Here is a 111673-nt window from a genome sequence, read left to right as displayed (position 1 = left end):
GCAATCCCCATCTCACACCCGTGAATTTCGCCAACCTGATGAAAAGCTGAATATTATACGGAGTAAACCGCCAGGAGGCACCCAGAACTAATGAGGGAACAAACAGATTCTCGCTCTGGATCTCATTCCTTCATGACGCAAGGCCATTTTATCACTGATTCTTGCCTGCGTGATACTAGCAACCGGCCTCTGCCGTCGATATCGGCATTATCCTATTTTCATGCGTGCTGTTTGCTGAATCAGTACGGAAAATCGCCCGCCGCTGGCTACGCTTGTTAAAAGAAAGTAAATTACTGTTCATGCTCGTTGCGGCGGAGCTTGCCCTTAACGCACAATGTGATCAGGATCGAATTTGGTCAGCATTTGAGCGCCAACGAGCCGTGCGTTACGCCAATCATTATTTCGGTTGCCCCGTCCACGCCTGGGTAACCTCTTTGAGGCAATCATGGATAAACACCTGCAAAAACCTAAAATTCTGAAAGTGGAAACGGTCGCGCGTTCGCGTTTGTTCAACGTCGAGTCGGTCGATTTGGAATTCAGCAACGGGGTTCGGCGGGTGTATGAGCGCATGCGGCCTTCGGATCGCGAAGCGGTGATGATCGTGCCGGTGATTGGCGATGACCTGCTGCTGATTCGCGAATATGCGGTGGGCACTGAATCCTATGAGCTGGGTTTCCCGAAAGGGTTGATCGATCCCGGAGAGGGCGTGCTGGAAGCGGCCAACCGCGAGCTGATGGAAGAGGTGGGATACGGCGCGAAGCGCTTTGATTTTCTCAGTAAGCTGACGATGGCGCCATCCTACTTTTCCAGCAAAATGAATATCGTGCTGGCCCACGATCTCTACCCGCAGAGCCTGGAAGGGGATGAACCGGAGCCCTTGCCGCAGGTGCGCTGGCCGATCGCCAACATGATGGCGTTGCTGGCGGAACCGGATTTCCGTGAGGCGCGCAACGTCAGCGCGCTGTTTCTCTCCGAGGCGTTTTTGCGCGCGTCGCGCTGATACGCTTCGCGCCGAATAAAAAAAGGGCCAGATTTCTCTGGCCCTTTTCGATCAGAACAGCTCGTGGCTTTCACCGCCCGGATCGGTCAACGTGGTGCCGGTATCGCGCGATGGGTAGTCCGTCGGCTGCGTCCCTTCGATAAAGTACTCGGAACGGCTGCCACCGCCACCGCCGGAGAGCTTGCCGCTGCTTTTGTCGATGGTGACGCTGATGATGCCTGGCGGCGGCGTGACTTTCTGCTCCGGAATGCCTTCCAGCGCGGTCTTCATGAAGTCGTCCCACGCCGGCTGGGCGCTCTTGGCTCCGCCTTCACCGCCGGAAATCTGATCCGGGATAGCGCCGGATACCGTCGAACGGCCCAGATCGCGGCGGTGATCGTCGAAACCGATCCACACCGACGTCACGGTATCCGGGCCATAGCCGGAGAACCAGGCGTCTTTGGAACTGTTGGTGGTACCGGTTTTGCCGCCGATATCATGACGTTTCAGATCGCGCCCGGCACGCCAGGCAGTGCCCATCCAACCCGGTTCGCCGAAGATGTTGCTGTTCAGCGCGTCGTGGATCAGGAAGGCCAGCGGCGTGCTGATCACGTGCGGCGCATACTGTTGGTCACCGTCCTGCTGCACCTGAGCCGGGGTAACCTGCTCCAGCTGCGGCATCGGCACCGTGCTGTTGCTGCCTTCCTGCGAGGTGGCGACGTTTTCGATGTTGTCGTCGGACAGCACCGCCGAACGGTGGGTGTCGCCGTAGATCACCGGCAGGTTGCAGCTGCTGCACACCACTTTCGGTTTAGCTTCGAACACCGTATTGCCGTTGTCGTCTTCAATCTTGGTGATGAAGTATGGGTCAACCAGGTAACCGCCGTTCGCCAGCACCGCGTAGCCGCGTACCAGCTGCATCGGGGTGAAGGAGGCGGAACCTAGCGCCAGCGATTCGGTATGCACGATGTTCTGTGCCGGGAAGCCGAAGCGCTGCAGATATTCCGCCGCGTAGTCGACGCCCATCGCACGCATTGCGCGCACCATCACCACGTTCTTCGATTGCCCCAGCCCCTGCCGCAGGCGAATCGGGCCGTCGTAGGTCGGCGGTGAGTTCTTCGGCCGCCAGTCGGTGCCGGCGCCGGCATCCCAGCGGGTGATCGGCAAATCGTTCAGGATGGTGGCCAGCGTCAGGCCTTTATCCATCGCGGCGGTGTACAGGAACGGTTTGATGTTTGACCCCACCTGACGCAGGGCCTGCGTCACGCGGTTGAACTTGCTCTGGTTGAAGTCGAAGCCGCCGACCAGCGCTTTCACCGCGCCGTCGTTCGGGTTGATCGAGACCAGCGCCGAGTTGACGTCCGGCACCTGCGACAGCCACCAGGCGTCGTTCACTTTACGCACCCATACCTGCTGACCTGTCTGCACCACGTCAGTGACGCGTTTCGGCGTTGGGCCTTGCTGAGTGTCTGAACGGTACGGCCGCGCCCAGCGCATGGTGGCCATCGGCAGGGCAATGCTGCTGCCGTCGGCCAGCATCGCCGTCGCTTCCTGCGGGTTAGCAGCGGTGATGACCGCCGGCGCCAGTGGGCCGTAGCTCGGCAAGTTTTTCAGCGAGTCGACAATCTGTTTGCGATCCCAGGCCGCTTCGCCGACTTTCCACAACACGTTGGATGGGCCGCGGTAGCCGTGGCGCATGTCATAGGCCAGCACGTTGTTGCGTACCGACTCCTGCGCCGCCAACTGCAGCCGTTTGGTGACGGTGGTGTAAACCTTGTAACCGTCGGTATAGGCGTTTTCACCGTAGCGCTTGATCATCTCCTGACGCACCATCTCGGAGAGATACGGCGCGGAGAAGCTGATTTCCGGCGCATGGTAGTTGGCGACCAGATCTTCGGCGCGCGCCTGATCGTACTGCGCCTGCGTGATGTAATGCTCGTCCAGCATGCGCGACAGCACCACGTTGCGGCGGGCAACGGCGCGATCGTGCGAATAGAGCGGGTTGAAGGTAGACGGGGCTTTCGGCAGGCCGGCGATGGTCGCCATCTCGCTCAGGGTGAGCTGGCTGACGTCTTTGCCGAAATAGACCTGTGCGGCGGCGCCCACGCCGTAGGCGCGGTAACCCAGATAGATCTTGTTCAGATACAGCTCAAGGATTTCATCCTTGGTGAGCATCTGCTCGATGCGTACCGCCAGGAAAGCTTCCTTGATTTTACGCATCAGGGTGCGTTCCGGGCTTAAGAAGAAGTTACGCGCCAGTTGTTGGGTAATGGTACTGGCCCCCTGCGAAGCGTGGCCGGAGACCAGCGCGATTGAGGCGGCGCGGAAGATGCCGACCGGATCGACGCCATGGTGATCATAGAAGCGGCTGTCTTCGGTGGCGATAAATGCGTGCACCATCACCGGCGGAATTTGATCCAGTTTCAGCGGAATGCGGCGCTTCTCACCGTATTGGGCGATCAGTTCGCCATCGGCGCTGTAAACCTGCATCGGTATCTGCAGCCGTACGTCTTTCAGCGTTGCGACGTCGGGCAGCTGCGGCTCGACATATTTGTACAAGCCGAAAATCGAGGCTGCTCCCAGCACGATGCAACATACTGCAAGGATTAGTAAATACTTTACGAACTTCACCTGAGATTTCCCATTTCTAAGTCATTTGGGCAGTTTATAAACAACCGCGCGGTAGTATAAAGGCAAGCCTGCGACATGGATATGTTCTTTTATCATCTGATGTTATGGAGGCTTGCGAAACATGTTCCCTCAAGCATGGCAGGTGGGGCTGGATATACAAATCGACTGCGTGCGCGCGGTGGCGGCCCAACGCCGCCGCAATGGCTGGCAGTTGCGCCACTGGTGGCAGCAGGCGCTGCCGCAGGCGGTTTTACGCGATGGCTGCCTGGAACCTTCCGAATTCCTGATCCGGGCGCTGCGGCAATGGCGCGTTCAACTGCCGCGACATATTTCCTTACGCATTGCTCTGCCGGCGCAGCGCGTGTTGCAGCAGCGCATGGCGCAGCCGGACGCGCGGCTGCGCGAGCCGGAACGCAGCGACTATATCGGTGGCCACGGTTTGAAGCAGTTTCCGCTCGATGGCCAGACGCTGGCGCTCGACTATCGCACCGCGCCGGCGGATGAGGCGGCGCTGTTGCTGACCGCCGCGCGGCGGCAGGAGCTGCAGCAGTGGCTGCATTGTTTGCGTCAGGCTGGCCTGCATCCGCAAGCGGTCGATATCACCCCTTGTGCGCTGCGGATGATGGCGACGGCGGCAGGCGTACCGCCCGCTGCGGGGCTGATGCACCGTCTCGAACGAGAATGGCTGTGGGTGGCGCCGGCTGACGGCGCGTTCGCCTTTGGTCTGGCGCCGGGCGACGATGACGCGCAGGCGCTGCGGGCGCTGCAAGCCCAGATGCCGGCGGGCGACGATCGGCCGGTCTATGCCGGCAGCGTGCTGGCAGGTGCCTTGCCCACCGGTTGCCTTGCCTGGTCGCCGCTCAGCGCCTTCACGCAGTTGCGCCCACCGTTGCCTGCGCATCCTGCGGCGTTCGCATTGGCCGGTGGTCTGGCGCTGCGCGAGGAGGATCGCTGATGTATCAGGTCAACTTTCTGCCCTGGCGACAGCGCCGCGATCGGCGGCGCGGCTGTTTCTGGCTGGGTGCGCTGCTGTTGCAGGTAACGCTACTGCTGCTGGTGCTGTTTCTGGTTGCCGGCCAACTGCGTCACCAACAGGCGCAGCGGCAGGCGCGGCTAACGATGCTGGGTGAAGAGCTGGCGGCCTTGACGTTGCTCGCCCATCAGCAGCAGCAAGAGCGGGCGCAGCGAGCGCTGCACAGCGCCCGCGCCGAACGGCAGGCGCGCAACGGCCAACATAACCGGCGTTATTTGCAGTTGCTTCAGCAATTGTCCTTCAGCATTCCTCCACCGCTGTGGCTCACGGCGCTGGACAGCGATGCGACGAACGGTCTGCGGCTGCGTGGATTGAGCCGCTCTCCTGCGGCCATCACGCAGTTCGAACGGCGGCTGGCGGGGATGCCTGCGTTGCCACGGCTGCGTTTGGCTGAGGTAACGCAACGGGACGACGGTCTGTATTCCTTTCATCTGGCGGCGCAGTGGGGGCGTGATGGATAGCCGTTTGTCATCCGGGCTGCGCTTTTGGCTGAACTTGCCGGGCTGGCTATTGCTGGTGGCGCAAGGGCTGGGCATCGGCACGCTGGCGCTGTTGGGCGGCGGTTGGCTGCTGCAAGACGAATGGCGTCAGCGGGAAAACGCGGCGGAGCGGCAACAGCGCCTGTTGCAACAGATTTCCATGGTACAGCACCAACTGGACGAGGCGCCGGAAGCCCCTATGCCGCCAACGCCGATCGGTCCGACCACCGCCGGCGATCTGGCGAACGTGCTGCAACAAGCGGGGGGCGCCTTGTTGCGCTGGCAGCGGCAGGAAAAACCGCTGCGGCAAACGCTGAGTTTGCGCATTGATTATGCCGGTTTGTTGGCGCTGTTGGAGGCGCTGCCCGCCGATTTGCGTCTCGAACAATTGAGCGTGGAAACGGCGCCGCAGGGCATGACGGCGCGGTTGGTGTTGCAGGATGCCGCCGAGGAGCAGGCCGATGAGTAAAAGACCGGGCCGTTGGTGGTGGCTGCTATGGCCGTGGGCCTTGTGTGCAGAACCGCGCGATCCGTTTGCGCCGCCTCCGCTGCCTGTTTGTGCCCATCAGGAGGCATCGCCGGCGGGTTGGCGACTGAAAGGCGTCATCGGGCAACCGCCGCTGCGCTATGGCTGGGTGGTGACGCCGGCAGGGCAGTGGTTGCGCCTGCGGCCGCAGCAGTGGGTGCTGGACGAGCGTTGGCAGGTGGCGCAGGTGCGGGCGCGCAGCCTGACGTTAACGGCGCTGGCGGCCGAACCGGATTGTCCGGCGAGCCAGGGCGACATCTCGCTCATGATGGACAACAACAAGGATGGCAAACCATGAAAGGACTCGCTGGATTGGGCGTGGCGTTGTGGTGTCTGTCGCTCGGCATCGTCCAGGCGCAGGATAAACAGCAGGTTTCCCTGGAGTTCCAGGATGCGCCAGTGACGGTTATCCTGCAGGCGCTGGCGGATTATCGGCAGATGAACCTGATCGTCGCGCCCGGCGTAAGCGGCAACCTGACGCTGCGGCTGGAGAATGTGCCCTGGCCTCAGGCGCTGGCGCTGACCCTGCGTATGGGCAAGCTGACGATGACGCGGGAGGGGAGCGTGATGCTGGTCGCCCCGGAGCCGGACGCGCAGGAAAAAAAACAGCAGCGAGAAGCGCTGGCGCAGCGGCAGCCTTTGCACAGCCTGACCCTGACGTTACAAAACGGCGATGCGGCGGAGATTGCCGAAAGCCTCAATGCTCAACGCGGCGCCTTGCTCAGCGAGCGTGGCAGCGTGCTGGCGGATAAGCGCACCAATACGCTGTTACTGCGCGACACGGCGCCAATCCTGGCGCAGTTGAAAAAAAGGGTGACGGAAATGGACGCGCCGCTGGCACAGGTGCAGCTGGCGGCGCATATCGTGACCATCAACAGCGAAAGCCTGCGTGAACTTGGCGTGCGTTGGGGATTGGCGGCCGACGAAAAACCGACGCGGCCGCTGCGGCCGGGCAATCTCGGCGTTAATCTGCCGTTGGAGCGCAGCGCGGTGAGCGCCGGTTTCCATTTGGCGCGCATCAGCGGGCGTTTGCTGAGCCTCGAGCTGACGGCGCTGGAGCAGGAGAATCAGGTGGAGATCATCGCCAGCCCGCGTTTGCTGACGGCGCACCTGCAAACCGCCAGCATCAAACAGGGGACGGAGATCCCTTATGAAGTGTCGAGCGGCGCCAGCGGTGCGACCGCGATTGAGTTCAAAGAGGCGGTGCTGGGCATGGAGGTGACGCCGAAAGTGTTGTCGGACGGGCGCATCACGCTGACGTTGCACATCAGCCAAAATATGCCGGGGCGTGCCATCAGCCGCGGGGCGGGGGAGGCATTGACCATCGATAAACAGGAGATTAAGACGCAGATCACGGTGAAAAGCGGTGAAACCCTGGTGCTCGGCGGTATTTTTCAACGGCATAGCGGCAAGACGGCGGACAAGGTGCCGGGATTGGGAGATGCGCCACTGCTGGGGGGCTTGTTCCGGCAAAGTGGCCTACAACAGAAAAAACGCGAGCTGGTGATCTTCATTACGCCGACCTTGATTAAGGGATAAGCGGCTGCCTGTCGGCTGGGCGGCAAATCTCCTAAAGTTGATGAGCAGATACACTTTTTTATCCCCTTGGGGGGATCTGCGTTTGACGCTGCGGCCGATTTAGCTTACAAGGGTTACCGAATTGAGCACCGAGGTTTTTTGTTAGCGTCAAGACGCCGTTAAAAACATATGGTTTCCCTCCCGCGGCGTGGATTGCGATTTATTCGGTTGCCAAACTACCAAGAGTGTTGAGATAATTTTTCGTCTGATCTCGCACTATCGCTCATGAGGTTTCAGTTTAGGTCCCGCCGCTGATTTGATTGGCGGGGCGGGTTAACATTAACGAATTGTCTTAGTAATACCGAAAAACATGGCAGAGAAACGCAATATCTTTCTGGTTGGGCCTATGGGTGCCGGCAAAAGCACTATTGGCCGTCAGTTAGCTCAGCAACTCAATATGGAGTTCTTCGACTCCGATCAAGAAATTGAGCGACGTACCGGAGCTGACGTGGGCTGGGTATTCGACGTGGAAGGGGAAGAAGGTTTCCGCGATCGTGAAGAAAAAGTCATTAATGAACTGACGGAAAAACAAGGGATTGTGTTGGCGACCGGCGGCGGTTCGGTGAAGTCGCGCGAAACGCGCAACCGTCTGTCCGCGCGCGGCGTGGTGGTCTATCTGGAAACCACGATCGAGAAGCAGCTGGCTCGCACTCAGCGTGATAAAAAACGCCCGCTGCTGCAGGTTGATTCTCCGCCGCGTGAAGTGCTGGAAGCCTTGGCGAAAGAACGTAATCCGTTGTATGAAGAGATTGCCGATGTCACCATCCGCACCGACGATCAGAGCGCTAAAGTGGTTGCTAACCAGATCATCAACATGCTGGAAAGCAACTGATTGCCAATTTTCGCGTTCGCCGTCGGCCAATGCGAAAAACTGATTTGTGTTCCCCGCTGTTGCGGGGATCAACCACCGCCGCACCATACAGAGAACTGAGCGCGACATGGAGAGAATTACTGTAACGCTTGGGGAGCGCAGCTACCCGATTACCATTGCCGCCGGATTGTTTAACGATCCGGCTTCTTTTATGCCGTTAAAGGCGGGTGAGCAAGCGATGTTGGTCACCAACCAGACCCTGGCGCCGCTCTATCTCGAGCGTGTCCGGCAGGTGCTGGAGCAGAGCGGCGTCGTGGTGGATCAGGTGATTCTTCCCGATGGTGAGCAGTACAAATCTCTGGCGGTGTTGGAGCAGGTGTTTTCGGCGCTGCTCGAAAAACCGCACGGTCGCGATACCACGCTGATCGCCCTCGGTGGCGGCGTTGTCGGCGATCTGACCGGTTTTGCCGCCGCGTGTTACCAACGCGGCGTGCGCTTCATTCAGGTTCCCACCACGCTGTTGTCGCAGGTGGACTCCTCCGTAGGCGGCAAGACCGCCGTCAACCACCCGCTCGGCAAAAACATGATCGGCGCTTTCTATCAACCCGCTTCGGTGGTGGTTGATCTGGATTGCCTGAAAACGTTGCCGACGCGTGAACTCTCTTCCGGCCTGGCCGAAGTCATCAAATACGGGATCATCCTCGATCGCGAGTTCTTCGTCTGGTTGGAAAATAACATCGATGCGCTGATGGCGTTGGATATGCAGGCGTTGGCCTACTGTATCCGCCGCTGCTGCGAACTGAAGGCCGAGGTGGTGGCCGCCGACGAACGCGAAAGCGGTCTGCGCGCCCTGCTGAATCTGGGCCATACTTACGGTCATGCTATCGAAGCCGAGATGGGCTACGGCGTGTGGCTGCACGGTGAAGCGGTGGCTGCAGGCATGGTGATGGCGGCGGAAACCGCGCACCGTCTCGGCCAGTTCTCTGTTGAAGACATCGAACGTATCAAAGCGCTGCTGCTGCGCGCCGGCTTGCCGGTCTGCGGGCCGCAGGAAATGACGCCGGAATCCTATCTGCCGCACATGTTGCGTGACAAGAAAGTGCTGGCGGGTGAACTGCGTCTGGTGCTGCCGACCATGATCGGTGCGGCGGAAGTGCGCGGCGGCGTAGGGCATGAGCTGGTGCTGGCGTCGATCGCCGCCTGCTTGCCTGAGCAGCAGCGTAATTAAATCGGACTAAGTAACAGTGGCTTAGCCGCCATTTGCATCTATATTAATACAGTGAGCAGAGCACGACGGGTGTCGCTTTGCCATCATCGGGTTAATCTGCCCGTGCCACGGTAGGTCTACGGTGGTGGGCTTTTGCCTCTAGTTGGAGGGTTTCAGATGGACGAGTTTAAACCGGAAGACGATCTCAGACCTGATAGCAGCGATCGTCGTCCTACGCGTTCGCGCAAGCCGGCCGCCGCGCCGCGCTTCGCCGTTTCGCGCCAGCATTTGATGATTGGCATCGGCATTTTGGTGCTGTTGCTGCTGATTATCGGCATCGGTTCCGCCCTGAAGGCGCCAACCAAACATGAAGCGGCTCAGGAGAGCGGCGCGCAAAACGGCGCGGCCCGCGATATCAACCTGTCCGGTTCTTCGTCGCTGACCACCGCCAATAACGGCGTGCCGGGCGGCACGACGGATACCCACGATAACAACGGCGTGAGCGCGACTCAGCCGCAGCAACCGCAGAACGTCAGCGTTCCGCCGATCTCCGGCACACCGACCGAAGCGCAAACGCAGCCTCAGCAGGGCGGCGCGCAGCAGCGCGTCGATTTGCCGGGCAACATGGCGGATGCGCTGTCGCAGCAGCAGGGGCAGGTGGATGCCGCGACTCAAGGCATGACCGGCGCAGCGTCGACGCTGCCGACCGCACCGGCGACGGTGATGAGCGGCGCCGCGGCGCGCGAAGCGACGCGTCCTGTGCAGGGCACCGCACCGCAACAGCATAAAACGCCGGCGAAAACCGCCGCCACCAAACCGACCGCGACGCAGCATAAATCACCGACCACGGTGTATACGCCGCCGGCCAAGCCGTCTTCCACCGCGAAAGCGGGAGCGGTCGCCAGCAGCGGCAGTTCACTGCAGTCTGCGCCGGGCAGCCACTATACCTTGCAGCTGAGCAGCGCTTCGCGTTCCGACACGCTGAACGCCTACGCCAAACAGCAGAAGCTGCAGAACTACCTGGTGTACGCCACCAAGCGTGACGGCAAACCGTGGTACGTGCTGGTGAGCGGCAACTATGCGTCTTCTGCGGAAGCGAAGCGCGCCATTGCTTCGTTGCCGGCGGATGTGCAGGCGAAAAAACCGTGGGTCCGACCTGTACACCAAGTGCAGCAAGATCTTAAAAAATAAATCATTTAAATTTGTGCGCTGATGTGCTGTCTGAAACAGAGTACAATCCGCCGCTCTGAATTGTATAAGTAGCTAATTGACGGCATGAAGAAAAACCGCGCTTTTTTAAAATGGGCTGGTGGAAAATACCCGCTGGTAGATGAGATTCGTCGCCATCTGCCGGCGGGAGACTGCTTAATCGAGCCCTTCGTGGGTGCGGGATCCGTCTTTCTGAATACGGATTACGACGCCTACATTCTCGCCGACATCAATAGCGATCTTATCAACCTGTATAACATCGTTAAGCTGCGCACGGATGACTTCGTGCGCGATGCCCGCACGCTTTTCGCCGATGAATTCAATAACTCGGATCAGTTTTACCTGCTGCGAGAAGAGTTCAATACTAGCACCGAGCCTTACCGCCGGGCGCTGCTGTTCCTGTACCTGAACCGTCATTGCTATAACGGCCTGTGCCGCTATAACCTGCGCGGCGAGTTCAATGTGCCGTTTGGCCGGTACAAGAAACCGTACTTCCCGGAAGAAGAGCTCTACTGGTTTGCCGAAAAATCGCGCAATGCCACTTTTGTCTGCGAGCATTACCGCGATACCATGGCGAAGGCCGTGGCCGGTGCCGTGGTGTATTGCGATCCGCCTTATGCGCCGCTGTCGGCGACGGCGAATTTCACCGCTTACCACACCAACAGCTTCAGCATCGCCGATCAGCAGAGCCTGGCGCAACTGGCGCACCAGCTCTCGGTAGAGAGCCAGGTACCGGTATTGATCTCCAATCACGATACCGAGCTGACGCGCGACTGGTACCAGAATGCTGCGCTGTATGTGGTGAAAGCGCGCCGCACAATCAGCCGCAACATTCTCGGCCGCAGCAAAGTGAACGAGCTTTTGGCGCTGTATCGCTAAGCCGGGGCACCCCGGCGCATAACAACTCGACCCTACGTTTGGAGAAGCGGATGAAAAAGTTTTTGATTGCCCCGTCCATTCTGTCGGCAGATTTTGCCCGGTTAGGTGAAGATACCGCTAACGTGCTGGCTGCAGGCGGCGACGTGGTGCACTTCGACGTGATGGATAACCACTACGTGCCCAATCTGACCATCGGTCCGATGGTGTGCGAAGCGCTGCGCAACTACGGCATTACTGCGCCGATTGACGTGCACCTGATGGTCAAGCCGGTGGACCGCATCGTGCCTGATTTCGCCAAGGCAGGCGCGTCTTATATCTCTTTCCACCCTGAAGCTTCCGAGCATGTCGATCGCACCATTCAGCTAATTAAAGAGCACGGCTGTAAAGCCGGCCTGGTGTTCAACCCGGCGACGCCGCTGAGCTACCTCGATTACGTGATGGATAAAATCGACGTGATCCTGCTGATGTCGGTCAACCCGGGCTTCGGCGGCCAATCGTTCATCCACGGTACTCTGGACAAGCTGCGCCAGGTGCGCAAATTGATCGACGACAGTGGTCGCGATATCCGCCTGGAAGTCGACGGCGGTGTGAAGGTGGATAACATCGCTGAAATCGCCGCCGCGGGCGCCGATATGTTCGTCGCCGGTTCCGCCATCTTTGGCCAGCCGGACTACCGCAAGGTGATCGACGAGATGCGCAGCGAGCTGGCGAAGGTTACCCATGGCTGATTTCGGCGCGATCCGCGCATTGGCCTTCGATCTGGACGGCACGCTGGTCGACAGCGCGCCGGGTCTGGCGGCGGCCATCGATATGGCGCTGGAAGAGACGGGCCTGCCGCAAGCGGGTGAGGAACGGGTCGGCACCTGGATCGGCAACGGCGCCGACGTGCTGGTGCAACGCGCGCTGCGCTGGGCGGAAGCGGAAGGCACGCCGGCGCAGTGCAGCCGGCTGCGTGAGCGTTTCGACCATTTCTACGCGCAGACCGTTGACAGCGGCAGCCGCCTGTTCCCGCAGGTGCAAGAGACGCTGGTCCGCCTGGCCGCACACGGTTACCCGATGGCGCTGGTGACTAACAAGCCGACGCCGTTCGTGGCGCCGCTGCTGGCATCGTTGGGCATTGGCGATTATTTCTCGCTGGTGATCGGCGGCGACGACGTGACGGAAAAGAAACCGCACCCGGCACCGCTGTACCTGGTGCTCGGCAAGCTTGGGCTGCGTGCGCATGAACTGCTGTTCGTTGGCGACTCGCGCAACGATATTCAAGCCGCACAGGGCGCCGGTTGCCCTAGCGTCGGCTTTACCTACGGTTATAACTACGGTGAATCGATCGCCCTGAGCCACCCCGATCGGGTGTTGGAGCGCTTCGCCGATTTGTTGCCCGCTCTTGGGCTGTCATCTTTAGAGAATCAGGAAATTTAAACATGAGTAAGCCCATCGTATTTAGCGGCGCGCAGCCGTCCGGCGAACTGACCATCGGCAACTACATGGGTGCGCTGCGTCAGTGGGTGCAGATGCAGGACGACTACGACTGCATCTACTGCATCGTCGATCTGCATGCCATCACCGTTCGCCAGGACGCCGAGAAGCTGCGCAAGGCCACGCTGGATACGCTGGCGCTGTACCTGGCCTGCGGTATCGATCCGGAAAAAAGCACCATCTTCGTGCAGTCGCACGTGCCTGAGCACACGCAGCTGAGCTGGGTGCTGAACTGCTACACCTATTTCGGCGAACTGAGCCGCATGACGCAGTTCAAGGACAAATCCGCGCGCTACGCCGAGAACATCAACGCTGGGTTGTTCAGCTATCCGGTGCTGATGGCGGCGGATATTCTGCTGTATCAAACCAACCAGGTGCCGGTGGGCGAAGACCAGAAACAACACCTGGAGCTGAGCCGCGACGTGGGCCAGCGTTTCAACGCGCTGTACGGCGACGTGTTCAAAGTGCCGGAGCCGTTTATTCCTAAATCCGGCGCGCGCGTGATGTCGCTGCAGGAACCGACCAAGAAGATGTCCAAGTCGGACGACAACCGCAACAACGTGATCGGCCTGCTGGAAGATCCGAAAGCGGTGACCAAGAAGATCAAACGCGCAATGACCGACTCGGAAGAGCCGCCTGTCGTGCGTTACGACGTGGTTAACAAAGCGGGCGTCTCCAACCTGCTGGATATCCTCGCCGGTGTGACCGGCAAGAGCATTGCGCAGTTGGAAGCCGAGTTCGAAGGCCAGATGTACGGCCACCTGAAAGGCGCGGTGGCGGAAGCCGTCTCCGGCATGCTGGGTGAGCTGCAGGAGCGCTACCATCGCTTCCGCAACGATGAAGCCTACCTGCAGCAGGTCATGCGCGACGGCGCCGCCAAAGCCCGCGCACGCGCGCAGGAAACCCTGGCGAAGGTCTATCAGGCTGTCGGTTTCGTACCGCCGCAGGCATAACGCCGGCGCAAATAGAAAAAGCGGCCATAGGCCGCTTTTTTTACGTCGGTATTACGCCATTTGCGCCAGGTTGGCAGGCGATTCTTCGCTGGCGAACCAATTGAGCTTGCTGCGCAGGCTGACCACGCTGCCGACGATGATCAGGCTGGGGCTGGCGGCCTGCAATGACAGGGAACCCAGTTGGCGGAGCTCCCCTTCGATCACCCGTTGGCGGCAAGAGGTGCCGTTTTCCACCAGTGCCACCGGCGTGGCGGCTGGCAACCCGTTAGCGATCAGCTGGCGCTGGATTTCAGCCGCTTGCGATAGCCCCATATAGAACACCAGCGTCTGTTGCCCGGCGGCCAGCGTCGCCCAATCCAATCCACCGTCGGCCTTGGCGTGGCCGGTCACCAGGCGCACGCTCTGCGCATGGTCGCGGTGGGTGAGCGGGATGCCGCTGTAGGCGGAACAGCCCGAGGCGGCGGTAATGCCCGGCACCACCGAGAACGGCACGTTGGCGTCTGCCAGCGTCTCCAGCTCTTCGCCGCCGCGGCCGAAGATAAAGGGATCGCCACCCTTCAGGCGCACCACGCGTTTGCCTTGCTGCGCCTGCTGCAGCAGGATTTGATTGATCTGCTCCTGCGGCACGCAGTGGTGGCCGGCGCGTTTGCCGACGAAGATACGTTCGGCGTCGCGGCGCACCAGCGTCATGATCTCTTCGGAGACCAGTCGGTCGTAAACCACCACGTCGGCCTGCTGGATTTGTTGCAGCCCTTTCAGCGTAAGCAGGCCGGCATCGCCCGGCCCGGCGCCCACCAGCACCACTTCACCGCGATCTGCCGGCTGTTCGCTGAACAGCTGCTCGAGCTGGCGCTCAGCCAGCGCGGCGTCGTCGTTGGCCAGCGACTGCGCCAGCCGATCGTGAGCGAACAACCGTTCCCAGAAGCGCCGACGCGCGCCGAGGCTGCTGAAGCGTTGTTTTACCCGCTGGCGCAGCGAGCCGCCCAGTTGGGCCAGCTTGCCGAGGTGCTGTGGCAGCATCGCTTCCAGCTTCTCGCGCAGCAGCCGCGCCAACACCGGTGCTTTGCCGCCGGAGGACACCGCGACCATGATCGGCGAACGGTCGATAATCGACGGCATGATAAAGCTGGCGCGTTTCGGATCGTCCACCACGTTGCAGAACACCCGCTGCTGGTTGGCGCACTGATACACCCGTGCGTTGACCTCTAGCCGGTCGGTAGCGGCGATCACCAGCCATTTTTCCACCAGCAGGGCCGGGCTGAATTCGCCTTCGGCCAGCGTCAACCGGCCTTCTGCCGCCCACAGGCGGAACTGCGGGGTGAAGTCTACGGCGTTGACGGTCAGCGCCGCACCGGCGTCCAGCAGCAGGCGCGCCTTGCGTTCGGCGATCTCGCCGCCGCCGACCAGCAGGCAGGCTTTGTGTTGCAGTTGGCAGAAAATCGGCAGGTAGTCCATCGGCACTCCTCGGGGGTAATCAGTGTGGGGGCGAAATGCGCCCCCGAAAACTTAGGCGGTCTGACGTACGGCGGCTTTCGCCGCCTGCGGGCGTTCGGCGCGCGGCGTGGCGTACCAATACCCCAGACCCATTAGCACCGAGCCGGACAGGATGTTGCCCAGCGTCACCCACAGCAGGTTGTGGCCGATGCCGGTGAGGGTGTAGGCCTCGCTGTGGTTGCCGAACCAGGAGAGGGCAAACAGCGTCATGTTGGCGACGGAGTGTTCGTAACCCGAGGCGATAAAGGCCAGCAGACACCACCAAATGGCGATGAACTTGGCGGCGCCTTCTACGCGGATCGCCATCCAGATCGCCAGGCAAACCAGCCAGTTGCACAGCACGCCCTTGAAGAACAGCACCTCGGCCGGCGCGGTGGTTTTTGCCAATGCGGCGCTGTGCACCAGACTGGTATCCACTGGCAGCAGGCTACCGCCGCCGTAGTAATACATCAGCGCCACCAGCACCGAGCCGAGCAGGTTGCCGAACCAGGTTTGCGGCAGCACTGCCCACATCTGGCTTTGGCGGATGGTGCCGGCCTTGACGCCGAGCGTCAGGAACATCGTATGGCCGGTGAACAGTTCGGAACCGGCGATGATCACCAGCGTCAGCGCGATGCCGAAGGTGGCGCCCATCACCAGCGGCCGCACGCTTGGGTCGGCCAGGTTGCCGAGGGTGAAGATCAGGATGATGCCGAGGCCGACGTAGGCGCCCGCCATCGCCGAGCTGATCCAGAAGCCGAGCGGGCTCTCCTTCGCCAGGCGGACGATGCGCGCCGCGTTGGCGGCGCATTTGTTTATCGTGTCGGTAAACATGTTGCCTCCCGAAAGGTTATGCCGCGACTTGCACGATGCCGTCGACCACCCGGCTGGCGAAGCTGGCGACGGAACGGCTGTCATCTTCCAGACAGTGACCGTCGTACAGGCGGAAATGCTGTTTCTTCAGCGGGCTGGCGACCCACAGTTCACCCTGATGCTCGGCGATCAGCCCGCGTGACAGCACGCTGGCCTGGGCGAACGGGTCGATATTGCTGATGGCGAACACCTGTTCGTCGGCATAGGGGCGGAACACCGCCACCTGCCGATCGCCGATCAGGGCACATACGCCGGTGCCGGGCAGAATGTCGGCGACGGGACAAACGGTAATCCACTGGCTCATGCGTGGCTCTCCTCGGTATCGATCAGGGTGACGGGAATGCGCTCGTCAGGGCGCGCCGGGCGGTGCTGGTCGCGTTCGGTCACCACCTGCACGTTCGGATCGCGCAGCGGGCTGTTGATGAAGTGGGCGAAGCGCAGCTGCGTTTCCGGATGCTCGACGGTCTCTTTCCACTCGCAGACCACCGCGTCGCGCAGGCGGGCGATCTCCGCTTCCAGTTGGTCGTTGATGCCGAGCTTGTCGTCGACGATCACCTTGCGTAGGTAATCGATGCCACCTTCCAGGCTCTCCAGCCATACCGAGGTACGCTGCAGCTTATCGGCGGTGCGGATATAGAACATCATGAAGCGGTCGAGGTAGCGCACTAGGGTCTCGCGATCGAGATCGGCGGCCAGCAGATCGGCGTGGCGCGGTTTCATGCCGCCGTTGCCGCAAACATACAGGTTCCAGCCGTTCTCGGTGGCAATGATGCCGACGTCCTTACCCTGCGCCTCGGCGCATTCGCGGGTACAGCCCGAGACGCCGAACTTCATTTTGTGCGGGGTGCGGATACCTTTGTAGCGATGTTCCAGCGTGACGCCGAAGCCGACGCTGTCGCCGACGCCATAGCGGCACCAGGTGCTGCCGACGCAGGTTTTCGCCATGCGCAGCGCCTTGGCATACGCGTGGCCGGTTTCAAAGCCGGCGGCGAGCAGCTTGCTCCAGATGGCCGGCAGATCGTCTTTCTGCGCCCCGAACATGCCGATACGCTGCGAGCCGGTCATTTTGGTGTAGAGGTTGTACTCCTTGGCGATCTGGCCGATGGCTAGCAGGCCGTCCGGGGTGATTTCGCCGCCGGCGGAGCGCGGGATCACCGAGTAGGTGCCGTCTTTTTGGATATTGCCGAGGAAGTTGTCGTTGGTATCCTGCAGCGGCGTATGCTGCGGCTTGAGGATGTACTCGTTCCAGCATGAGGCCAGCAGCGAGCCGACGGTCGGTTTACACACTTCGCAGCCGTAGCCTTTGCCGTATTTGGCCAGCAATGCCTCGAACGACTTGATGCCTTCGACGCGGATCAGGTGGAACAGCTCCTGGCGTGAATAGGCGAAGTGTTCGCACAGGTGGTGGTTGACCTCGATGCCTTGCTTGCTCAGCTCGGCGTTCAGTACCTGGGTGAGCAGCGGGATGCAGCCGCCGCAGCCGGTGCCGGCCTTGGTTTCGGCCTTCAGCGCCGCCACGGTGTGGCAGCCTTTGTTGACCGCCTGGATGATGTCACCTTTGCTGACGTCGAAGCAGGAGCAGATCTGCGCGCTTTCCGGCAGCGAATCCACGCCGATGGCCGGTTTGCTGCCCGCATGGGCCGGCAGGATCAGGCCGTCCGGGTTCTCCGGCAGCTCGATGCCGTTCAACGCCAGCTGCAGCAGGTTGCCGTAGTCGCTGGTGTCGCCCACCAGCACTGCGCCGAGCAGGGTTTTATTGTCGGCGCTGACCACGATGCGTTTGTAGACTTCTTTGCTTTCATCCAGATAAACGTAGCTGCGGGCGCCTTCGGTGCGGCCGTGTGCATCGCCGATGCCGCCGACGTCCACGCCCAGCAGCTTCAGCTTGGCGCTCATGTCGGCGCCCTGGAAGCCATTTTCGCGGCCCAGCAGGCGATCGACGGCCACCTGCGCCATTTTGTACCCCGGGGCCACCAGACCGAAGGTGCGATCGCGCCAGGCGGCGCACTCACCGATGGCGTACACGTCCGGATCCGACGTCTGGCAGCTGTCGTTGATGGCGATGCCGCCGCGGCGGCCGATCTCCAGCCCGCACTGGCGCGCCAGCTTGTCCTGGGCGCGGATGCCGGTGGAGAACACGATGAAATCCACTTCCAGCAGGCTGCCGTCGGCGAAATGCATGGTTTTGCGCGCCGTGCCGCCGCCGTTGACGATCTCCTGGGTATTTTTGCCGGTGTGTACCTTGACGCCCATGCGCTCGATCTTACGGCGCAGCTGGTCACCGCCCATCGGGTCGAGCTGTTCGGCCATCAGCATCGGAGCGAACTCGATCACGTGCGTTTCCACCCCCAGGCTTTTCAGCGCGCCGGCGGCTTCCAGCCCCAACAGCCCGCCGCCGACCACCGCGCCGCGTTTGCTGCGGCGCGCGCAGGCTTCGATGGCATTCAGGTCTTCGATGGTGCGGTAAACGAAGCAGTCCTGGCTATCCGAGCCTTTAATCGGCGGGATCCACGGATAGGAACCGGTGGCCATGATTAGCTTGTCGTAATAGACGGTGCGGCCGGTGTTGGAGTGGATCACCTTCTCGTCACGATTGATGGTGATAGCGCGTTCGCCGACCAGTACCTTTACGCCGTGTTTTTCGTAAAAGCCTTCGCGCACCAGCGACAGCTCTTCGGCGGTGTGGTGAGAGAAGTAGGAAGAGAGGTGCACGCGATCGTAAGCGATACGCGGCTCTTCGCAAAATACGGTGATTTCGAACTGGTCTTTGTCTGCTTTATCCAACAGATCTTCGATGAACCGGTGGCCGACCATGCCATTGCCGACGACGGCAAGTTTGACTCTGCTCATTATTGCCTCAAAATTCTGGTTTCCTAGGGTTACCTTATCCCTCCCGATGAGCAATTTATTGATGCAAATCAATCACACTCTCATATACCTCCAATGTGGTATATAAATGATTTTTCACGTTTTTTGATAAGTTGCGGATTTTATTCATCTTTAGCTGAAGCGAGTCAGTTTGCAGGTAAATTACCCCGCAGGGAGTAAACGCAAGGGGTAGGCATGGCACGGCGACTTTGTCAGCGCGATCCGCTGCCAGTATGATGAAGAAAACCAGCGCAACGGCAGAGGTGAAGGGTGGCGAAACGTCCATTGAAATTTATCGACAACCTGCGTTTAAGCGGGCATGAGGGATTGTGGCAACTGGCGATCGAGCAGGGGCGCATTGCGCATCTGGTACCGCAGCCGGAGGGGCAGGAGTGGCGCGGCGACGTGTTGGATGCGCAGGGCGGGCTGGCGTTGCCGGCGTTCGTCGAACCGCATATCCACCTGGATACCACGCAGACCGCCGGTCAGCCGGCCTGGAACCAGTCCGGCACGCTGTTCGAGGGCATTGAGCGCTGGGCCGAACGCAAAGCGCTGCTGACTCATGAAGACGTCAAACAGCGCGCCTGGCAAACGCTTAAGTGGCAGATCGCTAACGGCGTGCAGTATGTGCGCACCCACGTCGACGTTTCCGATCCCACGCTGACCGCGCTGCGTGCCATGCTGGAGGTTAAGCAGGAGGTGGCGCCCTGGGTGACGCTGCAGATCGTCGCCTTCCCGCAGGAGGGGGTCCTTTCCTACCCCAACGGCGAAGCGCTGCTTGAAGAGGCGCTGCGGCTGGGCGCCGACGTGGTGGGCGCCATTCCGCACTTCGAATTCACCCGCGAATACGGCGTGGAGTCGCTGCATAAGGCGTTCGCGCTGGCGCAAAAATACGATCGGCTGGTGGACGTGCACTGCGATGAAATCGACGACGAGCAATCGCGCTTCGTCGAGACCGTGGCGGCGCTGGCGCTGAAGCTGGAGATGGGAGCGAAAGTCACCGCCAGCCACACCACGGCGATGCACTCTTACAACGGCGCTTACGCCTCGCGGCTGTTCCGTCTGTTGAAGATGTCCGGCATCAACTTCGTCGCCAATCCGCTGGTGAACATTCACCTGCAGGGCCGTTTCGACAGTTACCCGAAACGGCGCGGCGTGACCCGAGTGAAGGAGATGCTGGAGGCGGAGATCAACGTCTGTTTCGGCCATGACGACGTGTTCGATCCTTGGTACCCGCTCGGCACCGCCAACATGCTGCAGGTGCTGCACATGGGGCTGCACGTGTGCCAGCTGATGGGCTATGGCCAAATCGACGACGGACTGAAGCTGATCACCCACCATAGCGCGCGCACGCTTAACCTGAGCGACTACGGCCTGGCGGCCGGCAACAGCGCCAACCTGGTGATCCTGCCGGCGGAAAGCGGCTTCGACGCGGTGCGTCGCCAGACGCCGGTGCGTTATTCGATTCGCCAGGGTGCGGTGATCGCCGAAACGCGGCCGGCGGAAACCACGCTGCATTTGCAGCAGGAGGAGACGGTGGATTTTCGGCGCTAAGGCGCAAAAAAGGGCGCCTTGCGGGCGCCCTTGATGTATTTGATGCGAAGAAATCAGTGCGTCACGTGACCGTGGCTGCGGTGCTTGGTCACGAAGCCCAGCAGCAGACACATCACGAACACCGCCAGATACAGGCCGTTAGCGGTGGTCAGCGCCGCATGTGCGCCGCCTTTCGCCACGATCGGGCCGGTGACCACGAAGGTCAGCATGGTGCCGATGGTACCGCAGGTCAGGATAAAGTTGACCAGCTTCGGCGAGGAGACCTTGGTCTGCAGCGAGCCGAGGGTGATCAGCGTGGTGTAGATGGCGCTGGAAACGAAGCCCAGGGCCATGATGTAGTAGCCCAGGTGCTCCGGATTGTCGGTGCTGACGAACAGGTACATCGCGCCGGTAGCCAGCGCGGCCAGCACGGTGACGATGCGTTGCAGATCGAAGAAGCGCAGGATGAAGCTGAACACCCACATGCCAACCATATAAGAGGTCCAGAAGTCGCTCACCAGCTTACCGGCCTGGCCGATGTCCATGTTGAACGACTTGGTGGCGTACTCAGGCACCCACTGAATGAAGCCCAACTGGCCGAGGATATAGCACAGCGCGGCGATCGACAGGAACAGCACGCCGATGCCCCATTTTTCTTTCTCGACTGGTTGACCGGCATCGGCGCCTTTCTTGCCCAGCACCGGGAAGTCGGAGCACAGGGTCAGCACGAAGATCCCCACGTACAGCAGGCCGATGCAGGCATAAACCCAATACCAGCCGATATGGCGGGCCAGCAGCATCGCGGCGACGATCGGGAAGATCATCCCGGCCATGCTGAAGAAGGAATCGGTGAACAACAGGCGCGAACCGCGCTGGCGGCCGGCATACATGTGGGTGATCAGGAAGGTGCCGATCGACATGGTGATGCCGCTTACCACGCCGAGGATAAACATGCACAGCGAGAACATGGTCAGGCTCTTGCCGAGCATCAGCCCTGCGACTGCCAGCACCATCAGGACAAAGCCGAAGATCAACTGACGCTTCAGCGGGATGATTTCCATCAGCCAGGCATTGAGGAAGATCGAAATCAAAATACCGGCGTTGAGGAAAGTAAAGGTGTTACTCATGCTGGAAACCGGCAGATTAAAGTACTCTGCAATGTTTCCCATCACCATCCCTGTGACGATCACTAAAGCACCGGTCAGCGCGTACGAAAAGAAGCTGATCCAGGTAAGCCGTATGCGGTTACTGTCATTCATTGTATAGGCCTGAATATGTCTGTTAGAGGTTTTAAAACTGGCATAAGGCCGCTGGCTTTTCCTGGCAAACGCAGAAAAAAGTCCCGATCAGGCCACCAGGGGGCGGATCCTAGCACAGACAACGGGATTTTTTGTGATGGCTGTCGATTTTTTGATGCAACCCATGAAGGGGTGATACGCATTATTGTGATCTATTTGCGTACCGTCACAATGGAATCACGGTTGATGATCGTCGGCTCAAACCGGTGCGCCGGGGTGGCAGCGTCGATCAGCCTGCGCGCCGCGTATTGGGCCATTTCGCTGATGGGAAAGTGTACGCTGCTCAACGCCGGGCGCACGAAAGGTGCGCGTTCGCCGCTGTCGTAACAGATCAAGGAGATATCCTGCGGTACCCGCAGGCGGTGCTCGTTGATCGCCAGCAGCGCGCCGATCGCCATCTCTTCGTTGCAGCAGTAGATGGCGCTGGGCAGTGCGGTTTGCTGCAGCAGATGATCGGCGCAGCGGTAACCGCTTTCCAGATCGTAGACGCCCTCCAGACAGGCTACCGGCTCGATATTCGCCGCCTGCATCGCCTCTTCAAATCCTTGCAGCCGCAGGCGGCTCGACGGGCGCTCGCGCGGGCCGCTGATGCAGGCGATGCGCCGGTGCCCGGCGTCGAGTAACTGCTGCGTCGCCATGCGGCTGGCAAGCGGGTGATCGAAGGTGACGCAGCGGTCTTCCAGCCCCGGCACCAGACGATCGAGCAACACGAAATCACGTTGCTCCGCCGCCAGCTGGCGCAGCCGATCGTCGCTGAGAAAACGCACGTGCAGGATCACGCCGTCGCAGCGCAGGCTGAACAGTCGCTGCACCGCCTGCCATTCGTTTTCGGCACTGTTGCGGCCCTGGGTCACCAGCAGCTGCTTGCCGTGGGATTCGGCCTCGGTCTGCACGAAGTCCATCAGCGCGCCGAAGAAGCCACCGCGGTACGACGTCGTGACCAACCCGAGGGTATTGCTGTGGCTGGAGGCGAGTGCACGGGCCGCCGGGTTGGGGGTATAACCGAGCTGGGCGACGGCGCGTTCAACCTTCTCGCGGGTCGGCGCCTTGACGTTGCTGTCGCCGTTCACTACCCGCGATACGGTGGCGCGCGATACGCCCGCCAGCGCCGCGACATCTTCCAGTGTCACCATCGTCCAACTCCTGATTACGGCTAAAAAAATGGGTTCGGCGTGCCGAACCCCTGTCATACCGCGCCGGCGCTTACCTGAACTGCGGCAAGTACGGCGCGTTTATCGTCAACACCTCGTCCAGCAACGGCTGTGCCAGGTTGGCGTTGCCCACCAGCGGGTTGGCGATCAGCGCCAGCAAGCCGCTGCGGCGATCGCCGTGCACTGCCGCCTCGATGGTCAGGCGCTCGTAGGCTTTTACCTGCTGCGTCAGCGCCTGCATCGGTTCCGACAGCGGGCCGAACGTCAGCGGATGCGCGCCCTGGGCATCGACGATACAGTTGATTTCTATCACAGCATCGTCCGGCAGGCCATGGATTGCGCCGCGGTTTGCGGTGTTGACCACTAATTGCGTGCCGAGATTATTATGGATAGCACGGATCAGCTCCAGCGCAACTTCGGAATAGAAAGAACCGCCGCGGAAGCTGAGTTGCTCCGGTTTACTGTTCAACTGCGGATCGGCATACAGCTCGAACAGCTCTTTTTCTACCTGCATCACCTGCTCGGCGCGGGTGCCGCGCTCGCCGGCGGCAGCCATCTCTTCCGCCAGCATCTCGCGGGTCTGGTAAAAATAGCGGTGGTACGGGCAGGGGATGGCGCCGAGCGCGCGCAGGAAGTCCGGCTGCCAGGGCTCTTCCTTGATGTTGTTCATGGTCAGCGCCGCGCCGTCGCACAGCATGTCGATCACGTTGCCGGTGACGTCGCGCCCCTGCTGCGTGACCTGATGCACCCAGACCATGTGATTCAAACCGGCGAACCGCAGCTGCACGTCGGCGTAAGGCGCCTGCAGCATGTTGGCGATCATGTGATGCATGCTGATCGGTACGTTACACAGGCCGATGATCTTCGCTTTGGTAAAGCGGGACACCGCCTCGGTGACGATGCCGGCCGGGTTGGTGAAGTTGATGATCCAGGCGTCCGGCGCCAGCTTTTCCACCCGACGGGCGATATCCAGCATCACCGGAATGGTGCGCAGCGCCTTGGCGAAGCCGCCGACGCCGGTGGTCTCCTGGCCGAGCAGCTGGTATTTCAGGCCCAGCCGTTCATCGGCGGCGCGCGCCGGCAGTTGCCCGACGCGGAACTGGGTCAGCACGAAAGCGGCGCCGTGAATGGCGTCGTCCAGCGCGAAGTGCACGCTGACCTTCACCTGTTCCAGCCCGTGGCGCGCCAGCATGCGGCGGGTCAGGGCGGCGATGGTTTCCACTTTTTGGCGGCCTGGCTCGACGTCCACCAGCGCCAGTTCGGTGACCGGCAGCTCATCGATGCGTTGGATCAGCCCATCGACCAGTTCGGGAGTGTAGCTGCTGCCACCGCCAATCACCGCGATTTTGAGCGTGTTCATGAGCGGCCCTCCGTCTGTGACTGACGGCGATAGAGCTCGATCATGTCGTCGGCCAGATCCTGGATGACCATGGCGTTCATCAGATGATCCTGCGCATGCACGGTGATCAGGTTGATCGCCAGCTTGCCGCAGCCTTCGTCCAGGCCGATCAGCTCGGTCTGGATCAGGTGCGCCTTCTTCACCCACTCTTTGGATTCGACCATGTGTTTGGCCGCGGCGGCGAAGTCACCGGCGCGCGCTTGCCGCAACGCCATCAACGCATTACTGCGCGCGCTGCCGGAGAACACCAGCAGTTCCATGATGGTGCTTTCAAACTCGGGGCTGACTTCAGTCATCAATTCACTCACGTCATTTCTCCAGGGGTTGCGCGGCTACGCCGCCGTGGGATACCTCAGTATCCGTTCTTTTTATAATGAGAGCGCTCTCATTTATATAGGGTAACGGCAACGGGTGTGCAAACTGGGAGGTAGATCGCAAAAAACGCCCCGGGGCGGCGCTGGGCAAAAAATGCGTGACGCGGTTGGCAAAAAAGCCTTCTGCGCCCATACTTTCCGCAGCAAAATTCAGGGCCGCCTAGGATATGTCCCGTAATTGGGTAAATATAGGTAAATGGCTGGTACTTGCCGATACAGCTCTTTAGAATCAAAGCGCTTTTCCGTTGTTTGTCTCTCAGAGAAAGGACCCGTTAATGTTCAAACGTACTTTAGTGACCTTCGTCGCGCTGTGTTCCCTGACAGCGATGGCGCCAGCGGCGCTCGCTGCCGGTGAAACCCACGTCATGCTGACCACCTCGGCAGGGAATATCGAGTTGGCGCTCGACAGTCAGAAGGCACCGGTTTCCACCCAGAATTTCGTCGATTACGTGAACAGCGGGTACTACAACAACACCATTTTCCATCGCGTGATCCCGGGCTTTATGGTTCAGGGCGGCGGTTTCACCGCTGACATGCAGCAGAAATCCACCAAGGCGCCAATCAAGAACGAAGCCGACAACGGCTTGCGCAACCTGCGCGGCACCATTTCGATGGCGCGCACCGCCGACAAGGACAGCGCCACCAGCCAGTTCTTCCTGAACGTGGCGGATAACGCCTTCCTGGATCACGGCCAGCGCGATTTCGGCTACGCCGTGTTCGGCAAAGTGGTGAAAGGCATGGACGTCGTGGACAAGATCGCTCAGGTGCCGACCGGTAACGTCGGCCCTTACCAGAATGTGCCGACCAAACCGGTGGTGATTCTGTCGGCCAAGGTGTTGCCGTAAGTTTTTTGGCCGATCCCGCCGGGGTCGGCCGTCCTTCCTCACGAAGCCTTGCCTTCATCACTGTTTTCTCCCGTGCCCCATGCTCTAATCGGCAGACAATAACCAGACCGGAAATCCGGCGTTCGCCCTTTGTTGTCTCTGGATGAGTTGCTGCCATGTATGAATTTAACCAGGTGCTGTTGCTGTTGCAGCAGATGTGCGTCTATCTCGTCATCGCCTATCTGCTGAGCAAAACCCCGCTGTTTATCCCGCTGATGCAGGTGACTATTCGCCTGCCGCACAAGCTGCTGTGCTACGTGATCTTCTCGGTGTTCTGCATCATGGGCACCTATTTTGGGCTGCACATTCAGGATTCGATCGCCAACACCCGCGCGATAGGCGCGGTCCTGGGCGGGCTGCTGGGCGGGCCGTCGGTGGGCTTTCTGGTCGGGCTGACCGGCGGCCTGCACCGGTATACGCTCGGCGGCATGACCGACGTGGCCTGCGCGATTTCCACGGTGTCGGAAGGCCTGGTCGGCGGCATCGTACACAGCATCGCCATGCGCCGCGGGCGCATCGAGCTGCTGTTCAATCCGCTGTTCGTCGGCGGCGTGGCGCTGGTGGCGGAAGTGCTGCAGATGGCGATCATCCTCGCGGTGGCGCGCCCCTACGACGAAGCGTTGCAGCTGGTAGAGCACATCGCGCTGCCGATGATGATCGCCAATACCGTCGGTGCGGCGATGTTCATGCAAATCCTGCTGGATCGGCGCGCGATGTTTGAGAAATACACCAGCGCTTTCTCTTCCAAGGCGCTGAAGATCGCCGAGCGCACCGAGGGCATCCTGCGCCAGGGCTTCGATCAGGAAAACAGCATGAAGGTCGCCCGGGTGATTTATCAGGAGCTGGGTATCGGTGCAGTGGCGATCACCGATCGTGACAAGCTGCTGGCGTTTATCGGCATCGGCGACGATCACCACCTGCCGGGCACGCCGATCGCCTCGGTGCATTCGCATCGCGCCATCGACAACAACGAGGTGGTGTACGCCGACGGCAATCAGCTCTCTTACTGCTGCTCGATCAATCCGGCCTGCAAGCTGGGATCGACGCTGGTGATCCCGCTGCGCGGCGAAAACCAGCGGGTCATCGGCACCATCAAGCTGTACGAACCGAAAAGCCAGCTGTTCAGCACCATCAACCGCACGCTGGGCGAAGGCATTGCCAGCCTGCTGTCGGCGCAGATCATGGCCGGACAGTACGAGCGCCACAAGCAGCTGCTGGCGCAGTCGGAGATCAAGCTGTTGCATGCGCAGGTCAATCCGCATTTCCTGTTCAATGCGTTGAATACGCTGGTGGCGGTGATCCGCCGCGATGGCGAACGGGCCTGCGATCTGGTGCAGTCCCTCTCAACTTTCTTTCGTAAAAACCTCAAACGTTCGGATGATGAAGTCAGCCTGGCGGACGAGATTGAGCATGTGAACGCCTACCTGCAGATTGAGAAAGCGCGCTTCGCCGATCGGCTGGAGATCGCGGTATCGCTGCCGGAGGCGCTGCTGGCGGCGCGGCTGCCGGCGTTTTCGCTGCAGCCGATCGTCGAGAACGCCATCAAGCACGGTACCTCGCATCTGTTGGGCGTGGGCCGCATCGAAATCGGCGCCTGCTGCGAAGGCGAGCATCTGCTGCTGCAGGTGACGGACAATGCCGGGCTGTTCCAGCCGAAGCCGAACTGCAGCGGGCTGGGGATGAACCTGGTGGATAAGCGCATTCGCGTGCGCTACGGCGAAGGCTATGGCGTGCGGGTGGATTGCCGGCCGGACGCCTATACCCGCATTACGCTCAATGTTCCCATGGAGAGGGTCGCCTGATGTTAAACGCACTGATTGTTGACGATGAGCCTTCCGCGCGCGACAACCTGCGCCATCTGCTGGAGGCCGAAGCGGGGATCACGATCATCGGCGAATGCGCCAACGCCATCGAAGCCATCAGCCAGATCCACCGGCTGCAGCCGGACGTGGTGTTTCTCGATATTCAAATGCCGCGTATCAGCGGGCTGGAAATGGTCGGCATGCTGGATCCCAACCGCATGCCGCACATCGTGTTTCTGACCGCCTACGACGAATACGCGGTGCAGGCGTTCGAGGAGCACGCCTTCGACTATCTGCTGAAGCCGGCGGAGCCGAAGCGGCTGAGCAAGACGCTGCAACGCCTGCGGCAGCGCAGTGCGCCGCAGGACGTGACGGCGCTGGATGAGAGCGCCGGTTACCTGAAATACATTCCCTGCACCGGCCACAGCCGCATCTATCTGCTGCGGTTTGACGAGGTGTTGGCGATCCGTTCCAAACTGAGCGGGGTATTCGTGGTGCGCAGCGACGGCATGGAGTGTTTCACCGAATTGACGCTGCGCACGCTGGAAAGCCGTACGCCGCTGGTGCGCTGCCATCGGCAGTATTTGGTCAACCTGGAGCAGGTGCGCGAGATCCGCTTCGAAGAAGGCGGCGCGGCGGAGATGATCATGTCCGCCGGCGATCCGGTGCCGGTCAGCCGGCGCTATTTGAAAGCGCTGAAGGAGCAACTGGGGCTGCGGGGGTGATGCAGGTCTTAGGGGGATTCTGAAAAGACAGGCATCATGGGCGTCCCGACGGCGCCCATTTTGTTTGTCCTTGACGGGGTTACGCGGCGCTTATAGCTTTATTGCATCAACAGGCGCGTTTCGCGCCGCGTCAGCGTCAAAGGAACAGAAAATGAGTGAACCACGGATTATCGCCAAAGCGATGAAAGACGGAAAACCGGAACAGGATCTGGTGATTTTGCCGGCGTTGGCCAACCGCCACGGGCTGATCACCGGGGCAACCGGCACCGGCAAGACGGTGACGCTGCAGAAAATGGCCGAGCAGTTCTCGCGCATCGGCGTGCCGGTGTTCCTGTCGGACGTGAAGGGCGATCTGTCTGGCATCGGCGCCGAGGGCGTACCGTCCGAGAAGCTGCAGGCGCGCCTGGCAGCGATTGGCGTCACCGACTGGCAGCCGCAAGCCTGCACCATTATCCCGTGGGATATTTACGGCGAAAAGGGCCACCCGATCCGCGCCACGATTTCCGATCTCGGGCCGCTGCTGCTGGGGCGTCTGTTGGATCTGAACGAAGTGCAAAGCGGCGTGCTGCAGCTGGTGTTCAAAATTGCCGATGACAACGCGCTGCTGTTGCTGGACATGAAAGACCTGCGCGCCATGGTGCAGTTCGTCGGCGATAACGCCAAACAATTCCAGACTCAGTACGGCAACATCTCTGCCGCGTCGATCGGCGCCATCCAGCGTGGGTTGCTGACGCTGGAAGAGCAGGGCGCCAACCAGTTTTTCGGCGAGCCGATGCTGGACATCAACGATCTGATGAAAACCGACGCCAACGGCCATGGCGTGATCAACCTGCTGGCGGCGGACAAGCTGATCAATCAGCCGAAGCTGTATTCAGTGTTCCTGCTGTGGCTGCTGGCCGAGCTGTTTGAGCACCTGCCGGAAGTGGGCGACCCTGAACAGCCGAAGCTGGTGTTCTTCTTCGATGAAGCGCACCTGCTGTTCAACGATGCGCCGGCGGCGCTGTTGACCAAGATCGAACAGGTGGTGCGCCTGATCCGCTCCAAAGGCGTCGGCATTTACTTCGTCACCCAGAACCCGCTGGATATCCCGGACAGCGTGCTGGGCCAGTTGGGCAACCGCGTACAGCATGCGCTGCGCGCTTTCACGCCGCGCGATCAGAAGGCGGTGAAAACGGCGGCGCAAACCCTGCGCGCCAATCCGGCCTTCGATGCCGAAACGGCGATTACCGAGCTGGGCGTGGGTGAAGCGCTGGTGTCATTCCTCGACGAGAAGGGCCGGCCGAACGTGGTGGAGCGGGCGATGGTCATCGCGCCGGAATCCAAGATGGGCATGCTCGGTGCGGAAGGGCTGAACAGCGCGATCAACAAGTCGCCGCTGTATGGCCGCTATGAAGACATGATTGACCGCGAGTCAGCTTACGAGAAGCTGTCGTCGGGCGGCTTCGCCACCGTCGGCACTGCGCAGCAGGGGCAGCAACCGCAGGCGCAAGCACAGCAACAGACGGGCGGCGGCCTGATGGACGGATTGAACGAGCTGCTGTTCGGTTCCACCGGCCCGCGCGGCGGCAAACGCGACGGCATCGTCCAGACCGCTGCCAAGAGCATGGCACGCGATCTCGGCCGGCAGATCCTGCGCGGCGTACTGGGCTCGATCACCGGCGGCCGTAAAAAGTAAGCGGAAATTATCGTCGGCAGCGGCGGGTTAAATCAGTAAACTATGGCGGCGTTTTTCTCTGCCGGACCTAATATGCTGCTGCTGATCGATAACTACGACTCCTTTACCTATAACCTTTACCAGTACTTCTGCGAATTGGGCGCCGAGGTGCTGGTGAAGCGCAACGATGAGCTGCAGCTGGCCGATATCGCGCGGCTGGCGCCGCAGCATCTGGTGATTTCCCCTGGCCCCTGTACCCCGAACGAAGCGGGTATCTCGCTGGCCGCCATTCGTCATTTCGCCGGCAAGCTGCCGATCCTCGGCGTATGCCTGGGGCACCAGGCGCTGGGGCAGGCGTTCGGCGCCGAAGTGGTGCGCGCCCGCGCGGTGATGCACGGCAAAACTTCGGCGATTCGCCATCTGGGCGTCGGCGTGTTTCGCGGCCTGAACGATCCGCTGACCGTGACCCGATATCACTCGCTGGTGCTGAAAGCCGATACGCTGCCGGATTGCTTTGAAGTGACCGCCTGGAGCGAACGCGACGGCGTGCGCGACGAGATCATGGGCATCCGCCACCGCACGCTGGCGCTGGAAGGGGTGCAGTTCCACCCGGAAAGCGTGCTCAGCGAGCAGGGCCATCAGCTGTTGGATAATTTTCTCAGGCGTTAATCCCTTCGCGTTTTTTTCGCCCGTCAGGCGTTTTGCATTTGCGCTTTAGTGTTTTTTTATGCATATTTCGTGATTATATTTTCACTATAACATCGCGATAGCGCTGAAAAACCTTCAGGGTGGAGCCGAAAATGACTGACAAATCCGCAGTGAGCCGCAGCACCTTTGACCAGGTGATCCTGCCTGTTTATGCACCCGCCCAGTTTGTTCCGGTGCGCGGCAAAGGCAGCCGGGTCTGGGATCAGCAGGGAAAAGAGTACATCGATTTTTCCGGTGGCATCGCGGTGACGGCGCTGGGACACTGCCACCCGGCGCTGGTCGAGGCGCTCAAACGCCAGGGCGAAACCCTGTGGCATACCAGCAACGTCTTCACCAATGAACCGGCGCTGCGTTTGGCGAGCAAACTGATCGACGCCACCTTCGCCGACCGGGTGTTCTTCGCCAACTCCGGCGCAGAGGCCAACGAGGCGGCGTTCAAACTGGCGCGTCATTACGCCATCACCCGCCACAGCCCGTACAAAACCAAAATCATCGCCTTCTATAACGCGTTTCACGGCCGCACGCTGTTCACCGTGTCGGTGGGTGGGCAGGCCAAATATTCCGACGGGTTCGGGCCGAAGCCGGCCGACATCGTGCACGTGCCGTTCAACGATCTGGCGGCGGTGAAAGCGGTGATGGACGACCATACCTGCGCGGTGGTGATGGAGCCGATTCAGGGAGAGGGCGGCATTACGCCGGTCGACGCCGACTTCCTCAAAGGCGTGCGCAAACTGTGCGACCAACATCAGGCGCTGCTGGTGTTCGACGAAGTGCAAAGCGGCATGGGGCGCAGCGGCAAGCTGTTCGCCTATATGCATTATGGCGTGACGCCGGACATTCTCACCACCGCCAAGGCGCTGGGCGGTGGTTTCCCGGTCAGCGCCATGCTGACCACCGAAGAGATTGCGTCGGTGATGCAGGTGGGCACTCACGGCACCACCTACGGCGGTAACCCGCTGGCCTGCGCGGTGGCGGAGGCGGCGCTGGATGTGATCAATACGCCGGAGGTGCTGAGCGGCATCGAGCAGCGCCACGCGCTGTATGTGCAGGCTTTGCAGGATATCGGCGATAAATACGGTATTTTCACCGCCATTCGTGGCATGGGGTTACTGATCGGCGCCGAGTTGACGCCGCATTATCACGGCAGAGCGCGCGATTTCCTCACCGCCGCCGCTGCGCGTGGGTTGATGATCCTCAACGCCGGGCCGAACGTGATCCGCTTCGCGCCGTCGCTGGTGGTGGAGCCGCAGGACATCGAGGCCGGCATGGCGCTGTTCGAGCTGGCGGTGCAGGATGTGATCAACGCCTGAAGCCCGTGCGGCGAATAACGGGGCGCGGCATGCCGCGCCCTTATTGATCGCGGAGTTTGCGCTTGAGCCAAATGCCGTGGTGCGGGCGTTGGCGCCAGGCCAGCGACGAAATGGTGTGCATCACGCTCAGGTGCGACAGAATGCGCCGCAAATGACGCTCCATCTCGGTAACGGGCATCTCCGGATGCAGATCCGGCGGCTGCATGATGCCGCTGCTGCCGCTGCTCGGGCCGTCGTACTCCAGGCGTTGCTGGCAGCTCTGCAGCGCAATTTCACAGGTTTGCAGATACGTTTCCGCCAGCTTCGGCGTCAGCATATAGTGCTCGCGCGCCAAAATGGTCATGGCATTCAGGTGTTCGACGATAAACTGGCTGTGAGTGACCCATAAACGCATATCCGCCAGATAGTTCGACGCGAATCCCGGCTCCTGCATCGCCTGATTGAGCGAGGTGAACAGCGCGTTGTGCGCCTGGTTGACCTGCATGCGGGCATAGGCCAACGCGGTGGCGTCCGGCTCCGGCTGTTCCAGCATCAGCCGCAGCGCGGCTTGATCGTTTTCCAGTGCCTGATGGGCATTCTTGCGCAGCAGCCCGCTTTGCCACTGCGGCCATAGCCAAATGGTGCCGCCGAACGCCAGCACGCAGCCGATCAAGGTATCAATCAGACGAGGCACCAGAAAATGCGAGCCGTTCAGCGCCAGCAGCTGCAAGGTGTAAACCGCCGTCACCGTAAAGCCAATCACCGATAGCCCGTAGTTCTTGCGTGAAACCAGGTAGGCTAGCAGCGTGATCACCAGCATGATGCTCAGCGTTTCGCCTTCCGGTAACTGCAGCTGCAGCAGCCCGGCCGCCAGCAACAGCCCGGCAATCGTGCCCAGCGCACGGTGCTGAATACGCACCCGGGTGGCGTTATACCCGTTTTGGCTCACCAGCATGATGGTGAGCAGGATCCAGTAAGGCTTCGGCAGGTTGAACACCGCCCCCAGACTGCTGCCGACCGCCAGCGTCACCCCCAGCCGCGCGGCGTTGCGCAGGGCGGTAGATTTGAACGACAGATAGCTGGCTAGCGCCGGCCAAAACGGCAGGCGGTGCTGGCCGGGCATCAGATCGCGGCGGTACAGCGGATGCTGGGTGCGCAGCAGGCGGGCGATGCGGCTGAAGTGGTAATAACAAAACTGGCCGACCGGGTTATCGGGATGCTGCGCCGCCATTTTTTCCAGCGCCGCCAGCTCGTGGGCCATGGAAAAGCGCTTCGAATGTTGATGGTAGAGTATATCGTGCGCCACCACGCGCAGCCGGCCGGCGATCACCTGAGCGTTGCGGCGAATGATCGCTTCGGCCTGGCTCTGCTCCACCAGTTTTTGCACTTCCTCCGGCAGATGCAGGCTGACGGTGATGTGCTCCTGCAGATCCATCGCCACCTGAAAGGCGCGCTGCAGTCGCTTTTGATCGAGGTTGTTGGCGTGCGGCAGGAAATTAAGCTGTTGGTACAGCAGGCTGATCAGATCCATCACCTTTTGCTGGCGCACCAGCAGTGGCGGCAGCGCGGTCTGCGGATCGGTGTGCTGAGTCAGCAGGGAGTATTTGGCTTCGAAGTAGTCCGCCAGTTCCAGATAGAGCTGGCTGAGCGTCTCGCGCATCGGTTGCTCTTTCCACAGCCGGAACCAGAACCAGGTGAATAAGCCGTACCAGACGGTGCCGATCGCGTACAGCAGCGGCGCCTGCCAGACAGGCACCGTGCCGGCCGTGCTGAGAGCGAAGATGGCGGCCACCAGCGCCGCCGGCAACAGCCGGGCGTGCAGCGGGCTGATTTCGCCGGTAACGCCGAGCAGCAGCGCCAGGCCCAGCATCAGCGCCGGCAGCGGCACGTGCCACAGCAGTGCCTGTTGCAACAGCACGCTGCTGAAGGCGAACAGCGAGCCGCCGACGATCAGCCGTTTAAAGAAGCGCTTATGCGGCGTGTCCAGACCGGCGATATTGCAGCAGGCGGGCACCAGAGAGAACATCAGGCCGAGCTGCAGCTGGCCTATCAACAAGCCAAACAGCACCGGTAGGCACAACACCAGCGTTTGTCGCAGTGCGTAGTTGATTTCCGGGTGGTAGATCAGGCGGCGCCACATGGCAGAGAGCAGACAAAAAAACGGCGCAGATTGCGCCGTTTCTTCAGGGATTAACGGGTGCCGTAGACGACAATGGTTTTGCCGTGGGCGGAAATCAGGTTTTGATCTTCCAGCATTTTCAGAATACGGCCAACGGTTTCACGCGAGCAGCCGACGATCTGGCCGATCTCCTGACGGGTGATCTTGATCTGCATGCCGTCCGGGTGAGTCATGGCGTCGGGTTGCTTCGCCAGATTCAGCAGGGTTTGCGCGATGCGGCCGGTCACGTCCAGGAAGGCGAGGTTGCCCACTTTTTCGGAGGTAACCTGCAGGCGGCTCGCCATTTGGGCGGACAGGCGCATCAGGATGTCCGGGTTCACCTGGATCAGCTGGCGGAATTTCTTGTAGGAAATTTCGGCCACTTCACAGGCGGTTTTCGCGCGAACCCAGGCGCTGCGCTCCTGGCCTTCTTCGAACAATCCGAGCTCGCCGATGAAATCCCCCTGGTTGAGGTAGGACAGGATCATCTCTTTACCTTCTTCATCCTTGATCAGCACCGCGACGGAGCCTTTCACGATGTAGTAAAGCGTTTCGGCCTTTTCACCTTGGTGAATCAGCGTACTCTTCGATGGATATTTGTGGATATGGCAATGAGACAGGAACCATTCGAGAGTAGGGTCTGTTTGCGGTTTGCCGAGAACCATTCGCTGTTATCCTCTGTTGTTATCGCTGCCTTGTGTCACAGGGGTCAGAGTTCCCTGTAAAACCCGCCTGTAGCCGCAGTCATGAGCGAGGGCTACCGGCAAGTTTTGAGGCGTGTCATAAAAATACGCTGTCGCTCTAGCATATTAACTTGCCGTAAGCGCTGCAAGCTACATTCTGTTAACATACCGGTAAAGGAGCCTTTCTCTGGGCGTTTCCCTGAAATTCAGTGTCCCGGAAAGATTTATTGCGGCTCTGTTTGTAGCACAGAGTAAGGCGGGTGTCTCGTGTTGTCTCGCTTCAGCATGATTAGCATCAGGTTACGTTGCCTGTTTCTATGCGAAAGCGTACTCTGATTTTAAGAAATTAACCGGAGTGACCAGAATGCAGGCAAGAGTTAAGTGGGTGGAAGGGTTAACGTTTTTGGGTGAATCGGCCTCCGGCCACCAGGTGCTGATGGACGGCAACGCCGGCGATAAAGCGCCGAGCCCGATGGAGATGGTGCTGATGTCGGTGGGCGGCTGCAGCGCGATTGACGTGGTGTCCATCCTGCAAAAAGGGCGCAACGACGTGCGCGACTGCGAGGTGAAGCTGACCTCCGAGCGTCGTGCAGAAGCCCCGCGGTTGTTCACCCATATCAATCTGCACTTCATCGTCACCGGTCAGGATCTGACCGACAAAATCGTAGAGCGTGCGGTGAACCTGTCGGCGGAGAAATACTGCTCGGTGGCGCTGATGCTCAACAAGGCTGCCACGGTGACCCACAGTTCCGAGATCCGCCAACCGGCGTAATCGAGACGGAGCGCGGCCCGCCGCCGCGCTCAACGCATTTATTCGATCTTCTTGCCTTCCAGCAATCGCTGCACCAGCGGCGCCATGATCAGCTCCATCGCCAGCCCCATCTTGCCGCCCGGCACCACTAACGTATTGATGTGCGAGATAAACGAGCCCTGCAGCATCGCCAGCAAATAGGGGAAGTCAATCTGATCCAGCCCGCGGAAGTGGATCACCACGAAGCTTTCATCCAGTGAGGGAATGGCTTTGGCGGCGAACGGGTTGGAAGTGTCCACCGTCGGCACACGCTGGAAGTTGATGTGGGTGCGCGAGAACTGCGGCGTGATGTAGTTGATGTAATCTTCCATCGAACGCACCACCGAATCCATCACCGCCTCGCGGGAGTGGCCGCGCTCGCCGGTATCGCGGATCAGCTTCTGGATCCACTCCAGGTTGACGATCGGCACCACGCCGACCAGCAGATCGACGTGGCTGGCCACGTCATGGTGTTCGGTGACCACACCGCCGTGCAGCCCCTCGTAGAACAGCACGTCGGTCGGCGCCGGCAGCGGCTCCCATGGGGTGAAGGTGCCCGGCACCTGATTGTAGGGCACCGCTTCGTCGTAGGTGTGCAGGTACTTGCGCGAACGGCCGGTGCCGTTTTTGCCGTACTCGATAAAGCTCTGCTGCAGCAGGCCGAAGTCGTTGGCCTCGGGGCCGAAATAGCTGATGTGTCTGCCCAGATCGCGCGCCTTGCGGATCGCCGCGTCCATTTCCGGCCGGGTGTAGCGGTGGAAGCTGTCGCCCTCCAGTTCGGCGGCGCGAATGTTGAGCTGTTGGAAGATTTTGCGGAACGCCACGCTGGTGGTGGTGGTGCCGGCGCCGCTGGAACCGGTCACCGCGATAACGGGATGTTTGGCAGACATGGTGGTTGTCACTCCGTGTTGAATGCGCCGGCGTCAGGGGATTATTGTGGCTCTTGTTGACGCTCTCTATGTCAGGAAAAAATGGCGCTCGCTGGTTTGCAATGTCCCATTGTTACCTGATTTTTTCCGTCAGTCATAGAACCGAACGCCACTAAATTTCTTCCTGCCCGGCGCGGAACTGGCCGCGCGGCATGATGTTGACGCTCTCATGCAGTTCTGACCATACCAGCACCACCTCGCCGTTTTTCAGCTGGCGGCGCACGTCCTCCACCTTCTGTTCCAGCGATCGTTCGTGCTCGCCGTAATCGGTGCCTTCGCGCAGCACAAAGGATTCGATCAGGCTGTTCAGGGTGTCGGTTGCCAGTTCTTGCCAGGGAATGATCACGTCGGGATGTCCAGATAAGGGGAAAGCCAGGCCGGAATGCGATGCTCCAGCCACATGTGCGGTTTTTTCAGCGTGCCGCCGACAAAGCCGACGTGGCCGCCGAACTCGGTCAGCTGATATTCGATATTGCGCGGCAGGCCAGCGACGTCGGGGATCACCTCATGGGTCATGAAGGGATCGTCCTTCGCATGGATGATCAGCAGCGGCGTTTGGATCGCCGGCAACAGCGGCAGAGCGCTGCAGCGGCGATAATAGTCGGTGGCGTCGCTGAAGCCGTGAATGCGCGAAGTGATGGCGTCGTCGAACTCGCGGATGCGCCGCAAACCGTTCAGCTGTGACAGCTTGAGCGGCAGGGTGTCCGGGTAGTGCAACAGTTTGCGGGTGGCGTTTTGTTTCAGTTGCCCCAGCAAATAGCGCTGATAGACGCGGGAGAAGCCTTGCTCCATGCGGTAGGCGCAGGGTTCCAGCATCAGCGGCGCTGAGACCACCACCGCCGCCTGCAGCAGGCTGTCGGCGCCTTGCTGCGCCAGATAACAGGCCAGCATGTTGCCGCCGAGCGAAACGCCTACCGCCGCGGTTGGCACCTCACCGTAGCTGTCGCGCAGCCAGCGCAGGAAGAAACGCGCGTCTTCGGTTTCGCCGGAGTGGTAGATGCGCTGTTTGCGGTTGGGCACGCCGCTGCAGCCGCGAAAGTGCATCACCACGCCGAGCCAGCCGCGCTCACGCCAGGCGTTGAGCAGGCCATGCGCGTAGGGGCTGTAGAAGCTGCCTTCCAGGCCGTGGAACAGCACCGCGCGCGGTTTGTCGCGCGCTTGCGCCGGATCCTCGCTCCAGGCAAGATCGACGAAGTCGCCGTCGGGCAATTCCAGCCGTTGCCAATGCGGTTTCAATAACACGCGGCGGCGCACCAGCCGCGGCAACAGCGTTTGCAGGTGCGGGTTACTGGCCCCGGTCAGGGGGCGAAAGGTGTTAGGCATAGGCTGAGTAAAATGTTGTGGGCGGCTATTGTGAGATCCCTAGCGCACTGTTAGCTTCAATACCAAGAATTAACAATGATACTGCAAAAAAGCGCCTTGGGTGAGGAGCACCCGTGCCATGGAACCGAGTTTATTCCTTTCGATGCTGGGCTTCCTGTGGGTCGCCGCCATCACGCCAGGCCCCAATAACCTGCTGCTGACCACCTCCGGTGCTAACTTCGGCTTTATGCGTTCGCTGTGGCTGATGATTGGCATCATGCTCGGCATGCAAAGCATTTTGCTGCTGGTGGCCTTCGGCGTCGGCAGCCTGATCCTGGTTTACCCGTCGCTGCACCTGATCCTGAAAATCCTCGGCAGTTTGTACCTGCTGTGGCTGGCGTGGAAAGTCGCCACCGCCGCCTATGAAAAGCTGGAAACCGACGTGGCGCCGCCGCAGCCGGTGCGGCTGTATCAGGGCTGGCTGCTGCAGTTCCTCAACCCGAAAGCCTGGCTGATGGCGCTGGGCGCGGTGGCGAGCTTCAGCCTGGCGGGCGATAAGTACAACGGTTCCATCGCGGCGATCGCGCTGGGCATTTTGGCGGTAAACATCGTCGCCGGCGTTATCTGGCTGGCGTTCGGTACCCTGATCGGCCGCCTGCTGCGCAGCAAAAAGGCCTGGGTTATCTTCAACGTTTCCATGGGGTTGTTGACCGCAGCCTGTGTGTTACTGATCTGGCATTAAGGAGTGAACGATGGCGGAAAATTATTATCACGTGGTTGCTTTTACCGGCAAAGGGCTGCGCGGCAACCCGGCCGGGGTTTGCCTGCTGACGCAGCCGCTGCCGGCGGAGCGGTTGCAGGCGATCGCCAACGAGATCGGCCTGCCGGAAACCAGCTTTGTTTGGGATGACGGCGACATGACCGCCATTCGCTGGTTTACCCCGGAGCGGGAGGTCGATCTTTGCGGCCACGGCACGCTGGCGGCGGCGCATGTGATGTTCAGCGCGGTTAACCCGGCGCTGAAGGATATTCGCTTCCGTTCGGCCGGCGGTGAGCTGTTCGTCAAGCGCGATGAGCGGGACGGGGAGCGGCTGGTGCTTGATTTCCCCGCCAGGCCGCCGCAGAAAGTCGCCGAACCGGCGGGCCTCGCGGCGCTGCTGGGCGTGCAGCCGCAGGAAGTGTGGCAGGCGAAAGCGCTGCTGGGCGTGCAGCCGCAGGAAGTGTGGCAGGCGAAAGCGCTGCTGGTGGTGGTGGAAAATGAGGCGCAGGTGCGCGCGCTGTGCCCGGACATCCCGGCGCTGATCGCATTGGCCGGCCGCGCGGTGATCGTCACCGCGCCGGGTGACACCGTGGACTTCGTTTCGCGCTATTTCACGCTCGACGGCGGCGAGGATCCGGTGACCGGCTCCGCGCATTGCACATTGATGCCTTACTGGACGGCGCGCCTCGGCCGCCATCGGCTGCATGCGCAGCAGATCTCGGCACGCGGCGGCGAACTGTTCTGCGAACTGCAAGGGGATCGCACGCTGCTCGGCGGCTATGCTCATGTGTTCCTGCACGGAAGTATCGCGCTGTAATCTGCGGTTATATTACTCAAGGTAATAAAGAAGACTTTTTTATTCTTTTATCGCCCGTCATCGCTCAGATAAAACTGTCAGCAACTGAACAGATTTTTATCAACGGAGCGGAACATGGCGGGCAAACTCTTTTCCTTACGTAACGTGGCGCTGCTGGCGTTGTCGCTCAGCGCGGCCAGCGCCTACGCGGTGGACGTGACCGTGGCGTACCAGACGTCGGCAGAGCCGGCCAAGGTGGCGCAGGCGGAAAACAGCTTCGCCAAACAGTCCGGTGCGACCGTCGACTGGCGTAAGTTCGACAGCGGCTCCAGCGTGCTGCGTGCGCTGGCCTCCGGCGACGTGCAGATCGGCAATATCGGCTCCAGCCCACTGGCGGTGGCCGCCAGCCAGAAACTCCCCATCGAAGTGTTCCTCATCGCCTCGCAGCTCGGCAGTTCTGAAGCGCTGGTGGTGAAGAATGACATCAAAAGCCCGCAGGATTTGATCGGCAAGCGCATTGCGGTGCCGTTTATTTCTACGACTCATTACAGCCTGCTGGCCTCGCTCAAACATTGGGGCATCAAGCCTGAACAGGTGAAGATCCTCAATCTGCAGCCGCCGGCCATCGCCGCCGCCTGGCAGCGCGGCGACATCGACGGCGCCTACGTCTGGGCGCCGGTGGTCAACGAACTGGCCAAACAGGGCAAGGTGCTGACCGACTCCGCGCAGGTGGGCGAGTGGGGTTCACCGACGCTGGACGTGTGGGTGGTGCGCAAAGACTTCGCCGAGAAACATCCCGACGTGGTGACCGCCTTTGCCGCCAGCGCTCTGCAGGCGCAAAAGGCCTACCTGACGGCGCCGGAACAGTGGCTGAAAGATCCGAGCCATCTTAGCACCTTGGCGCGCTTGAGCGGCGTACCGGAAGCGCAGGTGCCGGAACTGGTGAAGGGGAACCGTTATCTGCCGGTGGCCGATCAGGTTGCCCAGCTCGGCCAGCCGGTGGACAAGGCAATCCGCGATACCGCCGAATTCCTCAAGCAGCAGGGCAAGATCCCGCAGGTCGACAGCGACTACAGCGCTTACGTCACCGACCGTTTTGTGAAACAGGTGCAGGCTGCGCCGCAGTCGTAAGGAAGCAGGATGCTAAACGTCAATCATCTTTCAGCAGAGTATCAGGGGCGGCCCGTGCTGCGTGACGTGTCGTTCCAGATCGCCGCCGGGCAACTGGTGGTGGTGCTCGGCCCATCGGGCTGCGGCAAGACCACGCTGCTGAATTTGATCGCCGGGTTTATCGAGCCTTCAGCTGGCAGCATCACGCTGGATGGAACGCCCGTTCACGGCCCGGGCGCTGAACGGGGCGTGGTGTTCCAGCATGAGGGTTTACTGCCGTGGCGTAACGTGGTGGACAACGTCGAGTTCGGTCTGCAGCTGGCCGGCGTCGGCAAGGCGCAGCGCCGCCAGGTGGCGGAGCAGATGCTGCAGCGCGTCGGTCTGGCCGGTTACGAGCGGCATTTCATCTGGCAGCTTTCCGGCGGCATGCGCCAACGCGTCGGCATCGCCCGCGCCCTGGCCGCGGATCCGCGCCTGCTGTTGCTGGATGAACCGTTCGGCGCGCTGGACGCGTTTACTCGCGAGCAGATGCAGGAGCTGTTGCTGACTATTTGGCGCGATACCGGCAAGCAGGTGCTGCTGATCACCCACGATATCGAAGAGGCGGTGTTCCTCGCCAGCGAGCTGCTGCTGCTGTCGCCGGGGCCGGGGCAGGTGGTAGAGCGATTGTCGCTGAACTTCGGCCAACGCTATGCCGACGGCGAAGCCTGCCGCTCGATTAAGTCCGATCCTGAATTTATCGCGCAGCGCGAATACGTGCTGGGCAAAGTTTTCCAACAGCGCGAGGCCTTGCTATGAGCCTGCATTCCACGTTAAAGGCCGCGGCGCAGCCGCAGGGCAAAGCGGCGCGCCGTTTCAGCGTGCCGCGCAACGTTTGGTTGAGCGGCGCCACGCTGTTGACGGTGTTGATCGTCTGGTGGGGCGTGACGGCGCTGCAGCTGATCAGCCCGCTGTTCCTGCCGGCGCCGCAGCAGGTGCTGCATCAACTGATCACCATCGCCAGCCCGCAAGGTTTTATGGACGCCACGCTGTGGCAGCATCTGGCGGCCAGCCTGGGGCGCATTTTGGTGGCGCTGCTGGCGGCGGTGATCGTCGGCATTCCGGTGGGCATCGCCATGGGGCTGAACGACACGGTGCGCGGCATCCTCGATCCGCTGATTGAGATCTATCGTCCGGTGCCGCCGTTGGCGTATTTACCGCTGATGGTAATTTGGTTCGGCATCGGCGAGACCTCGAAAATCTTGTTGATTTATCTGGCGATTTTCGCGCCGGTGACGCTGTCCGCTGTGGCCGGCGTGCGCAGCGTGGCGCAGGTGCGGGTGCGCGCCGCCCGCGCGCTGGGCGCCACGCGTTGGCAGGTGCTGCGTTTCGTGGTGCTGCCGAGCGCGCTGCCGGAGATCCTGACCGGCATCCGCATCGGGCTGGGCGTCGGCTGGTCGACGCTGGTGGCTGCCGAACTGATCGCCGCCACGCGCGGCCTGGGATTTATGGTGCAATCCGCCGGTGAGTTTCTGGCGACCGACGTGGTGCTGGCCGGCATCGGCGTGATTGCGGTGATTGCATTTGGGTTGGAGCTGGGGCTGCGCGCCCTGCAGCGCCGATTGACCCCGTGGCATGGAGTACAGCAATGAACGAACGTCTGAATATCACCCCGCTGGGGCCTTACATCGGGGCGCTGGTGGAAAACGTCGAGTTGGCCCGGCCGTTGGGCGATGGCCAGTTTGAACAGCTTTATCATGCGCTGCTCAAGCATCAGGTGCTGTTCTTCCGCAACCAGCCGATCACGCCGCTGCAGCAGCGCGATCTGGCCGGCCGCTTCGGCGATCTGCACATCCATCCGGTCTATCCGCACGCCACCGACGTGGAAGAGATCATCGTGCTCGATACCCACGACGACAACCCGCCGGACAACGACAACTGGCATACCGACGTGACCTTTATCGAGAACCCGCCGCTGGGAGCGATCCTGGCGGCCAAGACCTTGCCTTCCACCGGCGGCGATACGCTGTGGGCCAGCGGCATCGCGGCCTACGAGGCGCTGTCGGCGCCGTTCAGAACGCTGCTCGCGGGGCTGCGCGCAGAGCATGACTTCACCAAGTCGTTCCCGGAGTACAAGCATCGCGGCAGTGAAGAAGAACACCAGCGTTGGCAACTGGCGGTGCAGAAAAATCCGCCGCTGCTGCATCCGGTGGTGCGTACTCACCCGGTCAGCGGCCGGCAGGCGCTGTTCGTCAATGAAGGGTTCACCACGCGGATCGTCGATCTGGCGCCGAAGGAGAGCGACGCTTTGCTGAACTTCCTGTTTGCTCACATCACCAAACCGGAGTTTCAGGTGCGCTGGCGCTGGCAGGAAAATGACGTGGCGATCTGGGATAACCGCGTGACGCAGCACTACGCCAACGCGGATTATCTGCCGCAGCGGCGCATCATGCACCGCGCGACCATTCTGGGGGATAGGCCCTTTTACAAGGCGTAACAACGTTTAGGCGTCGAACGCCTGCGTTAACTGCTCCAGCTGTTCCTGCGCATCCAGCCAGGTCATTTCCGTCTCTTCGAGCGCGGATTTGGCCTGGCTTTGCTTTTGCAGGCAGTCGGTCAGTTCGGCCTTGCGGCTGATGTCGTACAGTGCGGGATCCGCCAACTGCTCTTCCACCGCCGCCAGTTCGGCGCCCAGTTTTTCCATCTGCTGTTCCAGCTTGGCGATCTGCTTGCGCAGCGGTTGGGTCTGCGTACGGAACTCCGCCTCGCGGCGTTTTTGGTCCTTGCGCGCCTGCGCGCTGTTGCCGCCGCTCTCTTTTTCCGGTGCATCCTGCTGGTTTTCCTGGCGCTGCAGGTCGACAAGCCACTGCTGGTAGTCGTCGAGATCGCCCTCGAAAGGCTCGACCTGGCCGTCATGCACCAAGTACAGATCGTCGGTGGTGGAGCGCAGCAGGTGACGGTCGTGCGAGACCACCACCAACGCGCCTTCGAAATCGATCAGCGCCTCGGTCAGCGCCTGACGCATGTCGAGATCCAGGTGGTTGGTCGGTTCATCGAGCAGCAGCAGGTTCGGGCGTTGCCAGACGATCAGTGCCAGCACCAGCCGCGCCTTCTCGCCGCCGGAGAAACGTTCGGTCACTTCGCTGACCTTGTCGCCCTGGAACCCGAAACCGCCCAGGTAATCTCGCAGCTGCTGCTCCAGCACCCGTGGCGCGATGCGGCTCAGATGCTGCAACGGCGATTCGTCGGCGCGCAGGAATTCCAGCTGGTGCTGGGCGAAGTAACCCAGCTTGATGCCTTTCGCCAGGCCGATCTCGCCGCTCAGCGGTTCCAGGGTGCCGGCCAGCAGTTTGATCAACGTCGATTTACCGGCGCCGTTGCGGCCGAGCAGGCCAATGCGTGAACCGGGTACCAGGTTCAGCTTGATTGACTTCAAGATCACTTTATCGCCATATCCGGCGCTGACTTTTTCCATGCGCAGCAGCGGGTTCGGCAGGCTTTCCGGCGGGCGGAAGCTGAAGGTGAACGGGTTGTCGACGTGCGCCGGGGCGATCAGCTCCATGCGCTCCAGCATCTTGATGCGGCTCTGCGCCTGCTTGGCCTTGGAGGCCTTCGCCCGAAAACGGTCGATATAACTTTGCAGGTGCGCCACTTTTTCTTGCTGATGCTGATACAGCGACTGTTGCTGCGCCAATTTGGTGGCGCGCTGGCGTTCGAACGACGAGTAGTTGCCGGTGTATTCGTTCAGGGTCTGCTGTTCGATGTGCAGGATCTTGTCGACAATCGGATCGAGGAAGTCGCGGTCATGCGAGATCAGCACCAGCGTGCCGGGGTAGCTTTTCAGCCAGCGCTCCAGCCAGATCACCGCATCGAGATCCAGGTGGTTGGTCGGTTCGTCGAGCAGCAGCAGGTCGGAACGGCACACCAGCGCCTGCGCCAGGTTGAGACGCATGCGCCAGCCGCCGGAAAAGTCGCGCACCGGGCTTTGCAGCTGTTCGTTGGAGAAGCCGAGGCCGTGCAGCAGGCTGGCGGCGCGGGAACGGATGGTCCAGGCGTCGATGGCGTCCAGCTTACCGTGCAGGGTGGCGATGGCGTGGCCGTCGTTGCGGTCGTTGGCGGCCTGCAGTTCGGCTTCGAGCTGGCGAAACTCGCGGTCGCCGTCGATAACATACTCGATCGCCGGCACGTCCAGCGCCGGCGTCTCCTGGTTGACCCAGGCCAGCGCCCAGTTGCCGGGGAAGGTAAAGCTGCCGCCATCCGCCGCGATCTCGCCCTTCAGCAGCGACAGCAGCGTGGATTTGCCGCAGCCATTTTTGCCCACCAGGCCGACCTTCTGACCTGGATTAACCGTCGCCGTGGCGTTGTCCAGCAGGACGCGGATGCCGCGTCGGATTTGTAGCGAGGAGAATACAATCATAAAGCGCCGTATGTTCAGAGTATGTTAAATTATCATTAAGGTAACAGAACGCGCACCGCGCGCTGTTTTTGTCTTTGCGATGCATGGTAGCGGAAAACCGCTACTCTGACGACGCTTTGGAGGGGAATGATGTCGCAGCCGCCCAAGGTCTTGCTGCTGTATGCCCATCCGGAATCCCATGACTCGGTGGCGAACCGGGTTTTGCTTCGACCGGCGCAGCAGTTGGAACATGTCACCGTGCACGATCTCTACGCGCACTACCCTGATTTTTTTATCGATATTCATCACGAACAACAGCTGCTGCGTGAGCATCAGGTCATCGTGTTTCAGCACCCTCTGTATACCTACAGCTGTCCGGCGCTGCTGAAGGAGTGGCTGGATCGCGTGCTGTCGCGCGGCTTCGCCAGCGGGGTGGGCGGCAATGCGCTGGCGGGCAAATACTGGCGCTCGGTGATCACCACCGGTGAGCCGGAAGGCGCCTACCGCACCGGCGGTTATAACCACTATCCGATGGAAGATATCCTGCGGCCGTTCGAGCTGACCGCCGGGATGTGCCATATGCACTGGCTGACGCCGTTCGTGGTCTATTGGGCGCGGCGGCAGAAGCCGGAGGTGTTGCGCAGCCATGCAGACGCCTACGGCGAGTGGCTGAGCCACCCGCTGCCGCACGGAGGGCGGTGACCATGGAAGGATCGACCTTACTGACCGCCATTTTGCTGTTCCTGTTTGCCGCGGTGGTGACGGTGCCGATCGCCCGTCGCCTGGGGATCGGCGCGGTGCTGGGCTATCTGATCGCCGGCATTGCCATCGGCCCTTGGGGATTGGGCTTCATCCGCGACGTTGACGAGATCCTGCACTTCTCCGAGCTGGGCGTGGTGTTCCTGATGTTCATCATCGGTCTGGAGCTGAACCCCAGCAAGCTGTGGGAACTGAGGCGCTCGATTTTCGGCGCCGGCGCCGGCCAGGTGTTGCTCACCGCGGCGGTGCTGGGCGCGTTGCTGTACCTGACGCACTTCGCCTGGCAGGCGGCGGTGATCGGCGGTATCGGCCTGGCGATGTCTTCCACCGCCATGGCGCTGCAGCTGATGCGCGAAAAGGGCATGAACCGCAACGAAGGGGGGCAGCTCGGTTTCTCGGTGCTGCTGTTCCAGGATATGGCGGTGATCCCGGCGTTGGCGTTGATCCCCATTCTGGCCGGCGCCGGCGGCACCAGCGACGACTGGGCGAAGATCGCGCTCAAGGTCGCGGCGTTCGGCGGCATGCTGATCGGCGGACGCTTTCTGCTGCGGCCGCTGTTCCGCTATATCGCCGCCTCCGGCGTGCGCGAGATTTTCACCGCCGCGGCGCTGTTGTTGGTGCTCGGCTCGGCGCTGTTTATGGAGGCGCTCGGCCTGTCGATGGCGCTCGGCACCTTCATCGCCGGGGTGCTGTTGGCGGAGAGCGAATATCGCCACGAACTGGAGATCTCCATCGAGCCGTTTAAAGGGCTGCTGCTGGGGCTGTTCTTTATCTCGGTGGGCATGGTGTTGAATATCGGCGTGCTCTACACCCACCTGGCCGAGGTGTTGATCGGCGTATTGGCGCTGGTGGCGGTCAAATCCGGCGTGCTCTATGGCGTGTCGCGTCTGTTCGGCCTGCGTAGCTCGGTGCGGCTGCAGTTTGCCGGAGTGCTCAGCCAGGGCGGTGAGTTTGCCTTCGTGCTGTTTTCGGCGGCGGGGGCGCAAAAGGTGCTGCAGCCGGATCAACTCTCTTTGCTGCTGGTGGTGGTGACGCTGTCGATGATGACCACGCCGCTGCTGATGCAGGCCATCGACCGCATTTTGGCGCGCCGCTATAACGCTAAAGGCGAAGACGAGGAAACGCCGTACGTAGAGGATGACGATCCGCAGGTGATCATCGTCGGCTTCGGGCGTTTCGGCCAGGTGATCGGCCGCCTGTTGATGGCCAACAAAATGCGCATTACCGTACTGGAGCGCGACGTCAGCGCCGTCGGCGTGCTGCGGCGTTACGGTTACCAGGTTTATTACGGCGACGCCACCGAGCTGGAGCTGTTGCGCGCGGCGGGCGCCGAAAAGGCCAAGTCGATCGTGATCACCTGCAATGAGCCGGAAGACACCATGGAGATCGTGCGGCTGTGCCAACAGCACTTTCCGAACCTGAGCATTCTGGCGCGCGCGCGCGGCCGCGTGGAGGCACATGAGCTGCTGCAGGCGGGCGTGAAACAGTTCAGCCGCGAAACCTTCTCCAGCGCGCTGGAACTGGGGCGCAAGGCGCTGATGGAGTTGGGCATGCACCCGCATCAGGCTTTCCGCGCCCAGCAGCATTTCCGCCGTCTGGATATGCGCATGCTGCGTGAGCTGATGCCGCCGCATCAGGGCGACGTGGCGCAAATTTCCCGCGTGAAAGAGGCGCGGCGCGAGCTGGAAGAGCTGTTCCATCGCGAAATGCAAAAAGAAAGTCGCCAGTTCGACGGCTGGGACGAATACGAATAAGCGGGAGCATAACGATGTCTGCAACACGTAAGAGATTTATCGCCGGGGCGGTGTGCCCGAGCTGTAGCGCTATGGATACGTTGGCGGTATGGCGGGAGGATCAGGTGGAAGTGGTGGAGTGCGTCAAGTGCGGACACCATCAGCGCCAGACCGAACAACAGGTGGAAAAACACGTTCGCCCGCAAGAGCAGGTGATCGGCATTTTCCAGCCGAAGTAGCGTTTTTTTATCCCGGAGGGTACAGCGAGGCAGATTTCCGTTACAATCTGTCCGGAAAAGGCGCGCATCCCGATAACGGTGCGCGTCCTAGTAGCCAACGGTAGGAGATATCATGAAAGTAGCAAAAGACTTGGTGGTCAGCCTGGCTTACCAAGTACGTACAGAAGACGGTGTTTTGGTTGATGAGTCTCCGGTGAGCGCACCGCTGGACTATCTGCACGGGCATGGTTCTCTGATCGCAGGTCTGGAAAAAGCACTCGAAGGCCACGACGTTGGCGATCGTTTTGACGTTCACGTCGGCGCGAACGACGCGTACGGCAACTACGACGAAAACCTGGTGCAGCGCGTACCGAAAGACGTCTTCATGGGCGTTGACGAACTGCAGGTCGGCATGCGTTTTCTGGCTGACACCGATCAGGGCCCGGTACCGGTTGAAATCACCGAAGTTGACGGTGACCACGTCGTGGTTGACGGCAACCACATGCTGGCCGGCCAAAACCTGAACTTCAACGTGGAAGTTGTCGCGATCCGCGAAGCGACCGCAGAAGAGCTGGCGCACGGTCACGTACACGGCGAGCACGACCATCACCACGAGCACGGTGAAGGTTGCTGCGGCGGTCACGGCCACAGCCACGATCACGACCATGGTCACGACCACGGTAAAGGCGGTTGCGGTAACGGTGGTTGCGGCTGCCACTAAGCAGAACGCAATCCCGAGACAAGAGGGCGGCCATTGGCTGCCCTTTTTTATGCGCGGCGCACCAGGCGCCGAACGGCACAACAGGACATGCCATGGCCACCATGAAAGACGTTGCGCGCCGCGCCGGCGTTTCCACGGCCACCGTCAGCCGGGTGATCAATAATACCGCCTACGTTGAACCGGTGACCCGCGAACGCGTCGAGAAAGCGATGCGCGAGTTCAATTACCACCGCAACGCCGCCGCGCTGGCACTGGCGAAAAGAAGCGGCAATATGCTGGGGTTGCTGACCGGCAACCTCGACGATCCGTTTTTCTCGCGCCTGGCGCGGGGCGTGGAAGACATCACGCGGCAGGCTGGCGTGCGTTTGATGTTGTGCAGCGGCGGGCATCAGGCCGAACTGGAAAAAAGCGGCCTCGACTTTCTCATCAATCAGGGATGCGAAGCCATTGTGGCGCACGTCACGCGCATGGGAGAAGAGGAGCTGCTGCGCTACGCCGCCCACACGCCCGCGTTGGTGCTGGTCAATCGCTACCTGCCGGCCATCGCCAATCGTTGTATTTGGCTCGACAATGCCAAGGCGGCACAGGCGGCGACCGAGCTACTCATTCGCCAGGGGCATCGGAGAATCGCCTGCGTGACGGCGGATTTGCCGATCGACGACCGCGCACAGCGGTTAGCGGGTTACCGCAAGGCCATGGCCGCCGCTGGTATTGAGGTGCCCGGAGCCTGGATCATCAGCGTGCCCTTCAACGAGAAAGGGGGCGAGTTGGCGGCCGAGCGCGTGCTGGCCAGCGACCCACGCTTCACCGCCGCAGTGACGTTCAACGACGTGATGGCCGCCGGCATGATGCGCACCTGCCATCAACGGCACATTCAGTTGCCCGATGCGCTGTCGATCGTTGGCTTTGACGACATTGCCCTGGCGAAATATCTCCACCCTTCGCTGACCACTGTGCATTACCCCATCGAGAAAATGGCCCGACGCGCCGCGCGCCTCGCGCTGCAGATCCACAGCGGCAGCGACGTCGCGCCGCAGAACAACCGCTTTTCGGCCGAGCTTATCCTGCGAGACTCTGTCACCGATGGCGAGCCGCATGAGCAAAGCAAGCGCGGCGAATGAGAGACAAGTCACACAACGTGAGCGCATGAAACCGATTACATGGCCGGTTGCCTGCGCTCACATCCTCCGATTATCGAAGCCATTACGCTGTTGCAGTACCCCATCTTCAACAGGAGCCGTATATGGATAATAAGAAAACGCTCAACCTTGGGTTGGCGACGCTGCCGATTGTGGCCATGCTGTTGCTGCTCATCATCGGCTATGGCCAGTTTGGCCTGCGCATTGAACCGCTTCTGCTGGTTTCCGCCGCCATCACCGCCGCGCTGGCCTGGTGGCAAGGTTACCGCTGGGACGACATCATCGAGGCCATCGTGGCCAAGCTGGCGAAGGCCATGCCGGTGATCATGATCCTGATCTGCGTAGGTGGCCTGATCGGCACCTGGATGATCAGCGGTACAATCCCTTACATGGTGTATTGGGGGCTGAAGCTGATCAGTCCGCAATATATTCTGATTGCCGCGTTCTTCATCACCAGCGTCATCTCGGTGTGCACCGGCACCTCGTGGGGGGCAGCCGGCACCGTGGGCGTGGCGCTGATGGGCGTGGCCGCCGGTTTAGACGTGCCACTGGCCGCCGCGGCTGGGGCGGTGGTGTCCGGCGCCTACTTCGGCGACAAAATTTCGCCGTTGTCCGATTCGACGAATTTCGCGGCTATCGTTGCGGATACCGATCTCTACAGCCATATCCAGCATCTGATGTACACGACGTTGCCGAGCTTCATCCTGGCCGCCGTGGTGTACCTGATCGCCGGCCACACCGGCGCGGTGGGCAGCGTGGCAACGCCGGAAAAAGTGACCGAAATCGTCAGCGCGCTTGAGGGGCTGTACCATTTCAACCTGCTGTTGATCCTGCCACCGGTGCTGGTGCTGTGGGGCGCGGTGACCAAACGGCCGGTGATCCCTGTCATGCTGGCCGCCTGCGCGCTGGCGATCGCCATCGGCGTCGCGCTGCAGGGTTTTAGCCTGCAACAGGGGCTGAATGCGTTGATGGACGGCTTCAATCTGTCGATGTTCGCCAGCCAGGGCCATAACGTCGAAGGGATCGTCGCCGATGTGCCGCGCCTGCTGAACCGCGGCGGCATGTTCTCGATGATGAGTACGATCCTGCTGGTGTTCTGCGCCTTTTCCTTCGCCGGCGCCCTGACGCTGACCGGCGCCCTGACGGTGATCATCAGCCGGCTGCTGCACGTGGTGCACACCACCGGCCAACTGATCGCCGCCACCGTTGCCACCACGATCCTGGTGACCGGCGCGACCAGCGACGGCAAGCTGGCGCTGCTGATCCCAGCGGAGCTGTTCAAAGGGGCCTATCGGCGCATGGGGCTGGACAACAAAAACCTGTCGCGCACCGTCGAGGATGCGGGCACCGTTATCGAGCCGCTGATCCCGTGGACGGCCGCCGGTATTTACATGGCGACCACGCTGGGGGTCAGCACGCTCGATCTGCTGCCGTGGGCGATCCAATGTTATGCCGCGGTGGTGTTCGCCCTGATTTATGGGTTCACCGGCTTCGGTATCGCCAAACTTCAACCTCAGAACGATTTGCAGCGTAAGGAAGCCTGACATGACGAGTCATTTCAACGCCATCATCGATCGCCACAACACCAGCTCCGTGAAGTGGGACTTCATCGACCGCTATCTGCAACTGGATGGCAGCGAACTGTTGCCGATGTGGGTGTCCGATTTCGATTTTCCATGTCCGCCAGAGGTGCAACAGGCGCTGCATCAGCGGGTGGACCACGGGGTCTTTGGCTACAGCGAACGTGACGACGCCTACTATCAGGCGGCGATCGACTGGTTCGCCAAACGGCACGACTTGCCGCTGCGGCGTGAGTGGTTTACGTCGATTGAGGGGGTGGTGCCCGGATTGGCGATGCTGATCCAACTGCTCAGCAAGCCGGGGGACGGTGTGGTGGTGCAGGGGCCGTATTATGGCTCGTTCGCCAAGATAGTCACCATGAATGGCAGAGAGGTGCTTGAGAATCCTCTGTTGAAAACTCCGCAGGGATATCGGATCGATTTCGACCAGTTGGCTGCCTGTCTGGCACAGCGTAAACCGCCGCTGTTGTTGCTGTGCAATCCGCACAATCCGACAGGCCGTTGCTGGCGCCGCGATGAACTGGAGCGGCTCATGGCGCTTTGCCATACCCACGACGTTACGGTGATCTCCGATGAGATCTGGGCCGATCTGCTGCTGCCCGGCGAGACGTTTACGTCGGTGTTGCATCTGGACAAGAAATATCGCGAGCGAGCGATTGCGGCGACGTCCGCCAGCAAAACGTTCGGCCTTTCCTCGCTGCGCATTTCGAATTTCCTGATCCCCAACGCTCGGCTTCGGCAGGCGTTTGTCGATCGGCTGAATGCCCACGGGCTGGATGTGTTCAACGCGCTATCGATGACGGCGGCGACCGCGGCCTATCAACGGGGTGCTGTCTGGCTTGATGAGCTGCTCGGCTACCTGGCGGAGAATCGGTGTTGGTTTGAACGGGCGCTGGCGGCCGCCGCGCCCTGGTGCACGATGACCCAGGCAGAAGGGACCTATCTCGCCTGGCTGGATTGCCGTGCACTGGGTTTGAGCGATGCTGACTTACAGCAGGCGCTGGTGGCGGTGGCAAAGCTGGCTCCGTCGATGGGCAGCGGTTTCGGCCCGCAGGGGAGCGGTTTTATCCGCATCAACCTGGGGTGCCCGCGCCGGTATCTCGAGCGTGCCGTCGATGGGTTGGCACGCCTGAAATAACCGCGCAACGGACCCTCAATAGTGCGGCGGAGGGGTTTCTTCCGATTGCGAGGCGATCATTGAGGTTTGGGTCGAGCGCAGCTTGTCGGTCAACATGCGCAGGTGTTCGCGCATCTTCAGCATTTCCATTTGATGCTGGGTAACGGTCTGGTTGAGCTCTTCGATGGTGAGCTCTTGGAAAGCCTGACGGCTCTCCAGTTCTTCAAGCCGCTGTAGCAGGCGTTGAATGTCGGCGTTGTGCATGAGGCTACCTCTGACGCGATAAAATCCTGATTCGGCGCTATGGTAACAGCTGGCGCCGGGTTTGCTCGCGCTATTTCTTCAGACGGCGCGCAACGTTGCGATCGGCAGTGTAAAGTGCTGAAAAGTTGCGCGCCCGATACGCCGTTTTTTGCTAACCTCGCCGAATATTCTGCAAGAAAAATCTGATTTATCATACGAGTAGCACGCAGGGGGAAACTTCTCGGCAAAGTGGGAGTCACACTTTGACTCGATTGGTTACCTGTGCGACTGTTTTGTTTTGTTTCAGGCAGCTATAGTAGCCCGGTTATCTTACCTAATGATTGTTTGGGGCATTGCTTCAGACACTGGAGAAATGGATGAAATCTTTGTTTAAAGTCACGCTTCTGGCAACCACCATGGCTTTTGCTCTGAATGCGACCCAGGTCATGGCAGCCGATGCCGCCAAACCGGCAGAAGCCGCTAAACCAGCGGACGCGGCAGCAGCGCCAAGCACCGGCAAGTTCAAAAACGACGACGAGCAAGCGGCTTACGCACTGGGCGCCTCTCTCGGCCGTTACATGGACAACTCTCTGAAAGAGCAAGAGAAGCTGGGCATCAAGCTGGACAAAGATCAGCTGATCGCCGGCGTTCAGGACGCGTTCGCCAACAAGAGCAAGCTGAACGATGCCGACATCGAGAAGACCCTGCAGGGCTTCGAAGCGCGCGTGAAGGCTTCCGCTCAGGCGAAGATGGAGCAGGACGCCAAGGACAACGAAACCAAAGGCGCCAAGTATCGCGACAGCTTCGCTAAAGAAAAAGGCGTGAAGAAAACCGAATCCGGCCTGCTGTATCAGGTAGAGAAACCGGGCGCGGGTGAAGCGCCGAAAGACAGCGACACCGTGGTGGTGAACTACAAAGGCACCCTGACCGACGGCACCGAGTTTGATAACTCCTATACCCGCGGCGAGCCGCTGTCGTTCCGTCTGGACGGCGTGATCCCTGGCTGGACCGAAGGTCTGAAGCACATCAAGAAAGGCGGCAAAATCAAGCTGGTGATCCCGCCGGCCTTGGCCTACGGCAAAACCGGCGTTCCGGGCATCCCAGCTAACTCCACGCTGGTCTTCGACGTTGAGCTGCTGGACGTGAAAGCGGCGCCGAAAGCCGACGCTAAAGCCGAAAAACCGGCTGATGCGAAAGCCGATACCAAAGCGAAATAATCTCGTCGCTTTGTTTGCCACCGCCGCGGATGCCCTCCGCGGCGGTTTTCATTTTGGCCGCCGCCGCCTCTCTCGCCATTGAACGCTTGACGCCTGCCGGGCATCGGGCTTAACGTCAATACCACGCGCAAACGCAAGGACTTTGCTCCGGCCGCTTTGCTAGACTAATAATTCTGACTTATCAGTCATGCGTCTGCCCCTTAGGGCGTGTACCTAAAATTGTTCCCGGCCGCCTCGCCCGCGGATGTCATCGTGCCGTTTTATGCGGCTCTCAGCCAGCCGCGCGGCGGCATGCCGACGACGGCAGCGATCCGATCCGAGCAGTTTTAGCTGCGCCCCCTGGCACAGGCGATCTATGAGGGTGGTATCTTCGATGTCGAATTCGCTTTTATCCAGCGAAGCCAGCGAACTTGATTTGCTGAATGAACGTCCGTTTACTCAAACGGATCATGAAATCCTGAAATCCTATGAAGCGGTGGTCGACGGGCTGGCGATGTTGATCGGCGGCCACTGTGAGATCGTATTGCACGCGCTGGAAGACCTGAACAGCTCGGCGGTGCGCATCGCCAACGGGGAACACACCGGGCGCAAAATCGGCTCGCCGATCACCGACCTGGCGCTGCGCATGCTGCACGACATGGCCGGCGACGACAGCAGCGTGTCGAAAGCCTACTTTACCCGCGCCAAGAGCGGCGTGTTGATGAAATCGGTGACCATTGCCATTCGCAATCGCGAGCAGCGGGTGATCGGCTTGCTGTGCATCAACATGAACCTCGACGTGCCGTTCTCGCAGATCATGCAGACTTTTATGCCGCCGGCCACGCAGGACGTGCCGTCGTCGGTGAATTTCGCCTCTTCCGTCGACGATCTGGTGGCGCAGACGCTGGAGTTCACCATCGAAGAGGTGAACGCCGACCGCTCGGTGTCCAATAACGCCAAGAATCGCCAGGTGGTGCTCAACCTCTATGAGAAAGGCATCTTCGATATCAAGGATGCGATCAATCAGGTGGCGGATCGCCTGAATATCTCCAAACACACCGTGTATCTGTACATCCGCCAGTTCAAGAGTGGCGATCTGTTGGGAAGCGACCGTTGATGCTCGATTATTGTCTGTTGGTCACCGGCCCGGCTTACGGCACGCAGCAGGCCAGCAGCGCCTATCAGTTCGCTCAGGCTTTGCTGGCGAAAGGGCACCGGCTTTCCAGCGTTTTTTTCTACCGTGAAGGGGTGTTGAACGCCAACCAACTGACCGCGCCGGCCAGCGACGAATTCGACCTGGTGCGCGGCTGGACGCAGCTGGCGCAGCAACACGGCGTGGCGCTCAACGTCTGCGTTGCTGCCGCGCTGCGCCGTGGCGTCACCGACGAGCAGGAGGCGGCGCAACAGGGGCTGGCAAGCGCCAACCTGCAGCCCGGCTTTACCCTGAGCGGGCTGGGTTCCCTGGCCGAAGCGTCGCTGAGTTGCGACCGTCTGGTGCAGTTCTGAGGATATGATGAAACGAGTCGCTTTTGTTTTCACCCACGGGCCGCACGGCGGTGCCGGCGGCAGGGAAGGGCTGGATGCGCTGCTTGCCACATCGGCGCTCAGTGAGGATTTGGGGGTGTTTTTTGTCGGCGATGGCGTATTGCAGCTGTTGCCGGGCCAGCAACCGGAAAAAATCTTGGCGCGCAATTACATCGCCACCTTCGGCGTGCTACCGTTGTATGACGTGGAGCGCTGCTATCTATGCCAGGCTTCGCTGCAGGAGCGTGGGCTGAGTCAGGTGACCGATTGGGTGCTGGATGCCGAGGTGCTGGCGCCGGATGAATTGCGCCGCCAATTGACCGGTTACGACGCCGTGATGACGTTTTAGGATCTTCTGATGCTGTATACCCTGAGCCATTCGCCAAACCAATGTGACTTACCTGCGCTGCTGCGCCTGGCGGCGGAGGGCGACGCGCTGTTGCTGCTACAGGACGGCGTGCTTGCAGGCCTTGCCGGCAGCGCTCATCTTGAATTGCTGCTCGCCGCCCCCATATCCCTTTATGCGCTGCAGGATGACCTGGAAGCCCGGGGATTGGTTGGTCATTTTTCGCACAAAATCACTGTCATCGGCTATAATCACTTCGTTGAATTAACCGAACAACACCGCAGCCAAATGGCCTGGTAATGAGAGTGATGTTGTATATTTCTTGACACCCATACTGGTCAGCCCTAAAATTCTGCGTCCTCGTACTCTGCCAATAGTGCATACGAGGGGATTTATCACATGTTTACGAAGCTAGTACGAAGCAAAAACCAGGAGCTTTTTTAATGGCAACAATTAACCAGCTGGTTCGCAAACCACGCTCTGTGAAGGCTGCTAAAAGCAACGTTCCAGCGCTGGAAGCCTGCCCGCAGAAACGTGGCGTATGCACCCGCGTATATACCACTACCCCGAAAAAACCAAACTCCGCACTGCGTAAAGTTTGCCGTGTGCGTTTGACTAACGGTTTCGAAGTGACTTCCTACATCGGTGGCGAAGGCCACAACCTGCAGGAACACTCCGTAATCCTGATCCGTGGCGGTCGTGTAAAAGACCTGCCAGGTGTGCGTTACCACACCGTCCGTGGTGCACTTGACTGCTCCGGTGTTAAAGACCGTAAGCAAGCTCGTTCCAAGTACGGCGTGAAGAAGCCAAAGGCTTAATGGTTCTCCGTTAAGTAAGGCCAAACGTTTTAACTTTAATGTCAAAATAAACTCGTAGAGTTTTGGACAATCCTGAATTAACAACGGAGTATTTCCATGCCACGTCGTCGCGTAATCGGCCAACGTAAAATCCTGCCAGATCCTAAGTTCGGATCTGAGCTGCTGGCCAAATTTGTAAATATCCTGATGGTAGACGGTAAAAAATCTACTGCAGAAGCAATCGTCTATACCGCGCTGGAGACCCTGGCTCAGCGTTCTGGTAAAGATCACCTGGAAGCTTTCGAAGTCGCTCTCGACAACGTTCGCCCGACTGTAGAAGTTAAGTCGCGTCGCGTTGGCGGTTCTACTTATCAGGTACCAGTTGAAGTCCGCCCGGTTCGTCGTAATGCTCTGGCAATGCGTTGGATCGTTGATGCTGCACGTAAACGCGGTGATAAATCCATGGCTCTGCGCCTGGCGAACGAGCTGTCTGACGCAGCAGAGAACAAAGGTTCTGCTGTTAAGAAGCGTGAAGACGTTCACCGTATGGCCGAAGCCAACAAGGCGTTCGCCCACTACCGCTGGTAATCACCTGGCTGTAGTCATGCTAACCAAGCGGGCGCGTCAAATCGGCCCGCTTGGGTTAACTGAACTTGAACGCCCTAGGAATAGAGGAATCAAATGGCTCGTACAACACCCATTGCACGCTACCGTAACATCGGTATCAGTGCTCACATCGACGCCGGTAAAACCACCACTACCGAACGTATTCTGTTCTACACCGGTGTAAACCACAAAATCGGTGAAGTTCATGACGGCGCTGCCACCATGGACTGGATGGAACAGGAGCAGGAGCGTGGTATTACCATCACTTCTGCAGCGACTACTGCTTTCTGGTCTGGTATGGCCAAGCAGTTCGAACCGCATCGCGTAAACATCATCGACACCCCAGGGCACGTTGACTTCACCATCGAAGTAGAACGTTCCATGCGTGTGCTGGATGGCGCGGTAATGGTTTACTGTGCTGTTGGTGGTGTTCAGCCACAGTCTGAAACCGTATGGCGTCAGGCTAACAAATACAAAGTGCCACGTATCGCGTTCGTTAACAAAATGGACCGTATGGGCGCTAACTTCCTGAAAGTTGTTGGCCAGATCAAATCTCGTCTGGGCGCTAACCCTGTTCCTCTGCAGCTGGCTATCGGCGCAGAAGACAAATTCACCGGCGTTATCGACCTGGTGAAAATGAAGGCGATCAACTGGAACGAAGAAGACGCAGGCGTAACCTTCGAATACGAAGACGTCCCGGCTGACATGATGGATCTGGCTGAAGAATGGCGCCAGAACCTGATCGAGTCCGCTGCGGAAGCTTCCGAAGAGCTGATGGAAAAATACCTGGGCGGCGAAGAGCTGACCGAGGAAGAAATCAAAGCAGCTCTGCGTCAGCGCGTACTGAACAACGAAATCATCCTGGTTACCTGTGGTTCTGCGTTCAAGAACAAGGGCGTGCAGGCGATGCTGGATGCGGTAATCGAATACCTGCCGGCACCAACTGACGTTCCTGCGATCAACGGTATCCTGGACGACGGTAAAGACACTCCGGCTGAGCGTCACGCAAGTGATGACGAGCCGTTCTCTGCGCTGGCGTTCAAAATCGCTACCGACCCGTTCGTAGGTAACTTGACCTTCTTCCGCGTGTACTCCGGCGTTGTTAACTCCGGCGACACCGTGCTGAACTCCGTTAAGTCTGCGCGCGAGCGTTTTGGCCGTATCGTTCAGATGCACGCCAACAAGCGTGAAGAGATCAAAGAAGTTCGCGCAGGCGACATCGCCGCTGCGATCGGTCTGAAAGACGTGACCACCGGGGACACCCTGTGTGATCCAGACTCTCCAATCATCCTGGAGCGTATGGAATTCCCTGAGCCGGTAATCTCTATCGCCGTTGAACCGAAAACCAAAGCTGACCAAGAAAAAATGGGTCTGGCTCTGGGCCGTCTGGCTAAAGAAGACCCGTCGTTCCGCGTATGGACTGACGAAGAGTCTAACCAGACCATCATCGCCGGTATGGGTGAACTGCACCTCGACATCATCGTTGACCGCATGAAGCGTGAATTCAACGTTGAAGCTAACGTGGGCAAACCTCAGGTAGCTTACCGCGAAGCGATTCGCGCGAAGATTACCGACGTTGAAGGTAAGCACGCCAAGCAGTCTGGTGGTCGCGGTCAGTACGGTCACGTTGTGATCGACATGTACCCACTGGAGCCGGGCTCTAACCCGAAAGGTTACGAGTTCGTCAACGACATCAAAGGTGGTGTAATTCCTGGCGAATACATCCCTGCCGTTGATAAAGGCATCCAGGAGCAGCTGAAGTCTGGTCCGTTGGCTGGTTACCCGGTAGTAGACATGGGTATTCGTCTGCACTTCGGTTCTTACCACGACGTTGACTCCTCTGAACTGGCGTTTAAACTGGCCGCGTCTATCGCCTTTAAAGAAGGCTTTAAGAAAGCGAAACCAGTTCTGCTTGAGCCTATCATGAAGGTTGAAGTTGAGACTCCAGAAGAGAACACCGGTGACGTTATCGGTGACTTGAGCCGTCGTCGCGGCATGCTGCGCGGTCAGGAATCTGAAGTGACTGGCGTTAAGATCCACGCTGAAGTACCGTTGTCCGAAATGTTCGGCTACGCAACTCAGCTGCGTTCTCTGACTAAAGGTCGCGCATCATACACCATGGAATTCCTGAAGTATGATGATGCACCGAACAACGTCGCTCAGGCCGTAATCGAAGCCCGTGGCAAATAAGCCGCAGGGTTAAAACCAAAGTCCCGTGCTCTCTCCAGAAGGGGAGAGCGCTATAGTAAGGAATATAGCCGTGTCTAAAGAAAAATTTGAACGTACAAAACCGCACGTTAACGTTGGTACTATCGGCCACGTTGACCACGGTAAAACTACCCTGACTGCAGCGATCACCACCGTTCTGGCTAAAACCTACGGCGGTTCTGCACGTGCTTTCGACCAGATCGATAACGCGCCAGAAGAAAAAGCTCGTGGTATCACCATCAACACCTCTCACGTTGAGTATGACACCCCGACTCGTCACTACGCGCACGTTGACTGCCCAGGGCACGCCGACTACGTGAAAAACATGATCACCGGTGCTGCTCAGATGGACGGCGCGATCCTGGTAGTAGCTGCGACTGACGGCCCAATGCCTCAGACTCGTGAGCACATCCTGCTGGGTCGTCAGGTTGGCGTTCCTTTCATCATCGTATTCATGAACAAATGCGACATGGTTGATGATGAAGAGCTGCTGGAACTGGTAGAAATGGAAGTTCGCGAACTGCTGTCCGCGTACGACTTCCCAGGCGATGACCTGCCAGTGATCCGCGGTTCCGCGCTGAAAGCGCTGGAAGGCGAAGCTGAGTGGGAAGCGAAAATCATCGAACTGGCCGAAGCCCTGGACAGCTACATCCCAGAGCCAGAGCGTGCTATCGACAAGCCGTTCCTGCTGCCAATCGAAGACGTATTCTCCATCTCCGGTCGTGGTACCGTTGTTACCGGTCGTGTTGAGCGCGGTATCATCAAAGTTGGCGAAGAAGTTGAAATCGTTGGTATCAAAGACACCGTTAAGTCTACCTGTACTGGCGTTGAAATGTTCCGCAAACTGCTGGACGAAGGCCGTGCTGGTGAGAACGTAGGTGTTCTGCTGCGTGGTATCAAACGTGAAGAAATCGAACGTGGTCAGGTACTGGCTAAACCAGGCTCCATCAAGCCGCACACCCAGTTCGAATCTGAAGTGTACATCCTGAGCAAAGATGAAGGTGGTCGTCACACGCCATTCTTCAAAGGCTACCGTCCACAGTTCTACTTCCGTACTACTGACGTGACCGGTACCATCGAACTGCCAGAAGGCGTAGAGATGGTAATGCCAGGCGACAACGTGAACATGGTTGTAACCCTGATTCACCCAATCGCGATGGACGACGGTCTGCGTTTCGCAATCCGTGAAGGCGGCCGTACTGTAGGCGCTGGTGTTGTTGCTAAAGTTATCGCTTAATCGCGAATAATTTTTCGACACAAAAAAGGGGCACTTCGGTGCCCTTTTTTTATGCAATTTGCTCAAATCTTAATTGAAATAAAAACCATTCCTATTTAGACTCAATGCATTGGTTAAGAAGTGAGTCTCTCTATGTATGTATGTCTGTGTAATGCGGTGACTGACAAAGCGATCCGTAATGCGGTGCGTCAGCACAATCCCCATACCATGAAGCAGCTGCGTGAACTTGTGCCGATTGGTACCGATTGTGGAAAGTGCATTCGTCAGGCAAGACAGATTATGGTGGAGGAACGCGGAACTATCATCCCAATGCATGAAGTTGCCTAACAAAGGGTAAGGTTATTTTTGACTCTTGGCTTACAGGTTCTACACTTTTAGAACTGGCCAGGAGGAGTTACCTATGAAAGGCGATAAAAAGATCATTGCTCACCTCAACAAGCTGCTCGGCAACGAGCTGGTTGCCATCAATCAATATTTCCTGCACGCCCGCATGTTCAAGAATTGGGGCTTAATGCGCCTCAACGACAAGGAATACCACGAGTCGATCGACGAAATGAAACATGCCGATCGCTACATCGAGCGTATCCTGTTCCTGGAAGGGCTTCCTAACCTGCAAGATCTCGGCAAGCTGAACATCGGCGAAGATATTGAAGAGATGCTGCGTTCCGATCTAGCTCTGGAGCTGGCTGGTGCCAAGAACCTGCGTGAAGGTATCGCCTATGCCGATTCTATTCACGATTATGTCAGCCGCGATTTGATGATCGATATCCTGGCTGATGAAGAAGAGCATATCGACTGGCTGGAAACCGAGCTGGACCTCATCGCTCGCCTCGGTATTCAAAACTATGCCCAGGCCCAGATTTTGGAGCGCAAAGAGTAAAGCCTTCAGCCTATTCGCCATTGCCTCTCCTGCCGGCGGCCGTTTTCACGGCGGGGCAGGGGAGAGCTCAACCCACCCTAAGCATAATTCATTCCCTGCTCACCGTGCTAACCCGCAAACTGACACTGAACGCGCAAAAATGACGATTTCCTGAGCATATTTCCAACTGCGGCTTGCTTCCTGGGCCATTTTGCGTATAATGCGCGGGCTCACCTAATCTTGGTAAGCCTGATTTTAGCGAATCAGTCGATTGGCAGGCCTTTTTTGCCTTTCGAACAATACTCCCGATATGGGGGTTATATGTTGACGATTACACTCCCCCATCAATCGAAATGGGTGTGAGGAGTAATTATTTACGTTTATAAATAATTGGAGCTCTGGTCTCATGCAGAACCAAAGAATCCGTATCCGCCTGAAAGCGTTTGATCATCGTCTGATCGATCAATCAACCGCGGAAATCGTCGAGACTGCAAAGCGCACTGGTGCGCAAGTCCGTGGTCCGATCCCGCTGCCAACTCGCAAAGAGCGCTTTACCGTTCTGATCTCTCCGCACGTCAACAAAGACGCGCGCGATCAGTACGAGATTCGCACTCACAAGCGTCTGGTTGACATCGTTGAGCCAACCGAGAAAACCGTTGATGCTCTGATGCGTCTGGATCTGGCTGCCGGTGTAGACGTGCAGATCAGCCTGGGTTAATCAGGTCATTGAGCGATTGAGAGGTTGAAACAATGATTGGTTTAGTCGGTAAAAAAGTGGGTATGACCCGTATCTTCACTGAAGATGGCGTTTCTATCCCAGTAACCGTAATTGAAATTGAAGCGAACCGCGTGACTCAGGTTAAAAGCCTGGACACCGACGGTTACCGTGCCGTTCAGGTTACCACTGGTAGCAAAAAAGCTAACCGTGTAACCAAGCCGGAAGCGGGCCATTTCGCTAAAGCTGGCGTTGAAGCTGGCCGTGGTCTGTGGGAATTCCGCCTTGAAGAAGGTCAAGAGTTCGCTGCAGGTCAGGAAATTAGCGTAGAAATCTTCGCTGACGTTAAAAAAGTCGATGTTACCGGTACTTCTAAAGGTAAAGGTTTTGCTGGCACTGTTAAGCGCTGGAACTTCCGTACCCAAGACGCTACCCACGGTAACTCCTTGTCTCACCGTGTTCCGGGTTCTATCGGTCAGAACCAGACTCCGGGCAAAGTGTTCAAAGGCAAGAAAATGGCTGGCCACCTGGGTGATGAGCGCGTAACCGTTCAGAGCCTGGACGTAGTACGTGTTGACGCTGAGCGCAACCTGCTGCTGGTTAAGGGTGCTGTACCGGGCGCAACCGGTGGCAACCTGATCGTTAAACCAGCTGTGAAGGCGTAAGGGGATAGCAATGGAATTAGTATTGAAAGACGCGCAAAGCGCGCTGACTGTTTCCGAAACTACCTTCGGTCGTGATTTCAACGAAGCGCTGGTACACCAGGTTGTTGTTGCTTATGCAGCAGGTGCCCGTCAAGGTACTCGTGCTCAGAAGACCCGTGCTGAAGTAACTGGTTCCGGCAAAAAGCCATGGCGTCAGAAAGGCACCGGCCGTGCGCGTTCAGGTTCTGTAAAGAGCCCGATCTGGCGTTCAGGCGGCGTGACCTTTGCTGCTAAGCCACAGGACCACAGTCAGAAAGTAAACAAAAAGATGTACCGCGGCGCGCTGAAAAGCATCCTGTCCGAGCTGGTACGTCAAGATCGTCTGATCGTTGTCGAGAAGTTCTCTGTAGAAGCGCCTAAAACTAAGCTGCTGGCACAGAAACTGAAAGATATGGCTCTGGAAGACGTGCTGATCGTGACCGGTGAACTGGATGAGAATCTGTTCCTGGCAGCTCGCAACCTGTACAAGGTTGACGTGCGCGATGTAGCAGGTATCGATCCGGTTAGCCTGATCGCCTTCGACAAAGTGGTTATGACTGCTGATGCTGTGAAGCAAGTTGAGGAGATGCTGGCATGATCCGTGAAGAACGTTTGCTGAAAGTGCTGCGTGCACCGCACGTATCTGAAAAAGCATCCGCTGCGATGGAAAAAAGCAACACCATCGTTCTCAAAGTTGCCAAAGACGCGACCAAAGCAGAAATCAAAGCTGCAGTGCAGAAACTGTTTGAAGTCGAAGTCGAAGACGTGAACACCCTGGTAGTTAAAGGGAAAGTGAAGCGTCACGGTCAGCGTGTTGGTCGTCGTAGCGACTGGAAAAAAGCTTACGTCACCCTGAAAGAAGGCCAGAATCTGGACTTCATCGGCGGCGCAGAGTAAGTCGGAGGAGTAAGAACAATGGCAATTGTTAAATGTAAACCTACATCTCCGGGTCGTCGCCACGTTGTTAAAGTGGTTAACCCTGAGCTGCACAAGGGTAAACCTTATGCCCCGCTGCTGGAAAAACTGAGCAAAAGCGGTGGTCGTAACAACAATGGCCGTATCACCACCCGTCATATCGGTGGTGGCCACAAGCAACATTATCGTCTGGTTGACTTCAAGCGCAACAAAGACGGTATCCCTGCTGTGGTTGAGCGTCTGGAGTACGATCCGAACCGTTCCGCGAACATCGCGCTGGTTCTGTACAAAGACGGCGAACGCCGTTACATCCTGGCGCCGAAAGGCCTGAAAGCTGGTGACCAGATTCAATCTGGCGTTGATGCTGCAATCAAAGCGGGCAACACCCTGCCGATGCGCAACATTCCAGTTGGTTCAACGGTTCACAACGTAGAAATGAAACCAGGTAAAGGCGGCCAGATGGCTCGCTCCGCTGGTGCCTACGTTCAGATCGTTGCTCGTGATGGTTCCTACGTAACTCTGCGTCTGCGCTCTGGCGAAATGCGTAAAGTTCCAGCTGATTGCCGCGCCACCCTGGGTGAAGTCGGTAACGCTGAACACATGCTTCGCGTTCTGGGTAAAGCAGGTGCTGCACGTTGGCGTGGTGTTCGTCCTACCGTTCGCGGTACGGCGATGAACCCGGTAGATCACCCGCACGGTGGTGGTGAAGGTCGTAACTTTGGTAAGCACCCGGTAACTCCGTGGGGCGTTCAGACCAAAGGTAAGAAGACCCGTAGCAACAAGCGTACTGATAAGTTCATCGTACGTCGCCGTAGCAAAAAATAATTAGAGGATAAGCCATGCCACGTTCTCTCAAGAAAGGTCCTTTTATTGACCTGCACTTGCTGAAGAAGGTAGAGAAAGCGGTGGAAAGCGGTGACAAGAAGCCTTTGCGCACTTGGTCCCGTCGTTCAACGATCTTTCCTAACATGATCGGTTTGACCATCGCTGTCCATAATGGTCGTCAGCACGTACCAGTGTTCGTTTCCGATGAAATGGTCGGTCACAAACTGGGTGAATTCGCGCCGACTCGTACTTATCGCGGCCATGCGGCTGATAAAAAAGCTAAAAAGCGCTAAGGTAGGAGGAAGAGATGGAAACTATCGCTAAACATCGCCACGCTCGTTCTTCTGCTCAGAAGGTTCGCCTTGTTGCTGACCTGATTCGCGGTAAGAAAGTGTCGCAAGCTCTGGAAACTCTGACCTACACCAACAAGAAAGCTGCTGGTCTGGTTAAGAAAGTGCTGGAGTCTGCCATTGCTAACGCAGAACACAACGATGGCGCTGACATCGATGATCTGAAAGTTACGAAAATCTTCGTAGACGAAGGCCCAAGCATGAAGCGCATTATGCCGCGTGCAAAAGGTCGTGCAGATCGCATCCTGAAGCGCACCAGCCACATTACTGTGGTTGTGTCCGATCGCTGAGACTCTGGAGACTAGCAATGGGTCAGAAAGTACATCCTAATGGTATTCGCCTGGGTATTGTCAAACCTTGGAACTCTACTTGGTATGCGAATACCAAAGAATTCGCTGACAACCTGGACAGCGACTTTAAAGTTCGTCAATTCCTGACTAAGGAACTGTCGAAAGCTTCCGTTTCTCGCATCGTTATCGAGCGTCCTGCGAAGAGCATCCGTGTGACCATTCACACTGCTCGCCCAGGCATCGTTATCGGCAAGAAAGGTGAAGACGTCGAAAAACTGCGCAAGGTCGTAGCGGACATCGCTGGCGTTCCTGCACAGATCAACATCGCCGAAGTCCGTAAACCGGAACTCGACGCTAAATTGGTTGCTGACAGCATCACTTCTCAGCTGGAACGTCGCGTTATGTTCCGTCGTGCTATGAAGCGTGCAGTACAGAACGCAATGCGTCTTGGCGCTAAAGGTATCAAAGTTGAAGTAAGCGGCCGTCTTGGCGGCGCTGAAATCGCACGTACCGAATGGTACCGCGAAGGTCGTGTTCCATTGCACACTCTGCGTGCGGACATCGACTACAACACATCTGAAGCGCACACCACTTATGGTGTAATCGGCGTTAAGGTATGGATCTTCAAAGGTGAGATCCTGGGTGGTATGGCTGCAGTTGAACAACCGGAACCGGCTGCTCAACCTAAAAAGCAGCAGCGTAAAGGCCGCAAGTAAGGAGAGTCGCTGATGTTACAACCAAAGCGTACAAAATTCCGTAAGGTGCACAAGGGCCGCAACCGTGGTCTGGCGCAAGGTACGGATGTTAGCTTCGGCACTTTCGGTCTGAAAGCTGTTGGCCGTGGCCGTCTGACTGCTCGTCAAATCGAAGCAGCTCGTCGTGCAATGACTCGTGCAGTTAAGCGTCAAGGCAAGATCTGGATCCGTGTATTCCCGGACAAACCGATCACCGAGAAGCCGCTGGAAGTGCGTATGGGTAAAGGTAAGGGTAACGTGGAGTATTGGGTTGCCCTGATCCAGCCTGGTAAGGTCCTGTACGAAATGGACGGCGTGCCAGAAGAGGTTGCCCGCGAGGCATTCAAACTGGCAGCAGCGAAACTGCCGATCAAAACCACCTTTGTAACTAAGACGGTGATGTAATGAAAGCACAAGAGCTGCGTGAAAAAAGCGTTGAAGAGCTGAATGCCGAGCTGCTCAACCTGCTGCGTGAGCAATTCAACTTGCGCATGCAGGCGGCCAGTGGCCAGCTGCAACAAACTCACCTGTTGAAACAAGTGCGTCGTGACGTCGCACGCGTTAAGACTTTACTGACTCAAAAGGCGGGTGTGTAAATGACTGAAGTTATCCGTACCCTGCAGGGTCGTGTTGTTAGCGATAAAATGGAGAAATCCATCGTTGTTGCTATCGAACGTACTGTGAAGCACCCGATCTACGGGAAATTCATCAAACGTACGACCAAGCTGCACGTACATGACGAGAACAACGAATGTGGTACCGGCGACGTGGTGGAAATCCGCGAATGCCGCCCACTGTCCAAGACTAAGTCCTGGACGTTGGTTCGCGTTGTAGAGAAAGCGATTCTGTAATAGAGTAGCTGGCTCTCACTTAATAAACGGCTCAGAAAATGAGCCGTTTATTTTTTCTACCCATACCAAGTAAGCGGTGTTATAATGCTGCGCCCTCGGTTATGGGGCTTTTCAACGGCCTAATTTTTACTTGGGTCTTTAAAGTAGTAGTTGACATTAGCGGAGCACTAAAATGATCCAAGAACAGACTATGCTGAACGTCGCCGACAACTCCGGTGCACGTCGCGTAATGTGTATCAAGGTTCTAGGTGGCTCGCACCGTCGCTACGCAGGCGTCGGCGACATCATCAAAATTACCATCAAGGAAGCAATTCCTCGCGGTAAGGTGAAGAAAGGCGATGTTCTGAAGGCGGTAGTGGTGCGCACCAAGAAGGGTGTACGTCGCCCGGACGGTTCTGTCATTCGCTTCGATGGCAATGCATGCGTTATTTTGAACAATAACAGCGAGCAGCCTATCGGTACGCGTATTTTTGGGCCGGTAACTCGTGAACTGCGTAATGAGAAGTTCATGAAAATTATCTCTCTGGCACCAGAAGTACTCTAAGGAGCGAACATGGCAGCGAAGATCCGTCGTGATGACGAAGTTATCGTGATTACCGGGAAAGACAAAGGTAAGCGCGGTAAAGTAAAAAATGTCCTGTCTGCTGGCAAGGTCATTGTTGAAGGCATCAACCTGGTTAAGAAACACCAGAAGCCGGTTCCGGCTCTGAACCAACCAGGCGGCATTGTTGAAAAAGAAGCTGCAATTCAGGTTTCTAACATTGCTATCTTCAACGCGGCTACCGGCAAGGCTGACCGTGTAGGCTTTAGATTCGAAGACGGCAAAAAAGTCCGTTTCTTCAAGTCTAACAGCGAAACTATCAAGTAATTTGGAGTAATACGATGGCGAAACTGCATGATTACTACAAAGACGAGGTAGTCAAACAACTGATGTCTCAGTTTGATTACAACTCTGTCATGCAAGTCCCTCGGGTCGAGAAGATCACCCTGAACATGGGTGTTGGTGAAGCGATTGCTGACAAGAAACTGCTGGATAACGCCGCAGCGGACCTGGCAGCTATCTCCGGTCAAAAACCGTTGATCACCAAAGCCCGCAAATCTGTTGCAGGCTTCAAAATCCGTCAGGGCTATCCGATCGGCTGTAAAGTAACTCTGCGTGGCGAACGCATGTGGGAGTTCTTTGAGCGTCTGATCTCCATTGCTGTTCCACGTATCCGTGACTTCCGTGGCCTGTCCGCCAAGTCATTCGATGGCCGTGGCAACTACAGCATGGGCGTGCGTGAGCAAATCATCTTCCCAGAAATCGACTACGACAAAGTCGATCGCGTTCGTGGTTTGGATATTACCATTACCACTACTGCGAAATCTGATGATGAAGGCCGCGCGCTGCTGGCTGCTTTTAACTTCCCGTTCCGCAAGTAAGGCAGGGTTACTGATGGCTAAGCAATCAATGAAAGCACGCGAAGTCAAGCGCGTGAAATTAGCTGACAAGTTCTTTGCAAAACGCGCTGAACTGAAAGCTATTATCTCTGATGTGAACGCATCCGATGAAGATCGTTGGAATGCCGTTCTCAAGCTGCAAACTCTGCCGCGTGATTCCAGCCCGTCTCGTCAGCGTAAACGCTGCCGCCAAACTGGCCGTCCACATGGTTATGTGGGCAAATTCGGGTTGAGCCGTATTAAGCTTCGTGAAGCCGCTATGCGCGGTGAAGTACCAGGCTTGAAAAAGGCTAGCTGGTAATTACCAATTGAATCACGGGAGTAAAGACAGATGAGCATGCAAGATCCGATCGCGGATATGCTGACCCGTATCCGTAACGGTCAAGCCGCGAACAAAGTTGCGGTCACCATGCCTTCCTCCAAGCTGAAAGTGGCAATTGCCAACGTGCTGAAGGAAGAAGGTTTTATTGAAGATTTCAAAATCGAAGGCGACGCCAAGCCTGTTCTGGAACTGGTACTGAAGTACTTCCAGGGCAAAGCTGTGGTAGAAAGCATTCAACGTATCAGCCGTCCAGGTCTGCGCATCTACAAGAAAAAAGATGAGCTGCCAAAAGTTATGGCCGGTTTGGGTATCGCTGTTGTTTCTACCTCTAAAGGTGTTATGACCGATCGTGCAGCTCGCCAGGCTGGTCTTGGTGGCGAGATTATCTGCTACGTAGCTTAATTCGGGAGGAAAGAATGTCTCGTGTTGCAAAAGCACCCGTCGTCATTCCTGCCGGCGTAGAGGTAAAACTCAACGGTCAGGTTATTTCGATTAAGGGTAAAAACGGCGAGTTGACTCGTACTATCCACGACGCCGTTGAAGTGAAGCAAGAAGCTAACGCACTGACTTTCGCTCCGCGCGAAGGTTTTGCTAACGCATGGGCTCAAGCGGGTACCACGCGCGCTCTGCTGAACGCAATGGTTGTTGGTGTTACCGAAGGCTTCACCAAAAAGCTTCAACTGGTAGGTGTTGGTTATCGTGCTGCCGTTAAAGGCAACGTGGTGAATTTGGCCCTGGGCTTCTCTCACCCTATCGATCACCAGCTGCCGGCAGGTATCACTGCTGAATGCCCAAGCCAAACTGAAATCGTGCTGAAAGGCGCTGATAAGCAGGTTATTGGCCAGGTAGCAGCAGATCTGCGCGCTTACCGTCGTCCTGAGCCTTACAAAGGCAAAGGTGTTCGTTACGCCGACGAAGTCGTGCGTACCAAAGAGGCTAAGAAGAAGTAAGGTAACACTATGGATAAGAAATCTGCTCGTATCCGTCGTGCGACCCGCGCACGCCGCAAGCTCCAAGAGCTGGGTGCAACCCGCCTGGTGGTACATCGTACCCCGCGTCATATTTACGCACAGGTGATTGCTCCAAACGGTTCTGAAGTACTGGTAGCCGCTTCTACTTTAGAAAAAGCTATCGCGGAGCAACTGAAGTATTCCGGTAACAAAGACGCAGCAGCAGCCGTAGGTAAAGCTCTGGCTGAGCGCGCGTTGGAAAAAGGGATTGCGAAAGTATCCTTTGACCGTTCCGGTTTCCAATATCATGGTCGAGTCCAGGCACTGGCAGATGCTGCCCGTGAAGCTGGCCTTCAGTTCTAAGGAAGAGGTTTAAGATGGCTCACATCGAAAAACAAGCTGGCGAACTGCAGGAAAAGCTGATCGCGGTAAACCGCGTATCTAAAACCGTAAAAGGTGGCCGTATTTTCAGCTTTACCGCACTGACTGTAGTTGGTGATGGTAACGGTCGCGTTGGTTTTGGCTACGGCAAAGCACGCGAAGTTCCAGCAGCGATCCAGAAAGCGATGGAAAAAGCCCGTCGCAACATGATGAACGTCGCGCTGAACAGCGGCACCCTGCAGCACCCTGTTAAGGGCGCTCACACGGGTTCTCGCGTGTTCATGCAGCCTGCTCATGAAGGTACCGGTATCATCGCGGGTGGTGCAATGCGCGCCGTTCTCGAAGTTGCTGGGGTGCACAACGTATTGGCTAAAGCTTATGGTTCCACCAACCCGATCAACGTGGTTCGTGCAACTATCGACGCTCTGGCGAATATGAAGTCTCCTGAAATGGTCGCTGCTAAGCGTGGTAAATCCGTTGCCGACATTCTGGGGTAATTGACCATGGCTAAGACTATTAAAGTTACACAAACTCGCAGCTCAATTGGCCGTCTGCCGAAGCATAAAGCTACTCTGCTCGGTCTGGGTCTGCGTCGTATTGGTCACACCGTAGAGCGCGAGGATACTCCTGCTGTTCGCGGTATGGTCAACCTGGTTTCCTACATGGTTAAAGTTGAGGAGTAACAGATGCGTTTAAATACTCTGTCTCCGGCTGAAGGTGCCAAGCATGCGCCTAAGCGTGTAGGTCGTGGTATTGGTTCTGGCCTGGGTAAAACCGGCGGCCGTGGTCACAAAGGTCAGAAGTCTCGTTCTGGCGGTGGCGTACGTCGTGGTTTTGAAGGTGGTCAGATGCCTCTGTACCGTCGTCTGCCGAAATTCGGCTTCACTTCACGCAAAGCGATGATCACGGCAGAAGTTCGTCTGTCTGAACTGGCTCTGGTTGAAGGCGATGTTATCGACCTGAACGCGCTGAAAGCCGCTAACGTAGTTGGTGTCCAGATCGAATTCGCGAAAGTTGTACTTTCTGGCGAAGTCGCTCGTCCGGTAACCCTGCGTGGTCTGCGTGTCACCAAAGGCGCTCGTGCTGCTATCGAGGCTGCTGGCGGTAAAATTGAGGAATAAGTAGCAGATGGCTAAGCAACCAGGATTAGATTTTCAAAGTGCTAAAGGCGGGCTCGGCGAGCTGAAGCGCAGACTTTTGTTTGTCATCGGCGCGCTGATTGTCTTCCGCATCGGCTCTTTCATTCCGATTCCTGGTATCGATGCCACTGTGCTTGCCAAATTGCTTGAGCAGCAGAGAGGCACTATCATTGAAATGTTTAACATGTTCTCTGGTGGTGCCCTCAGCCGTGCTTCTATCTTTGCTCTGGGGATCATGCCGTATATCTCGGCATCGATCATTATCCAGCTGCTGACGGTGGTTCATCCAGCGTTGGCGGAAATCAAGAAAGAAGGGGAGGCTGGTCGTCGTAAGATTAGCCAGTACACCCGTTACGGTACGCTGGTATTGGCCATATTCCAGTCGATTGGTATTGCTACCGGTCTGCCGAATATGCCTGGTATGCAGGGCCTGGTGTTAAATCCAGGCTTTGCATTCTACTTTACTGCGGTTGTGAGCCTGGTAACCGGGACAATGTTCCTGATGTGGCTGGGTGAGCAGATTACTGAGCGCGGTATCGGCAACGGTATCTCGATCATTATCTTCGCGGGTATTGTAGCGGGGCTCCCGCCGGCAGTGGCCCATACTATCGAGCAAGCACGGCAAGGCGACCTGCACTTCCTCCTGCTGCTGTTGGTTGCAGTATTGGTGTTTGCAGTAACCTTCTTCGTTGTTTTCATCGAGCGTGGTCAACGTCGTATCGTCGTTAACTATGCGAAGCGTCAACAAGGTCGTCGTGTTTATGCAGCACAGAGTACACATTTACCGTTGAAAGTGAACATGGCGGGTGTTATCCCGGCGATTTTCGCTTCCAGCATTATTCTGTTCCCGGCCACGATTGCATCATGGTTTGGGGGCGGTACCGGTTGGAACTGGCTGACTACGATTTCGCTGTATTTGCAGCCAGGGCAACCGCTTTATGTGTTACTCTATGCGTCTGCAATCATCTTCTTCTGTTTCTTCTACACGGCGTTGGTTTTCAACCCGCGTGAGACAGCAGATAACCTGAAGAAGTCCGGTGCCTTCGTACCAGGAATTCGTCCGGGAGAGCAAACGGCGAAGTATATCGATAAAGTAATGACGCGTTTAACCCTGGTGGGCGCGATGTACATTACTTTCATCTGCCTGATCCCGGAGTTCATGCGTGATGCAATGAAAGTACCATTCTACTTTGGTGGTACCTCGCTACTGATCGTGGTTGTCGTCATCATGGACTTTATGGCTCAAGTGCAAACTCTGATGATGTCAAGTCAGTACGAGTCTGCATTGAAGAAAGCAAATCTGAAAGGCTATAACCGCTAGTCAGATTCGTTTGAGAAGTTACGGAGAGTAAAAATGAAAGTTCGTGCTTCCGTCAAGAAATTATGTCGTAACTGCAAAATCGTTAAGCGTAACGGTGTCGTTCGTGTGATTTGCAGCGCCGAGCCGAAGCATAAACAGCGTCAAGGCTGATTATCTCGCATATTTTTCTTGCAAAGTTGGGTTGAGCTGGCTAGATTAGCCAGCCAATCTTTTGTATGTCGCACTGCAACATTATTTGAGTATCCTGAAAACGGGCTTTTCAGAATGGTGTTGCTGTATAAAATAGTAGGAGTGCATAGTGGCCCGTATAGCAGGCATTAACATTCCTGATCATAAACATACCGTTATCGCCTTAACGTCGATCTTCGGTATCGGTAAAACCCGTTCACAGGCTATCTGTGCATCCACGGGTATTGCTGAAAATGTTAAGATCAGTGAGCTGTCTGAAGAGCAAATCGAAAAGCTTCGTGATGCAGTTGCCAAATACACCGTTGAGGGTGATTTGCGTCGTGAAATTACCCTGAGCATCAAGCGTCTTATGGACCTTGGTTGCTATCGTGGTTTGCGTCATCGTCGTGGTCTGCCGGTACGCGGTCAGCGCACCAAGACCAACGCTCGTACCCGTAAGGGTCCGCGCAAGCCGATCAAGAAATAATCGGGGTTATTGAATAATGGCAAAGGCACCTGTTCGTACACGTAAGCGTGTAAGAAAGCAAGTCTCTGACGGCGTGGCTCATATCCATGCTTCTTTCAACAACACCATCGTTACCATCACTGATCGTCAGGGTAATGCTTTGGGTTGGGCAACAGCCGGTGGTTCCGGTTTCCGTGGTTCTCGTAAGTCCACTCCGTTCGCAGCACAGGTTGCAGCAGAACGTTGTGCCGACGCAGTAAAAGAATACGGTATCAAGAACCTGGAAGTTATGGTTAAAGGACCTGGTCCTGGTCGTGAGTCTACTATCCGCGCTCTGAACGCGGCTGGTTTCCGCATCACTAATATTACTGATGTGACTCCGATCCCTCATAACGGTTGTCGTCCGCCGAAAAAGCGCCGCGTGTAACGCAGCTTTTAGGATTGTTGGAGAAAGAAAATGGCAAGATATTTGGGTCCTAAGCTCAAGCTGAGCCGTCGTGAGGGCACAGACCTGTTCCTTAAGTCTGGCGTTCGCGCGATCGATTCCAAGTGTAAAATTGAACAAGCACCTGGTCAGCACGGTGCGCGTAAACCGCGTCTGTCTGATTACGGTGTTCAGTTGCGTGAGAAGCAGAAAGTTCGCCGTATGTACGGCATTCTGGAGCGTCAATTCCGTAACTATTACAAAGAAGCAACCCGCCTGAAGGGCAACACCGGTGAAAACCTGTTGCAGCTGCTGGAAGGTCGTCTGGACAACGTTGTTTACCGTATGGGCTTCGGCGCTACTCGTGCAGAGTCACGTCAGCTGGTTAGCCACAAAGCAGTTATGGTAAACGGTCACGTTGTTAACATCGCTTCTTATCAGGTATCTCCGAATGACGTAGTCAGCATCCGCGAGAAAGCTAAAAAGCAGTCTCGTGTTAAAGCTTCTCTGGAGCTGGCTGAGCAGCGTGAAAAGCCGACTTGGCTGGAAGTTGATGCTGCTAAGATGGAAGGCGTGTTCAAGCGTATGCCTGAACGTACCGATCTGTCTGCGGACATTAACGAACACCTGATCGTCGAGCTTTACTCCAAGTAAAGCTTAGTACCAAAGAGAGGACACAATGCAGGGTTCTGTGACAGAGTTTCTAAAACCGCGCCTGGTAGATATCGAGCAAGTCAGTTCGACGCACGCCAAGGTGACCCTTGAGCCTTTAGAGCGTGGCTTTGGCCATACTCTTGGCAACGCACTGCGCCGTATTCTGCTTTCATCTATGCCGGGTTGCGCGGTGACCGAGGTTGAGATTGATGGTGTACTGCATGAGTACAGCACCAAAGAAGGCGTACAGGAAGATATCCTGGAGATCCTGCTCAACCTGAAAGGGCTGGCGGTGAGAGTTCAAGGCAAAGACGAAGTTATTCTTACCCTGAATAAATCTGGCATTGGCCCTGTGACCGCTGCCGACATCACCCATGATGGTGATGTCGAAATCGTCAAGCCTCAGCACGTGATTTGCCACCTGACTGATGAGAACGCGGCTATCAGCATGCGTATCAAAGTTCAGCGCGGTCGCGGTTATGTGCCGGCTTCTGCCCGAATTCATTCGGAAGAAGATGAGCGCCCAATCGGTCGTCTGTTGGTTGACGCCTGCTACAGCCCTGTAGAGCGTATCGCCTACAATGTTGAAGCTGCGCGTGTAGAACAGCGTACTGACTTGGATAAGCTGGTCATCGAGATGGAGACCAATGGCACGATCGATCCTGAAGAGGCGATCCGCCGTGCGGCCACCATTCTGGCTGAACAACTTGAAGCTTTCGTTGACCTGCGTGATGTACGTCAGCCGGAAGTTAAAGAAGAGAAACCAGAGTTCGATCCGATCTTGCTGCGCCCTGTTGACGATCTGGAATTGACTGTCCGCTCTGCTAACTGCCTCAAGGCAGAAGCTATCCACTACATCGGTGATCTGGTACAGCGTACCGAGGTTGAGTTGCTGAAAACGCCAAACCTGGGTAAAAAATCTCTTACCGAGATTAAAGACGTGCTGGCCTCACGTGGTCTGTCTCTGGGCATGCGCCTGGAAAACTGGCCGCCGGCAAGCATTGCTGACGAGTAACCGGATCACAGGTTAAGGTTTTACTGAGAAGGATAAGGTCATGCGCCATCGTAAGAGTGGTCGTCAACTGAACCGTAACAGCAGCCATCGCCAGGCTATGTTCCGTAACATGGCCGGCTCTTTGGTTCGTCATGAGATCATCAAGACGACCCTGCCAAAAGCAAAAGAGCTGCGTCGCGTTGTTGAGCCGCTGATTACTCTTGCCAAGACCGACAGCGTAGCTAATCGTCGTCTGGCATTCGCCCGTACTCGTGATAACGAGATCGTGGCAAAACTGTTTAACGAGCTGGGCCCGCGTTTCGCGAGCCGTGCCGGTGGTTACACTCGCATTCTGAAGTGTGGCTTCCGCGCAGGCGACAACGCGCCGATGGCATACATCGAGCTGGTTGATCGTGCTGAGTCTCAAGCAGAAGTGGCAACTGCAGAGTAATCTGTAGACGCGTAAAAAAACCGGGCTTGCCCGGTTTTTTTACGTCCAAATCCAGCCAAATGTGCGCAATTCCCCCGCTGTGCTTAAGATCCTCGCCCCTATCCGCTATGCTAAGGCTTAATCATTAGGCTAACCGAGGCTGTTTGCCATGGGGTTGCTCGATCAATGGGCGGAACGTCATATCCTTGATGCCCAAGATAAAGGCGAGTTCGACAATTTGCCCGGCCAGGGACAACCATTAGCGCTGGAAGACGATAGCGCGGTGCCGGCTGAACTGCGCGCCGGTTACCGTCTGCTGAAAAATGCCGGTTACTTGCCACCGGAACTGGAAGATCGCAAAGAGGCGCTAACTGTTGCTCGCTTACTGCAAGGGATCAACAGTGAGCATCCAGACTATGTCGATCTCAGCAAGCGCATGTTGCTGTTGGAACATCGATTGCGTCAGGCTGGGATGAGCACGGATTTCTTGCATGGTGAATATCAATGCGCACTGGATGGCAAGTTCACCCGAGAGGAGCAGTAATGTTCAAGATAGGTCAGTTGGCCAAGCTTGCCGAAGTAACGCCTGATACCGTGCGTTACTATGAAAAGCAGGGCATGATGGATCACAATGTCCGCACCGAGGGCGGTTATCGACTCTACACCGAGCAGGATCTTCAACGGCTGCGCTTTATTCGCTATGCTAAGCAGTTGGGATTTACTCTGGAAACGATCGCTGAGCTGCTGTCGATCCGCGTCGATCCTGAGCATCATACCTGCCAGGAGTCAAAGTCGATCGTTGATGCGCGCCTGAGCGAAGTGGAAAGCAAGTTGGCTGAGCTGACGCGTATGCGTGAATCGTTGAAGCGGCTGAGCGACGCCTGCTGTGGCACTGCCCATACCAGCAATTATTGTTCGATCCTGGAAGCTTTGGAACAGGGCGCCAGCGATGACAAAGGCAAAAAAGGTTGCTGACGGCACTTTAATTTTTATATTGCCGGCAGTATTATCGCCCCGTTTTATCCCTCATATTTTACAGGAGCATTATCATGACGAAATATCGTCACACCAAAGGCCAGATTCAAGATAACGCCATTGAGGCGCTGCTGCATGATCCTCTATTCCGTCAGCGGGTAGAAAAGAATGTGAAAGGTAAAGGCAGCTATCGGCGTAAAGAAAAACACAACAAAGGCGGTAACTGGGAGGCCAGTGGTAAACTATCAAGCGATAATTTACCACTGGCCTTCTGGTTTTAAGTATTAAAAAAGCCACCTTCATCAGGTGGCTTTTTATTGGCATAACCAAACGCTGTCTTACAGTTTTGGCTGCTGTTGCTGGCTCAGCAAATCACGGATTTCCGTCAGCAGTTTCTCTTCTGCGGTAGGTGCCGGCGGCGCTGCGGGCGCTTCTTCTTGTTTGCGGCGCATTTTGTTCATCAATTTAATCGCCAGGAAGATGGCGAAGGCGACAATCACGAAGTCGAATACGGTTTGGATGAATGAACCGTAGTTCATTACCACCGCCGGTACGGCGCCCTGAGCTTCACGTAATACCAGATGGAACTGTTTAAAGTCGACGCCGCCGATCAGTAAGCCCAGCGGTGGCATGATGATATCAGCCACGAAGGACGAAACGATCTTGCCGAATGCGGCACCGATAATCACACCGACGGCCAGATCGACCACGTTGCCACGCATGGCAAATTCGCGAAACTCTTTCAACATACTCATAGAACGCACCCCTTGCAGAATTAATAACTCAAGTTTAACAAAGCAATTTCCCTTTGCCACAAAAGGAGAGAAGTTTTATCTCCTCCCAAGGCAGAGAACAACCACGCGATTATAGACCATAGCCAAATAAATTCGTTCTACAAGAAGAACGGGCTCGGTTGGAACAAGCGTTCAACGTCAGGCACGAATTTCTTGTCGGTAATAAACATGATGACGTGATCGCCCTGTTCGATTTTGCTGTTGCCGTTGGCAATGATCACGTCGTCGCCACGCACGATCGCACCGATGGTCGTCCCCGGTGGCAACTTGATATCTTCGACGATGCGGCCGACCACTTTGGACGTGCTTTCATCGCCGTGGGCAATCGCCTCGATCGCTTCCGCCACGCCGCGGCGCAGCGACGAAACGCTGACGATATCCGCTTTGCGCACGTGCCCCAACAGGGCGGAGATGGTCGCCTGCTGCGGCGAAATGGCGATATCAATCACGCTGCCCTGCACCAGATCGACATAGGCGCGGCGCTGGATCAATACCATTACCTTCTTGGCGCCCATGCGCTTAGCCAGCATGGCGGACATGATGTTGGCCTCATCGTCGTTGGTGATGGCGATGAAAACATCCACCTGCTCGACGTGCTCTTCGGCCAGCAGTTCCTGATCGGAGGCATCGCCGTAGAACACGATGGTATCGTGCAGCTGTTCGGCGAGTTCGGCGGCGCGTTGCTGATTCCGCTCGATCAGTTTGACGTTGTAGTCTTTTTCCAGCTTGGCGGCCAGGCCGGCGCCGACGTTGCCGCCGCCGACGATCATGATGCGCTTATACGGTTTTTCCAGCCGCTGCAGTTCGCTCATCACCGCGCGGATGTGCTGTGAGGCGGCGACGAAGAACACTTCATCACCGGCTTCGATAATGGTCGAGCCTTGCGGACGGATCGGCCGATCCTGGCGGAAAATAGCGGCGACGCGGGTGTCAATATGCGGCATGTGTTCGCGCATTGAAGAGAGCGCATTGCCGACCAGCGGGCCGCCGTAATAGGCTTTAACCGCGGCGATGCTGACCTTGCCTTCGGCGAAGTTAACCACCTGCAGTGCCCCGGGGTACTCAATCAGCTTGTAGATATAGTCAATGACCAGCTGCTCCGGCGAAATCAGATGGTCGATTGGCACCGCTTCCGGCAGGAACAGTTTCTCCGACTCGCGGATGTATTCCGGCGCGCGGATGCGGGCGATACGGTTGGGAGTATTAAACAGAGAATAGGCGATCTGGCAGGCGATCATGTTGGTTTCGTCGGAGTTGGTGACGGCAACCAGCATGTCGGCGTCTTCTGCGCCGGCTTCGCGCAGCACCCGAGGGTGGGAGCCATGTCCCTGAACCACCCGAAGATCGAATTTATCCTGCAGCTGACGTAACCGGCCGGAATCGGTATCGACGACGGTGATGTCGTTGTTTTCACCCACCAGGTTTTCCGCCAGCGTCCCGCCAACCTGACCGGCACCAAGAATAATTATTTTCATCGTGTTCTCTGCTTCACACTGAAAGACTCAGGGCGCGCGAGCACGCCCTGAAGAATTACATTTTAATCAGCTTAGCGTAAAAGAAGCCATCGCCGTCCTCGGGATGCGGGATATTCTGCCGCCCTGGCCGCTGCGCATCGCCGGTTTCAACCAGCGTGGCATCGGCGTGGCGCTGCAAGAACGCGGCGATCTGGCTGCTGTTTTCATCCGGCAGGATAGAGCAGGTGGCGTAAACCATCACGCCGCCCGATTTCAGATGCGGCCAGACGGCTTCCAGGATCTCGGCCTGAAGCGCGGCGAGTTCGGCGATGTCGCGATCGCGGCGCAGCCATTTGATGTCGGGGTGACGGCGGATCACGCCGGTAGCGGAACAAGGCGCGTCCAACAGGATACGGTCGAACTGTTTGTCATCGCACCATTGTTGCGGAGTGCGGCCATCGCCCAGCTTAACTTCTGCGTGCAAACGCAGGCGCTGCAGGTTTTCCTTCACCCGTGCCAGACGCTGTTCGTCGATATCGACGGCCATGACGTGTGCTTTCGGCGCCGCTTCCAGAATATGCGTGGTTTTGCCGCCAGGAGCGGCGCACAAATCGAGGATCTGTTCGCCGTCTTGCGGATCCAACAGATCGACACAGCCCTGGGCTGAGGCATCTTGCACGGTGACCCAGCCGTCGGCGAACCCAGGTAGATCGGCCACGGCGCAAGGCGCCAGCAACCGCACTGCGTCGGCATAGTCTGCATGAGGCTCCGCGGCGATGCCGGTGTCGGTCAACAGCTGTAGGTAAGCTTCGCGGCTGTGATGCAGGCGGTTGACGCGCAGCCACATTGGTGGCTTCTGGTTATTGGCGTCGACGATCTGTTCCCAGTTGGCGGGATAAGCTTGTTGAATGCGTTTCAGCAACCAGCTCGGGTGCAGATAGCGGCTGTCGTTGTTGGCAGCGCGCTGTAGCAGCTCTTCCTGCTGGCGCTGGAACTGCCGCAAGACACCGTTAATCAGGCCTTTCAACTGCGGGCGTTTCAGCGCTACCGCGCCTTCCACGGTTTCTGCCAGCACGGCGTGCGCCGGGATACGGGTATACAACAGCTGATACAAGCCGACCATCAGCAAATAGTGCAGCGTACGCTGCTTGCCGGTCAGCGGCTTGGCCATCAATTGTTGAATACACCATTCAAGCTGCGGCAGTACACGTAACGTGCCGAAGCACAGTTCCTGCAGCAACCCGCGGTCTTTATCGCTGATGGAGGTTTGCAGTGTCGGCAGGACAGTGCTTAGCGACTGCCCTTGATCCAGTACCTGGCCGATGGCTTTGGCAGCGATGCTGCGGAGATTGTAATTATTTTTCATAGGCTGAAGCTGATAACGATCGGCATTAAGAAAATAACGGCCCGACGATGAACGGCCGGGCTGTGGGGTGACTTACAGCCGGTTACCCGGGGTAAACCATTCACGACGTGAATTTAATAGGTCTTGCGCCAACATCGGTTTCTTGCCGGCGGGCTGCAGTTGGATCAGGTTGAGGATACCGTCGGCAGTCGCCACCTGAATACCGTGCTTGTCGGCATGGACAACGGTGCCTGGCTCCGCGTTGGCGCTTTGCGCCAGTACGCTGGCCTGCCACACTTTCACCGGTTGATCGTCGATGGTGAAATAGCTGACCGGCCAAGGGTTGAAGGCGCGGATGCAGCGCTCCAGCTGTGCGGCGGACAGTGTCCAGTCCAGACGAGCTTCTTCTTTGCTCAGTTTCTCGGCGTAGGTGACCAGCGCTTCATCCTGAACTTCGCGGGTGGCGCTGCCGTCTGCCATGTGGTGCAGCGTAGTCAACATGCCCTGCGGGCCGAGCTGTGCCAGCTTGTCGTAGAGACTGGCGCTGGTATCGCTGCTCTCAATCGGGCAAGCAATCTTGTGCATCATGTCACCGGTATCGAGACCGACGTCCATCTGCATGATGGTCACGCCGGTTTCGCTGTCACCGGCCCAGAGCGAACGCTGGATCGGCGCCGCGCCGCGCCAGCGAGGCAGCAGCGAGCCATGTACGTTGATGCAACCGAGACGCGGCATATCCAGCACCGCCTGCGGCAGGATCAGCCCGTAGGCCACTACCACCATCACGTCGGCGTTGAGATCGGCCACCAGGCGCTGGTTCTCTTCGGGACGCAGCGATTTGGGCTGAAATACCGGCAGTTGGTGCTGCTCGGCCAGCACTTTGACCGGGCTGGGCGTCAGCTTGTTGCCGCGGCCTGCCGGGCGGTCGGGCTGGGTAAAAACGCCGACAATCTGGTGCTCAGATGACAACAGCGCGTCAAGATGACGCGCTGCGAAGTCTGGTGTTCCGGCGAAAATAATCCGTAAAGAGTCAGACACGTTGATTTCCTGATCGGTTAGGCGCGGGCTTGAAGCTTGGCCATTTTTTCCAGTTTCTGACGAATGCGCTGACGCTTGAGCGGCGACAGGTAATCGACGAACAGTTTGCCCATCAGGTGATCCATCTCGTGCTGGATGCAGATCGCCAACAGGTCGTCCGCTTCCAGTTCGAAAGGTTTGCCTTCACGATCCAGTGCGCGGATCTTCACCTGCGCGGCGCGCGGCACTAACGCACGCTGCTCGGGAATGGAAAGACAGCCTTCCTCGATGCCGGTTTCGCCGCTTTTTTCCAGCAGCTCCGGGTTGATCAGCACCAGGCGCTGATCGCGATTCTCGGAGACGTCGATCACGATAATGCGCTGATGGATATCCACCTGAGTCGCAGCCAAGCCAATGCCTTCCTCTGCGTACATGGTTTCAAACATATCATCCACGATGCGCTGGATATCTGCATTGACTTCTTTTACCGGCGCTGCGACTTTGCGCAGACGCTCGTCTGGGAAATGTAATACCTGCAAGACTGACATATATCTTTAGATCTGTATCCGAGTAATGAACGAGGTTTAACCTCTATTCTAGACATTTCCCGACCTGATTGACAGCATTGTGCACCAATTGCTCAGATTGGTAATACCACCGTTTTTGCTGAGGGAACAGACGATGCGGCCGGAAGAGATCGCTTTACGGATGCGAGGGGTAACGGGGCTACAGACCGTCGTGGCCAGCCGGATCGTGCAGCAGCTATCGCAAATGGGTTGCGAGCCTCGCCGCGTGCTGCATGAGCTGGGATTGAACGAACGGCAGCAGACGCAGTTCAACCAGTTGGATCCCGGTTATCTGTCGGCCAGCCTGCGTTGGTTGGAGCTGCCGGCGCACCGTATGCTGAACTATGGGGCGGCCGGCTATCCCGAACGCCTGGCCCAGATCGACGATGCGCCGCTATTTTTGCTGATCGAGGGCGATCCTCAGGCATTGTTGCACCCGCAGCTCGCCATGGTTGGCAGCCGGCAGTTCAGCCACTACGGCGAACGTTGGGCTAACCATTTTGCCGAGGAATTGGCGCGTTGCGGCTTCACCATCACCAGCGGTCTGGCTATCGGCATCGACGGTATTTGCCATCGTGCGGCGCTGGCGGCCGGTGGCTGCACGATTGCGGTGTTGGGTAGCGGGCTGGGCAATATCTATCCGCGCCGGCACCGCCGGCTCGCGGAGCAGATAGTCGAGCAGGGCGGCGCTGTGATTTCAGATCATTTAGTCACCGACTTGCCTCTGGCCGACCATTTTCCTCGCCGTAACCGTATTATCAGCGGGCTCAGCCTGGGCGTTCTGGTCATAGAGGCTTCGCTGCGCAGCGGTACCTTGGTGACGGCTCGCTATGCGTTGGAGCAGGGGCGTGAGGTGTTCGCCTTGCCTGGGCCATTGGGAAACCCGATGAGTGAGGGTACGCATTGGTTAATCCAGCAGGGTGCGCATCTGGTCACCGGGCCGAAAGATATCGCCGAATTGCTGGGAAGCGGCCTTCAATGGCTGTCACTGAACGAAAATACAACTATTTGTGCGTCGCAGGCTGAAGTTGAATTGCCATTTGCCGATGTGTTGGCTAACGTAGGAGATGAGGTGACACCTGTTGACGTCGTCGCTGAACGTGCCGGCCAACCTGTGCCAGTGGTGGTAATCAAGTTACTCGAACTGGAGTTAGCAGGGTGGATCGCAGCTGTACCCGGCGGCTATGTCCGAATAAGGAGGGCAAGCCATGTTCGACGTACTCATGTACTTGTTTGAAACTTATATCCACAATGAACCAGAGATGCGCGTCGATCAGGATCAACTGACCGATGATCTCGCTCAGGCGGGGTTTCATCGGGATGATATCTACAACGCGTTGAATTGGCTTGAGAAGTTGGCTGACCTGCAAGAAGGTCAAAATGCCCCTTACTTTATGGATGCCGATCCGCTGGCAATGCGGATCTATACCGAAGAGGAAGGTGCGCGTTTGGACGCCGGCTGCCGTGGTTTTCTCCTGTTCCTGGAACAGATTCAGGTATTGAACCTCGAAACCCGTGAAATGGTTATCGATCGCGTTATGGCTTTGGATAATGCGGAATTCGATCTCGAAGATCTGAAATGGGTCGTGTTGATGGTGCTGTTTAATATCCCCGGATATGAAAGCGCCTATCAGCAAATGGAAGAACTGTTGTTTGAAGTGAACGAAGGTTATCTGCATTGAGCCGATAACGCGCATAGAAGACGTTATGACAAAAAACGCGATTTTTGCCGCCAGGCAAAATGAACCCTGCCCGGAATGCGGGGCCGAGCTGGTGATCCGTAGCGGTCGCCACGGCCCCTTCCTCGGCTGTTCCCAGTATCCTGAATGCCAATATATTCGCCCGCTGAAAGCGCAGGCCGATGGGCATATCGTCAAAGTGTTGGATGGGCAACCGTGCCCGAAGTGTCAGGCGACGTTGGTGCTGCGCCAGGGGCGCTATGGCATGTTTATCGGATGCAGCGATTATCCGCAATGCGATCACACTGAAGTGATCGATAAGCCTGATGAAACCGCCATTACCTGTCCGCAGTGCGGCCAAGGCAAACTGCTGCAGCGCAAGTCGCGTTACGGCAAGGTTTTTCATTCCTGCGATCGTTACCCGGAATGCCAGTTCGCCCTCAATGTTAAACCTGTCGCCGGTGAATGCGCCTATTGCCATTATCCGCTGCTGATGGAAAAGCGCACGGCAAAAGGGCCCGTCCTGTGCTGCGCCAGCAAGCTGTGCGGAAAACCCGTCGCGACTACAGAATAATCACATCATGAACTCAGAATTAAGCCCGAACCTTTTATCTATCATCGATGCTTTGCATCAACAGCAGGTGATTGCCTATCCTACCGAAGCCGTATTCGGCCTGGGTTGCGATCCCGACAGCGAACAGGCGGTCAATGCATTGCTGGCGCTGAAACAGCGGCCGTGGGAAAAGGGGCTGATTCTGATCGCCGCCGACTATGCGCAGCTTAAACCTTATATCGACGACAGTGCGCTCAGCGAACAGCAGCGCACGACGATGTTTGCCAGCTGGCCTGGGCCGGTAACCTGGGTGTTGCCTGCTCGCCCGGAGACGCCACGTTTGTTGACCGGGCGCTTCAGCTCGCTGGCGGTGCGCGTCAGCGATCATCCGTTGGTGCAGCTGCTGTGCCGGCAGTACGGCAAGCCGCTGGTGTCGACCAGCGCCAATCTCAGCGGGCTGGAGCCGTGCCGCAGTGCCGATGAGGTTACACGGCAATTCGGCGAAGCTTTCCCGGTATTGGCCGGCGAGGTGGGCGGCCGTCTTAATCCTTCCGAAATCAGAGATGTTCTGACCGGCGAACAGATCCGTCAGGGCTAGAGGTAATAGGCATGGAGAAGTTTGCGGTATTTGGCAACCCTATCGGCCACAGCAAGTCGCCGCGAATTCATGCGCTGTTTGCTGCCCAGACCGGCATTGAGCATCCTTATGGAACAGTGCTGGCGCCGCTGGACGGTTTTGAAACCAGCCTGCAGGCGTTTATTCATGCCGGAGGGCTGGGAGCGAACGTCACGGTGCCTTTCAAGGAGCGAGCTTATTCGGCCGCTTCTGAGCTGAGCGAGCGCGCAGCGATGGCTGGTGCGGTCAATACTCTGAAGGTGTTGCCGAATGGCGATCTATTGGGGGATAACACCGACGGCATCGGTTTGCTGACCGATCTGCAGCGTCAGCAATTGATCCGGCCGCAGGATCGCATTCTGCTGGTGGGCGCCGGCGGTGCGGCGCGCGGTGTGATCCTGCCGCTGCTGTCTTTCGGCTGCCGGTTAACAATCACCAACCGTACCTTCAGCCGGGCCCAAGAGTTGGCCGACGCTTTCCGGCATCTGGGGGAGATCTCGGCGGCGCCGATGGATCAATGTGATCAGCAAGCGTTCGATCTGGTGATCAATGCGACGGCGTCCGGCATCAGCGGGGAGGTCCCGGCGTTGCCTGCGGGCGTAGTTAACGCGCAAACCCGTTGCTATGACATGTTTTATCAGCAGGGCGTCACGCCGTTTCTAGCCTGGGCGCAGAAGCAGGGGGCAACGGAATATGCCGATGGGCTGGGTATGCTGGTGGGGCAGGCGGCGCATGCCTTCCTGCTTTGGCACGGCGTAATGCCAGAGATCGAGCCGGTATTGCGCCAGCTGCGCAGCGAACTGGCGGCATAAATCCCGCCCCGTTCTCTTTATAGGGAACGGGGGGCTGTCAGATGTCTTCCGACAGGTATTCATCTTTCCAGCGTACATAGTTGTTCGAAGAATAAAGCAACCCTTCCAACTCGGCGGCGGTTAACGGCCGAATCTGGCGTGCCGGGCTACCCATATAGAGATAGCCGCTGGCCAGACGTTTGCCTGGCGCCACTAAACTGCCGGCGCCAATCATCACGTCGTCTTCTATTACTGCACCGTCCAACAGGATCGATCCCATACCGACCAGCACTCGGTTGCCGATGGCGCAGCCGTGCAGCATCGCTTTATGGCCCACGGTCACGTCTTCTCCAATCAGCAGGGGATAACCGTCAGGGTTATGTTCGGAGCGATGAGTCACGTGCAGTACGCTGCCGTCCTGAATATTGCTGCGTGCGCCGATCTTTACCGCATTGACGTCGCCGCGGATGGCGACCAGCGGCCAGATACTGACGTCATCCGCCAGATCGACGTCGCCGATGACGACGCTGGAAGGATCGATCAGGACGCGCTGACCGAGTTTAGGGGTGTATTGAAGATAAGAACGTACTGCATCGGACATAGTGCTGCCTCACCTCGGGATCATATTTACCGGCAATACTAGACTCTGACGATGGAATTACAACCAATCTCAGCGCCGGATCCTGCGGAAAATGGCCCTGATCGCACAAGATCCACCCGGAAGGGCTGAAAAGTGTGCAAACAGAAAGAAAAGATCAAAAAAGGGGTTGTGCAAAAAACTCGGATCCCTATAATGCGCCTCCATCGACACGGCGCAAGTGATTCACTTCACACAGCGGCCGGGAAGAAAGAGAAAAAATCCTGAAAATTAGGGTTGACTCTGAAAGAGGAAAGCGTAATATACGCCACCTCGAGTTAGCAAGCGAAAGCGCCTAACTCACTGCTCTTTAACAATTTATCAGACAATCTGTGTGGGCACTCCACAAGACGATATCCAGCATCTTCGGATGCAAAAAAATATCAAGTCTTGAAGAGTGACTAACTGAAGTAAAATTCATGCAGTAAATCTTTGAGCATCGCTTCTCGAGTGGAAGCAAATCAAGCTTTTAATTGAAGAGTTTGATCATGGCTCAGATTGAACGCTGGCGGCAGGCTTAACACATGCAAGTCGAGCGGTAGCACAAGAGAGCTTGCTCTCTGGGTGACGAGCGGCGGACGGGTGAGTAATGTCTGGGAAACTGCCTGATGGAGGGGGATAACTACTGGAAACGGTAGCTAATACCGCATAACGTCGCAAGACCAAAGAGGGGGACCTTCGGGCCTCTTGCCATCAGATGTGCCCAGATGGGATTAGCTAGTAGGTGGGGTAATGGCTCACCTAGGCGACGATCCCTAGCTGGTCTGAGAGGATGACCAGCCACACTGGAACTGAGACACGGTCCAGACTCCTACGGGAGGCAGCAGTGGGGAATATTGCACAATGGGCGCAAGCCTGATGCAGCCATGCCGCGTGTGTGAAGAAGGCCTTCGGGTTGTAAAGCACTTTCAGCGAGGAGGAAGGTGGTGAACTTAATACGTTCATCAATTGACGTTACTCGCAGAAGAAGCACCGGCTAACTCCGTGCCAGCAGCCGCGGTAATACGGAGGGTGCAAGCGTTAATCGGAATTACTGGGCGTAAAGCGCACGCAGGCGGTTTGTTAAGTCAGATGTGAAATCCCCGGGCTCAACCTGGGAACTGCATTTGAAACTGGCAAGCTAGAGTCTCGTAGAGGGGGGTAGAATTCCAGGTGTAGCGGTGAAATGCGTAGAGATCTGGAGGAATACCGGTGGCGAAGGCGGCCCCCTGGACGAAGACTGACGCTCAGGTGCGAAAGCGTGGGGAGCAAACAGGATTAGATACCCTGGTAGTCCACGCTGTAAACGATGTCGATTTGGAGGTTGTGCCCTTGAGGCGTGGCTTCCGGAGCTAACGCGTTAAATCGACCGCCTGGGGAGTACGGCCGCAAGGTTAAAACTCAAATGAATTGACGGGGGCCCGCACAAGCGGTGGAGCATGTGGTTTAATTCGATGCAACGCGAAGAACCTTACCTACTCTTGACATCCAGAGAACTTAGCAGAGATGCTTTGGTGCCTTCGGGAACTCTGAGACAGGTGCTGCATGGCTGTCGTCAGCTCGTGTTGTGAAATGTTGGGTTAAGTCCCGCAACGAGCGCAACCCTTATCCTTTGTTGCCAGCGGTTCGGCCGGGAACTCAAAGGAGACTGCCAGTGATAAACTGGAGGAAGGTGGGGATGACGTCAAGTCATCATGGCCCTTACGAGTAGGGCTACACACGTGCTACAATGGCATATACAAAGAGAAGCGACCTCGCGAGAGCAAGCGGACCTCATAAAGTATGTCGTAGTCCGGATTGGAGTCTGCAACTCGACTCCATGAAGTCGGAATCGCTAGTAATCGTAGATCAGAATGCTACGGTGAATACGTTCCCGGGCCTTGTACACACCGCCCGTCACACCATGGGAGTGGGTTGCAAAAGAAGTAGGTAGCTTAACCTTCGGGAGGGCGCTTACCACTTTGTGATTCATGACTGGGGTGAAGTCGTAACAAGGTAACCGTAGGGGAACCTGCGGTTGGATCACCTCCTTACCTAAAGATATTGATTCGAGTGGCGTGCTCACACAGATTGTCTGATGAAAAGTAACGAGCAAAGCGCTACCTGTTGATGCCATGAGTCATTCATGCTGATACGAACCGATTAAGTTATTCAGTTTAATCGGATTTTCGTGTCCCCATCGTCTAGAGGCCTAGGACACTGCCCTTTCACGGCTGTAACAGGGGTTCGAATCCCCTTGGGGACGCCATTCCGATAATGAGTGAAAGACATTATCACCGGTTAGCGATAACCGAAAAAATCTTAAAGATGACTTGCGAGTCATGTTTAAGATATTGCTCTTTAACAATCTGGAACAAGCTGAAAATTGAAACATGACGGCTGAAATTTATCCCTCCGTAGATGTACTGGGATGAAGAGTAACCTGTCATAGAGTCTCTCAAATGTTTGCAGCGCGAACGATGGAAACATCTTCGGGTTGTGAGGTTAAGTGACTAAGCGTACACGGTGGATGCCTAGGCAGTCAGAGGCGATGAAGGGCGTGCTAATCTGCGAAAAGCGTCGGTAAGGTGATATGAACCGTTATAACCGGCGATACCCGAATGGGGAAACCCAGTGTGTTTCGACACACTATCATGTCATGAATACATAGTGGCATGAGGCGAACCGGGGGAACTGAAACATCTAAGTACCCCGAGGAAAAGAAATCAACCGAGATTCCCCCAGTAGCGGCGAGCGAACGGGGAGGAGCCCAGAACCTGAATCGGCTTGTGTGTTAGTGGAAGCGTCTGGAAAGTCGCGCAGTAAAGGGTGATAGCCCCGTACACTAAAATGCACAGGTCGTGAGTTCGATGAGTAGGGCGGGACACGTGACATCCTGTCTGAATATGGGGGGACCATCCTCCAAGGCTAAATACTCCTGACTGACCGATAGTGAACCAGTACCGTGAGGGAAAGGCGAAAAGAACCCCGGCGAGGGGAGTGAAATAGAACCTGAAACCGTGTACGTACAAGCAGTGGGAGCACCTTCGTGGTGTGACTGCGTACCTTTTGTATAATGGGTCAGCGACTTATATTTTGTAGCAAGGTTAACCGTATAGGGGAGCCGTAGGGAAACCGAGTCTTAACTGGGCGAATAGTTGCAAGGTATAGACCCGAAACCCGGTGATCTAGCCATGGGCAGGTTGAAGGTTGGGTAACACTAACTGGAGGACCGAACCGACTAATGTTGAAAAATTAGCGGATGACTTGTGGCTGGGGGTGAAAGGCCAATCAAACCGGGAGATAGCTGGTTCTCCCCGAAAGCTATTTAGGTAGCGCCTCGTGAACTCATCTTCGGGGGTAGAGCACTGTTTCGGCTAGGGGGCCATCCCGGCTTACCAAACCGATGCAAACTCCGAATACCGAAGAATGTTATCACGGGAGACACACGGCGGGTGCTAACGTCCGTCGTGAAGAGGGAAACAACCCAGACCGCCAGCTAAGGTCCCAAAGTCATGGTTAAGTGGGAAACGATGTGGGAAGGCATAGACAGCCAGGATGTTGGCTTAGAAGCAGCCATCATTTAAAGAAAGCGTAATAGCTCACTGGTCGAGTCGGCCTGCGCGGAAGATGTAACGGGGCTAAACCATGCACCGAAGCTGCGGCAGCGACGCTTAGGCGTTGTTGGGTAGGGGAGCGTTCTGTAAGCCGTTGAAGGTGGCCTGTGAGGGTTGCTGGAGGTATCAGAAGTGCGAATGCTGACATAAGTAACGATAAAGCGGGTGAAAAGCCCGCTCGCCGGAAGACCAAGGGTTCCTGTCCAACGTTAATCGGGGCAGGGTGAGTCGACCCCTAAGGCGAGGCTGAAAAGCGTAGTCGATGGGAAACAGGTTAATATTCCTGTACTTGGTGTTACTGCGAAGGGGGGACGGAGAAGGCTAGGCTAGCCGGGCGACGGTTGTCCCGGTTTAAGCGTGTAGGGGGTGTGACCTGGTAAATCCGGTTGCATACTAACCCTGAGGCGTGATGACGATGCACTACGGTGCAGAAGTAGTTGATGCCCTGCTTCCAGGAAAATCCTCTAAGCTCCAGGTAACATTAAATCGTACCCCAAACCGACACAGGTGGTCAGGTAGAGAATACCAAGGCGCTTGAGAGAACTCGGGTGAAGGAACTAGGCAAAATGGTGCCGTAACTTCGGGAGAAGGCACGCTGGCATGTAGGTGAAGTCCCTTGCGGATGGAGCTGAAGCCAGTCGAAGATACCAGCTGGCTGCAACTGTTTAATAAAAACACAGCACTGTGCAAACACGAAAGTGGACGTATACGGTGTGACGCCTGCCCGGTGCTGGAAGGTTAATTGATGGGGTCAGCCGCAAGGCGAAGCTCTTGATCGAAGCCCCAGTAAACGGCGGCCGTAACTATAACGGTCCTAAGGTAGCGAAATTCCTTGTCGGGTAAGTTCCGACCTGCACGAATGGCGTAATGATGGCCAGGCTGTCTCCACCCGAGACTCAGTGAAATTGAACTCGCTGTGAAGATGCAGTGTACCCGCGGCAAGACGGAAAGACCCCGTGAACCTTTACTATAGCTTGACACTGAACATTGAGCCTTGATGTGTAGGATAGGTGGGAGGCTTTGAAGCGTGGACGCCAGTCTGCGTGGAGCCATCCTTGAAATACCACCCTTTAATGTTTGATGTTCTAACTCGGCCCCATAATCTGGGGTGAGGACAGTGTCTGGTGGGTAGTTTGACTGGGGCGGTCTCCTCCCAAAGAGTAACGGAGGAGCACGAAGGTTAGCTAATCACGGTCGGACATCGTGAGGTTAGTGCAAAGGCATAAGCTAGCTTGACTGCGAGAGTGACGGCTCGAGCAGGTACGAAAGTAGGTCTTAGTGATCCGGTGGTTCTGAATGGAAGGGCCATCGCTCAACGGATAAAAGGTACTCCGGGGATAACAGGCTGATACCGCCCAAGAGTTCATATCGACGGCGGTGTTTGGCACCTCGATGTCGGCTCATCACATCCTGGGGCTGAAGTAGGTCCCAAGGGTATGGCTGTTCGCCATTTAAAGTGGTACGCGAGCTGGGTTTAGAACGTCGTGAGACAGTTCGGTCCCTATCTGCCGTGGGCGTTGGAAGATTGAGAGGGGTTGCTCCTAGTACGAGAGGACCGGAGTGAACGCACCACTGGTGTTCGGGTTGTCATGCCAATGGCATTGCCCGGTAGCTAAGTGCGGAAAAGATAAGCGCTGAAAGCATCTAAGCGCGAAACTTGCCTCAAGATGAGTCTTCCCTGGGCCTTTAAGGCCCCTGAAGGAACGTTTAAGACTAAGACGTTGATAGGCTGGGTGTGTAAGTGCAGCGATGCATTGAGCTAACCAGTACTAATGATCCGTGAGGCTTAACCTTACAACACCGAAGGTGTTTTGGTGAGACCAAGACGATATTCAGCTTGTTTACAGATTGGATTGACTGGCTTCAGCGATGAAGCGGGTTGATTAAAACAGAATTTGCCTGGCGGCAATAGCGCGGTGGTCCCACCTGACCCCATGCCGAACTCAGAAGTGAAACGCCGTAGCGCCGATGGTAGTGTGGGGTCTCCCCATGCGAGAGTAGGACACTGCCAGGCATCAAATTAAGCGTGCTGATATGGCTCAGTTGGTAGAGCGCACCCTTGGTAAGGGTGAGGTCCCCAGTTCGACTCTGGGTATCAGCACCACTTTATTTAAAGTGGGTTTAGAAGTTCGGCAGAAAAAAAGAATTTGCTTGGCGGCAATAGCGCGGTGGTCCCACCTGACCCCATGCCGAACTCAGAAGTGAAACGCCGTAGCGCCGATGGTAGTGTGGGGTCTCCCCATGCGAGAGTAGGACACTGCCAAGCATCAAATAAAACAACAAGCCTCATGCGAAAGCATGGGGCTTTTTGTTTTGTCTGTTATTTGGTGTTCTGCTCGAGCATGGGCATGCGAAAGGCCCGTCGGGAACGGGCCTTAACGCCGCTTGCGGCGGCCCCGCAGGGGAGAGTCTCAGGATGAGACGAATACTGTAGGACACTGCCAAGCACCAAATAAGCCAAGAGGCCATCCGAAAGGATGGCCTTTTTGCTTTCAGTACCTCTCATCCTCCCTGCCAAAGATCCTGACGCAGTTCGCGCAATGAAACATTTTCACCTTTCCGCTGAATGCTCGACAGCGACGGAAAAAAACGCTATCTTCGGGCATCTAGAAGTCTAAACGTATAAATGGATGTGTGAGGGTTAAGCAATGCCGATTCGTGTTCCTGATGAGTTACCTGCGGTCAATTTCTTGCGTGGTGAGAATGTCTTCGTGATGACATCCTCGCGGGCAAAAACACAGGAAATCAGGCCGCTGAAAGTGCTGATCCTTAACCTGATGCCAAAGAAGATCGAAACGGAAAACCAGTTTCTGCGTCTGTTGTCCAACTCGCCGCTGCAGATTGATATCCAGCTGCTGCGCATCGACAGCCGCGAATCGAAGAATACGCCGGCCGAGCATCTGAATAACTTCTACTGCGACTTCGAGGATATTCAGAATGAGAACTTCGATGGTTTGATCGTCACTGGCGCGCCGCTGGGGCTGGTCGATTTCTGCGATGTTGCCTACTGGCCGCAGATCGAACGGGTGATCGACTGGGCTAAGAACCACGTTACCTCCACGCTGTTCGTGTGCTGGGCGGTACAGGCGGCGTTGAATATTCTGTACGGCATTCCCAAGATGACGCGCGAGGTGAAGCTCTCCGGGGTTTATCCGCACCAAACGCTACAGCAGCATGCGTTGTTGACGCGCGGCTTCGACGAAAGCTTCCTGGCGCCGCATTCACGCTATGCCGATTTCCCGACCGAGGTGATTCGCCAATATACCGACCTGGACATCCTGGCCGAATCCGAGCAGGCCGGCGCCTACCTGTTCGCCAGCAGGGATAAGCGCCTGGCGTTCGTCACCGGCCATCCGGAATACGATACAATGACGCTGGCGGGAGAGTATTGTCGCGACAACGAAGCTGGCCTCGATCCTGCCGTACCGCTCAACTACTTCCCCGATGACAACCCCGCACTGACACCGAAAGCCACCTGGCGCAGCCATGGCCACTTGCTGTTTTCCAATTGGCTCAACTATTACGTCTACCAGATCACGCCTTACGATCTGCGCCATATGAATCCGACGCTCGACTGATCTTTTCTGCCTGCCGGCGGCTGAATCGAGGCCGCCGCACTGCTCACCCTCTGCACGATCTTCTTTTTACTCGTCAATTCTCCCAAAAAACCATTGCTTAACAACGCGTTAGTCCGTCTTTGCAATTTTATTGGAACCGATTTCCTTACCTGTTGACCGTGTTATTTATCCTAACCAATTGATAATAAAGTGTTAATAAAATATTTAATAATAAAATGGAAATGGTTTTTGATTTTTATTTTTTGTTGGGTATTCTTAACGCTATCGGGATGAGATCTGACCAGTTTAGGATCGTTCCATCCGCCCTGATCCACAGTGATTTCTGATGAAAATGCGCCGGTCGCTCGGGCGCAACGATGGGAAGGAGCAAGGTCATGACGCAACAGATAGCAGGCACGGAGTTAAGGTTTACGCAGGGTTTCGCCGCTGCGGAGCGCCAGGTGTTAACGGACGAAGCGGTTGAATTCCTGGCGGACCTGGTGGGGAAATTCACGCCGCGGCGCAACGAGCTGCTGGCGGCGCGTGTCCGCTGGCAACAAAATATCGATCGCGGTGAACTGCCGGGATTTATTTCGGAAACCGCTTCCATTCGTGAAGGTGACTGGCAGATCCGCGGCATTCCGCAAGACCTGCGCGATCGCCGGGTAGAGATCACCGGGCCGGTCGAGCGCAAGATGGTGATCAATGCGTTGAACGCCAACGTAAAAGTGTTTATGGCGGACTTCGAAGACTCGCTGGCGCCAAGCTGGGACAAAGTCATCGACGGTCAAATCAACCTGCACGATGCGGTTAACGGCACCATCTCCTACACCAATGAAGCCGGCAAGATCTACCAGCTGAAACCGAATCCGGCGGTGTTGATCGCTCGCGTGCGCGGCTTGCACCTGCCGGAGAAGCACGTACTGTGGCGTGATGAAGCCATCCCCGGCGGCCTGTTCGATTTCGCGCTGTACTTCTACCACAACTATCGCCAGCTGTTGGCCAAGGGCAGCGGCCCGTATTTCTACCTGCCGAAAACCCAGTCCTGGGAGGAAGCGGCCTGGTGGAGCGATGTCTTCAGCTTTACCGAGGATCGTTTCGATCTGCCGCGCGGCACCATCAAGGCGACCGTGCTGATCGAAACTCTGCCGGCGGTGTTCCAGATGGACGAGATCCTGTATCACCTGCGCGATCACATCGTCGGTCTGAACTGCGGCCGCTGGGATTACATCTTCAGCTACATCAAAACGCTGAAGAACCACGGCGATCGCGTGCTGCCGGATCGTCAGTCGGTAACCATGGAAAAACCTTTCCTCAGCGCCTATTCGCGCCTGTTGATCAAAACCTGTCATAAGCGCGGCGCGTTCGCCATGGGCGGCATGGCGGCGTTTATCCCGAGCAAAGACGCCGAGAAAAATGCCTGGGTGCTGAACAAGGTGCGGGCGGACAAAGAGCTGGAAGCCAACAATGGCCACGACGGCACCTGGGTGGCGCACCCGGGCTTGGCGGACACGGTGATGGAGGTGTTCGGCAACGCATTGGGCGATCGCCAGAACCAGCTGGACGTGCTGCGTGAGCAGGATGCGCCGATCAGCGCCGCCCAACTGCTGGAGCCGTGCGACGGCGAACGCACCGAAGCGGGGATGCGCGCCAATATCCGCGTGGCGGTGCAGTACATCGAAGCCTGGATCTCCGGCAACGGCTGCGTGCCGATTTACGGTTTGATGGAAGATGCGGCGACGGCGGAGATCTCCCGTACGTCTATCTGGCAGTGGATCCACCACGAGAAGAGCCTGAACGACGGGCGCCCGGTCACCAAGGCGCTGTTCCGCCAGATGTTGCAAGAAGAGATGTTGGTGGTGCGTGAAGAAGTAGGGGAAGCGCGCTTTAACGCCGGCCGGTTCGAAGAGGCGGCGCGCCTGATGGAGCGCATCACCACGCAAGATGAATTAATCGATTTCCTGACGCTGCCCGGCTATGAGCTGCTGGCCTGAATTTTCCCAATCAACCCTACATGACTGAAAGGATAAAAATTATGTCTACCTCTCGCTCTCAACAGATCCAGCAGCTGGAACAGGAATGGAAATCGGCCCGTTGGGAAGGCATTACCCGCCCCTATAGCGCCGAAGACGTGATCAACCTGCGCGGTTCGGTCAACCCGGAATGCACCCTGGCGCAAAACGGCGCCGCCAAACTGTGGGCATTGTTGAACGGCAAGGCGCGCAAAGGCTACGTGAACTGCCTGGGCGCGCTGACCGGCGGCCAGGCGCTGCAGCAGGCCAAAGCCGGCGTCGAGGCCATCTACTTGTCCGGTTGGCAGGTGGCGGCCGACGCCAACAGCGCGGCGGCCATGTACCCTGACCAATCGCTGTATCCGGTGGACTCGGTGCCGAAGGTGGTCGAGCGCATCAACAACACCTTCCGCCGCGCCGATCAGATCCAATGGGCGAACCAGATTGAGCCGGGCAGCAAAGGCTACACCGATTACTTCCTGCCGATCGTCGCCGATGCGGAAGCCGGCTTCGGCGGCGTGTTGAACGCCTTTGAGCTGATGAAAGCGATGATTACCGCCGGCGCCGCCGGGGTGCACTTCGAAGATCAGCTGGCGGCGGTGAAGAAATGCGGCCATATGGGCGGCAAAGTGCTGGTGCCGACGCAAGAAGCGATCCAGAAACTGGTCGCCGCGCGCCTGGCGGCCGACGTGCTCGGCGTGCCGACGCTGGTGATCGCCCGTACCGACGCCGATGCGGCCGACCTGCTGACCTCTGACTGCGATCCGTATGACAGCGCCTTCGTCACTGGCGAGCGTACGGCGGAAGGCTTCTTCCGCACCCATGCCGGCGTCGAACAGGCGATCAGCCGCGGCCTGGCCTATGCCCCTTACGCCGATATGGTGTGGTGCGAAACCTCAACGCCGGATCTGGATGCCGCCCAGCGCTTCGCCGACGCCATCCACGCCAAATATCCAGGCAAGCTGTTGGCCTACAACTGCTCGCCATCGTTCAACTGGAAGAAGAACCTCGACGACCAGACCATCGCCCGCTTCCAGCAGGCGCTGTCGGACATGGGCTACAAGTATCAGTTCATCACGCTGGCGGGCATCCACAGCATGTGGTTCAACATGTTCGACCTGGCGCACGCCTATGCGCAGGGCGAGGGGATGAAACACTACGTCGAGAAGGTGCAGCAGGCGGAGTTCGCCGCGGTGGATCGCGGTTACACCTTCGCGTCGCACCAGCAGGAGGTGGGTACCGGCTACTTCGACAAGGTCACCACCGTCATTCAGGGCGGCGCCTCTTCGGTCACCGCGCTGACCGGTTCGACGGAAGAACAGCAGTTCTGATGCGGCAAGCTTGAAGACGTTTCACCCGGAGCCTGCATGCGCAGGCTTCTTTTTCTGGCGGGGGTAAGGATGGCGGCAAAACTGGAGTTGTTGATCGCACAGACGATCCTGCAGGGCTTCGATGCGCAGTACGGCCGCTTTCTGGAAGTGACCGCCGGCGCGCAGCAGCGCTTCGAGCAGGCGGACTGGCCGGCGGTGCAGCAGGCGATGAAAAAGCGCATCCATCTGTATGACCATCACGTCGGCCTGGTGGTGGAGCAGCTCAAATGCATCACCGGGCAGAAATGCTTCGATGCCGACTTCCCCAGCCGGGTTAAAGCGGTTTATATCGACCTGCTGCCGGACTATCCGCGTTTCGAGATCGCCGAAAGCTTCTTTAACTCGGTCTATTGCCGGCTGTTCAAGCACCGCGATCTGACGCCGGACAAGCTGTTCGTCTTCAGTTCGCAGCCGGAACGGCGCTTTCGCGACATACCGCGTCCGCTGGCGCGCGATTTTACCCCCAATGGCGATCTGCCGGCGATGCTGCGCAGCGTGCTGAGCGATCTGCCGCTGCGGCTGCCGTGGGAGGACTTGGCGCGCGATATTCGCGACATCACTCAGGCGCTGCAACGCGCCTTCAGCGCACCGCAGCTGGCGGGCGCAACCTTCCAGATAGCCAACGAACTGTTCTATCGCAACAAGGCCGCCTGGCTGGTCGGCAAGCTGCGCCTGGCCGACGGTGTTTATCCGTTCTTGCTCCCGATCCACCACAGCGAGTCGGGCGCGCTGTTTATCGATGCCTGCCTGACCGGAAAGGCCGAGGCCAGCATTGTCTTCGGCTTCGCCCGCTCTTATTTCATGGTCTACGCGCCGCTGCCGGCGGCGATGGTGGAGTGGCTGCGCGAGATCCTGCCGGGCAAAACCACCGCCGAGCTGTACATGGCGATCGGCTGCCAGAAGCACGGTAAAACCGAATGCTATCGCGAATACCTGACCTTTATGGCGCAGTCGCAGGAGCAATTTATCATCGCGCCGGGGGTGAAGGGCATGGTGATGCTGGTGTTCACCCTGCCGTCCTTCGATCGGGTGTTTAAAGTGATCAAAGACGAATTCGCCCCGCAAAAAGAGGTGACGCAGGCGCAGGTGATGGCTTGCTATCAGCTGGTGAAAGAGCACGATCGCGTCGGGCGCATGGCGGATACCCAGGAGTACGAGAATTTCGTCGTCGACAAGGCGCGTCTCAGCCCAGAGTTGTTGGCGGAGCTTCGGCGCGAAGTGCCGGACAAGCTGGAAGATCTCGGCGATCGCATCGTGATCAAACACCTGTATATGGAACGGCGCATGACGCCGCTGAACCTGTATCTGGAGCAGGCCAACGACCAGCAAATGCGCGATGCGATTGAAGAGTACGGCAACGCGATCAAGCAGTTGGCCGCCGCCAATATTTTCCCCGGCGATATGCTGTTCAAGAACTTCGGCGTGACGCGCCACGGGCGGGTGGTGTTCTACGACTACGACGAAATTTGCTACATGACCGAGGTCAACTTCCGCGACATTCCGCCGCCGCGTTATCCGGAGGACGAGCTGGCCAGCGAGCCGTGGTACAGCATCGCGCCCAACGATGTGTTCCCGGAAGAGTTCCGCCACTTCCTGTGCGGCGATCGGCGCATTCGGCAGGTGTTTGAAGAGTTGCACAGCGATCTGTTTACCGCGGAGTATTGGCGCGGGTTGCAGCAGCGCATCCGCGAAGGGCATGTGGAAGACGTATTTGCTTATCGCAAGAAGCAGCGGTTCAGCCAGCGCAGCGGGGCGGCGCTGCCGGCCGCCACCGCTGCGATGTAAATCAGGCCTGGGCGCCCGCGACGGCGGCGCGCGCCAGTTCGGTAATGCGCGCGTAGTCGCCGCTTTCGAGTGCGTCCGCCGGCACCAGCCAGGAGCCGCCGATGCACAGCACGCTTTTCAGCGCCAGATAGCTGCGGTAATTGTCCGGCGAGATGCCGCCGGTCGGGCAGAAACGCACCTGCGGGAACGGGCCGCCGATCGCCTGCAGCGCTTTTACGCCGCCGTTGGCTTCCGCCGGGAAGAATTTAAATTCGCGCAGGCCGTAATCCATGCCCTGCATCAGCTCGGAAACGGTGCTGATGCCCGGTATAAGGGGAATGGAACCGGCGGTGGCGGCTTTGAGCAGCTCGTCGGTCAGCCCTGGGCTGATGGCGAACTGCGCGCCGGCCTCGGTCACTTCCCGCAGCTGCTGCGGATTGATCACCGTACCGGCGCCGATGATCGCTTCCGGCACCTCTTGGGCGATGGCGCGAATGGCGTCCATGGCGCAGGCGGTGCGCAGCGTCACCTCCAGCACCCGCACGCCGCCGGCGACCAGCGCTTTCGCCAACGGCACCGCATGTTCCAGCTTGTTGATCACGATGACCGGCACCACCGGCCCCGCCGTCAGGATCTGCTCGGCGCTTGTTGTCCACTTGTTCATGCTGACGTTCTCCTCTGTGGCCGCCGCCAGGCGGCGATGCGGCCAGGCTATCGATTAAAATTTGATGCAGCAGGCGCCCTGCTCGGCGCCTGACAGCTGGCTGCGCAGCGCGCCGAACAGCTCGCGGCCGCAGCCGATGTGTTCCGCGCTCAGATCGGGTTGGCATGGCGTGCGCCGCGCCAGCTCGTCGGCGTCGACCAGCACCTGCAGCTCGCCGCTGCGGCCGTTGACGCGGATCGGATCGCCGTCGCGCACTTTCGCCAGCAGGCCGCCGCTATAGGCTTCCGGGGTGACGTGGATGGCGGAAGGCACCTTGCCGGAGGCGCCGGACAGGCGGCCGTCGGTCACCAGCGCCACTTTGAAACCGCGATCCATCAGCACACCCAGCGGCGGCATCAGCTTGTGCAGCTCCGGCATGCCGTTGGCCTGCGGCCCCTGGAAGCGCACCACCACCACGCAATCGCGATCCAGCTTGCCGGCTTCGAACGCTGGCACGATATCGTGCTGGCTGTCGAACACCACCGCCGGCGCTTCGATGATCTGGTTATCGGCGGGCACCGCCGAGGTTTTCATCACCGCGCGGCCCAGATTGCCGGCCATCACTTTGGTGCCGCCATGATGTTCGAACGGCTGGGCGACGCTGGCGATCACGCTGGCGTCGAGCGAGCCGGCCACGCCTTCGCGCCATACCAATTGGCCGTTGTCCAGCCACGGTTCCTGGGTGTAGCGGCGCAGGCCGAAACCGGCCACGGTGTGCACGTCTTCGTGCAGCAGGCCATGTTGCAGCAGCTCGCGCACCACCAGCGGCACGCCGCCGGCGGCCTGGAATTGGTTGATATCGGCCGGGCCGTTCGGGTAGATGCGGCACAGCAGCGGCACCGCCTCCGACAGCTCCGAGAAATCGTCCCAGGTGATGATGATGCCCGCCGCCCGCGCCATCGCCACCAGATGCATGGTCAGGTTGGTGGAGCCGCCGGTGGCCAGCAGCGAGACGATGCCGTTCACCACCACTTTCTCGTCCACCAGGCGGCCGATCGGCAGGTAGTTGCCGGCGGTATCGGTCAGTCGGGTCACCTGGCGCGCGGCGGCGTCGTTCAGCGCGTCGCGCAGCGGCGTGTCCGGATGGACGAAGGAGGCGCCCGGCAGATGCAGACCCATCACTTCCATCACCATCTGGTTGGTGTTGGCGGTGCCATAGAAGGTGCAGGTGCCGATGCCGTGATAAGAGGCAGCCTCGGCCTCCAGCAGCGCCAAACGGTCGGCCTTGCCCTCGGCGTACAGCTGGCGCACGCGCACTTTTTCCTTGTTCGGCAGGCCGCTGCTCATCGGGCCGGCCGGCACGAACAGCGCGGGCAGGTGGCCGAAGGAGAGGGCGGCCATCACCAGCCCCGGCACGATCTTGTCGCAGATGCCGAGGAACAGCGCGCCGTCGAACATATTGTGCGACAGGCCGACGGCGGCCGACATGGCGATCACGTCACGGCTCATCAGCGACAGCTCCATGCCGTCCTGCCCCTGCGTCACGCCGTCGCACATCGCCGGCACGCCGCCGGCCACCTGGCCTACGGCGCCGACCGCTTTCAGCGCCTGCTTCAGCCGCTGCGGGTAGTGTTCGTACGGCTGGTGGGCCGACAGCATGTCGTTATAGGCGGTGATGATGGCGATATCGCTGCGCACCATGTTTTTCAGCGACGCCTTGTCATCAGGCTGACAGGCGGCGAAGCCGTGGGCCAGGTTGCCGCAGGCGAGCTGCGCGCGGTGGACGGTTTGGGCGCGGGCCGCCTCGATACGCGCCAGATAGGCGGCGCGGCTGGCCTGGGAACGGTCGATGATGCGCTGTGTGACACGGGACAAGGTTGGATTAATCATGCCTTCCTCACATTGCTGTTGTTATAGTCGCCGCCTGTGGCGGTGCCCCCGGGGGTGATTTGCAGCCCTGGTGTGCAAGGCCGGGGGCGATTCAGGATTTAAAACATCGTGAATGCAATCATGCCGATGGCGCCGCCGACGCTGCCCAGAATGGTTTCCATCACCGTCCAGGTTTTCAGCGTTTGCAGTTCGTTGGCGCCGGTGAATTTGCCGAACAGCCAGAAACCGGCGTCGTTGACGTGGCTCAGCACGATGGAGCCACCGGCGATGCAGATGGCCAGCGCGGCCAACTGCCCGCCGTTCAGCCCGAGCTGGCTGGTGACCGGCAGCACCAGGCCGACGGTGGTCAGGCAGGCGACGGTGGCCGAGCCCTGGATCACCCGCACCATGGCGGACAACGCGAACGCGGCCACGGCGATCGGCAGGCCGGCGCCGATCATGGCGTCACCGAGCGCCGGCCCGACGCCGGAATCCACCAGGATCTGCTTGAACACCCCACCGGCGCCGGTCATCAGCAGGATGATCCCGGCCGGCTGCACCGCGGCGGAGCAGATGGCCAGGGTCTGTTCGTTGCTCATGCCGCGCGGTTTCGCCAGACCGTAAATCACGATCAGGCAGGCCAGCAGAATGGCGGTGAACGGGTGACCGATAAACTCCAGCCACTGCTGCAGCTGCGAGCCGGGAGTGACCAGCCGCGCGCCGATAGTCTTCATGCCGACCAGTACCAGCGGGCACAGCACCAGCGCCAGGCTGAAGCCGAACGACGGCAGATTGCCCTTGGTCAGCGTCGGCTCATTCTCTTCCGGCGGCATCGGCCAGTTGACGAAGCGGCTGATAAAGCTGCCGTACAGCGGGCCGGCGATCAGCATGCCGATCACTGCCGCCACCAGGCCGATGGCGATCATCCAGCCGAAATCGGCCTTCATCTGCGATGCCAGCAGCATCGGCACCGGCCCCGGCAGCAGGAAGGAGGCGGCAGCGGCCACGCCGGCGAACAGCGGGATGGCCAGCTTGACGATATTGCCGTCGGTGCGGCGCGCCACGGCGAACACGATGCCGATCAGCAGCACCACCGCCACGTCGAAGAACAGCGGCAGCGCGCAGATCAGGCCGGCGATGCCGAGCGCGTAGTGCGCCTTGCTTTGTCCGAATCGTTTCAGCAATTGCGCCGCAATTTGATCGAGCGCGCCGACCTCATGCAGGATCTTGCCGAACATCGCCCCGAGCGCCACCACGATCGCCAGGAAACCCAGCGTGTCGCCCATGCCTTTTTGCATGGTGTCGGCGATACGGTCCAGCGGCATGCCGGAGAAGATGCCGGCGGCGATGGACACCAGCATCAGCGCGACGAAGGCGTGCATGCGCGCCTTCATCACCAGGAATAACAGCAGTAAAACCGAGCCGACTGCGGTACCGACCAGCGTTACGGTACTCACGCGCACACGTCCTGCGGCAGGAAGCTCTGGATATGGCGCACGGTATCGGCGATCACCGCGTCCAGCGGCTGATTGATGTCGATCGCCATCACGTCGTTCTCGTCGGCGCCCGGTTGCTCCAGCGCGGCGAACTGGGTGACCAGCATCTGCGGCTTGAAGAAGTGGCCGTTGCGCGCCGCCAGGCGGGATTCGATCACCGGGAACTCACCGTGCAGATAGATGAATGACAGGTTGCCGTTGCCGGCGCGCAGGCGGTCGCGATACTGCTTTTTCAACGCCGAACAGACGATGATCGACACGTTGTTGGTGCGCTGCATGGCGAAGGCGGCGTCGTTGAGCGCGGCCAGCCACGGCGCGCGATCGTCGTCGTTCAACGCCTCGCCGGCGGCCATCTTCAGGATGTTGCTGCGCGGGTGCAGGAAGTCGCCGTCGAGGAAGCCGGCGGAGAGTTGGCGGGCCGCGGCGGCGGCGACGGCGGACTTGCCGCTGCCGGAAACGCCCATAACGACGTAAATGCGATTTTGATTGTTGGTCATGGTTTGGCTCCAAAACACCGGGTGACGTTACCTTCGTTCAGTCTGATTGTTACCGGTAACATGTTATCGGTAACATTGTCGAAGGAAGTGTGAGCGGTTGCAATGGGCTTTCGCCGTGAGGATCGTTAACTGTGATCGGCTTCAAGCTTTTTGCCTGTGCGCTAAACAGGATGCCGACAGCCTGTTACATGCTGACAACAGAGCATGGCAGGGGAGCAGGGGCGCGCTGGGGCGCCCCTCGGATGGGCTGGATCAGCGCACGCCGCCGTAGGCCAGGCTGATCTCTTTCGCCGCGTGGATCACCAGCGCGCCCAGCTCGATCACGCGATCGTCGGTGATGCGCGACACCGGGCCGGAGATGGAAATGGCGGCGAAGGCTTCGCGGTGCTCGTCGAAGATGCAGGCCGCCACGCAGCGCAGGCCGAGCGCGTGCTCTTCGTCGTCAAAGGAGAAGCCCTGTTTGCGGATCTGCGCCAGCCCCTCTTTCAGGTTGTGCGGCGTCAGGGTATGCGGCGTGTAGGTGTGCATGCCTTTCTTGTGCAGCAGTTTGGTCACCTGATCGTCCGGCAGGGTGGCGAGGAACGCTTTGCCGGCACCGGAGGCGTGCATCGGCAGTTTGCCGCCGATCGGCGCCGACATGCGCATCAGCGCCGTGCACTGCACCTGATCGATGATGATCGCCTGGTACTCGCTGGTATCCAGCACCGCCAGGTTGACGGTTTCGCCGGACTCCTCCATCAGGCGGCGCAGCGTCGGATGCACCATCGCCAGCAGGTTGCGGCTTTGCAGGAAGCTGCTGCCGACCACAAAGGCGTGCGAGCCGATGGTCCACAGGCCGAGATCGCCGACCTGGCGCACGAATCCCTGCTGCTGCATGGTGGTGAGCAGGCGATGAGTGGTGGAATTCGGCAGGCCGGCCTGCTGGGCCAGATCGGTCAGCGCCACGTTGCCCTGGGCTTCCGAAATGTATTCCAACAGTTTCAGGCCACGGGTCAACGATTGTACCTGACCGGTCGCCGCACTGGCGGCGGGGGCTGCTGCGCGGGGCTTCTTGCCGCGCTTGGCGGGAGCAGGGGTGGCCATGGGTGAGATTCCTTTTTCCGTATGATGGAATTCATTTTCGTTTTTTGTCGATGAATTGCAAGCCGCCGTCAGCTCATCGGAGGTGTTGACGCACAACCTGAAAAACTCTCAATTGTCGCCTGGCCCTTTGTCCTTACAAGCTGTGCTAGGATGACTCGTTGGTTTTTGCGGCAGTTGAGCAATGGGCTGGATGGCAATGGAAGGGGTTACAGTGACGAATCGAGTAGAACAACTGCGCCGCCAGTTAGCGCAGCGCATTTTGGTGTTGGACGGCGGCATGGGCACCATGATCCAGAGCTACCGTCTGGATGAGCGCGATTTCCGCGGTGAGCGTTTCGCCGACTGGCGCAGCGATCTGAAAGGCAATAACGATCTGCTGGTGCTGACCAAGCCGGAAGTGATCACCGCCATTCATTACGCCTATCTCGAGGCGGGCGCCGATATCCTTGAGACCAATACCTTCAACTCCACCTCCATCGCCATGGCCGACTACCATATGGAGTCGCTGTCCGCCGAGATTAACTATCAGGCCGCCTGCCTGGCGCGCGCCTGCGCCGACGAATGGACGGCGCGCACGCCGGAAAAACCGCGCTACGTCGCCGGGGTGTTGGGGCCGACCAACCGCACCGCGTCCATCTCGCCGAACGTCAACGATCCGGCGTTCCGCAACATCTCGTTCGATGAACTGGTGGCGGCTTACCGCGAATCGACCCGCGCGCTGGTGGAAGGCGGCGTCGATCTGATCATGATCGAAACCATCTTCGACACCCTGAACGCCAAGGCCGCCGCTTTTGCGGTGGAAACCGAATTCGAAGCGCTGGGGGTGGAACTGCCGATCATGATTTCCGGCACCATCACCGACGCCTCCGGCCGCACCTTATCCGGCCAGACCACCGAAGCGTTTTACAATTCGCTGCGCCACGTCAAGCCGCTGACCTTCGGCCTGAACTGCGCCCTGGGCCCGGACGAGCTGCGCCAGTACGTCGCCGAGCTGGCGCGCATCTCGGAGACCTACGTCACCGCGCACCCGAACGCCGGTTTGCCGAATGCCTTCGGCGAATACGATCTGGATGCGGCCGAGATGGCGCGCCAGGTCGGGGAGTGGGCGCAGGCCGGCTTTCTCAATATCATCGGCGGATGCTGCGGCACCACGCCGGAACATATCGCCGCGATGGCCAAGGCGGTCGAGGGCGTGCCGCCGCGCCGGCTGCCGGAGCTCCCGGTCGCCTGCCGCCTGGCCGGTCTGGAGCCGCTGACCATCGACGCCAACACCCTGTTCGTCAACGTCGGCGAGCGCACCAACGTCACCGGTTCGGCGCGCTTCAAGCGCCTGATCAAAGAAGAGAAATACAACGAGGCGCTCGACGTGGCGCGTCAGCAGGTCGAGAGCGGCGCGCAGATCATCGACATCAACATGGACGAGGGGATGCTCGACGCCGAAGCGGCGATGGTGCGCTTCCTCAACCTGATCGCCGGCGAGCCGGATATCGCTCGGGTGCCGATCATGATCGACTCCTCCAAGTGGTCCGTTATCGAGAAAGGCCTGAAGTGCATTCAGGGCAAGGGCATCGTCAACTCGATCTCGATGAAGGAGGGCGAAGAAGCCTTTATCCATCACGCCAAACTGGTGCGCCGCTACGGCGCCGCGGTGGTGGTGATGGCGTTCGACGAAGTGGGCCAGGCGGACACCCGCGAGCGCAAGTTCGAGATCTGCCGCCGCGCCTATAAAATTTTGACCGAACGCGTTGGCTTCCCGCCGGAAGACATCATTTTCGACCCGAACATCTTCGCCGTCGCCACCGGCATCGAAGAGCACAACAACTACGCCGTCGACTTTATCGAAGCCTGCGCCGACATCAAAACCCACCTGCCGCACGCGATGATCTCCGGCGGGGTGTCCAACGTGTCGTTCTCGTTCCGCGGCAACGATCCGGTGCGTGAAGCGATCCATGCGGTGTTCCTGTATCACGCCATTCGCAACGGCATGGACATGGGCATCGTCAACGCCGGGCAGTTGGCGATTTATGACGATCTGCCTACCGAGCTGCGCGAGGCGGTAGAAGACGTGATCCTCAACCGTCGCGAGGACGGCACCGAACGCCTGCTGGAGCTGGCGGAAAAGTACCGCGGCAGCAAAGACGGCGAAGCGGCGGTGCAGCAGGCGGAGTGGCGCGGCTGGCCGGTGGAGAAGCGGCTGGAATACTCGCTGGTGAAGGGCATCACCGAGTTTATCGAGCTGGACACCGAAGAAGCGCGGCAGCAGGCCGAACGCCCAATCGAAGTGATCGAAGGGCCGCTGATGGCCGGGATGAACGTGGTCGGCGATCTGTTTGGCGAGGGCAAGATGTTCCTGCCGCAGGTGGTGAAATCCGCCCGCGTGATGAAGCAGGCGGTGGCCTACCTGGAACCGTACATCGAGGCCAGCAAGCAGCAAGGCACCTCCGCGGGGAAAATCCTGTTGGCGACGGTGAAGGGCGACGTGCACGACATCGGCAAGAACATCGTCGGCGTGGTGCTGCAGTGCAACAATTATGAAATCGTCGATCTTGGCGTGATGGTACCGACGGAGAAAATCCTGCGCACCGCGCGCGAGGAGAACGTCGATATCATCGGCCTGTCGGGGCTGATCACGCCGTCGCTTGACGAGATGGTCAACGTGGCCAAAGAGATGGAGCGCCAGGGCTTTACGCTGCCGCTGCTGATCGGCGGCGCCACCACCTCCAAGGCGCACACCGCAGTGAAAATCGAGCAGAACTACAGCGGCCCGACCACCTACGTGCAGAACGCCTCGCGCACCGTGGGCGTGGTGTCGGCGCTGCTGTCCGCCACCCAGCGCGACGAGTTTGTGGCGCGCACCCGCAAAGAATATGAAACGGTGCGCATTCAGCACGCGCGCAAAAAACCGCGCACGCCGCCGGTCGATTTGCAGAAGGCGCGCGCCAACGCCATGGCGCTGGACTGGGCCGATTATCAGCCGCCGGCGCCGCGGCAGCTCGGCGTGTTTCCGGTGGCGGCCGGCATCGAGACGCTGCGCCACTATATCGACTGGACACCGTTTTTCATGACCTGGTCGCTGGCGGGCAAATACCCGCGCATCCTGGAGGATGAGGTGGTGGGGGAAGAGGCCAAACGCCTGTTCCACGACGCCAATCAGATGCTGGATCGGCTGGCCGCCGAGCGCAGCCTCAACCCGCGCGGCGTTTACGGCCTGTTCCCGGCCAACCGCGTCGGCGATGACGTGGAAGTGTACCGCGACGAACGGCGTGACGAGGTGCTGGCGGTGAGCCGCCATCTGCGCCAGCAGACGGAAAAAACCGACTTCCCGAACTACTGCCTGGCGGACTTCGTGGCGCCGAAAAGCAGCGGCAAAGCCGACTACTTCGGCGCCTTCGCGGTGACCGGCGGGCTGGAGGAGGACGTGCTGGCGGCGGCGTACGACGCGCAGCATGACGATTACAACAAAATCATGGTCAAGGCGCTGGCGGATCGTTTGGCGGAGGCCTTCGCCGAATACCTGCATGAGCAGGTGCGCAAGTTACACTGGGGCTATGCCGCCGACGAGAGCCTGAGCAACGAGGAACTGATCCGCGAGAACTATCAGGGCATCCGGCCGGCGCCGGGCTACCCGGCCTGCCCGGAGCACACCGAAAAAGCGACCATCTGGCAGCTGCTGGACGTCAACCGCCACACCGGCATGGAACTGACGGAGTCCTTCGCTATGTGGCCGGGAGCGGCGGTATCCGGCTGGTACTTCAGCCATCCTGAGAGCAAGTACTTCGCGGTGGCGCAGATCCAGCGCGATCAGGTGGAAGACTACGCGGCGCGTAAAGGGATGAGCGTGAGCGAGGTCGAGCGCTGGCTGGCGCCAAACCTCGGCTACGACGCCGACTGACTTTCCTCTTTAAGGGCGCAGCGATGCGCCCTTGTCATTTACAGCGCTTCCACATCGATGTGCAGCGCGTCGTACCGCCAATACTCCAGGTCACAATCGATCACCCTGTCGTGCTGATCGCGATTCACCCGCGTAATGAACAGCGCCGGGCTGCCGTAGGTCACCTTCAGCATGGCGGCGGCCTGCTGCGGCAGCAGGGTGGGCAGCATGTCGAAACGCACCCGGCCGTAGTGAATGCCGTAGCGCGCGGCGTACAGCGCGGTCAGCGACTGGGTCAGATCTTCGTCCAGAATGCCGGGGAAATAGGACGGATTGAGGTAGTGCTCGCAGTACAGCACCGCGCGCCCGTCGATGTAGCGCAGTCGGCGAATGCGATAGGCCTGCGCGCCGGGAGGCAGCGCCAGACGGCCGGCCAGCGGCGCGTCGAGCGTGACGACCGCGCTGTCGATCGCTTCGGTATGCGCGGCGCGCCCCTGCTGCTGCGCCATGGCGTGAAAATGGCTGCGCTGCAGCGGGTTGTAGATCAAACGTGGCGGCGAGATGAACCAGCCGCGCCGCACCTGGCGGTAGATGACGCCCTGCGCCTCCAACTGGCCGAGCGCCTCCTGCAAGGTAATGCGGGTGGTGGCGAATTGCTCGCTCAGGGCGCGTTCGGAGGGCAGCTTGCCGCCCGCGGCGAACTCGCCGGCGGTGATGCGGGCGCTCAGCGTTTGGCAGATGGTGGCGACGGTCGTCGGTGCTTCACTCATACAGCGGGTGTCCCGTTTCAGTGCGTTTGGCCTTCCTTAAGGTAGACCAGCGTCGCGTTTTCGCCGTTGCAATGGGTGATAAAACTGTCGCTTTTTTAAGCTGACATATAATTATCACATTCGTCCGTTAGATTGGTTTGGTCCTTGCTGGACTAGTCCAGCCATCCCCACACTACTACCTGGAGCATCAGTTATGAAACGTTTGTGCGCTTCTGTGTTAACCAGTGCCATCGTGTTATCCAGCCAGATGAGCTGGGCCGCGGATACCGATCTGGCGGCGCTGGAGCAGGCCGCGAAGAAAGAAGGCGAAGTCAACAGCGTCGGCATGCCGGACAGCTGGGCCAACTGGAAAGGCACCTGGCAAGATCTGTTGAGCAAGTACGGCCTGAAGCATGTCGATACCGACATGAGCTCCGCGCAGGAGATCGCCAAATTCGATGCGGAAAAGAACAACGCTACGGCGGACATCGGTGACGTCGGCGCGGCCTTTGGCCCGGTGGCGGTGCAGAAGGGCGTAACGCAGCCCTACAAACCCTCTACCTGGGATCAGGTGCCGGACTGGGCGAAAGACAAAGACGGGCACTGGGCGCTGGCTTACACCGGCACCATCGCCTTTATCATCAATAAACAGCAGGTGAAAGACATCCCGCACAGCTGGGCCGATCTGCTCAAGGGCAGCTATCAGGTCACCATCGGCGACGTCGGCACCGCGTCGCAGGCGGCCAGCGGCGTGCTGGCCGCCACCTACGCCATGGGCGGCAACGAGAAAAACCTCAAGCCGGGCCTGGAATTCTTCGGCAAGCTGGCCAAGGCCGGCCGCCTGAGCCTGAGTAACCCGGTGATCGCATCGCTGGAGAAAGGGGAAGTGCAGGTTGGCGTGGTGTGGGACTTCAACGGCCTGAACTACCGCGATCAGATCGACAAAACCCGTTTTGAAGTGCTGATCCCGTCGGACGGCTCGATCACCTCCGGCTACACCACCATCATCAATAAATACGCCAAGCACCCGAACGCCGCCAAGCTGGCGCGCGAATACATCTTCTCCGACGCCGGCCAGATCAACCTGGCGCGCGGCTATGCCCGCCCGATCCGCGCCGAACATCTGACGCTGCCGGACGACGTCAAGGCCAAGCTGCTGCCGGCCGAGCAGTACAAGAATGCGCACCCGATCGCCGATCCGGCGGCCTGGGAACAGAGCGCCAAAGCGCTGCCGCGCCTGTGGCAGGAAAACGTCATTATGTTTATGCAGCAGTGAGTTAACGCACCATGAAAACGATCCTCGTGCTGCTGGACGGCCTCAACTACCGGGTGGCGCATGACGCCATGGGGTATCTGCAGGCCGAATGTGCGGCGGGACGCGGGCGGTTGTACCTGCTGGAGAGCGAGTTGCCCTCGCTCTCCCGGCCGCTGTATGAATGCATCCTCACCGGCGTCACGCCGGTGGAGAGCGGCGTGGTGCACAACCACGTCTCGCGCCTTTCTCATCAACAAAGCGTGTTTCATTACGCGCGCGCCGCCGGGCTGACCACCGCCGCCGCCGCGTATCATTGGTTCAGCGAATTGTATAACCGCACGCCGTTCGACGCCGCGCGCGACCGCCACACCGACGCTCCCGAGCTGCCGATTCAGCACGGCCATTTCTATTACGACGACGGCTATCCCGACAGCCATCTGTTCGACGACGCCGAAAGCCTGCGCCAGCGTCATCAGCCGGATTTCCTGCTGATCCACCCGATGAACATCGACGACGCCGGGCACCGCTTCGGCCTCTCTTCGCCGCAGTACCGCAACGCGGCGCGGCGCGCCGACGGCTCGCTGTCGCGCTACCTGCCCGAGTGGCTGGCGGCCGGTTATCAGGTGCTGGTCACCGCCGACCACGGCATGAACGACGATCGCAGCCACGGCGGGGTGTTGCCGGAAGAGCGCCAGGTGCCGCTGTTCGTGTTCGGCGCGGGCTTCAGCCTGGACGACGCCGATCCGCAGCAAACCGAGCTGTGCGGCACGATCTGCGATCTGCTGCAGGCGGCGCATGACAAGCCGCGCTGCCGGGCGCTGCTGGCGCAGGATGCGCGATGAACAGCAAAACCAAATGGATCGCCGCACTGTGCCTGCTGCCGTTTATCGTGCTGTTCGGCGCGTTTCAGATCGCCCCGCTGGTGTGGATCGCGGTTCACAGCTTTTTCAGCGAGAGCAGCGGCTGGGGATGGGGCAACTATGTCGATATCCTCACGTCGCCGTTCTACCTGCAGGCCTTTCAGTTCTCGCTGGAGATCTCGCTGTGGTCGAGCGTCTACGGCTTGCTGATTGCATTAGTGGGCAGTTACTCACTTCGCCAGCTCGGCCAGACCCGCTTTCATGACTTCGTGATGTCGTTCACCAACATGACCAGCAACTTCGCCGGGGTGCCGCTGGCGTTCGCCTTCGTCATTCTGTTGGGGTTGAACGGCTGCCTGACGCTGCTGCTGCGCAAATACGGTTTGATGGAGAGCTTCAACCTCTATTCGAAGAGCGGCCTGATCGTGCTGTATACCTACTTCCAGATCCCGTTGGGCGTGCTGTTGCTGTATCCGGCGTTCGATGCGCTGCGCGCCGATTGGCGTGAGTCGGCGGCGCTGCTCGGCGCCGGCCCCTGGCGCTACTGGCGGCATATCGGCCTGCCGGTGCTGGCGCCGGCGCTGATGGGCACCTTCGTCATCCTGCTGGCCAACGCGCTGGGCGCCTACGCCACGGTGTACGCGCTGACCACCGGCAACTTCAACGTGATCCCGATCCGCATCTCGGCGTTGGTGGCGGGGGACATCTCCCTCGATCCGAACCTGGCCAGCGCGCTGGCGATGCTGCTGGTGGTGATGATGGCGTTTATCACGGTAATCCACCAATGGATGCTGCGCAGGAGCTACCTCAATGCGCGCTCATAATCGGATGGAGAATGCGCATGTCGCGTGCTGAACGCCTCTATCACCGCACGGTGACCGGCCTGCTGCTGCTGATCCTGCTGCTGCCGCTGGCGGCGACGCTGATTTATGCGCTGGCCACCCAGTGGGGCGCCACCATTTTACCGGACGGTTTTACCCTGAAGTGGCTGACGGCGCTGTGGAGCGACCCGCGCTTTTTGCAGGCGCTGTGGCATTCGCTGCTGATCTGCTTCGGCACGCTGCTGCTGTCGGTGGTGGTGATCCTGCCGGCGATGTTTGTGATTGCTTACTATTTTCCCAAGCTGGACGCGGTGATGAACGTGCTGATCCTGCTGCCGTTCGCCGTGCCGCCGGTGGTGTCGGCGGTGGGGCTGATGCAGCTGTTCGCCGCCGATCCGCTGCCGCTGCTCGGCACCCCCTGGATTTTGGTGGGCTGCTATTTCACCATCGCGCTGCCGTTTATCTACCGCGCCATCAGCAACAACATGCAGGCGATCAACCTGCGCGATCTGATGGACGCCGCGCACCTGCTCGGCGCCAGTACCTGGCAGGCGGCGCTGTGGGTGGTGCTGCCGAACCTGCGCAAGGGCGGAACGATCGCCGTGCTGCTGTCGTTCTCGTTCCTGATCGGCGAGTTCGTGTTCGCCAACCTGCTGGTGGGCAGCCAGTATGAAACGCTGCAGGTCTACCTGTTTAATATGCGCAACGGCAGCGGGCATTTCACCAGCGCGCTGGTCATCTCCTATTTCGCCGTGGTGCTGCTCGTCACCTGGCTGGCGAACTTGCTGAATAAA

The 111673-nt window shown here is 58.5% G+C and carries 118 protein-coding genes, 2 tRNA genes and 4 rRNA genes (1 of these 124 only partly in view); 96 read left to right on the top strand and 28 right to left on the bottom strand.

Going from position 1 to position 111673, the window contains the following annotated elements:
• Positions 1 to 445 precede the first annotated feature (445 nt).
• Positions 446 to 1000: an ADP compounds hydrolase NudE gene (gene nudE / locus ACMGGW_RS21350; RefSeq protein ID WP_015379304.1), complete on the top strand. Its 555-nt coding sequence runs from the start codon at positions 446 to 448 to the stop codon at positions 998 to 1000.
• Between the two features lie 51 nt (positions 1001 to 1051).
• Here the strand turns inward: nudE and mrcA are convergent, their stop codons facing one another.
• Positions 1052 to 3610, bottom strand: a complete 2559-nt coding sequence (mrcA, locus tag ACMGGW_RS21345; protein ID WP_025304544.1) for a peptidoglycan glycosyltransferase/peptidoglycan DD-transpeptidase MrcA — start codon at positions 3608 to 3610, stop codon at positions 1052 to 1054.
• A gap of 121 nt (positions 3611 to 3731) precedes the next feature.
• On the opposite strand from mrcA, the gene pilM reads away from it, so the two are divergent.
• The 12 genes from pilM (at position 3732) to trpS (ending at position 13761) form a co-directional block, all read left to right on the top strand.
• Positions 3732 to 4565, top strand: a complete 834-nt coding sequence (gene pilM / locus ACMGGW_RS21340; protein ID WP_049206041.1) for a type IV pilus biogenesis protein PilM — start codon at positions 3732 to 3734, stop codon at positions 4563 to 4565.
• Complete coding sequence (locus tag ACMGGW_RS21335; protein WP_164064054.1) at positions 4565 to 5104, top strand: PilN domain-containing protein; 540 nt, start codon at positions 4565 to 4567, stop codon at positions 5102 to 5104. The genes pilM and ACMGGW_RS21335 overlap by 1 nt, the downstream gene beginning before the upstream one ends.
• On the top strand, positions 5097 to 5591 hold the full coding sequence (locus tag ACMGGW_RS21330; protein ID WP_025304541.1) for a hypothetical protein: 495 nt from the start codon (positions 5097 to 5099) through the stop codon (positions 5589 to 5591). The genes ACMGGW_RS21335 and ACMGGW_RS21330 overlap by 8 nt, the downstream gene beginning before the upstream one ends.
• Positions 5584 to 5946, top strand: coding sequence for a HofP DNA utilization family protein (locus tag ACMGGW_RS21325; RefSeq protein WP_025304540.1), 363 nt, complete (start codon positions 5584 to 5586; stop codon positions 5944 to 5946). The genes ACMGGW_RS21330 and ACMGGW_RS21325 overlap by 8 nt, the downstream gene beginning before the upstream one ends.
• Entirely contained in the window at positions 5943 to 7187 is a 1245-nt protein-coding gene (gene hofQ / locus ACMGGW_RS21320; protein ID WP_197832477.1) for a DNA uptake porin HofQ, read from the top strand. The genes ACMGGW_RS21325 and hofQ overlap by 4 nt, the downstream gene beginning before the upstream one ends.
• Positions 7188 to 7536: 349 nt before the next feature.
• A complete protein-coding gene (aroK, locus tag ACMGGW_RS21315) occupies positions 7537 to 8058 on the top strand; it encodes a shikimate kinase AroK (protein WP_004391482.1) in 522 nt (173 codons plus the stop codon).
• 106 nt (positions 8059 to 8164) lie between these two features.
• On the top strand, positions 8165 to 9265 hold the full coding sequence (gene aroB / locus ACMGGW_RS21310) for a 3-dehydroquinate synthase (RefSeq protein WP_025304538.1): 1101 nt from the start codon (positions 8165 to 8167) through the stop codon (positions 9263 to 9265).
• Positions 9266 to 9421: 156 nt separating this feature from the next.
• On the top strand, positions 9422 to 10435 hold the full coding sequence (locus ACMGGW_RS21305; protein ID WP_049206049.1) for an SPOR domain-containing protein: 1014 nt from the start codon (positions 9422 to 9424) through the stop codon (positions 10433 to 10435).
• An 84-nt stretch (positions 10436 to 10519) separates the two neighbouring features.
• Positions 10520 to 11332, top strand: coding sequence for an adenine-specific DNA-methyltransferase (gene dam, locus ACMGGW_RS21300; protein WP_025304536.1), 813 nt, complete (start codon positions 10520 to 10522; stop codon positions 11330 to 11332).
• A 50-nt stretch (positions 11333 to 11382) separates the two neighbouring features.
• Positions 11383 to 12060 (top strand): ribulose-phosphate 3-epimerase, encoded by a 678-nt coding sequence (gene rpe / locus ACMGGW_RS21295; RefSeq protein ID WP_004930320.1) that lies wholly within the window; start codon positions 11383 to 11385, stop codon positions 12058 to 12060.
• Entirely contained in the window at positions 12053 to 12751 is a 699-nt protein-coding gene (locus tag ACMGGW_RS21290) for a phosphoglycolate phosphatase (RefSeq protein ID WP_043138894.1), read from the top strand. Before rpe ends, ACMGGW_RS21290 begins: the two co-directional genes overlap by 8 nt.
• 2 nt (positions 12752 to 12753) lie before the next feature.
• The gene (gene trpS / locus ACMGGW_RS21285) at positions 12754 to 13761 is read left to right on the top strand and encodes a tryptophan--tRNA ligase (RefSeq protein ID WP_025304534.1); all 1008 of its coding nucleotides are present in this window, start codon (positions 12754 to 12756) and stop codon (positions 13759 to 13761) included.
• A gap of 51 nt (positions 13762 to 13812) precedes the next feature.
• Here the strand turns inward: trpS and cysG are convergent, their stop codons facing one another.
• The 4 genes from cysG to nirB are packed head-to-tail and all read right to left on the bottom strand — an operon-like array spanning position 13813 to position 18957.
• A complete protein-coding gene (gene cysG, locus ACMGGW_RS21280) occupies positions 13813 to 15216 on the bottom strand; it encodes a siroheme synthase CysG (protein WP_127146882.1) in 1404 nt (467 codons plus the stop codon).
• 51 nt (positions 15217 to 15267) lie between these two features.
• Positions 15268 to 16068 carry a nitrite transporter NirC gene (gene nirC / locus ACMGGW_RS21275; RefSeq protein ID WP_049206055.1) on the bottom strand — a complete coding sequence of 267 codons (801 nt, stop codon included), beginning with the start codon at positions 16066 to 16068 and terminating at the stop codon, positions 15268 to 15270.
• 16 nt (positions 16069 to 16084) lie between these two features.
• Positions 16085 to 16411 (bottom strand): nitrite reductase small subunit NirD, encoded by a 327-nt coding sequence (gene nirD, locus ACMGGW_RS21270; protein ID WP_019456155.1) that lies wholly within the window; start codon positions 16409 to 16411, stop codon positions 16085 to 16087.
• Complete coding sequence (nirB, locus tag ACMGGW_RS21265) at positions 16408 to 18957, bottom strand: nitrite reductase large subunit NirB (RefSeq protein ID WP_127146883.1); 2550 nt, start codon at positions 18955 to 18957, stop codon at positions 16408 to 16410. Before nirB ends, nirD begins: the two co-directional genes overlap by 4 nt.
• Positions 18958 to 19260: 303 nt before the next feature.
• On the opposite strand from nirB, the gene ACMGGW_RS21260 reads away from it, so the two are divergent.
• Positions 19261 to 20529 carry a cytosine deaminase gene (locus ACMGGW_RS21260; protein ID WP_275586838.1) on the top strand — a complete coding sequence of 423 codons (1269 nt, stop codon included), beginning with the start codon at positions 19261 to 19263 and terminating at the stop codon, positions 20527 to 20529.
• 53 nt (positions 20530 to 20582) lie between these two features.
• Here the strand turns inward: ACMGGW_RS21260 and tsgA are convergent, their stop codons facing one another.
• The 4 genes from tsgA to ACMGGW_RS21240 form a co-directional block, all read right to left on the bottom strand.
• Positions 20583 to 21767, bottom strand: coding sequence for an MFS transporter TsgA (tsgA, locus tag ACMGGW_RS21255; protein WP_025304528.1), 1185 nt, complete (start codon positions 21765 to 21767; stop codon positions 20583 to 20585).
• A gap of 191 nt (positions 21768 to 21958) precedes the next feature.
• The gene (locus ACMGGW_RS21250; protein WP_420279531.1) at positions 21959 to 22939 is read right to left on the bottom strand and encodes a LacI family DNA-binding transcriptional regulator; all 981 of its coding nucleotides are present in this window, start codon (positions 22937 to 22939) and stop codon (positions 21959 to 21961) included.
• A 70-nt stretch (positions 22940 to 23009) separates the two neighbouring features.
• Entirely contained in the window at positions 23010 to 24317 is a 1308-nt protein-coding gene (locus ACMGGW_RS21245) for a 6-phospho-beta-glucosidase (protein ID WP_025304526.1), read from the bottom strand.
• The gene (locus tag ACMGGW_RS21240) at positions 24314 to 24652 is read right to left on the bottom strand and encodes a PTS lactose/cellobiose transporter subunit IIA (protein ID WP_025304525.1); all 339 of its coding nucleotides are present in this window, start codon (positions 24650 to 24652) and stop codon (positions 24314 to 24316) included. Before ACMGGW_RS21240 ends, ACMGGW_RS21245 begins: the two co-directional genes overlap by 4 nt.
• 353 nt (positions 24653 to 25005) lie before the next feature.
• Here ACMGGW_RS21240 and ppiA point away from each other — a divergent pair, with 353 nt between their 5' ends.
• From ppiA to argD, 6 genes are all read left to right on the top strand, one after another.
• The gene (gene ppiA, locus ACMGGW_RS21235; RefSeq protein ID WP_025304524.1) at positions 25006 to 25575 is read left to right on the top strand and encodes a peptidylprolyl isomerase A; all 570 of its coding nucleotides are present in this window, start codon (positions 25006 to 25008) and stop codon (positions 25573 to 25575) included.
• Positions 25576 to 25730: 155 nt separating this feature from the next.
• On the top strand, positions 25731 to 27416 hold the full coding sequence (locus ACMGGW_RS21230) for a sensor histidine kinase (protein ID WP_049206060.1): 1686 nt from the start codon (positions 25731 to 25733) through the stop codon (positions 27414 to 27416).
• The gene (btsR, locus tag ACMGGW_RS21225; protein ID WP_025304522.1) at positions 27416 to 28141 is read left to right on the top strand and encodes a two-component system response regulator BtsR; all 726 of its coding nucleotides are present in this window, start codon (positions 27416 to 27418) and stop codon (positions 28139 to 28141) included. Before ACMGGW_RS21230 ends, btsR begins: the two co-directional genes overlap by 1 nt.
• Positions 28142 to 28292: 151 nt before the next feature.
• Positions 28293 to 29816, top strand: a complete 1524-nt coding sequence (locus tag ACMGGW_RS21220; RefSeq protein ID WP_033645261.1) for a helicase HerA-like domain-containing protein — start codon at positions 28293 to 28295, stop codon at positions 29814 to 29816.
• Between the two features lie 72 nt (positions 29817 to 29888).
• Positions 29889 to 30464 carry an aminodeoxychorismate synthase component II gene (locus ACMGGW_RS21215; RefSeq protein WP_025304520.1) on the top strand — a complete coding sequence of 192 codons (576 nt, stop codon included), beginning with the start codon at positions 29889 to 29891 and terminating at the stop codon, positions 30462 to 30464.
• 131 nt (positions 30465 to 30595) lie between these two features.
• Positions 30596 to 31813: a bifunctional acetylornithine/succinyldiaminopimelate transaminase gene (argD, locus tag ACMGGW_RS21210; RefSeq protein WP_025304519.1), complete on the top strand. Its 1218-nt coding sequence runs from the start codon at positions 30596 to 30598 to the stop codon at positions 31811 to 31813.
• A 40-nt stretch (positions 31814 to 31853) separates the two neighbouring features.
• Here argD and ACMGGW_RS21205 read toward each other — a convergent pair whose 3' ends face one another.
• A complete protein-coding gene (locus ACMGGW_RS21205; RefSeq protein WP_025304518.1) occupies positions 31854 to 33932 on the bottom strand; it encodes a YccS/YhfK family putative transporter in 2079 nt (692 codons plus the stop codon).
• Between the two features lie 50 nt (positions 33933 to 33982).
• Entirely contained in the window at positions 33983 to 34615 is a 633-nt protein-coding gene (gene crp / locus ACMGGW_RS21200; RefSeq protein ID WP_004090925.1) for a cAMP-activated global transcriptional regulator CRP, read from the bottom strand.
• 382 nt (positions 34616 to 34997) lie between these two features.
• Here crp and ACMGGW_RS21195 point away from each other — a divergent pair, with 382 nt between their 5' ends.
• The gene (locus ACMGGW_RS21195; protein ID WP_420279530.1) at positions 34998 to 35405 is read left to right on the top strand and encodes an OsmC family protein; all 408 of its coding nucleotides are present in this window, start codon (positions 34998 to 35000) and stop codon (positions 35403 to 35405) included.
• 38 nt (positions 35406 to 35443) lie between these two features.
• Here ACMGGW_RS21195 and ACMGGW_RS21190 read toward each other — a convergent pair whose 3' ends face one another.
• The 3 genes from ACMGGW_RS21190 to ACMGGW_RS21180 all read right to left on the bottom strand — a co-directional run bounded on the left by ACMGGW_RS21190 (position 35444) and on the right by ACMGGW_RS21180 (position 37675).
• A complete protein-coding gene (locus ACMGGW_RS21190; RefSeq protein WP_025304516.1) occupies positions 35444 to 36313 on the bottom strand; it encodes a phosphoribulokinase in 870 nt (289 codons plus the stop codon).
• A 151-nt stretch (positions 36314 to 36464) separates the two neighbouring features.
• On the bottom strand, positions 36465 to 36698 hold the full coding sequence (locus ACMGGW_RS21185; RefSeq protein WP_004930376.1) for a YheU family protein: 234 nt from the start codon (positions 36696 to 36698) through the stop codon (positions 36465 to 36467).
• Entirely contained in the window at positions 36695 to 37675 is a 981-nt protein-coding gene (locus ACMGGW_RS21180) for a hydrolase (RefSeq protein WP_147823733.1), read from the bottom strand. Before ACMGGW_RS21180 ends, ACMGGW_RS21185 begins: the two co-directional genes overlap by 4 nt.
• Positions 37676 to 37793: 118 nt before the next feature.
• On the opposite strand from ACMGGW_RS21180, the gene ACMGGW_RS21175 reads away from it, so the two are divergent.
• The 6 genes from ACMGGW_RS21175 (at position 37794) to tauD (ending at position 42796) form a co-directional block, all read left to right on the top strand.
• Positions 37794 to 38396: a LysE family translocator gene (locus ACMGGW_RS21175; protein ID WP_025304514.1), complete on the top strand. Its 603-nt coding sequence runs from the start codon at positions 37794 to 37796 to the stop codon at positions 38394 to 38396.
• Between the two features lie 10 nt (positions 38397 to 38406).
• Positions 38407 to 39231, top strand: a complete 825-nt coding sequence (locus tag ACMGGW_RS21170; protein ID WP_420279529.1) for a PhzF family phenazine biosynthesis protein — start codon at positions 38407 to 38409, stop codon at positions 39229 to 39231.
• Positions 39232 to 39345: 114 nt separating this feature from the next.
• On the top strand, positions 39346 to 40341 hold the full coding sequence (tauA, locus tag ACMGGW_RS21165; RefSeq protein WP_025304512.1) for a taurine ABC transporter substrate-binding protein: 996 nt from the start codon (positions 39346 to 39348) through the stop codon (positions 40339 to 40341).
• A 9-nt stretch (positions 40342 to 40350) separates the two neighbouring features.
• On the top strand, positions 40351 to 41118 hold the full coding sequence (gene tauB, locus ACMGGW_RS21160; RefSeq protein WP_060435115.1) for a taurine ABC transporter ATP-binding subunit: 768 nt from the start codon (positions 40351 to 40353) through the stop codon (positions 41116 to 41118).
• On the top strand, positions 41115 to 41951 hold the full coding sequence (gene tauC, locus ACMGGW_RS21155) for a taurine ABC transporter permease TauC (protein ID WP_033631937.1): 837 nt from the start codon (positions 41115 to 41117) through the stop codon (positions 41949 to 41951). Before tauB ends, tauC begins: the two co-directional genes overlap by 4 nt.
• Entirely contained in the window at positions 41948 to 42796 is an 849-nt protein-coding gene (tauD, locus tag ACMGGW_RS21150; RefSeq protein WP_169541284.1) for a taurine dioxygenase, read from the top strand. The genes tauC and tauD overlap by 4 nt, the downstream gene beginning before the upstream one ends.
• A 6-nt stretch (positions 42797 to 42802) precedes the next feature.
• On the opposite strand, the gene ACMGGW_RS21145 is transcribed toward tauD, so the two are convergent.
• A complete protein-coding gene (locus ACMGGW_RS21145; protein ID WP_049206067.1) occupies positions 42803 to 44716 on the bottom strand; it encodes an ABC transporter ATP-binding protein in 1914 nt (637 codons plus the stop codon).
• A gap of 129 nt (positions 44717 to 44845) precedes the next feature.
• Here ACMGGW_RS21145 and kefG point away from each other — a divergent pair, with 129 nt between their 5' ends.
• From kefG to ACMGGW_RS21110, 7 genes are all read left to right on the top strand, one after another.
• Positions 44846 to 45397, top strand: a complete 552-nt coding sequence (gene kefG, locus ACMGGW_RS21140; RefSeq protein WP_025159909.1) for a glutathione-regulated potassium-efflux system ancillary protein KefG — start codon at positions 44846 to 44848, stop codon at positions 45395 to 45397.
• 2 nt (positions 45398 to 45399) lie between these two features.
• On the top strand, positions 45400 to 47208 hold the full coding sequence (kefB, locus tag ACMGGW_RS21135; protein ID WP_049294935.1) for a glutathione-regulated potassium-efflux system protein KefB: 1809 nt from the start codon (positions 45400 to 45402) through the stop codon (positions 47206 to 47208).
• 14 nt (positions 47209 to 47222) lie between these two features.
• A complete protein-coding gene (locus ACMGGW_RS21130) occupies positions 47223 to 47426 on the top strand; it encodes a YheV family putative zinc ribbon protein (protein WP_015379274.1) in 204 nt (67 codons plus the stop codon).
• 112 nt (positions 47427 to 47538) lie between these two features.
• Positions 47539 to 48126 carry a peptidylprolyl isomerase gene (gene slyD, locus ACMGGW_RS21125; RefSeq protein WP_004930407.1) on the top strand — a complete coding sequence of 196 codons (588 nt, stop codon included), beginning with the start codon at positions 47539 to 47541 and terminating at the stop codon, positions 48124 to 48126.
• Between the two features lie 92 nt (positions 48127 to 48218).
• Positions 48219 to 49247: a LacI family DNA-binding transcriptional regulator gene (locus ACMGGW_RS21120; protein ID WP_060448453.1), complete on the top strand. Its 1029-nt coding sequence runs from the start codon at positions 48219 to 48221 to the stop codon at positions 49245 to 49247.
• Between the two features lie 122 nt (positions 49248 to 49369).
• Entirely contained in the window at positions 49370 to 50809 is a 1440-nt protein-coding gene (nhaC, locus tag ACMGGW_RS21115; RefSeq protein WP_049206071.1) for a Na+/H+ antiporter NhaC, read from the top strand.
• Between the two features lies 1 nt (position 50810).
• Positions 50811 to 51983, top strand: a complete 1173-nt coding sequence (locus ACMGGW_RS21110) for a PatB family C-S lyase (RefSeq protein ID WP_197832476.1) — start codon at positions 50811 to 50813, stop codon at positions 51981 to 51983.
• Positions 51984 to 51998: 15 nt separating this feature from the next.
• Here ACMGGW_RS21110 and ACMGGW_RS21105 read toward each other — a convergent pair whose 3' ends face one another.
• On the bottom strand, positions 51999 to 52226 hold the full coding sequence (locus ACMGGW_RS21105; protein WP_025304503.1) for a SlyX family protein: 228 nt from the start codon (positions 52224 to 52226) through the stop codon (positions 51999 to 52001).
• 356 nt (positions 52227 to 52582) lie between these two features.
• Here ACMGGW_RS21105 and fkpA point away from each other — a divergent pair, with 356 nt between their 5' ends.
• From fkpA to ACMGGW_RS20895, 42 genes are all read left to right on the top strand, one after another.
• Complete coding sequence (fkpA, locus tag ACMGGW_RS21100; protein WP_025304502.1) at positions 52583 to 53422, top strand: FKBP-type peptidyl-prolyl cis-trans isomerase; 840 nt, start codon at positions 52583 to 52585, stop codon at positions 53420 to 53422.
• Positions 53423 to 53795: 373 nt separating this feature from the next.
• Entirely contained in the window at positions 53796 to 54518 is a 723-nt protein-coding gene (locus ACMGGW_RS21095) for a helix-turn-helix transcriptional regulator (RefSeq protein ID WP_004930418.1), read from the top strand.
• Positions 54518 to 54907 (top strand): sulfurtransferase complex subunit TusD, encoded by a 390-nt coding sequence (tusD, locus tag ACMGGW_RS21090; protein ID WP_033636259.1) that lies wholly within the window; start codon positions 54518 to 54520, stop codon positions 54905 to 54907. Before ACMGGW_RS21095 ends, tusD begins: the two co-directional genes overlap by 1 nt.
• 7 nt (positions 54908 to 54914) lie before the next feature.
• Positions 54915 to 55274 carry a sulfurtransferase complex subunit TusC gene (tusC, locus tag ACMGGW_RS21085; protein WP_043138837.1) on the top strand — a complete coding sequence of 120 codons (360 nt, stop codon included), beginning with the start codon at positions 54915 to 54917 and terminating at the stop codon, positions 55272 to 55274.
• A 9-nt stretch (positions 55275 to 55283) separates the two neighbouring features.
• A complete protein-coding gene (gene tusB, locus ACMGGW_RS21080; protein WP_025304499.1) occupies positions 55284 to 55571 on the top strand; it encodes a sulfurtransferase complex subunit TusB in 288 nt (95 codons plus the stop codon).
• A gap of 143 nt (positions 55572 to 55714) precedes the next feature.
• Positions 55715 to 56089: a 30S ribosomal protein S12 gene (gene rpsL / locus ACMGGW_RS21075; protein WP_004930426.1), complete on the top strand. Its 375-nt coding sequence runs from the start codon at positions 55715 to 55717 to the stop codon at positions 56087 to 56089.
• A gap of 96 nt (positions 56090 to 56185) precedes the next feature.
• Positions 56186 to 56656 carry a 30S ribosomal protein S7 gene (gene rpsG, locus ACMGGW_RS21070; protein WP_004956203.1) on the top strand — a complete coding sequence of 157 codons (471 nt, stop codon included), beginning with the start codon at positions 56186 to 56188 and terminating at the stop codon, positions 56654 to 56656.
• 93 nt (positions 56657 to 56749) lie between these two features.
• Positions 56750 to 58864 carry an elongation factor G gene (fusA, locus tag ACMGGW_RS21065; RefSeq protein ID WP_025304497.1) on the top strand — a complete coding sequence of 705 codons (2115 nt, stop codon included), beginning with the start codon at positions 56750 to 56752 and terminating at the stop codon, positions 58862 to 58864.
• A 70-nt stretch (positions 58865 to 58934) separates the two neighbouring features.
• Positions 58935 to 60119, top strand: a complete 1185-nt coding sequence (gene tuf, locus ACMGGW_RS21060; protein ID WP_015376315.1) for an elongation factor Tu — start codon at positions 58935 to 58937, stop codon at positions 60117 to 60119.
• Positions 60120 to 60251: 132 nt separating this feature from the next.
• Positions 60252 to 60446, top strand: a complete 195-nt coding sequence (gene bfd / locus ACMGGW_RS21055; RefSeq protein WP_015379266.1) for a bacterioferritin-associated ferredoxin — start codon at positions 60252 to 60254, stop codon at positions 60444 to 60446.
• Between the two features lie 73 nt (positions 60447 to 60519).
• Positions 60520 to 60999, top strand: coding sequence for a bacterioferritin (gene bfr, locus ACMGGW_RS21050; RefSeq protein ID WP_019456183.1), 480 nt, complete (start codon positions 60520 to 60522; stop codon positions 60997 to 60999).
• A gap of 385 nt (positions 61000 to 61384) precedes the next feature.
• Positions 61385 to 61696, top strand: a complete 312-nt coding sequence (gene rpsJ / locus ACMGGW_RS21045) for a 30S ribosomal protein S10 (RefSeq protein WP_001181005.1) — start codon at positions 61385 to 61387, stop codon at positions 61694 to 61696.
• A gap of 32 nt (positions 61697 to 61728) precedes the next feature.
• The gene (gene rplC, locus ACMGGW_RS21040; RefSeq protein WP_015379265.1) at positions 61729 to 62358 is read left to right on the top strand and encodes a 50S ribosomal protein L3; all 630 of its coding nucleotides are present in this window, start codon (positions 61729 to 61731) and stop codon (positions 62356 to 62358) included.
• A gap of 10 nt (positions 62359 to 62368) precedes the next feature.
• Complete coding sequence (rplD, locus tag ACMGGW_RS21035) at positions 62369 to 62974, top strand: 50S ribosomal protein L4 (RefSeq protein WP_004929779.1); 606 nt, start codon at positions 62369 to 62371, stop codon at positions 62972 to 62974.
• Positions 62971 to 63273 (top strand): 50S ribosomal protein L23, encoded by a 303-nt coding sequence (gene rplW, locus ACMGGW_RS21030; protein ID WP_004951179.1) that lies wholly within the window; start codon positions 62971 to 62973, stop codon positions 63271 to 63273. Before rplD ends, rplW begins: the two co-directional genes overlap by 4 nt.
• Positions 63274 to 63291: 18 nt before the next feature.
• The gene (gene rplB / locus ACMGGW_RS21025) at positions 63292 to 64116 is read left to right on the top strand and encodes a 50S ribosomal protein L2 (protein ID WP_004929775.1); all 825 of its coding nucleotides are present in this window, start codon (positions 63292 to 63294) and stop codon (positions 64114 to 64116) included.
• A 14-nt stretch (positions 64117 to 64130) separates the two neighbouring features.
• Entirely contained in the window at positions 64131 to 64409 is a 279-nt protein-coding gene (rpsS, locus tag ACMGGW_RS21020; protein WP_004929772.1) for a 30S ribosomal protein S19, read from the top strand.
• Between the two features lie 14 nt (positions 64410 to 64423).
• Positions 64424 to 64756, top strand: coding sequence for a 50S ribosomal protein L22 (rplV, locus tag ACMGGW_RS21015; protein ID WP_002223844.1), 333 nt, complete (start codon positions 64424 to 64426; stop codon positions 64754 to 64756).
• Positions 64757 to 64773: 17 nt separating this feature from the next.
• On the top strand, positions 64774 to 65472 hold the full coding sequence (gene rpsC, locus ACMGGW_RS21010; RefSeq protein WP_004929766.1) for a 30S ribosomal protein S3: 699 nt from the start codon (positions 64774 to 64776) through the stop codon (positions 65470 to 65472).
• Positions 65473 to 65484: 12 nt separating this feature from the next.
• Entirely contained in the window at positions 65485 to 65895 is a 411-nt protein-coding gene (rplP, locus tag ACMGGW_RS21005) for a 50S ribosomal protein L16 (protein WP_004929764.1), read from the top strand.
• Positions 65895 to 66086 (top strand): 50S ribosomal protein L29, encoded by a 192-nt coding sequence (gene rpmC / locus ACMGGW_RS21000; RefSeq protein WP_004929762.1) that lies wholly within the window; start codon positions 65895 to 65897, stop codon positions 66084 to 66086. Before rplP ends, rpmC begins: the two co-directional genes overlap by 1 nt.
• Positions 66087 to 66341, top strand: a complete 255-nt coding sequence (gene rpsQ / locus ACMGGW_RS20995) for a 30S ribosomal protein S17 (protein WP_004929760.1) — start codon at positions 66087 to 66089, stop codon at positions 66339 to 66341. It abuts the gene before it with no gap.
• A gap of 172 nt (positions 66342 to 66513) precedes the next feature.
• Positions 66514 to 66885, top strand: a complete 372-nt coding sequence (gene rplN, locus ACMGGW_RS20990; RefSeq protein WP_000613954.1) for a 50S ribosomal protein L14 — start codon at positions 66514 to 66516, stop codon at positions 66883 to 66885.
• Between the two features lie 9 nt (positions 66886 to 66894).
• Positions 66895 to 67209, top strand: a complete 315-nt coding sequence (rplX, locus tag ACMGGW_RS20985; RefSeq protein ID WP_004929758.1) for a 50S ribosomal protein L24 — start codon at positions 66895 to 66897, stop codon at positions 67207 to 67209.
• A 14-nt stretch (positions 67210 to 67223) separates the two neighbouring features.
• A complete protein-coding gene (rplE, locus tag ACMGGW_RS20980; protein WP_004929756.1) occupies positions 67224 to 67763 on the top strand; it encodes a 50S ribosomal protein L5 in 540 nt (179 codons plus the stop codon).
• 13 nt (positions 67764 to 67776) lie between these two features.
• The gene (gene rpsN, locus ACMGGW_RS20975; protein WP_004929754.1) at positions 67777 to 68082 is read left to right on the top strand and encodes a 30S ribosomal protein S14; all 306 of its coding nucleotides are present in this window, start codon (positions 67777 to 67779) and stop codon (positions 68080 to 68082) included.
• Between the two features lie 30 nt (positions 68083 to 68112).
• Positions 68113 to 68505 carry a 30S ribosomal protein S8 gene (gene rpsH, locus ACMGGW_RS20970; RefSeq protein WP_004929753.1) on the top strand — a complete coding sequence of 131 codons (393 nt, stop codon included), beginning with the start codon at positions 68113 to 68115 and terminating at the stop codon, positions 68503 to 68505.
• A 14-nt stretch (positions 68506 to 68519) separates the two neighbouring features.
• Positions 68520 to 69053 (top strand): 50S ribosomal protein L6, encoded by a 534-nt coding sequence (gene rplF / locus ACMGGW_RS20965; protein ID WP_004929751.1) that lies wholly within the window; start codon positions 68520 to 68522, stop codon positions 69051 to 69053.
• A gap of 9 nt (positions 69054 to 69062) precedes the next feature.
• Positions 69063 to 69416 carry a 50S ribosomal protein L18 gene (gene rplR / locus ACMGGW_RS20960; protein ID WP_004929748.1) on the top strand — a complete coding sequence of 118 codons (354 nt, stop codon included), beginning with the start codon at positions 69063 to 69065 and terminating at the stop codon, positions 69414 to 69416.
• Positions 69417 to 69430: 14 nt separating this feature from the next.
• Positions 69431 to 69931, top strand: coding sequence for a 30S ribosomal protein S5 (gene rpsE, locus ACMGGW_RS20955; protein WP_004929747.1), 501 nt, complete (start codon positions 69431 to 69433; stop codon positions 69929 to 69931).
• Positions 69932 to 69937: 6 nt separating this feature from the next.
• The gene (rpmD, locus tag ACMGGW_RS20950) at positions 69938 to 70117 is read left to right on the top strand and encodes a 50S ribosomal protein L30 (protein WP_048232028.1); all 180 of its coding nucleotides are present in this window, start codon (positions 69938 to 69940) and stop codon (positions 70115 to 70117) included.
• A 3-nt stretch (positions 70118 to 70120) separates the two neighbouring features.
• Positions 70121 to 70555: a 50S ribosomal protein L15 gene (gene rplO / locus ACMGGW_RS20945; RefSeq protein WP_004929742.1), complete on the top strand. Its 435-nt coding sequence runs from the start codon at positions 70121 to 70123 to the stop codon at positions 70553 to 70555.
• A gap of 7 nt (positions 70556 to 70562) precedes the next feature.
• Positions 70563 to 71894, top strand: coding sequence for a preprotein translocase subunit SecY (gene secY / locus ACMGGW_RS20940; protein ID WP_004929740.1), 1332 nt, complete (start codon positions 70563 to 70565; stop codon positions 71892 to 71894).
• A gap of 33 nt (positions 71895 to 71927) precedes the next feature.
• Positions 71928 to 72044, top strand: a complete 117-nt coding sequence (gene rpmJ / locus ACMGGW_RS20935; protein ID WP_002227352.1) for a 50S ribosomal protein L36 — start codon at positions 71928 to 71930, stop codon at positions 72042 to 72044.
• Between the two features lie 148 nt (positions 72045 to 72192).
• Positions 72193 to 72549 (top strand): 30S ribosomal protein S13, encoded by a 357-nt coding sequence (rpsM, locus tag ACMGGW_RS20930; RefSeq protein ID WP_004929734.1) that lies wholly within the window; start codon positions 72193 to 72195, stop codon positions 72547 to 72549.
• Positions 72550 to 72565: 16 nt separating this feature from the next.
• Positions 72566 to 72955 (top strand): 30S ribosomal protein S11, encoded by a 390-nt coding sequence (gene rpsK / locus ACMGGW_RS20925; protein WP_004929731.1) that lies wholly within the window; start codon positions 72566 to 72568, stop codon positions 72953 to 72955.
• 30 nt (positions 72956 to 72985) lie between these two features.
• Positions 72986 to 73606, top strand: coding sequence for a 30S ribosomal protein S4 (gene rpsD, locus ACMGGW_RS20920; RefSeq protein WP_025304496.1), 621 nt, complete (start codon positions 72986 to 72988; stop codon positions 73604 to 73606).
• Positions 73607 to 73631: 25 nt separating this feature from the next.
• Complete coding sequence (locus tag ACMGGW_RS20915; protein ID WP_002919219.1) at positions 73632 to 74621, top strand: DNA-directed RNA polymerase subunit alpha; 990 nt, start codon at positions 73632 to 73634, stop codon at positions 74619 to 74621.
• A gap of 40 nt (positions 74622 to 74661) precedes the next feature.
• A complete protein-coding gene (gene rplQ / locus ACMGGW_RS20910) occupies positions 74662 to 75051 on the top strand; it encodes a 50S ribosomal protein L17 (protein ID WP_004929726.1) in 390 nt (129 codons plus the stop codon).
• 148 nt (positions 75052 to 75199) lie between these two features.
• Positions 75200 to 75574: a DUF1992 domain-containing protein gene (locus tag ACMGGW_RS20905; protein ID WP_049208531.1), complete on the top strand. Its 375-nt coding sequence runs from the start codon at positions 75200 to 75202 to the stop codon at positions 75572 to 75574.
• Complete coding sequence (gene zntR / locus ACMGGW_RS20900) at positions 75574 to 76005, top strand: Zn(2+)-responsive transcriptional regulator (RefSeq protein ID WP_016930321.1); 432 nt, start codon at positions 75574 to 75576, stop codon at positions 76003 to 76005. Before ACMGGW_RS20905 ends, zntR begins: the two co-directional genes overlap by 1 nt.
• 74 nt (positions 76006 to 76079) lie before the next feature.
• The gene (locus ACMGGW_RS20895; RefSeq protein WP_033639242.1) at positions 76080 to 76286 is read left to right on the top strand and encodes an alternative ribosome-rescue factor A; all 207 of its coding nucleotides are present in this window, start codon (positions 76080 to 76082) and stop codon (positions 76284 to 76286) included.
• A gap of 57 nt (positions 76287 to 76343) precedes the next feature.
• Here the strand turns inward: ACMGGW_RS20895 and mscL are convergent, their stop codons facing one another.
• From mscL to def, 5 genes are all read right to left on the bottom strand, one after another.
• A complete protein-coding gene (gene mscL / locus ACMGGW_RS20890; protein WP_025304493.1) occupies positions 76344 to 76760 on the bottom strand; it encodes a large-conductance mechanosensitive channel protein MscL in 417 nt (138 codons plus the stop codon).
• 137 nt (positions 76761 to 76897) lie between these two features.
• A complete protein-coding gene (gene trkA / locus ACMGGW_RS20885; RefSeq protein WP_004929716.1) occupies positions 76898 to 78274 on the bottom strand; it encodes a Trk system potassium transporter TrkA in 1377 nt (458 codons plus the stop codon).
• A 55-nt stretch (positions 78275 to 78329) separates the two neighbouring features.
• The gene (gene rsmB, locus ACMGGW_RS20880; RefSeq protein ID WP_197832648.1) at positions 78330 to 79619 is read right to left on the bottom strand and encodes a 16S rRNA (cytosine(967)-C(5))-methyltransferase RsmB; all 1290 of its coding nucleotides are present in this window, start codon (positions 79617 to 79619) and stop codon (positions 78330 to 78332) included.
• 72 nt (positions 79620 to 79691) lie between these two features.
• Positions 79692 to 80636, bottom strand: coding sequence for a methionyl-tRNA formyltransferase (fmt, locus tag ACMGGW_RS20875; RefSeq protein ID WP_197832649.1), 945 nt, complete (start codon positions 80634 to 80636; stop codon positions 79692 to 79694).
• A 17-nt stretch (positions 80637 to 80653) separates the two neighbouring features.
• On the bottom strand, positions 80654 to 81163 hold the full coding sequence (def, locus tag ACMGGW_RS20870) for a peptide deformylase (protein WP_015379260.1): 510 nt from the start codon (positions 81161 to 81163) through the stop codon (positions 80654 to 80656).
• A 133-nt stretch (positions 81164 to 81296) separates the two neighbouring features.
• On the opposite strand from def, the gene dprA reads away from it, so the two are divergent.
• Genes dprA through aroE form a run of 5 tightly spaced genes read left to right on the top strand, consistent with a single transcriptional unit; the run spans position 81297 to position 84841 of the window.
• Positions 81297 to 82418: a DNA-protecting protein DprA gene (gene dprA / locus ACMGGW_RS20865; protein WP_043138824.1), complete on the top strand. Its 1122-nt coding sequence runs from the start codon at positions 81297 to 81299 to the stop codon at positions 82416 to 82418.
• Positions 82390 to 82863: a DUF494 family protein Smg gene (gene smg / locus ACMGGW_RS20860; protein ID WP_025160381.1), complete on the top strand. Its 474-nt coding sequence runs from the start codon at positions 82390 to 82392 to the stop codon at positions 82861 to 82863. Before dprA ends, smg begins: the two co-directional genes overlap by 29 nt.
• A gap of 25 nt (positions 82864 to 82888) precedes the next feature.
• A complete protein-coding gene (locus ACMGGW_RS20855; protein WP_025304489.1) occupies positions 82889 to 83434 on the top strand; it encodes a type I DNA topoisomerase in 546 nt (181 codons plus the stop codon).
• A gap of 7 nt (positions 83435 to 83441) precedes the next feature.
• Positions 83442 to 84011 carry an L-threonylcarbamoyladenylate synthase type 1 TsaC gene (gene tsaC / locus ACMGGW_RS20850; protein WP_049203938.1) on the top strand — a complete coding sequence of 190 codons (570 nt, stop codon included), beginning with the start codon at positions 83442 to 83444 and terminating at the stop codon, positions 84009 to 84011.
• Positions 84012 to 84022: 11 nt separating this feature from the next.
• Positions 84023 to 84841: a shikimate dehydrogenase gene (gene aroE, locus ACMGGW_RS20845; RefSeq protein ID WP_025304487.1), complete on the top strand. Its 819-nt coding sequence runs from the start codon at positions 84023 to 84025 to the stop codon at positions 84839 to 84841.
• A gap of 37 nt (positions 84842 to 84878) precedes the next feature.
• On the opposite strand, the gene ACMGGW_RS20840 is transcribed toward aroE, so the two are convergent.
• Positions 84879 to 85421, bottom strand: a complete 543-nt coding sequence (locus ACMGGW_RS20840) for a gamma carbonic anhydrase family protein (RefSeq protein ID WP_025304486.1) — start codon at positions 85419 to 85421, stop codon at positions 84879 to 84881.
• Positions 85422 to 85927: 506 nt separating this feature from the next.
• Between ACMGGW_RS20840 and ACMGGW_RS20835 the strand changes: the two genes are divergently transcribed.
• From ACMGGW_RS20835 to aceK, 10 genes are all read left to right on the top strand, one after another.
• A 16S ribosomal RNA gene (locus ACMGGW_RS20835) occupies positions 85928 to 87469 on the top strand.
• A 139-nt stretch (positions 87470 to 87608) separates the two neighbouring features.
• A tRNA-Glu gene (locus ACMGGW_RS20830) sits at positions 87609 to 87684 on the top strand.
• A gap of 234 nt (positions 87685 to 87918) precedes the next feature.
• A 23S ribosomal RNA gene (locus ACMGGW_RS20825) occupies positions 87919 to 90826 on the top strand.
• A 104-nt stretch (positions 90827 to 90930) separates the two neighbouring features.
• Positions 90931 to 91046 (top strand): 5S ribosomal RNA (gene rrf, locus ACMGGW_RS20820).
• 14 nt (positions 91047 to 91060) lie between these two features.
• Positions 91061 to 91136: transfer RNA gene (locus tag ACMGGW_RS20815), tRNA-Thr, on the top strand.
• 46 nt (positions 91137 to 91182) lie between these two features.
• Positions 91183 to 91298 (top strand): 5S ribosomal RNA (gene rrf, locus ACMGGW_RS20810).
• Together the 16S, 23S and 5S rRNA genes with 2 tRNA genes alongside form the textbook arrangement of a ribosomal RNA operon.
• 382 nt (positions 91299 to 91680) lie before the next feature.
• Positions 91681 to 92610 (top strand): homoserine O-acetyltransferase MetA, encoded by a 930-nt coding sequence (gene metA, locus ACMGGW_RS20805; protein WP_033644374.1) that lies wholly within the window; start codon positions 91681 to 91683, stop codon positions 92608 to 92610.
• 374 nt (positions 92611 to 92984) lie between these two features.
• Positions 92985 to 94583 (top strand): malate synthase A, encoded by a 1599-nt coding sequence (aceB, locus tag ACMGGW_RS20800; protein ID WP_025304484.1) that lies wholly within the window; start codon positions 92985 to 92987, stop codon positions 94581 to 94583.
• A 41-nt stretch (positions 94584 to 94624) separates the two neighbouring features.
• The gene (gene aceA, locus ACMGGW_RS20795; protein WP_025304483.1) at positions 94625 to 95932 is read left to right on the top strand and encodes an isocitrate lyase; all 1308 of its coding nucleotides are present in this window, start codon (positions 94625 to 94627) and stop codon (positions 95930 to 95932) included.
• Between the two features lie 69 nt (positions 95933 to 96001).
• The gene (gene aceK / locus ACMGGW_RS20790; protein ID WP_197832222.1) at positions 96002 to 97756 is read left to right on the top strand and encodes a bifunctional isocitrate dehydrogenase kinase/phosphatase; all 1755 of its coding nucleotides are present in this window, start codon (positions 96002 to 96004) and stop codon (positions 97754 to 97756) included.
• Position 97757: 1 nt separating this feature from the next.
• Here the strand turns inward: aceK and ACMGGW_RS20785 are convergent, their stop codons facing one another.
• From ACMGGW_RS20785 to iclR, 5 genes are all read right to left on the bottom strand, one after another.
• Entirely contained in the window at positions 97758 to 98399 is a 642-nt protein-coding gene (locus ACMGGW_RS20785; RefSeq protein ID WP_025304481.1) for a bifunctional 4-hydroxy-2-oxoglutarate aldolase/2-dehydro-3-deoxy-phosphogluconate aldolase, read from the bottom strand.
• Between the two features lie 54 nt (positions 98400 to 98453).
• Positions 98454 to 100268 (bottom strand): phosphogluconate dehydratase, encoded by a 1815-nt coding sequence (edd, locus tag ACMGGW_RS20780; RefSeq protein ID WP_049204304.1) that lies wholly within the window; start codon positions 100266 to 100268, stop codon positions 98454 to 98456.
• A gap of 98 nt (positions 100269 to 100366) precedes the next feature.
• On the bottom strand, positions 100367 to 101704 hold the full coding sequence (gntU, locus tag ACMGGW_RS20775) for a gluconate transporter (protein WP_197832223.1): 1338 nt from the start codon (positions 101702 to 101704) through the stop codon (positions 100367 to 100369).
• Positions 101701 to 102240, bottom strand: coding sequence for a gluconokinase (gene gntK, locus ACMGGW_RS20770; RefSeq protein ID WP_004936645.1), 540 nt, complete (start codon positions 102238 to 102240; stop codon positions 101701 to 101703). The genes gntU and gntK overlap by 4 nt, the downstream gene beginning before the upstream one ends.
• 252 nt (positions 102241 to 102492) lie before the next feature.
• On the bottom strand, positions 102493 to 103323 hold the full coding sequence (gene iclR, locus ACMGGW_RS20765) for a glyoxylate bypass operon transcriptional repressor IclR (protein ID WP_004936648.1): 831 nt from the start codon (positions 103321 to 103323) through the stop codon (positions 102493 to 102495).
• A gap of 196 nt (positions 103324 to 103519) precedes the next feature.
• On the opposite strand from iclR, the gene metH reads away from it, so the two are divergent.
• Positions 103520 to 107215: a methionine synthase gene (metH, locus tag ACMGGW_RS20760; protein WP_197832224.1), complete on the top strand. Its 3696-nt coding sequence runs from the start codon at positions 103520 to 103522 to the stop codon at positions 107213 to 107215.
• A gap of 38 nt (positions 107216 to 107253) precedes the next feature.
• Here the strand turns inward: metH and ACMGGW_RS20755 are convergent, their stop codons facing one another.
• Positions 107254 to 107964 carry a UTRA domain-containing protein gene (locus ACMGGW_RS20755; RefSeq protein WP_197832225.1) on the bottom strand — a complete coding sequence of 237 codons (711 nt, stop codon included), beginning with the start codon at positions 107962 to 107964 and terminating at the stop codon, positions 107254 to 107256.
• Positions 107965 to 108157: 193 nt separating this feature from the next.
• Between ACMGGW_RS20755 and ACMGGW_RS20750 the strand changes: the two genes are divergently transcribed.
• The 4 genes in view from ACMGGW_RS20750 to ACMGGW_RS20735 are tightly spaced (at most 17 nt apart) and all read left to right on the top strand, a layout consistent with a single transcriptional unit that may run on beyond the window.
• Positions 108158 to 109219 (top strand): ABC transporter substrate-binding protein, encoded by a 1062-nt coding sequence (locus ACMGGW_RS20750; RefSeq protein WP_004936660.1) that lies wholly within the window; start codon positions 108158 to 108160, stop codon positions 109217 to 109219.
• 11 nt (positions 109220 to 109230) lie between these two features.
• Entirely contained in the window at positions 109231 to 110040 is an 810-nt protein-coding gene (locus ACMGGW_RS20745; RefSeq protein WP_043139627.1) for an alkaline phosphatase family protein, read from the top strand.
• Positions 110037 to 110882, top strand: coding sequence for an ABC transporter permease (locus tag ACMGGW_RS20740; RefSeq protein ID WP_016930298.1), 846 nt, complete (start codon positions 110037 to 110039; stop codon positions 110880 to 110882). Before ACMGGW_RS20745 ends, ACMGGW_RS20740 begins: the two co-directional genes overlap by 4 nt.
• Before the next feature lie 17 nt (positions 110883 to 110899).
• Positions 110900 to 111673 carry the 5' portion of an ABC transporter permease gene (locus tag ACMGGW_RS20735; protein WP_025304475.1) on the top strand. 12 nt of this gene lie beyond the right edge of the window, so 774 of the gene's 786 nt are visible here — the first part of the coding sequence; the start codon lies at positions 110900 to 110902; its stop codon lies beyond the right edge, outside the window.

The organism is Serratia sp. BNK-4 (assembly GCF_048685115.1).
GTDB classification, from domain to species: domain Bacteria; phylum Pseudomonadota; class Gammaproteobacteria; order Enterobacterales; family Enterobacteriaceae; genus Serratia; species Serratia bockelmannii.
This window is presented reverse-complemented; position numbering and strand designations above follow the sequence as displayed.

Bases quoted from the DNA above. Each gene is read 5' to 3' on its own strand.
- nudE (WP_015379304.1), top strand. From the start codon at position 446: ATGGATAAACACCTGCAAAAACCTAAAATTCTGAAAGTGGAAACGGTC.
- pilM (WP_049206041.1), top strand. From the start codon at position 3,732: ATGTTCCCTCAAGCATGGCAGGTGGGGCTGGATATACAAATCGACTGC.
- ACMGGW_RS21335 (WP_164064054.1), top strand. From the start codon at position 4,565: ATGTATCAGGTCAACTTTCTGCCCTGGCGACAGCGCCGCGATCGGCGG.
- ACMGGW_RS21330 (WP_025304541.1), top strand. From the start codon at position 5,097: ATGGATAGCCGTTTGTCATCCGGGCTGCGCTTTTGGCTGAACTTGCCG.
- ACMGGW_RS21325 (WP_025304540.1), top strand. From the start codon at position 5,584: ATGAGTAAAAGACCGGGCCGTTGGTGGTGGCTGCTATGGCCGTGGGCC.
- hofQ (WP_197832477.1), top strand. From the start codon at position 5,943: ATGAAAGGACTCGCTGGATTGGGCGTGGCGTTGTGGTGTCTGTCGCTC.
- aroK (WP_004391482.1), top strand. From the start codon at position 7,537: ATGGCAGAGAAACGCAATATCTTTCTGGTTGGGCCTATGGGTGCCGGC.
- aroB (WP_025304538.1), top strand. From the start codon at position 8,165: ATGGAGAGAATTACTGTAACGCTTGGGGAGCGCAGCTACCCGATTACC.
- ACMGGW_RS21305 (WP_049206049.1), top strand. From the start codon at position 9,422: ATGGACGAGTTTAAACCGGAAGACGATCTCAGACCTGATAGCAGCGAT.
- dam (WP_025304536.1), top strand. From the start codon at position 10,520: ATGAAGAAAAACCGCGCTTTTTTAAAATGGGCTGGTGGAAAATACCCG.
- rpe (WP_004930320.1), top strand. From the start codon at position 11,383: ATGAAAAAGTTTTTGATTGCCCCGTCCATTCTGTCGGCAGATTTTGCC.
- ACMGGW_RS21290 (WP_043138894.1), top strand. From the start codon at position 12,053: ATGGCTGATTTCGGCGCGATCCGCGCATTGGCCTTCGATCTGGACGGC.
- trpS (WP_025304534.1), top strand. From the start codon at position 12,754: ATGAGTAAGCCCATCGTATTTAGCGGCGCGCAGCCGTCCGGCGAACTG.
- cysG (WP_127146882.1), bottom strand. From the start codon at position 15,216: ATGGACTACCTGCCGATTTTCTGCCAACTGCAACACAAAGCCTGCCTG.
- nirC (WP_049206055.1), bottom strand. From the start codon at position 16,068: ATGTTTACCGACACGATAAACAAATGCGCCGCCAACGCGGCGCGCATC.
- nirD (WP_019456155.1), bottom strand. From the start codon at position 16,411: ATGAGCCAGTGGATTACCGTTTGTCCCGTCGCCGACATTCTGCCCGGC.
- nirB (WP_127146883.1), bottom strand. From the start codon at position 18,957: ATGAGCAGAGTCAAACTTGCCGTCGTCGGCAATGGCATGGTCGGCCAC.
- tsgA (WP_025304528.1), bottom strand. From the start codon at position 21,767: ATGAATGACAGTAACCGCATACGGCTTACCTGGATCAGCTTCTTTTCG.
- ACMGGW_RS21250 (WP_420279531.1), bottom strand. From the start codon at position 22,939: ATGGTGACACTGGAAGATGTCGCGGCGCTGGCGGGCGTATCGCGCGCC.
- ACMGGW_RS21245 (WP_025304526.1), bottom strand. From the start codon at position 24,317: ATGAACACGCTCAAAATCGCGGTGATTGGCGGTGGCAGCAGCTACACT.
- ACMGGW_RS21240 (WP_025304525.1), bottom strand. From the start codon at position 24,652: ATGACTGAAGTCAGCCCCGAGTTTGAAAGCACCATCATGGAACTGCTG.
- ppiA (WP_025304524.1), top strand. From the start codon at position 25,006: ATGTTCAAACGTACTTTAGTGACCTTCGTCGCGCTGTGTTCCCTGACA.
- ACMGGW_RS21230 (WP_049206060.1), top strand. From the start codon at position 25,731: ATGTATGAATTTAACCAGGTGCTGTTGCTGTTGCAGCAGATGTGCGTC.
- btsR (WP_025304522.1), top strand. From the start codon at position 27,416: ATGTTAAACGCACTGATTGTTGACGATGAGCCTTCCGCGCGCGACAAC.
- ACMGGW_RS21220 (WP_033645261.1), top strand. From the start codon at position 28,293: ATGAGTGAACCACGGATTATCGCCAAAGCGATGAAAGACGGAAAACCG.
- ACMGGW_RS21215 (WP_025304520.1), top strand. From the start codon at position 29,889: ATGCTGCTGCTGATCGATAACTACGACTCCTTTACCTATAACCTTTAC.
- argD (WP_025304519.1), top strand. From the start codon at position 30,596: ATGACTGACAAATCCGCAGTGAGCCGCAGCACCTTTGACCAGGTGATC.
- ACMGGW_RS21205 (WP_025304518.1), bottom strand. From the start codon at position 33,932: ATGTGGCGCCGCCTGATCTACCACCCGGAAATCAACTACGCACTGCGA.
- crp (WP_004090925.1), bottom strand. From the start codon at position 34,615: ATGGTTCTCGGCAAACCGCAAACAGACCCTACTCTCGAATGGTTCCTG.
- ACMGGW_RS21195 (WP_420279530.1), top strand. From the start codon at position 34,998: ATGCAGGCAAGAGTTAAGTGGGTGGAAGGGTTAACGTTTTTGGGTGAA.
- ACMGGW_RS21190 (WP_025304516.1), bottom strand. From the start codon at position 36,313: ATGTCTGCCAAACATCCCGTTATCGCGGTGACCGGTTCCAGCGGCGCC.
- ACMGGW_RS21180 (WP_147823733.1), bottom strand. From the start codon at position 37,675: ATGCCTAACACCTTTCGCCCCCTGACCGGGGCCAGTAACCCGCACCTG.
- ACMGGW_RS21175 (WP_025304514.1), top strand. From the start codon at position 37,794: ATGGAACCGAGTTTATTCCTTTCGATGCTGGGCTTCCTGTGGGTCGCC.
- ACMGGW_RS21170 (WP_420279529.1), top strand. From the start codon at position 38,407: ATGGCGGAAAATTATTATCACGTGGTTGCTTTTACCGGCAAAGGGCTG.
- tauA (WP_025304512.1), top strand. From the start codon at position 39,346: ATGGCGGGCAAACTCTTTTCCTTACGTAACGTGGCGCTGCTGGCGTTG.
- tauB (WP_060435115.1), top strand. From the start codon at position 40,351: ATGCTAAACGTCAATCATCTTTCAGCAGAGTATCAGGGGCGGCCCGTG.
- tauC (WP_033631937.1), top strand. From the start codon at position 41,115: ATGAGCCTGCATTCCACGTTAAAGGCCGCGGCGCAGCCGCAGGGCAAA.
- tauD (WP_169541284.1), top strand. From the start codon at position 41,948: ATGAACGAACGTCTGAATATCACCCCGCTGGGGCCTTACATCGGGGCG.
- ACMGGW_RS21145 (WP_049206067.1), bottom strand. From the start codon at position 44,716: ATGATTGTATTCTCCTCGCTACAAATCCGACGCGGCATCCGCGTCCTG.
- kefG (WP_025159909.1), top strand. From the start codon at position 44,846: ATGTCGCAGCCGCCCAAGGTCTTGCTGCTGTATGCCCATCCGGAATCC.
- kefB (WP_049294935.1), top strand. From the start codon at position 45,400: ATGGAAGGATCGACCTTACTGACCGCCATTTTGCTGTTCCTGTTTGCC.
- ACMGGW_RS21130 (WP_015379274.1), top strand. From the start codon at position 47,223: ATGTCTGCAACACGTAAGAGATTTATCGCCGGGGCGGTGTGCCCGAGC.
- slyD (WP_004930407.1), top strand. From the start codon at position 47,539: ATGAAAGTAGCAAAAGACTTGGTGGTCAGCCTGGCTTACCAAGTACGT.
- ACMGGW_RS21120 (WP_060448453.1), top strand. From the start codon at position 48,219: ATGGCCACCATGAAAGACGTTGCGCGCCGCGCCGGCGTTTCCACGGCC.
- nhaC (WP_049206071.1), top strand. From the start codon at position 49,370: ATGGATAATAAGAAAACGCTCAACCTTGGGTTGGCGACGCTGCCGATT.
- ACMGGW_RS21110 (WP_197832476.1), top strand. From the start codon at position 50,811: ATGACGAGTCATTTCAACGCCATCATCGATCGCCACAACACCAGCTCC.
- ACMGGW_RS21105 (WP_025304503.1), bottom strand. From the start codon at position 52,226: ATGCACAACGCCGACATTCAACGCCTGCTACAGCGGCTTGAAGAACTG.
- fkpA (WP_025304502.1), top strand. From the start codon at position 52,583: ATGAAATCTTTGTTTAAAGTCACGCTTCTGGCAACCACCATGGCTTTT.
- ACMGGW_RS21095 (WP_004930418.1), top strand. From the start codon at position 53,796: ATGTCGAATTCGCTTTTATCCAGCGAAGCCAGCGAACTTGATTTGCTG.
- tusD (WP_033636259.1), top strand. From the start codon at position 54,518: ATGCTCGATTATTGTCTGTTGGTCACCGGCCCGGCTTACGGCACGCAG.
- tusC (WP_043138837.1), top strand. From the start codon at position 54,915: ATGAAACGAGTCGCTTTTGTTTTCACCCACGGGCCGCACGGCGGTGCC.
- tusB (WP_025304499.1), top strand. From the start codon at position 55,284: ATGCTGTATACCCTGAGCCATTCGCCAAACCAATGTGACTTACCTGCG.
- rpsL (WP_004930426.1), top strand. From the start codon at position 55,715: ATGGCAACAATTAACCAGCTGGTTCGCAAACCACGCTCTGTGAAGGCT.
- rpsG (WP_004956203.1), top strand. From the start codon at position 56,186: ATGCCACGTCGTCGCGTAATCGGCCAACGTAAAATCCTGCCAGATCCT.
- fusA (WP_025304497.1), top strand. From the start codon at position 56,750: ATGGCTCGTACAACACCCATTGCACGCTACCGTAACATCGGTATCAGT.
- bfd (WP_015379266.1), top strand. From the start codon at position 60,252: ATGTATGTATGTCTGTGTAATGCGGTGACTGACAAAGCGATCCGTAAT.
- bfr (WP_019456183.1), top strand. From the start codon at position 60,520: ATGAAAGGCGATAAAAAGATCATTGCTCACCTCAACAAGCTGCTCGGC.
- rpsJ (WP_001181005.1), top strand. From the start codon at position 61,385: ATGCAGAACCAAAGAATCCGTATCCGCCTGAAAGCGTTTGATCATCGT.
- rplC (WP_015379265.1), top strand. From the start codon at position 61,729: ATGATTGGTTTAGTCGGTAAAAAAGTGGGTATGACCCGTATCTTCACT.
- rplD (WP_004929779.1), top strand. From the start codon at position 62,369: ATGGAATTAGTATTGAAAGACGCGCAAAGCGCGCTGACTGTTTCCGAA.
- rplW (WP_004951179.1), top strand. From the start codon at position 62,971: ATGATCCGTGAAGAACGTTTGCTGAAAGTGCTGCGTGCACCGCACGTA.
- rplB (WP_004929775.1), top strand. From the start codon at position 63,292: ATGGCAATTGTTAAATGTAAACCTACATCTCCGGGTCGTCGCCACGTT.
- rpsS (WP_004929772.1), top strand. From the start codon at position 64,131: ATGCCACGTTCTCTCAAGAAAGGTCCTTTTATTGACCTGCACTTGCTG.
- rplV (WP_002223844.1), top strand. From the start codon at position 64,424: ATGGAAACTATCGCTAAACATCGCCACGCTCGTTCTTCTGCTCAGAAG.
- rpsC (WP_004929766.1), top strand. From the start codon at position 64,774: ATGGGTCAGAAAGTACATCCTAATGGTATTCGCCTGGGTATTGTCAAA.
- rplP (WP_004929764.1), top strand. From the start codon at position 65,485: ATGTTACAACCAAAGCGTACAAAATTCCGTAAGGTGCACAAGGGCCGC.
- rpmC (WP_004929762.1), top strand. From the start codon at position 65,895: ATGAAAGCACAAGAGCTGCGTGAAAAAAGCGTTGAAGAGCTGAATGCC.
- rpsQ (WP_004929760.1), top strand. From the start codon at position 66,087: ATGACTGAAGTTATCCGTACCCTGCAGGGTCGTGTTGTTAGCGATAAA.
- rplN (WP_000613954.1), top strand. From the start codon at position 66,514: ATGATCCAAGAACAGACTATGCTGAACGTCGCCGACAACTCCGGTGCA.
- rplX (WP_004929758.1), top strand. From the start codon at position 66,895: ATGGCAGCGAAGATCCGTCGTGATGACGAAGTTATCGTGATTACCGGG.
- rplE (WP_004929756.1), top strand. From the start codon at position 67,224: ATGGCGAAACTGCATGATTACTACAAAGACGAGGTAGTCAAACAACTG.
- rpsN (WP_004929754.1), top strand. From the start codon at position 67,777: ATGGCTAAGCAATCAATGAAAGCACGCGAAGTCAAGCGCGTGAAATTA.
- rpsH (WP_004929753.1), top strand. From the start codon at position 68,113: ATGAGCATGCAAGATCCGATCGCGGATATGCTGACCCGTATCCGTAAC.
- rplF (WP_004929751.1), top strand. From the start codon at position 68,520: ATGTCTCGTGTTGCAAAAGCACCCGTCGTCATTCCTGCCGGCGTAGAG.
- rplR (WP_004929748.1), top strand. From the start codon at position 69,063: ATGGATAAGAAATCTGCTCGTATCCGTCGTGCGACCCGCGCACGCCGC.
- rpsE (WP_004929747.1), top strand. From the start codon at position 69,431: ATGGCTCACATCGAAAAACAAGCTGGCGAACTGCAGGAAAAGCTGATC.
- rpmD (WP_048232028.1), top strand. From the start codon at position 69,938: ATGGCTAAGACTATTAAAGTTACACAAACTCGCAGCTCAATTGGCCGT.
- rplO (WP_004929742.1), top strand. From the start codon at position 70,121: ATGCGTTTAAATACTCTGTCTCCGGCTGAAGGTGCCAAGCATGCGCCT.
- secY (WP_004929740.1), top strand. From the start codon at position 70,563: ATGGCTAAGCAACCAGGATTAGATTTTCAAAGTGCTAAAGGCGGGCTC.
- rpmJ (WP_002227352.1), top strand. From the start codon at position 71,928: ATGAAAGTTCGTGCTTCCGTCAAGAAATTATGTCGTAACTGCAAAATC.
- rpsK (WP_004929731.1), top strand. From the start codon at position 72,566: ATGGCAAAGGCACCTGTTCGTACACGTAAGCGTGTAAGAAAGCAAGTC.
- rpsD (WP_025304496.1), top strand. From the start codon at position 72,986: ATGGCAAGATATTTGGGTCCTAAGCTCAAGCTGAGCCGTCGTGAGGGC.
- ACMGGW_RS20915 (WP_002919219.1), top strand. From the start codon at position 73,632: ATGCAGGGTTCTGTGACAGAGTTTCTAAAACCGCGCCTGGTAGATATC.
- rplQ (WP_004929726.1), top strand. From the start codon at position 74,662: ATGCGCCATCGTAAGAGTGGTCGTCAACTGAACCGTAACAGCAGCCAT.
- ACMGGW_RS20905 (WP_049208531.1), top strand. From the start codon at position 75,200: ATGGGGTTGCTCGATCAATGGGCGGAACGTCATATCCTTGATGCCCAA.
- zntR (WP_016930321.1), top strand. From the start codon at position 75,574: ATGTTCAAGATAGGTCAGTTGGCCAAGCTTGCCGAAGTAACGCCTGAT.
- ACMGGW_RS20895 (WP_033639242.1), top strand. From the start codon at position 76,080: ATGACGAAATATCGTCACACCAAAGGCCAGATTCAAGATAACGCCATT.
- mscL (WP_025304493.1), bottom strand. From the start codon at position 76,760: ATGAGTATGTTGAAAGAGTTTCGCGAATTTGCCATGCGTGGCAACGTG.
- trkA (WP_004929716.1), bottom strand. From the start codon at position 78,274: ATGAAAATAATTATTCTTGGTGCCGGTCAGGTTGGCGGGACGCTGGCG.
- rsmB (WP_197832648.1), bottom strand. From the start codon at position 79,619: ATGAAAAATAATTACAATCTCCGCAGCATCGCTGCCAAAGCCATCGGC.
- def (WP_015379260.1), bottom strand. From the start codon at position 81,163: ATGTCAGTCTTGCAGGTATTACATTTCCCAGACGAGCGTCTGCGCAAA.
- dprA (WP_043138824.1), top strand. From the start codon at position 81,297: ATGCGGCCGGAAGAGATCGCTTTACGGATGCGAGGGGTAACGGGGCTA.
- smg (WP_025160381.1), top strand. From the start codon at position 82,390: ATGTTCGACGTACTCATGTACTTGTTTGAAACTTATATCCACAATGAA.
- ACMGGW_RS20855 (WP_025304489.1), top strand. From the start codon at position 82,889: ATGACAAAAAACGCGATTTTTGCCGCCAGGCAAAATGAACCCTGCCCG.
- tsaC (WP_049203938.1), top strand. From the start codon at position 83,442: ATGAACTCAGAATTAAGCCCGAACCTTTTATCTATCATCGATGCTTTG.
- aroE (WP_025304487.1), top strand. From the start codon at position 84,023: ATGGAGAAGTTTGCGGTATTTGGCAACCCTATCGGCCACAGCAAGTCG.
- ACMGGW_RS20840 (WP_025304486.1), bottom strand. From the start codon at position 85,421: ATGTCCGATGCAGTACGTTCTTATCTTCAATACACCCCTAAACTCGGT.
- metA (WP_033644374.1), top strand. From the start codon at position 91,681: ATGCCGATTCGTGTTCCTGATGAGTTACCTGCGGTCAATTTCTTGCGT.
- aceB (WP_025304484.1), top strand. From the start codon at position 92,985: ATGACGCAACAGATAGCAGGCACGGAGTTAAGGTTTACGCAGGGTTTC.
- aceA (WP_025304483.1), top strand. From the start codon at position 94,625: ATGTCTACCTCTCGCTCTCAACAGATCCAGCAGCTGGAACAGGAATGG.
- aceK (WP_197832222.1), top strand. From the start codon at position 96,002: ATGGCGGCAAAACTGGAGTTGTTGATCGCACAGACGATCCTGCAGGGC.
- ACMGGW_RS20785 (WP_025304481.1), bottom strand. From the start codon at position 98,399: ATGAACAAGTGGACAACAAGCGCCGAGCAGATCCTGACGGCGGGGCCG.
- edd (WP_049204304.1), bottom strand. From the start codon at position 100,268: ATGATTAATCCAACCTTGTCCCGTGTCACACAGCGCATCATCGACCGT.
- gntK (WP_004936645.1), bottom strand. From the start codon at position 102,240: ATGACCAACAATCAAAATCGCATTTACGTCGTTATGGGCGTTTCCGGC.
- iclR (WP_004936648.1), bottom strand. From the start codon at position 103,323: ATGGCCACCCCTGCTCCCGCCAAGCGCGGCAAGAAGCCCCGCGCAGCA.
- metH (WP_197832224.1), top strand. From the start codon at position 103,520: ATGGAAGGGGTTACAGTGACGAATCGAGTAGAACAACTGCGCCGCCAG.
- ACMGGW_RS20755 (WP_197832225.1), bottom strand. From the start codon at position 107,964: ATGAGTGAAGCACCGACGACCGTCGCCACCATCTGCCAAACGCTGAGC.
- ACMGGW_RS20750 (WP_004936660.1), top strand. From the start codon at position 108,158: ATGAAACGTTTGTGCGCTTCTGTGTTAACCAGTGCCATCGTGTTATCC.
- ACMGGW_RS20745 (WP_043139627.1), top strand. From the start codon at position 109,231: ATGAAAACGATCCTCGTGCTGCTGGACGGCCTCAACTACCGGGTGGCG.
- ACMGGW_RS20740 (WP_016930298.1), top strand. From the start codon at position 110,037: ATGAACAGCAAAACCAAATGGATCGCCGCACTGTGCCTGCTGCCGTTT.